The organism is Saccharothrix sp. NRRL B-16314, assembly GCF_000716595.1.
Classification (GTDB): Bacteria; Actinomycetota; Actinomycetes; order Mycobacteriales; family Pseudonocardiaceae; genus Actinosynnema.
On sequence record NZ_JNXC01000016.1, the window covers coordinates 1 to 115,343 of the forward strand.

General features: G+C 71.8%; 99 protein-coding genes and 1 pseudogene (1 of these 100 running past the window's edge). 48 read left to right on the plus strand and 52 right to left on the minus strand.

All coding sequences use genetic code 11. The annotated features are described in order from the left end of the window. Both OQ02_RS44890 and OQ02_RS47190 read right to left on the minus strand, forming a co-directional pair. Positions 1-627 (minus strand): RNA-guided endonuclease InsQ/TnpB family protein (locus OQ02_RS44890; protein WP_231500162.1); only part of this gene is annotated, 627 nt, incomplete at its 3' end. An 8-nt stretch (positions 628-635) separates the two neighbouring features. After that, positions 636-716, minus strand: a pseudogene (locus OQ02_RS47190) (hypothetical protein); the annotation flags it as partial. Positions 717-820: 104 nt separating this feature from the next. On the opposite strand from OQ02_RS47190, the gene OQ02_RS22170 reads away from it, so the two are divergent. Continuing rightward, the gene (locus OQ02_RS22170) at positions 821-2,578 is read left to right on the plus strand and encodes a hypothetical protein (RefSeq protein WP_033440465.1); all 1,758 of its coding nucleotides are present in this window, start codon (positions 821-823) and stop codon (positions 2,576-2,578) included. A 45-nt stretch (positions 2,579-2,623) separates the two neighbouring features. Continuing rightward, positions 2,624-3,457, plus strand: coding sequence for an aminoglycoside N(3)-acetyltransferase (locus tag OQ02_RS22175; protein WP_197043440.1), 834 nt, complete (start codon positions 2,624-2,626; stop codon positions 3,455-3,457). On the opposite strand, the gene OQ02_RS22180 is transcribed toward OQ02_RS22175, so the two are convergent. Genes OQ02_RS22180 through trpB form a run of 3 tightly spaced genes read right to left on the minus strand, consistent with a single transcriptional unit; the run spans position 3,421 to position 6,213 of the window. Next, on the minus strand, positions 3,421-4,224 hold the full coding sequence (locus OQ02_RS22180) for a GntR family transcriptional regulator (RefSeq protein WP_033440466.1): 804 nt from the start codon (positions 4,222-4,224) through the stop codon (positions 3,421-3,423). The two genes, OQ02_RS22175 and OQ02_RS22180, sit on opposite strands and share 37 nt — an antisense overlap. A gap of 19 nt (positions 4,225-4,243) precedes the next feature. Continuing rightward, on the minus strand, positions 4,244-5,050 hold the full coding sequence (gene trpA, locus OQ02_RS22185) for a tryptophan synthase subunit alpha (protein ID WP_033440467.1): 807 nt from the start codon (positions 5,048-5,050) through the stop codon (positions 4,244-4,246). Further along, complete coding sequence (gene trpB / locus OQ02_RS22190; protein WP_033440541.1) at positions 5,047-6,213, minus strand: tryptophan synthase subunit beta; 1,167 nt, start codon at positions 6,211-6,213, stop codon at positions 5,047-5,049. Before trpB ends, trpA begins: the two co-directional genes overlap by 4 nt. Positions 6,214-6,533: 320 nt before the next feature. Here trpB and OQ02_RS22195 point away from each other — a divergent pair, with 320 nt between their 5' ends. Then, a complete protein-coding gene (locus tag OQ02_RS22195; RefSeq protein ID WP_033440468.1) occupies positions 6,534-7,976 on the plus strand; it encodes a flavin monoamine oxidase family protein in 1,443 nt (480 codons plus the stop codon). 46 nt (positions 7,977-8,022) lie between these two features. On the opposite strand, the gene OQ02_RS22200 is transcribed toward OQ02_RS22195, so the two are convergent. The 7 genes from OQ02_RS22200 to OQ02_RS22230 form a co-directional block, all read right to left on the minus strand. Further along, complete coding sequence (locus OQ02_RS22200) at positions 8,023-8,652, minus strand: CG0192-related protein (RefSeq protein ID WP_033440469.1); 630 nt, start codon at positions 8,650-8,652, stop codon at positions 8,023-8,025. 71 nt (positions 8,653-8,723) lie between these two features. Further along, a complete protein-coding gene (locus OQ02_RS22205) occupies positions 8,724-9,488 on the minus strand; it encodes a CPBP family intramembrane glutamic endopeptidase (RefSeq protein WP_231500163.1) in 765 nt (254 codons plus the stop codon). A 110-nt stretch (positions 9,489-9,598) separates the two neighbouring features. Next, positions 9,599-10,204 carry a GNAT family N-acetyltransferase gene (locus OQ02_RS22210; protein WP_081915853.1) on the minus strand — a complete coding sequence of 202 codons (606 nt, stop codon included), beginning with the start codon at positions 10,202-10,204 and terminating at the stop codon, positions 9,599-9,601. Between the two features lie 150 nt (positions 10,205-10,354). After that, positions 10,355-10,801 carry a hypothetical protein gene (locus OQ02_RS45950; RefSeq protein ID WP_033440471.1) on the minus strand — a complete coding sequence of 149 codons (447 nt, stop codon included), beginning with the start codon at positions 10,799-10,801 and terminating at the stop codon, positions 10,355-10,357. A 103-nt stretch (positions 10,802-10,904) separates the two neighbouring features. Continuing rightward, on the minus strand, positions 10,905-11,771 hold the full coding sequence (locus OQ02_RS22220) for a maleylpyruvate isomerase N-terminal domain-containing protein (protein ID WP_051772648.1): 867 nt from the start codon (positions 11,769-11,771) through the stop codon (positions 10,905-10,907). 201 nt (positions 11,772-11,972) lie between these two features. After that, on the minus strand, positions 11,973-14,783 hold the full coding sequence (locus OQ02_RS22225) for a beta-L-arabinofuranosidase domain-containing protein (protein WP_033440472.1): 2,811 nt from the start codon (positions 14,781-14,783) through the stop codon (positions 11,973-11,975). Between the two features lie 79 nt (positions 14,784-14,862). Further along, positions 14,863-15,069, minus strand: coding sequence for a hypothetical protein (locus OQ02_RS22230; protein WP_033440473.1), 207 nt, complete (start codon positions 15,067-15,069; stop codon positions 14,863-14,865). Positions 15,070-15,273: 204 nt separating this feature from the next. On the opposite strand from OQ02_RS22230, the gene OQ02_RS22235 reads away from it, so the two are divergent. Beyond that, positions 15,274-16,479: an AGE family epimerase/isomerase gene (locus OQ02_RS22235; protein WP_051772649.1), complete on the plus strand. Its 1,206-nt coding sequence runs from the start codon at positions 15,274-15,276 to the stop codon at positions 16,477-16,479. A 57-nt stretch (positions 16,480-16,536) separates the two neighbouring features. On the opposite strand, the gene OQ02_RS22240 is transcribed toward OQ02_RS22235, so the two are convergent. From OQ02_RS22240 to OQ02_RS22265, 6 genes are all read right to left on the minus strand, one after another. Next, positions 16,537-17,892, minus strand: coding sequence for a glutamate-cysteine ligase family protein (locus tag OQ02_RS22240; protein WP_033440474.1), 1,356 nt, complete (start codon positions 17,890-17,892; stop codon positions 16,537-16,539). Positions 17,893-18,007: 115 nt separating this feature from the next. Further along, positions 18,008-18,733, minus strand: a complete 726-nt coding sequence (locus OQ02_RS41160) for a DUF4328 domain-containing protein (protein ID WP_197043441.1) — start codon at positions 18,731-18,733, stop codon at positions 18,008-18,010. Positions 18,734-18,838: 105 nt separating this feature from the next. Next, a complete protein-coding gene (locus OQ02_RS22250) occupies positions 18,839-20,140 on the minus strand; it encodes an alpha/beta hydrolase (RefSeq protein WP_033440475.1) in 1,302 nt (433 codons plus the stop codon). After that, positions 20,137-21,489: an alpha/beta hydrolase domain-containing protein gene (locus OQ02_RS22255; RefSeq protein WP_231500164.1), complete on the minus strand. Its 1,353-nt coding sequence runs from the start codon at positions 21,487-21,489 to the stop codon at positions 20,137-20,139. Before OQ02_RS22255 ends, OQ02_RS22250 begins: the two co-directional genes overlap by 4 nt. 107 nt (positions 21,490-21,596) lie before the next feature. Next, on the minus strand, positions 21,597-22,160 hold the full coding sequence (locus OQ02_RS22260; RefSeq protein WP_033440547.1) for a QsdR family transcriptional regulator: 564 nt from the start codon (positions 22,158-22,160) through the stop codon (positions 21,597-21,599). Between the two features lie 314 nt (positions 22,161-22,474). Further along, complete coding sequence (locus OQ02_RS22265; protein ID WP_033440476.1) at positions 22,475-22,891, minus strand: hypothetical protein; 417 nt, start codon at positions 22,889-22,891, stop codon at positions 22,475-22,477. Between the two features lie 357 nt (positions 22,892-23,248). Here OQ02_RS22265 and OQ02_RS22270 point away from each other — a divergent pair, with 357 nt between their 5' ends. From OQ02_RS22270 to OQ02_RS46975, 4 genes are all read left to right on the plus strand, one after another. Next, positions 23,249-24,409 carry a PucR family transcriptional regulator gene (locus tag OQ02_RS22270; protein WP_081915842.1) on the plus strand — a complete coding sequence of 387 codons (1,161 nt, stop codon included), beginning with the start codon at positions 23,249-23,251 and terminating at the stop codon, positions 24,407-24,409. Positions 24,410-24,544: 135 nt separating this feature from the next. Continuing rightward, positions 24,545-25,804 carry a glycosyltransferase gene (locus OQ02_RS22275; protein WP_033440549.1) on the plus strand — a complete coding sequence of 420 codons (1,260 nt, stop codon included), beginning with the start codon at positions 24,545-24,547 and terminating at the stop codon, positions 25,802-25,804. 189 nt (positions 25,805-25,993) lie between these two features. Further along, positions 25,994-26,266 carry a hypothetical protein gene (locus OQ02_RS46970; RefSeq protein WP_197043442.1) on the plus strand — a complete coding sequence of 91 codons (273 nt, stop codon included), beginning with the start codon at positions 25,994-25,996 and terminating at the stop codon, positions 26,264-26,266. Next, complete coding sequence (locus OQ02_RS46975) at positions 26,263-26,415, plus strand: hypothetical protein (RefSeq protein WP_197043443.1); 153 nt, start codon at positions 26,263-26,265, stop codon at positions 26,413-26,415. Before OQ02_RS46970 ends, OQ02_RS46975 begins: the two co-directional genes overlap by 4 nt. 31 nt (positions 26,416-26,446) lie before the next feature. Here the strand turns inward: OQ02_RS46975 and OQ02_RS22285 are convergent, their stop codons facing one another. Further along, positions 26,447-27,145 (minus strand): DUF4082 domain-containing protein, encoded by a 699-nt coding sequence (locus tag OQ02_RS22285; protein WP_033440478.1) that lies wholly within the window; start codon positions 27,143-27,145, stop codon positions 26,447-26,449. Positions 27,146-27,296: 151 nt separating this feature from the next. Here OQ02_RS22285 and OQ02_RS22290 point away from each other — a divergent pair, with 151 nt between their 5' ends. Both OQ02_RS22290 and OQ02_RS22295 read left to right on the plus strand, forming a co-directional pair. Beyond that, on the plus strand, positions 27,297-28,511 hold the full coding sequence (locus OQ02_RS22290) for an SGNH/GDSL hydrolase family protein (RefSeq protein WP_051772651.1): 1,215 nt from the start codon (positions 27,297-27,299) through the stop codon (positions 28,509-28,511). A gap of 145 nt (positions 28,512-28,656) precedes the next feature. After that, complete coding sequence (locus OQ02_RS22295; protein WP_081915843.1) at positions 28,657-30,687, plus strand: alpha-glucuronidase; 2,031 nt, start codon at positions 28,657-28,659, stop codon at positions 30,685-30,687. On the opposite strand, the gene OQ02_RS22300 is transcribed toward OQ02_RS22295, so the two are convergent. The 7 genes from OQ02_RS22300 to OQ02_RS22330 all read right to left on the minus strand — a co-directional run bounded on the left by OQ02_RS22300 (position 30,681) and on the right by OQ02_RS22330 (position 41,021). Then, positions 30,681-32,708 carry a beta-galactosidase gene (locus tag OQ02_RS22300; protein ID WP_231500165.1) on the minus strand — a complete coding sequence of 676 codons (2,028 nt, stop codon included), beginning with the start codon at positions 32,706-32,708 and terminating at the stop codon, positions 30,681-30,683. The two genes, OQ02_RS22295 and OQ02_RS22300, sit on opposite strands and share 7 nt — an antisense overlap. After that, on the minus strand, positions 32,705-33,400 hold the full coding sequence (locus OQ02_RS22305) for a DUF624 domain-containing protein (protein ID WP_033440479.1): 696 nt from the start codon (positions 33,398-33,400) through the stop codon (positions 32,705-32,707). The genes OQ02_RS22300 and OQ02_RS22305 overlap by 4 nt, the downstream gene beginning before the upstream one ends. A 5-nt stretch (positions 33,401-33,405) precedes the next feature. Beyond that, positions 33,406-34,932 carry a GH39 family glycosyl hydrolase gene (locus tag OQ02_RS22310; protein WP_033440480.1) on the minus strand — a complete coding sequence of 509 codons (1,527 nt, stop codon included), beginning with the start codon at positions 34,930-34,932 and terminating at the stop codon, positions 33,406-33,408. A 112-nt stretch (positions 34,933-35,044) separates the two neighbouring features. After that, positions 35,045-36,670, minus strand: a complete 1,626-nt coding sequence (locus OQ02_RS22315; protein ID WP_033440481.1) for an ABC transporter substrate-binding protein — start codon at positions 36,668-36,670, stop codon at positions 35,045-35,047. 48 nt (positions 36,671-36,718) lie between these two features. After that, a complete protein-coding gene (locus OQ02_RS22320) occupies positions 36,719-37,654 on the minus strand; it encodes a carbohydrate ABC transporter permease (protein ID WP_033440553.1) in 936 nt (311 codons plus the stop codon). Further along, complete coding sequence (locus tag OQ02_RS22325) at positions 37,651-38,634, minus strand: ABC transporter permease (RefSeq protein WP_033440482.1); 984 nt, start codon at positions 38,632-38,634, stop codon at positions 37,651-37,653. The genes OQ02_RS22320 and OQ02_RS22325 overlap by 4 nt, the downstream gene beginning before the upstream one ends. Continuing rightward, positions 38,631-41,021 (minus strand): glycoside hydrolase family 3 N-terminal domain-containing protein, encoded by a 2,391-nt coding sequence (locus OQ02_RS22330; RefSeq protein WP_033440554.1) that lies wholly within the window; start codon positions 41,019-41,021, stop codon positions 38,631-38,633. The genes OQ02_RS22325 and OQ02_RS22330 overlap by 4 nt, the downstream gene beginning before the upstream one ends. Before the next feature lie 326 nt (positions 41,022-41,347). Between OQ02_RS22330 and OQ02_RS22335 the strand changes: the two genes are divergently transcribed. Further along, positions 41,348-42,406, plus strand: coding sequence for a LacI family DNA-binding transcriptional regulator (locus OQ02_RS22335; RefSeq protein WP_033440483.1), 1,059 nt, complete (start codon positions 41,348-41,350; stop codon positions 42,404-42,406). 78 nt (positions 42,407-42,484) lie between these two features. Here OQ02_RS22335 and OQ02_RS22340 read toward each other — a convergent pair whose 3' ends face one another. Then, positions 42,485-43,111 carry a TetR/AcrR family transcriptional regulator gene (locus OQ02_RS22340; protein ID WP_231500166.1) on the minus strand — a complete coding sequence of 209 codons (627 nt, stop codon included), beginning with the start codon at positions 43,109-43,111 and terminating at the stop codon, positions 42,485-42,487. Positions 43,112-43,237: 126 nt separating this feature from the next. Here OQ02_RS22340 and OQ02_RS22345 point away from each other — a divergent pair, with 126 nt between their 5' ends. Further along, on the plus strand, positions 43,238-43,645 hold the full coding sequence (locus tag OQ02_RS22345; RefSeq protein ID WP_033440485.1) for a Dabb family protein: 408 nt from the start codon (positions 43,238-43,240) through the stop codon (positions 43,643-43,645). 147 nt (positions 43,646-43,792) lie between these two features. Here the strand turns inward: OQ02_RS22345 and OQ02_RS22350 are convergent, their stop codons facing one another. The 3 genes from OQ02_RS22350 to OQ02_RS22360 form a co-directional block, all read right to left on the minus strand. Next, entirely contained in the window at positions 43,793-44,752 is a 960-nt protein-coding gene (locus OQ02_RS22350; RefSeq protein WP_231500171.1) for a glutathione S-transferase family protein, read from the minus strand. A gap of 142 nt (positions 44,753-44,894) precedes the next feature. After that, positions 44,895-47,996, minus strand: coding sequence for a discoidin domain-containing protein (locus tag OQ02_RS22355; protein ID WP_033440486.1), 3,102 nt, complete (start codon positions 47,994-47,996; stop codon positions 44,895-44,897). A gap of 14 nt (positions 47,997-48,010) precedes the next feature. Beyond that, complete coding sequence (locus OQ02_RS22360; protein WP_033440487.1) at positions 48,011-50,650, minus strand: glycoside hydrolase family 97 catalytic domain-containing protein; 2,640 nt, start codon at positions 50,648-50,650, stop codon at positions 48,011-48,013. 209 nt (positions 50,651-50,859) lie between these two features. Between OQ02_RS22360 and OQ02_RS22365 the strand changes: the two genes are divergently transcribed. Continuing rightward, entirely contained in the window at positions 50,860-52,047 is a 1,188-nt protein-coding gene (locus OQ02_RS22365; protein WP_063747127.1) for an AI-2E family transporter, read from the plus strand. Between the two features lie 84 nt (positions 52,048-52,131). Beyond that, positions 52,132-52,599 (plus strand): winged helix-turn-helix transcriptional regulator, encoded by a 468-nt coding sequence (locus OQ02_RS22370; RefSeq protein WP_033440489.1) that lies wholly within the window; start codon positions 52,132-52,134, stop codon positions 52,597-52,599. Between the two features lie 469 nt (positions 52,600-53,068). Here OQ02_RS22370 and OQ02_RS22375 read toward each other — a convergent pair whose 3' ends face one another. From OQ02_RS22375 to OQ02_RS22385, 3 genes are read right to left on the minus strand one after another with little or no spacing between them, the layout of a single operon-like run. Next, positions 53,069-53,722 (minus strand): response regulator transcription factor, encoded by a 654-nt coding sequence (locus tag OQ02_RS22375; protein WP_033440556.1) that lies wholly within the window; start codon positions 53,720-53,722, stop codon positions 53,069-53,071. A gap of 15 nt (positions 53,723-53,737) precedes the next feature. Beyond that, positions 53,738-55,240 (minus strand): sensor histidine kinase, encoded by a 1,503-nt coding sequence (locus OQ02_RS22380; RefSeq protein WP_033440490.1) that lies wholly within the window; start codon positions 55,238-55,240, stop codon positions 53,738-53,740. Beyond that, positions 55,234-55,887: a phosphatase PAP2 family protein gene (locus OQ02_RS22385; protein WP_063747129.1), complete on the minus strand. Its 654-nt coding sequence runs from the start codon at positions 55,885-55,887 to the stop codon at positions 55,234-55,236. Before OQ02_RS22385 ends, OQ02_RS22380 begins: the two co-directional genes overlap by 7 nt. A 250-nt stretch (positions 55,888-56,137) precedes the next feature. On the opposite strand from OQ02_RS22385, the gene OQ02_RS22390 reads away from it, so the two are divergent. From OQ02_RS22390 to OQ02_RS22435, 10 genes are all read left to right on the plus strand, one after another. After that, complete coding sequence (locus tag OQ02_RS22390; RefSeq protein WP_033440491.1) at positions 56,138-58,423, plus strand: helix-turn-helix domain-containing protein; 2,286 nt, start codon at positions 56,138-56,140, stop codon at positions 58,421-58,423. A gap of 122 nt (positions 58,424-58,545) precedes the next feature. Continuing rightward, on the plus strand, positions 58,546-59,754 hold the full coding sequence (locus OQ02_RS22395) for a hypothetical protein (RefSeq protein ID WP_156077210.1): 1,209 nt from the start codon (positions 58,546-58,548) through the stop codon (positions 59,752-59,754). After that, complete coding sequence (locus OQ02_RS22400) at positions 59,751-60,095, plus strand: hypothetical protein (protein WP_033440492.1); 345 nt, start codon at positions 59,751-59,753, stop codon at positions 60,093-60,095. Before OQ02_RS22395 ends, OQ02_RS22400 begins: the two co-directional genes overlap by 4 nt. Beyond that, complete coding sequence (locus OQ02_RS22405; RefSeq protein ID WP_033440493.1) at positions 60,092-60,802, plus strand: ESX secretion-associated protein EspG; 711 nt, start codon at positions 60,092-60,094, stop codon at positions 60,800-60,802. Before OQ02_RS22400 ends, OQ02_RS22405 begins: the two co-directional genes overlap by 4 nt. A 51-nt stretch (positions 60,803-60,853) precedes the next feature. Beyond that, positions 60,854-61,201, plus strand: a complete 348-nt coding sequence (locus OQ02_RS22410) for a YbaB/EbfC family nucleoid-associated protein (protein WP_033440494.1) — start codon at positions 60,854-60,856, stop codon at positions 61,199-61,201. Continuing rightward, the gene (locus OQ02_RS22415; protein ID WP_033440495.1) at positions 61,198-61,521 is read left to right on the plus strand and encodes a WXG100 family type VII secretion target; all 324 of its coding nucleotides are present in this window, start codon (positions 61,198-61,200) and stop codon (positions 61,519-61,521) included. The genes OQ02_RS22410 and OQ02_RS22415 overlap by 4 nt, the downstream gene beginning before the upstream one ends. Continuing rightward, on the plus strand, positions 61,518-62,402 hold the full coding sequence (locus OQ02_RS22420) for a WXG100 family type VII secretion target (protein WP_231500167.1): 885 nt from the start codon (positions 61,518-61,520) through the stop codon (positions 62,400-62,402). Before OQ02_RS22415 ends, OQ02_RS22420 begins: the two co-directional genes overlap by 4 nt. Continuing rightward, positions 62,399-63,526, plus strand: a complete 1,128-nt coding sequence (locus OQ02_RS22425; protein ID WP_033440496.1) for a serine hydrolase domain-containing protein — start codon at positions 62,399-62,401, stop codon at positions 63,524-63,526. The genes OQ02_RS22420 and OQ02_RS22425 overlap by 4 nt, the downstream gene beginning before the upstream one ends. Beyond that, positions 63,523-64,605, plus strand: coding sequence for an alpha/beta hydrolase (locus tag OQ02_RS22430; RefSeq protein ID WP_231500168.1), 1,083 nt, complete (start codon positions 63,523-63,525; stop codon positions 64,603-64,605). The genes OQ02_RS22425 and OQ02_RS22430 overlap by 4 nt, the downstream gene beginning before the upstream one ends. A gap of 102 nt (positions 64,606-64,707) precedes the next feature. Further along, the gene (locus tag OQ02_RS22435; RefSeq protein WP_051772671.1) at positions 64,708-65,532 is read left to right on the plus strand and encodes an ATP-grasp domain-containing protein; all 825 of its coding nucleotides are present in this window, start codon (positions 64,708-64,710) and stop codon (positions 65,530-65,532) included. A 40-nt stretch (positions 65,533-65,572) separates the two neighbouring features. Here OQ02_RS22435 and OQ02_RS22440 read toward each other — a convergent pair whose 3' ends face one another. Both OQ02_RS22440 and OQ02_RS43930 read right to left on the minus strand, forming a co-directional pair. Next, positions 65,573-66,190 (minus strand): alpha-ketoglutarate-dependent dioxygenase AlkB, encoded by a 618-nt coding sequence (locus OQ02_RS22440; protein ID WP_033440497.1) that lies wholly within the window; start codon positions 66,188-66,190, stop codon positions 65,573-65,575. A gap of 76 nt (positions 66,191-66,266) precedes the next feature. Next, positions 66,267-66,434, minus strand: coding sequence for a hypothetical protein (locus OQ02_RS43930; RefSeq protein ID WP_156077211.1), 168 nt, complete (start codon positions 66,432-66,434; stop codon positions 66,267-66,269). A gap of 185 nt (positions 66,435-66,619) precedes the next feature. On the opposite strand from OQ02_RS43930, the gene icmF reads away from it, so the two are divergent. Next, positions 66,620-69,859 (plus strand): fused isobutyryl-CoA mutase/GTPase IcmF, encoded by a 3,240-nt coding sequence (gene icmF / locus OQ02_RS22445; RefSeq protein ID WP_033440498.1) that lies wholly within the window; start codon positions 66,620-66,622, stop codon positions 69,857-69,859. Here the strand turns inward: icmF and OQ02_RS22450 are convergent, their stop codons facing one another. Both OQ02_RS22450 and OQ02_RS22455 read right to left on the minus strand, forming a co-directional pair. Further along, positions 69,860-70,048: a hypothetical protein gene (locus OQ02_RS22450; protein WP_033440499.1), complete on the minus strand. Its 189-nt coding sequence runs from the start codon at positions 70,046-70,048 to the stop codon at positions 69,860-69,862. Positions 70,049-70,176: 128 nt separating this feature from the next. Next, positions 70,177-71,196, minus strand: coding sequence for a hypothetical protein (locus tag OQ02_RS22455; protein WP_051772656.1), 1,020 nt, complete (start codon positions 71,194-71,196; stop codon positions 70,177-70,179). A 120-nt stretch (positions 71,197-71,316) separates the two neighbouring features. Here OQ02_RS22455 and OQ02_RS22460 point away from each other — a divergent pair, with 120 nt between their 5' ends. Both OQ02_RS22460 and OQ02_RS22465 read left to right on the plus strand, forming a co-directional pair. Next, positions 71,317-72,423, plus strand: a complete 1,107-nt coding sequence (locus OQ02_RS22460) for a sensor histidine kinase (RefSeq protein WP_051772657.1) — start codon at positions 71,317-71,319, stop codon at positions 72,421-72,423. Further along, positions 72,420-72,992: a response regulator gene (locus tag OQ02_RS22465; RefSeq protein ID WP_231500172.1), complete on the plus strand. Its 573-nt coding sequence runs from the start codon at positions 72,420-72,422 to the stop codon at positions 72,990-72,992. Before OQ02_RS22460 ends, OQ02_RS22465 begins: the two co-directional genes overlap by 4 nt. A gap of 5 nt (positions 72,993-72,997) precedes the next feature. Here the strand turns inward: OQ02_RS22465 and OQ02_RS22470 are convergent, their stop codons facing one another. Next, positions 72,998-74,032: a LacI family DNA-binding transcriptional regulator gene (locus OQ02_RS22470; protein WP_033440500.1), complete on the minus strand. Its 1,035-nt coding sequence runs from the start codon at positions 74,030-74,032 to the stop codon at positions 72,998-73,000. Between the two features lie 269 nt (positions 74,033-74,301). Between OQ02_RS22470 and OQ02_RS22475 the strand changes: the two genes are divergently transcribed. Genes OQ02_RS22475 through OQ02_RS22490 form a run of 4 tightly spaced genes read left to right on the plus strand, consistent with a single transcriptional unit; the run spans position 74,302 to position 78,728 of the window. Further along, the gene (locus OQ02_RS22475) at positions 74,302-75,546 is read left to right on the plus strand and encodes an ABC transporter substrate-binding protein (RefSeq protein WP_033440501.1); all 1,245 of its coding nucleotides are present in this window, start codon (positions 74,302-74,304) and stop codon (positions 75,544-75,546) included. Beyond that, the gene (locus tag OQ02_RS22480) at positions 75,546-76,466 is read left to right on the plus strand and encodes a carbohydrate ABC transporter permease (RefSeq protein WP_033440502.1); all 921 of its coding nucleotides are present in this window, start codon (positions 75,546-75,548) and stop codon (positions 76,464-76,466) included. The genes OQ02_RS22475 and OQ02_RS22480 overlap by 1 nt, the downstream gene beginning before the upstream one ends. Before the next feature lie 13 nt (positions 76,467-76,479). Next, positions 76,480-77,361, plus strand: a complete 882-nt coding sequence (locus OQ02_RS22485; RefSeq protein ID WP_033440503.1) for a carbohydrate ABC transporter permease — start codon at positions 76,480-76,482, stop codon at positions 77,359-77,361. Then, a complete protein-coding gene (locus OQ02_RS22490; protein WP_033440504.1) occupies positions 77,358-78,728 on the plus strand; it encodes a GH1 family beta-glucosidase in 1,371 nt (456 codons plus the stop codon). The genes OQ02_RS22485 and OQ02_RS22490 overlap by 4 nt, the downstream gene beginning before the upstream one ends. Before the next feature lie 115 nt (positions 78,729-78,843). On the opposite strand, the gene OQ02_RS22495 is transcribed toward OQ02_RS22490, so the two are convergent. After that, positions 78,844-79,638 (minus strand): DUF3152 domain-containing protein, encoded by a 795-nt coding sequence (locus OQ02_RS22495; protein WP_051772658.1) that lies wholly within the window; start codon positions 79,636-79,638, stop codon positions 78,844-78,846. Next, complete coding sequence (locus tag OQ02_RS22500) at positions 79,635-81,182, minus strand: putative glycoside hydrolase (protein WP_033440505.1); 1,548 nt, start codon at positions 81,180-81,182, stop codon at positions 79,635-79,637. Before OQ02_RS22500 ends, OQ02_RS22495 begins: the two co-directional genes overlap by 4 nt. 243 nt (positions 81,183-81,425) lie before the next feature. Between OQ02_RS22500 and OQ02_RS22505 the strand changes: the two genes are divergently transcribed. Then, entirely contained in the window at positions 81,426-82,457 is a 1,032-nt protein-coding gene (locus OQ02_RS22505; RefSeq protein ID WP_033440566.1) for a polysaccharide deacetylase family protein, read from the plus strand. 9 nt (positions 82,458-82,466) lie between these two features. Here OQ02_RS22505 and OQ02_RS22510 read toward each other — a convergent pair whose 3' ends face one another. Beyond that, on the minus strand, positions 82,467-84,485 hold the full coding sequence (locus OQ02_RS22510) for a hypothetical protein (protein ID WP_231500169.1): 2,019 nt from the start codon (positions 84,483-84,485) through the stop codon (positions 82,467-82,469). Between the two features lie 47 nt (positions 84,486-84,532). Continuing rightward, positions 84,533-85,015, minus strand: coding sequence for a hypothetical protein (locus OQ02_RS22515; RefSeq protein ID WP_063747128.1), 483 nt, complete (start codon positions 85,013-85,015; stop codon positions 84,533-84,535). Positions 85,016-85,254: 239 nt separating this feature from the next. Between OQ02_RS22515 and OQ02_RS22520 the strand changes: the two genes are divergently transcribed. From OQ02_RS22520 to OQ02_RS22530, 3 genes are all read left to right on the plus strand, one after another. Then, positions 85,255-87,297 carry a DNA gyrase/topoisomerase IV subunit B gene (locus OQ02_RS22520; protein ID WP_033440507.1) on the plus strand — a complete coding sequence of 681 codons (2,043 nt, stop codon included), beginning with the start codon at positions 85,255-85,257 and terminating at the stop codon, positions 87,295-87,297. 28 nt (positions 87,298-87,325) lie between these two features. Beyond that, positions 87,326-90,742, plus strand: coding sequence for a DNA topoisomerase (ATP-hydrolyzing) (locus OQ02_RS22525; RefSeq protein ID WP_033440508.1), 3,417 nt, complete (start codon positions 87,326-87,328; stop codon positions 90,740-90,742). Positions 90,743-90,851: 109 nt separating this feature from the next. Next, positions 90,852-91,589, plus strand: a complete 738-nt coding sequence (locus OQ02_RS22530; RefSeq protein ID WP_269321636.1) for an AfsR/SARP family transcriptional regulator — start codon at positions 90,852-90,854, stop codon at positions 91,587-91,589. Between the two features lie 66 nt (positions 91,590-91,655). On the opposite strand, the gene OQ02_RS22535 is transcribed toward OQ02_RS22530, so the two are convergent. Together OQ02_RS22535 and OQ02_RS22540 are read right to left on the minus strand one after the other, a co-directional pair. Further along, entirely contained in the window at positions 91,656-92,057 is a 402-nt protein-coding gene (locus OQ02_RS22535; protein WP_197043444.1) for a peptidase inhibitor family I36 protein, read from the minus strand. A gap of 121 nt (positions 92,058-92,178) precedes the next feature. Then, positions 92,179-93,240: an acyl-CoA dehydrogenase family protein gene (locus OQ02_RS22540; protein ID WP_033440510.1), complete on the minus strand. Its 1,062-nt coding sequence runs from the start codon at positions 93,238-93,240 to the stop codon at positions 92,179-92,181. Between the two features lie 136 nt (positions 93,241-93,376). On the opposite strand from OQ02_RS22540, the gene OQ02_RS22545 reads away from it, so the two are divergent. The 8 genes from OQ02_RS22545 (at position 93,377) to OQ02_RS22580 (ending at position 100,719) form a co-directional block, all read left to right on the plus strand. Then, on the plus strand, positions 93,377-94,450 hold the full coding sequence (locus OQ02_RS22545) for an LLM class flavin-dependent oxidoreductase (protein WP_033440511.1): 1,074 nt from the start codon (positions 93,377-93,379) through the stop codon (positions 94,448-94,450). Beyond that, complete coding sequence (locus OQ02_RS22550) at positions 94,447-95,037, plus strand: FMN reductase (protein ID WP_033440512.1); 591 nt, start codon at positions 94,447-94,449, stop codon at positions 95,035-95,037. Before OQ02_RS22545 ends, OQ02_RS22550 begins: the two co-directional genes overlap by 4 nt. A gap of 120 nt (positions 95,038-95,157) precedes the next feature. Continuing rightward, positions 95,158-95,865 carry a GNAT family N-acetyltransferase gene (locus tag OQ02_RS22555; protein WP_033440513.1) on the plus strand — a complete coding sequence of 236 codons (708 nt, stop codon included), beginning with the start codon at positions 95,158-95,160 and terminating at the stop codon, positions 95,863-95,865. Between the two features lie 95 nt (positions 95,866-95,960). Further along, a complete protein-coding gene (locus OQ02_RS22560) occupies positions 95,961-97,088 on the plus strand; it encodes an acyltransferase family protein (RefSeq protein WP_033440514.1) in 1,128 nt (375 codons plus the stop codon). Positions 97,089-97,274: 186 nt separating this feature from the next. Then, positions 97,275-98,138 (plus strand): ATP phosphoribosyltransferase, encoded by an 864-nt coding sequence (gene hisG / locus OQ02_RS22565; protein WP_033440515.1) that lies wholly within the window; start codon positions 97,275-97,277, stop codon positions 98,136-98,138. A 205-nt stretch (positions 98,139-98,343) separates the two neighbouring features. Next, positions 98,344-98,892 carry an NADPH-dependent FMN reductase gene (locus OQ02_RS22570; RefSeq protein ID WP_051772672.1) on the plus strand — a complete coding sequence of 183 codons (549 nt, stop codon included), beginning with the start codon at positions 98,344-98,346 and terminating at the stop codon, positions 98,890-98,892. A 19-nt stretch (positions 98,893-98,911) separates the two neighbouring features. Continuing rightward, on the plus strand, positions 98,912-99,880 hold the full coding sequence (locus OQ02_RS22575) for an ATP-binding cassette domain-containing protein (RefSeq protein WP_033440517.1): 969 nt from the start codon (positions 98,912-98,914) through the stop codon (positions 99,878-99,880). Continuing rightward, positions 99,877-100,719 (plus strand): ABC transporter permease, encoded by an 843-nt coding sequence (locus tag OQ02_RS22580; RefSeq protein WP_033440518.1) that lies wholly within the window; start codon positions 99,877-99,879, stop codon positions 100,717-100,719. Before OQ02_RS22575 ends, OQ02_RS22580 begins: the two co-directional genes overlap by 4 nt. Positions 100,720-100,735: 16 nt before the next feature. On the opposite strand, the gene OQ02_RS22585 is transcribed toward OQ02_RS22580, so the two are convergent. Both OQ02_RS22585 and OQ02_RS22590 read right to left on the minus strand, forming a co-directional pair. Further along, on the minus strand, positions 100,736-103,693 hold the full coding sequence (locus tag OQ02_RS22585; RefSeq protein ID WP_081915849.1) for an ATP-binding protein: 2,958 nt from the start codon (positions 103,691-103,693) through the stop codon (positions 100,736-100,738). Positions 103,694-103,737: 44 nt separating this feature from the next. Then, positions 103,738-104,334 (minus strand): TetR/AcrR family transcriptional regulator, encoded by a 597-nt coding sequence (locus OQ02_RS22590; RefSeq protein ID WP_033440570.1) that lies wholly within the window; start codon positions 104,332-104,334, stop codon positions 103,738-103,740. Between the two features lie 77 nt (positions 104,335-104,411). On the opposite strand from OQ02_RS22590, the gene OQ02_RS22595 reads away from it, so the two are divergent. Beyond that, positions 104,412-105,305 (plus strand): SDR family NAD(P)-dependent oxidoreductase, encoded by an 894-nt coding sequence (locus OQ02_RS22595; RefSeq protein ID WP_033440519.1) that lies wholly within the window; start codon positions 104,412-104,414, stop codon positions 105,303-105,305. A 21-nt stretch (positions 105,306-105,326) separates the two neighbouring features. Here the strand turns inward: OQ02_RS22595 and OQ02_RS47195 are convergent, their stop codons facing one another. Beyond that, positions 105,327-105,488 (minus strand): tetratricopeptide repeat protein, encoded by a 162-nt coding sequence (locus OQ02_RS47195; protein ID WP_081915850.1) that lies wholly within the window; start codon positions 105,486-105,488, stop codon positions 105,327-105,329. A gap of 31 nt (positions 105,489-105,519) precedes the next feature. Further along, positions 105,520-105,657, minus strand: coding sequence for a hypothetical protein (locus tag OQ02_RS43935; protein ID WP_156077212.1), 138 nt, complete (start codon positions 105,655-105,657; stop codon positions 105,520-105,522). 214 nt (positions 105,658-105,871) lie between these two features. Here OQ02_RS43935 and OQ02_RS22600 point away from each other — a divergent pair, with 214 nt between their 5' ends. Further along, complete coding sequence (locus tag OQ02_RS22600; protein WP_033440520.1) at positions 105,872-107,407, plus strand: MFS transporter; 1,536 nt, start codon at positions 105,872-105,874, stop codon at positions 107,405-107,407. Between the two features lie 15 nt (positions 107,408-107,422). On the opposite strand, the gene OQ02_RS22605 is transcribed toward OQ02_RS22600, so the two are convergent. The 4 genes from OQ02_RS22605 to OQ02_RS22620 form a co-directional block, all read right to left on the minus strand. Next, complete coding sequence (locus tag OQ02_RS22605) at positions 107,423-108,892, minus strand: aldehyde dehydrogenase family protein (protein WP_033440521.1); 1,470 nt, start codon at positions 108,890-108,892, stop codon at positions 107,423-107,425. Positions 108,893-109,139: 247 nt separating this feature from the next. Further along, positions 109,140-109,817 (minus strand): hypothetical protein, encoded by a 678-nt coding sequence (locus OQ02_RS22610; RefSeq protein ID WP_033440522.1) that lies wholly within the window; start codon positions 109,815-109,817, stop codon positions 109,140-109,142. An 11-nt stretch (positions 109,818-109,828) separates the two neighbouring features. Next, positions 109,829-110,977, minus strand: a complete 1,149-nt coding sequence (locus tag OQ02_RS22615) for a cytochrome P450 (RefSeq protein WP_033440523.1) — start codon at positions 110,975-110,977, stop codon at positions 109,829-109,831. A 65-nt stretch (positions 110,978-111,042) separates the two neighbouring features. Further along, positions 111,043-112,323: a M28 family peptidase gene (locus OQ02_RS22620; protein ID WP_231500170.1), complete on the minus strand. Its 1,281-nt coding sequence runs from the start codon at positions 112,321-112,323 to the stop codon at positions 111,043-111,045. 317 nt (positions 112,324-112,640) lie between these two features. Between OQ02_RS22620 and OQ02_RS22625 the strand changes: the two genes are divergently transcribed. The 3 genes from OQ02_RS22625 to OQ02_RS41165 form a co-directional block, all read left to right on the plus strand. After that, positions 112,641-113,420, plus strand: a complete 780-nt coding sequence (locus OQ02_RS22625) for a class I SAM-dependent DNA methyltransferase (protein ID WP_033440572.1) — start codon at positions 112,641-112,643, stop codon at positions 113,418-113,420. Between the two features lie 329 nt (positions 113,421-113,749). Beyond that, on the plus strand, positions 113,750-114,499 hold the full coding sequence (locus tag OQ02_RS22630) for a GH12 family glycosyl hydrolase domain-containing protein (protein WP_081915851.1): 750 nt from the start codon (positions 113,750-113,752) through the stop codon (positions 114,497-114,499). A 208-nt stretch (positions 114,500-114,707) separates the two neighbouring features. Then, positions 114,708-115,343: the 5' end (the start) of a glycosyl hydrolase gene (locus tag OQ02_RS41165; protein WP_051772662.1), read on the plus strand. Its footprint extends 1,440 nt past the window's final position; the window shows 636 of its 2,076 coding nt (coding positions 1-636); it begins with the start codon at positions 114,708-114,710; its stop codon lies beyond the right edge, outside the window.

The window sequence follows — 115,343 nt, forward strand, 5'->3', positions numbered from 1 at the left end:
CGACCGGTTGCGCAGCATGTTGCGGACCGCGAGATCCTCGATCACGACCAGTTGGTTCTCCCGGACGAGTCGAGTGGTCAGCTTGTGCAGCAGGTCCCGGCGGCGGTCGGTGATGCGGGCGTGGACACGGGCGACCCGCAGTCGGGTCTTGGCCCGGTTGGCGGAGCCCTTCTGCTTGCGGGCCAGTGCCCGCTGCGCGCGGGCGAGGCGTTCCCGGTCCCGTCGTTCGTGTCTGGGGTTGGTGATCTTCTCCCTGGTAGAGAGGGTGAGCAGGGAGGTGATCCCGGCGTCGACGCCCACCACGCGGTCGGTGGGCGGGGCGTGGTCGACGGTGGTCTCGACCAGGATCGACACGTGCCACCGGCCGGCCGGGTCGCGCGACACCGTGACCGTGGACGGCTCGGCGCCCTCGGGCAGCGGCCGGGACCACACGACATCCAGCGGCTCGGCCATCTTCGCCAGGGTGAGCCGCCCGTCGCGCCAGCGGAACGCCGACCGGGTGTACTCGGCGGAAGCCCTGCCCCGCTTGCGGGACTTGAAACGCGGGTAGCGGGATCGCTTCTCCCAGAACGCGGCGATGCCGCGGTACGGGCCTCCAGCGCCCGGTTGTAGACCACCCGCACGCACCCGAACGTGCGCGACAACTCCACTTCCTGCGCCGCAGAAGGATGGAAGCGGTACCGGAAAGCCCGCTTCACCACCAGCCCCGACGCCATGATTCACACGTTGACACCCAGCGAAAGAGCACTTACCGATGCGGTCGAGAGCATCGGATTCCTCCCCGGCGTGAACGCCGGAGTATTTGCCGACAGGAGCCCAGATGACCGTGCCCCCGGTGTCTCCCGTGGTGGTCGCCGATGTGCTGGACGCCCTGCCGCCCCGCCTGCGGAAGCGGGTCGACGCGTCGTTGTCCCGCGTCGTCGAGTGGGCGGTGACGGTCGACGGCGACTCGGCGCAGGCGGCGCTCGACGCGGAGACCGCCCTGACGTGGACGTTGCACGGTGGCGCGCTCACGTCGGCCGACGACCTCGCGTGCAGTTGCCTGCTCGCGCCGAAGTGCCTGCACCGCGGCATCGCCGTCGCCGCCGCCGACATCGCGTCCGATATCGCGGCCGACATGGTGTCCGATGCTGTTCCCGATGCCGCCCCGGAGGCTTCCGCCGCACCGGTGGAAGCCGATACCGAATCCGCGTCCGACAGCGAACGCACGGCAGCGGCGGCGTTGTGGGAGGCGTGCGCGACGGTGCTCCGGGCAGGGGCCACCGGCAGCGGCGCGGTGGTGCGGGCGGAGTTGCTGCGGGCGGTGCATACCGCGCGCATAGCCGGCCTGTACCGGGCATCCGCGAACGGTCTGCGGATCGCCGCCGCCCTCGCCGCCGCACGCGCCGGCGACTCGTCCTTCGACCGGGAACTGCTCACCGCCGAACTGGTCGACCTGATGCTCCTGTGCCACGACCTGCGCACGGACACCGGTCCGGTGGCCGAACTGCGTGGCACGGCCCGGCGCGAGTATCGGCCCATCGGTTCCCTGCGCCTGTACGGGCTGTGCACCGAAGTGGTCGTCAGCGGCTCGGGCTACAGCGGCGTCGTCACGCACCTCGTGGACGGCACGGGCGTGCTGTGGACGGTCCCGGCGATCATGCCCGGTGGTGTGGAACGGATCGCCGCCGCCGCGAGCGGTCCGGTGGCGATCGGCGAGTCCGGTCTCAGCCAGCGCGAGCTGGGACGCGGCGGTCTGCTCCTGTCCGGCGGCACGGCGTCCCCCGACCACCGGCTCGGCGCGGGCAAGAACGTCCGCGCCGTGGCCGCGTCCGCCGCGGCCTGGACCGAGCCGCCGTTGGACGGCCTGTGGGCGCAGCCGTTGCCGGAGCAGGTGGAGCGCGCCTTCCGAGCCGGCACCCGGCCCGAGGGCAACCGCCCGGCCGGCGCCGACCTGCTGTTCCTGGACGGCACCGTGCTCGGCACGGCGGGTGGCGCGTTGCGGGTGGCCACGGACACGACCGACGTCGACCTTGTCGGCGAGGGCGAGCGGGCTCGGGAGAACCTGCGGGTGCTGGCCGGCGCCGCCGGCGTGCGGCTGCGCTTCGTCGCCCGCCTGCTGCCCGACCGTCCCGGCACGGCCGTCGCGCTGGCCGTCGCCGGTGGCCTGGACCTGCCCGCCGACCTCCGGCACCACGTCGACCTCGGCCTGGACCGGCTCCAGCGCTCGTACGTCGCCGGTGACGGCACCCGCGAGCTGCCGTCCCGCCCGGAACCGGCCGAACGCGTCCCCCGGCCGGTGCGTCCGCTGGAGAACGTGCTGCACCGGGTGGCGCTCGGTGGCCGTGCCGTGGCGGCGATCTCCTCCGCCGACCGCGATGTCGTCGCCCTGTCCCGAACCGGCCTCACCGCCACCGCCGACGTGCTGGCCGACCTCGCCGCCGCGTCCCGCGACCGCGGCCGGGACGCGTTCGGCCGGGTGATCCGCGAAACCGGCGACGACTTCCCGTTCGCCTGGCTGCGAGCCGGTCTCCACGTCCGGGAGTTCACCCGCGCCGCGGCGCAGCGGGCGTGGTCGGAGGCCGGGCGTGATCGGTGAGGAAATGGTGTGACGGGAGAAGGGGGTCATTCCTACGATGCGGTGGTGTCGAAGCCGCCTGAAGGTCCCCTGTGCACGCGCGAGTCGATCGCCGCCGAACTCGCCGGGGCGGGTCTGCGTCCGGGTGAGACCGTTCTCGTGCACTCGTCGTTGAGTTCGCTCGGCTGGGTCTGCGGCGGAGCCGCCGCCGTGGTCCTGGCCCTGCTCGACGTCCTCGGTGACGACGGGACGCTGGTGGTGCCCGCGCACTCCGGCGACAACTCCGAACCGTCGCGGTGGCAGAACCCGCCCGTGCCCGAAGCGTGGTGGGCCGACGTCCGCGCCTCGATCCCGCCCTACGACCCGCGCACGACACCCACGTCCGGCATCGGCGTGATCCCCGAGCTGGTGCGGACCTGGCCGGGGGCGGTCCGCAGCGCCCACCCGCAGACGTCGTTCGCCGCCGTCGGGCCGCGTGCCGCCGAGATCGTGGCCGACCACGCCCTCGACAGCCAGCTCGGCGAGCGCAGTCCGCTCGCCCGGTTGGAGGCGTCGGGAGCGCGGGTCCTCCTCCTGGGCGCGGGCTTTGGCTCCTGCACCGCGTTCCACCTCGCGGAGTACCGGATCGCCACGCCGGAGACCGGCAACTCCTTCGCGATCACGACCTCGGAGGGCCGACGCTGGAGCACCGTCCGCGACATCGTCGTGGAGAGCGACGACTTCGAGGAGCTGGGACAGGCCTTCACCGCGGCACGCCCGGTCGAACTCGGACGGGTGGGCGCGGCCGTCACCCGGCTGTTCCCCCTGGCCGACGCCGTCGCGTTCGCCGAGGTCTGGCTGGCGGAGCACCGAGGGCGTCGACGTCACCGAGCGCCGCGTACCGCCGGGACGTGCTCGTAAGCGAGGTTCGTGCCGGCGGCGGCCCGTTCGGCGGTGATGACGGTGTCGCCGACGAGGAGGGCGCGGTCGTCGACCAGCGGTGCGCCGTTCTCGCCGCGACTCAGGCGGCAGCTCAGCAACGCCGGTGAACCCGGCTCGCGGTGGAGCCGCGCGGCCTGCTGTGACGTCAGGGCGACGGCCTGGATGGTCTCGCTCGCCTGCCGCACCGGCGTTCCGATGTCGGCGAGGAGGCGGTAGAGGGACTGGCGGCGCAACGGTTCGACGCCGGTCCGCGACCCGATCTCCGCCGGGAGGTACGACGTCTGCAACAGCAGGGGAACCGGTGCGCCGGTGGTGCGGGTGCTGCGCAGGCGTTCGACCGCCAGCACCCGATCACCCTCCGGAACGCCCAGCCGCGCGCTCACGTCCGCCGGCGGGACGACGAGCCCGGAGTCCAACACCTCGGTCTCCAACTCGATGCCCTGCTCCACCAGGTCCTGCGACAGGCTGCGCAACCCGGTCAGGCCGTACGAGAACGCGGGCCGCCGCACGAACGTCCCCACCCCGTGCCGCGTCTCCAACAGCCCGTCCGACTCCAGCGCCCGGATCGCCTGGCGCACCGTCATCAACGAGACGTCGAACTCCTCGACCAACTCGCGCTGCGCGGGCAGCGGCGCGTCCACCGGGTACCGCCCGTCCGCGATCCGGTCGGCCAGCACCCGGTAGATCGCGAGGTACTTGGGCACGCGCGTCTCGTACTCGCGGCCCGTGCGCCGCCCGTCGTCCACCGGTGGAAACTCCCGACTCTCAACCCCCGCCCGAGGATAGCGCCCGGCGGAACGCGGCCACCGCGTCCACGACCTCGGCGACCGGCGCGCCGTCGACCAGCATCCGCATGAACGCCGAGCCGACCACCACACCGTCGGCGTCCGCACAGGCCTCCACCGCGTGCGCGACCGTGGAGATGCCGAACCCGGTCACCACCGGCAAGTCGGTCACCGCTTTGAGCCGCCGGGCCGTCTCACGGGCGGTCGTGGCGAGGTCGGCGCGTTCACCGGTGATGCGCATCGAGCTCATGCAGTACACGAACCCGGACGACGCCCGTGCGATCTCCCGGCACCGCTCGTCATCGCACGCGGGCGCGGCCAGCAGCACCGCCGCGACCCCGGCCTCCGACGCGCGTGCCAGGTACTCCGCGGACTCCTCCAACGGCAGGTCCGGCACGATCGCGCCGCGCACCCCGACCGCCGCCAGGTGGTCGACGAACCCGCCCACACCGCGCTCGGGCGTCAACGTCAGCGCCACGTTCGCGTACGTCATCACGACCAGCGGCACACCGACGTCCAGCCCGGCCAGCGAGTCGAGCAGCGGCCTGGGGCGCTCGCCGCGACCGGTCGCCAGCGCGGCGGCCCGCTGCACGGTCGGCCCGTCCAGCATCGGGTCGGAGAACGGCAACCCGATCTCGATCGCGTCCGCACCGGCCTCCGCCGCGCCCCGGACCAGGTCGAGCCAGTCCGGCACGACACCCGCCATGACGTACGGGATCAGCAGTCGGCGCCCGTCGGCGCGGGCCGCCCGCAAGTGGTGTTCCAACGTGGCCACGGCGGTGCTCATCGCAGGTGCTCCCTGATCTGGTGGATGTCCTTGTCACCGCGGCCGGACAGCGTGACCAGCACCGTCGACCCGGCCGACAGCTCACCGGTCGCGGCGGCGTCGACCACCCACGCCAGGGCGTGCGCGGATTCGAGCGCGGGGAGGATGCCCTCGGTCTTGGTGATGAGCTTCAACGCCCGCATCGCCTGCTCGTCGGTGACGCTCGTGTAGTGCGCGCGCCCGATCGAGTCGAGGTGCACGTGCTCCGGGCCGACGCCGGGGTAGTCGAGCCCGGCCGAGATGGAGTGCGCTTCGAGCACCTGGCTGTCGTCGTCCTGGAGGAAGTGCGACATGAACCCGTGCAGCACGCCGGGCTTGCCCTTGTCGACGGCGCTGCCGCCGGCCGCTTCGACGCCGACCAGCCGGGCCGGGGTGTCCACGAACCCGGCGAACGTGCCCGCCGCGTTCGACCCGCCGCCGACGCAGGCCACCACGACGTCCGGCACTGCGGTGGGCAGCCGGTCGGCGCACTGGGCGCGGGCTTCGTCGCCGATGACGCGCTGGAACTCGCGCACCATCCACGGGTAGGGGTGCGGGCCCATGGTGGAGCCGACGCAGTAGTGCGCGGTCCCGGTCTCGTTCACCCACGCGCGCAGCGCGCCGTTGGTGGCCTCCTTCAACGTGCCGGTGCCGTTCGCCGAGGTGACGGGCACGACCTCGGCGCCGAGGAGTTCCATCCGGAACACGTTCAGCTCCTGCCGCCGGACATCCGTCCGTCCCATGTAGACGGTGCAGGCCAGGCCGAGCAGCGCGGCGGCGGTCGCGGTGGCCACGCCGTGCTGCCCGGCCCCGGTCTCGGCGATCAGCTTGCGCTTGCCCATCCGCTGGGCGAGCAGCGCCTGGCCCAGCACGTTGTTGATCTTGTGGGAGCCGGTGTGCGCGAGGTCTTCCCGCTTGAGCAGCACGCGCACGCCCAGCACTTCGGACAACCTCGCGCACTCGGTCAATGGCGTCGGCCGGCCCACGTAGGTCGCGAGCAGTCGCCGGTACTCCGCGGTGAACGCGGCATCGGCCCACGCCTCGCGGAACGCCGCCTCCACCGCCTTGGCGGCGGGCATGAGTGCTTCCGGCAGGTACCGCCCGCCGAACCTGCCGAACCGGCCGGTGGCGTCGGGTGGGCGCATCGCGCCGGTGATGATGGGGATGGACACATCTAGAACTCTAGAACTCTCGCCGTGGGCTCGGCAAGTCCGTGGTGCCGGACCGGGACGTCACACGACCGAGCGCGGGAGGCCCCCGTTCGGCCGCAACGGCACGACCCGCGAATCCCCGAGTCCGCTTTTCGGCGGCGAAATACGGCGCTTTCGACGATATCCACATCACCCCATCAGGGCGTTGGCCACCGGTTGTCCGGCCGAGTACGGTCGGATTCGGGGATGGCCACCTCGCAATGTCACAACTCCGCGGCTGACCGCGGAATGGATCGGGCGTGAGGTGGACTCCGATGACGTTGGACGCTCTCGAACTGCTCAAGGAAGGCCTGCCGGAGAGTTCCGCGCCGCGACGGCGGATCGTGGTGGTCGGCGCGGGGATGGCCGGGTTGACCACGGCGATGTTGCTGAAAGAAGCAGGCCACGAGGTGACCATCCTCGAAGGTCAGAACCGGTTGGGCGGGCGCATCCTCACCTATCGCGGTTTCGCGGGCGACATGTACGGCGAGTTCGGCGCGATGCGGTTCCCGCAGCAGCACCCGTTGGTGAGGTGGTTGATCGAGGAGAAGTTCCAGCTGCCCACGAGACCGTTTCCGATGTACGACGAGGACACGTTCGTGTACCTCCAGGGGAAAGGCGTCCGGCGGCGGGATTTCAGCGCCGACCAGTTCAGTTTCGACATGTCCCCGCGCGAGGCCGACAAAGCGCCGCACGAACTGCTGCGCGACACCGTGCAGCCGTTGGTGGACATCATGGAGCACGAGGACGACGCGAAGGCGTGGCACCGGCTGCTGACGGACTACGACCGGTACACGCTGCTCGGGTACCTCAAGGAACGCGGCCTCAGCGACGGCGCGCTGGCGATGCTCGGTCCGCTGTTCAACCTGGAGGGTCGGTACCACTTCTCGCTGGTCGAGTGGTTTTCGCACTACTACGAGGACGTGTTCGGCCGACTGGACTACATCGTGGCCGGCGCGGACTCGCTGCCCCGGGCGTTCGAGCCGTTCCTGATGGACGACATCAGGCTGGGGGCGCAGGTGCACGCCGTCGACCAGACCGACAGCGAGGTGCGCGTGCACTACCGGTCCGGCCGCCGGGCGCACACGATCACGGCGGACGAGTGCGTGGTGACGGTGCCGTTCGCGAGCCTGCGGCACATGGAGATCCAGGGGCTCGACCCGGACAAGTGGTACGCCATCCGCAACACCTACTACGGGCGGGCGCACAAGCTGTTCATGCAGTTCAGTGAGCGGTGGTGGGAGAGCGCGTACGGCATCACGCACGGCCTCACGGTGACCGACCTGGCGATCCGCAACATCGTCTACCCGCCGGCGGGCCAGGACACCCGGTACCGCAAGGGCGTGATGATCGCGTCGTACTGCTGGGAGCAGGACTCCATGCCGTACACGCCGTTGGCGGGGGACGAGTGCGTCGCGCAGGCGCTGGAGGACCTGGCCAAGATCCACCCCGAGGCGCGGGACACGTTCGAGTTCGGCGTGTACAAGGACTGGGCGCTCGACTGGTTCGCGTGCGGCATCGGCCCGCTGTTCCGCGCGTTCGAGATGAGCGAGGAGTTCTACGAGGACGTGATCCGGCCGGTGAACCGGGTCTGGTTCGCCAACGACGCCTGCGACCGCCGGCACCGGCGGTGGGTGGAGGGCGCGCTCAAGGCGGCGGTGAAGAACGCCTACGCGATCAACGAGGGACTGCGCGACGAGATGCCCTGGAAGGACTGAACCCGACCGGCCGGACTGCCGGACGGGTTCAGCGCAGCGTTCGGGTTCAGCGCAGCGTCGCGGACGCCAACGCCACCGGCGAGTCCTGACCGGGCCACACGCCGGTCAGGACCGTTCCGGTGGGTGCGGTGTCGGCGCCGAGGCGGCGGATGACCGCCAACTCGACCGTGGCCGTCACGATCAGCGTCGGATCGCCCTGGACCACGCCCTCGATCGAGCCGATGGCGGGTGCCTCGGCGCCCTGTGCCGCGCTGCTGGCGATGCTCATGTCGAAGTCGCGGCGGACGAGCCGGTCGCCGGTCTGCACCAGCTGCTCGGCCTGACCGGTGTTCCCGAGCACCGCGCTCGCCAGCGCCGCGGCGTACACCGGGTCGCCGGCCGCGTCGTACACCCAGCGCTTGCCCAGCACGGAGTGCTCGGAGGTGCCCAGCAGCCACTCGTCGGCGCCGTCCAGGGGTGCTTCGCGGTAGGTGAGGGGCACCTGGAGGACCGGCCCGTCGCCGACGCGGACCAGCAGCGTCTCGATCCCGACCGCACCGGCCGGGTCGTCGAAGCGGTAGGCCGCCACCCGCGTCGGCTCACCGGCCCGCGCGTCGTACCAGTCGCGGTCGGGCAGCCAGTCGGCCAGCAGTTCGAGCTTCGTGGGCTGGAGGGTGGCTTGGTGGATCAGGGCCATGCGCCCATCGTAGCCGCGTGATCAGGACGGGCCGGCCGGATGGTCCGGCGTGACTCCGGGTCGAGCGCGGGTCAGGGGAGGACGCCGGTGGTGGCGAGGAGGAGGGCGACGGCGGGCAGGAAGTTGTTGACCTGGTGGGCGACGACACCCGCGAGCAGGTTGCCGGTGTACATCCGGGCCAGTCCGATCGGGATGGACAGCACCAGGAGCAGCGGCGTGCGCAGGAGTTCGAGGTGCGCGAAGGAGAACACCAGGCTGGTCACCGCGAACACGACCCAGCGGTTGAGGCCCCAGTGCTCCAGCGCGCGCCACAGCACGCCCCGGAACAGGACTTCTTCGCCGATCGGCGCCAGCAGCCACACCGCGAGGAACGTGGCGACGGCCGCCACCGGCCCCAACTCCCGCCCGGCGAACGCGTCGCCGACCGCCGAGTCGGCCCGGTCGGCACCCACCCACGCCGCCCACAACGCCGCCGCGGGCAGCGTGAGCAGCAACCCGCCGAGCCCGAACGCCAGCCCGGTCCTGATGTCCCGACCGTTCCAGCGGACCGCCAGCTCACGCGGCGCCCGCCCGGCCCGCGGCCCGCCGCCCAGCCTGGCCACGCCGAGCACCGCCACGAGCGCACCCGAGGCGATCGGCAGGACGAGCACCGCGAGCAGCCCGCCGTCCGCCATCAGGGCCGGATCGGGCGTGCCGGACGCCAGCAGCACCAGGACCGACGCGGCCAACATCGTCAGCTGCCCGGCGAGGAACACGCCCAGCAGGGCCAACCCGACCCGGAGGCCACCTGCCGGTACGACACCGGACGGCCGCGGGTGGCTCTCGTCATCGGTCACAACCGTGGATAACCCGTGCCGACCGTCCGGTCAACTCGAACCGCCGCAGCGGTGGCCGGCAGCGTTGCCCGTCGTCGGGCACCCCGCCGACCCGGACGGTCGGGTTCCCCCTAGCCGGACGTACGACCCCACCGCGAGGACGGCCCGTGCAGGCGCCACCGCTGTTCGCCGTCGTCGCGGAACTCCCCGGAGGCGCGCATGCCGAGGCGACGGGCGACCGCCTCACTGGCCGGGTGGTCGGGCGCGATGTGGGCGTGCACGGCCCGCGCGCCGTGTCCGACCAGCCAGTCGACCACGGCGGCGGTGGACTCGGTGGCGTAGCCGTAACCCTGGAACGGCACCCCGACGATCCACGCGACCTCCGCGACCAGCCCGTTCACGCCGGCCGTCGTCGCCTGCACGGTGCCGACCGCGACGTCGTCCGCTTCCCGCAGCACGGTCCAGTTGAGCCAACCTTCGCGTCCGTCGTCGGACCACGGCCGTTCCCACCGCAAGTAGCGAGCCGACAGCTCGGCCACGGTCGGCGGCGCACCGCCGATGATCGAGTACAGCGCCGGGTCACCCAGCACCGCCGCCATCTCCTCGGCGTGCCCGACCCGCACCGGCTCGACCCGCAGCCGCGCTGTGCGGAGCACCGCGTCCTCGGGCCAACGGCCGGGTACCACCGCCGCGTCACCTGCGACCGGTCGTCCGCCCCTGGGCGATGGTGTGCTCATCCGGCGATCCCCTTGGACGTCGCTGCGGCCGTGGTGGCCGGGCAGCTCGGGTGGACCCGGACCGCCGCGATCACTCTCCTTCACCCGCACGCCCGGGAGGAAGCCGTTTTCGCAAAACCTCCACGAGGCGGAGACGCGCGCGACCCGGGGTCACGTGAGGTCGGCGAAGACCTCCACCTGGTCGGTGCGACCGGCGACGATGAGGATGTCGCCCTCCCGCACCACGGTGTCGGCGGCGGCGTAGTCGGCCGCGGCGGCGTGGCCGGGTTGGACCACTCGATGGCGGTGACGGCGACGACGCCGAACGCGGTCAGCGCGGCGGAGGCGAACAGGGTGATGCGGGCGTGCGGTGTCCACCGGCTGGATCAGCACGAGCACCACGACCTCGCCGAACGTCGACCAGTGCGTGGCGGTGTCCACCACGACCAGCCCGGTCATGCACACGGCCGAGGTGGCGGTGAACAGGGCCGTCACGACACCCGCCGACGAGCCGTCCTCGGTCGCGACCGGCAGCACCAGCAGCAGCGCGCCGAGCAGCGCCGAGCCGCCGAACCCGAGCACGACCAGCCGTGCCGGACTGCCGATTCGCGCGGTCACCCGAGGACGCGTTGCCCTCACCCTCACTCCCCGGACGATCAGCACCCCGATCGGAGAACCTCAAGCCGGAACCGCGCCGCGGGCACCCCGACCGCCGCAGTCTTTACGGGGATCGCATGCCCCGGAGGTAGTTGACGGCGGCCCAGGGACGCCGGCCGGAGGCGAACACCTTCCCGGTCGCCACGGCCCGCGCGAGGCGGGTGCGGCGGAAGATCGTGAGCATCATCGTGGTCGGGTCGAACCGGACCCGCGCGTCGACCTGCTCGCCGCCGGGCGGTTCCACGGACAGCCGCCCGCCGTCCCTGGTGAGGACGACCGGCGTGGTGTGCTTCGAGCGGAACTCGATGGCGATGCGAGCGGGCGTGCCTCCGTTGCCGGGCGTGCGGCTGCCACCCAGCAGCCGACCCGAGTCACCGCCGAGCAGGCGCATGAGGAACACGTCGAACGTCAGGGCGGCGTGGTCGGTGGGGATGTGCCAGGGGACGCCCATCGCGCGGGCGATGTCGAGGCCGTGGATCAGGGTCTCGTTGAGCTGGTGGGCCACGTGCGAGGCGGCGGGCAGGCGTGCGCCGCCGAGCCAGGGTCGCAGTTCGCGCGGGTCGACGTCGTTCGCGCGGGCCAGCAGCAGGTCGACGTCCTCGTGGAGGCGCCGCGCCAACCTTTCCGTCGACCGGTCCGGGTAGTGGGCGAGGGCCGCGTCGTTGAGCCGGCCGAACTCGGCGAAGGTGCTCTCCCGGGCGAGCCGGTCCAGCCCGGGGTCACCGAGAGGGGACGGGCCGTCGACGATCGTGGTCGCGTTGAGGCGGGCGACGATGGCGGTGTGGGCGGCGGTCTCGACGACCGACCACTTCCCGACCGCGAGCCGGTCCGGTGTCCGGCAGTCCCGCAGCAGCCGGGTGAACCGGTGGTTGGCCTCGGCGAGCGCGTCACGCAGGTCCCGCCACCGCTGATCGGTGAGTGCCAACTCCACCAGCCGCCCCCTGACGCCGCCGAGCCAACGACGAACCCCTCGCGGACGAACATAGCGACGCGGTCAGGTGAGTTCTTCCGCCAAACTGCTCATGATCCGGGCTTTTCCGCGTCCGGTGTCTTACGCCCGATCGCGTGAACAACCTGATGCACCCGACAACAGCGGCGCGGGTGGCGTGCCCACCCGCGCCGCCGCGAACACTCACGCCGCGTACGTGGCGTCCTGGGCGGTGCTCACCACCTTCCGCGCGTCGTCGGCGGTGAGCAGCCCCGCCGACACCCACGTGTCGGCGGTGGCCCTCACGTGCTGGACCAGGTGTCCCTTGCCGCGGAACGGCGCGGCGGCCCACACCTCGTCCAGGAACGTCGTCCCGTCGCCCCGGCTCGGGTTCGCCACCCCGGAGTCCCGGCCGCCGAACGCGATCAGCGGCTCACGGCGGTGGAAGTAGACGTGCGTCGGGTCCTCCGTGCCCTCGAAGAACGGCGCGAACTCGACGCCGTCGAGCACGTGGTGCAGCGGCTCGCCCGCCACCGGCGTCAGGCTGGGCAGCAGGTCGCCGGACAGCCCCGCGTTCCGGTACAGGCCGAACTCCAGGAACGTCCGCCGGGCGTCCCGCGCGGCCAGGTTCACCGGGCCGTAGAACAGCGTCTGCGTCGCCGGGTCGTCCAACGCCCGCTCCACCCGCAGCCGGAACGGGATGGAGACGCGCACGGTGTCACCGCTGCGCCACGTGCGGGACAGGGTGAAGTACGAGCCGGGGACGGCGGCACGCGGCACCCGCTCGCCGTTGACCTCGACCCGGAAGTCCGACCCCGCCCACCCCGGCACGCGCAGGTGCAGGTCGAACCGGCCGCCGCCGTGCACGCCGATCGTGCTGCCCTGCTCGATCGGGTAGTTCGTGGTCTGCGTGACCGTGACGCCCTTGTCCGCCCACTTCAGCGTGGACGCGCTGTACAGGTTGACGTACAGCGCGCTGCCGTCGGCCTTGGCGAAGTACACCGAGTCCTGGTACTTGGTCGCGCTCTCCATGCCGGTGCCCTCGCAGCACGTCGTGCCCGCCTTCGGCGTGTAGTCCCGCACGTGACCGGGCTGCAACCCGATGAAGTACGTGACCAACGGCTTCTCCGCGTCGGCGCGGTCCTGTTTGGACCCCAGCACCTGGTTGTAGAGCGCGCGCTCGTAGTAGTCCATGTACTTCGGGTCCTGCTCGTGGAAGAACAGCACCCGGCTCAGCTTGAGCATGTTGTAGGCGCAGCACGTCTCGGCGTTGGTCTCGCTCAACGTCCCGACGATGCTGCCGCGCGCCCGCCAGAACTCCGCCGTGCTCGTGCCGCCGATGCTGTACATGCGGGTCGGCACGACCATGTCCCAGAACTTCCGCGCCGCCGTCAGGTACCGCTGCTCGCCGGTCTCGTCGTGCAGACGCACCATGCCGGTGAGGATCGGGATGTGCTGGTTGGCGTGCAGCCCGTCGAGGATGTCGGTGCCCGCCGCGCACGAGTCGATGAGCCGGTCCAGGTCGAACAGCCGGGCCAGCTCCAGGTGCTCGGCCTTGCCGGTGATGGCGTGCAGGTCGCAGATCGCCTCGACGATGCCGCCGAACTCGCCGCTGGAGAAGATGCCCCACATCCGCTGGAGCGTGGCCTCGGGCAGCTTGGACAGCCGCGAGTGCATCCAGTCGCACAGACCGCCGGCCAGGTCGAGCGCCCGCTCGTCGCCGGTGTTGAGGTAGGCGTCGAGCAGGCCGCGCAGGATCTTGTGCGCGGTGTAGTACGGCGCCCAGACGACGAAGTAGTTGCCGGCGGTCATCGACTCCAGCGTGATGAACTGCGTCTCGGGGTAGGCCGCCAGGAAACCGGGGTGGCTCGGCCGGCCCCACGTGCGCTTGAACGTGGCGTGCTGCCCGCGCCCGGACGCGTCGGCGATCGTCGCGCCGCCCGTCTCGTCGAACGAGTAGGACGCCAGGTCGCCCCGTGCGGGGGTGTGCTGGAGCGCGGCGATCTCGTCGGCGCCCAGCGCTCGCGACCAGATGTCCACCTGGTCGAACGCGCCCGCGAACACGGGGTCGGAGGGGAACTGGGAGTTGCCGAGCCAGTGGTTGCGCAGCGCGCCCAGCGCGGCCGGGGTGTGCGTCATGTTCCGGTTCACGCCGACGCGCGTGCCGTTGACGTAGAGCGACCCGGTGCCGCCCTCGATGGTGACCGCGAGGTGGCTCCACTGGCCTACGGGCAGCGGAGCGTCGCCGTCGATCACCTGCTCCGCTCCGGGCCCGTTGGGGGTGATCGCGAAGCGGGGCCGGTTCAGGTGGCTGCGGATGGTCAGGAACATGTAGCGGGAGACGTCGTTGCCGAAGTCGAACACCCGCGCCCACATGCTGTCGTGCTCCGGCTTGACCCACACCGAGATCGTGACCGCCGGTGAACCCGCCAGCACGGTCGACGGCAGGTCGAAGATCTGGTGGCTGCCGCGCGGGTTCTCCACCGCCGTGCCGAACTTCCCGGGCACGGCGCGCAGCACCGGGTCGCCCTGCAACGCCTCGCGCACCTCGACCAGCGCGCCGACGGCGTAGCGGATCTTGTCGGCGTAGACCTCGTCGCCGGTGCCCGCGTAGGCCTGGGACAACATGGTCAGGAAGTGTCCGGTGTAGTGGCCGCGCAGGTTGCCGTTGGCCTCGCCGTCCAGCCCTTCCCAGCCGCCGGGCGCCACCGCGCCGCGCGTCGACAGCCCGGTGTTGGCGCGGAAGACCTGCAACAACCGGTCCACGTCGTAGCCGCGGCCGTAGTCGAGCATCAGGTCGCGCTTGGCCGCGAAGACGCTGTTGCCGAGCGCCACCTGGTCCAACGCGAACGGTCGCACCCGCCACGCCGCCGGTGGGGGCAGCGCGGCCCCCGAACCCGCCGCCGCCACGGGTGCCGCTGACGCCCGACCGACGACGGTGGACCCGACCAGGGGAGCAGCCGCCGCCAACGCCGTGGCGCGGAGGAAAACTCGCCGGTCTACGGGCTGTGCCATGTCATACCTCTCCTCGTGCGGACTGCGCGGGAACGGCTGTCGGCGGTGGGCCACCGCAGACAGCCGGACTCGCGGTGGATCAGGTCGGCTGGATGTGCTCTGGCCCCGCGTACCCCGCGCCCTTGGCGAAGGAGGGGGAGCACTTCGCCAGGCGGATCACGTCGTCGCCGTCTCGCAGGCCGACTGCGGTCGGCGCGGGCACCGTGGCGAGGCCGTCAAGGCCGGTCCGGGCGCGCGTGGTGGTGCGCCACCACGACGCGGTCGGCTGGTGTGGGCGAGCAGGCATCGTTGCCTCTCCTCGGTAGCTCCTTCTGTTAACGCTAACAGCGGTCCGGTGGTCGACTCAAGACCTTCATCGGTGAGCATGCTGTTAGCGGTAACAGCCATACGTGCACTGCTGGTCGGCGATCGAATGCCCGGCGGTCCCAAAAACCGGTTAAGTCGGCCGGCCGCTAGAGTCCGGGACCACCGGAGACCTTGGAGTGACACGTTGAGCGACGACGAGCTGCGCCAAGCCGCGGACACCGAGCTGCGTCACCGGATCCTGCCGTTCTGGCTCGGCTTGGCGGACCGCGAGCACGGCGGCGTCCACGGCCACGTCGACGCGGACCTGGAGATCGACCGCACGGCGGACAAGGGCGCGGTGATGGCCTGCCGGTTCCTGTGGACGTTCTCGGCCGCCTACCGGCACTTCGGTGACCTGTCCTACCTGTCCGCCGCGCAGGACATGTACCGGTTCATCACGGATCGGCTCATCGACGCGGAGCACGGCGGGGTGTTCTGGTCGGTCGACCACACCGGTGCTCCGGCGGACACCGACAAGCACGTCTACGCCCAGGCGTTCGCGCTCTACGCGTTCAGCGAGTACCACCGCGCCACCGCCGACCAGGGCGCGCTCGCACGGGCGACGGAGATCCACGACATCGTGACCGGCGTCGGGTTCGACCCGGCGAGCGGGGCGTACCGCGAGCAGTTCGACCGTTCCTGGACGGCCAAGCCGAACGCCTTCCTCGGTGAGGCCGACCGCGCCGACATCACGATGAACACGCACCTGCACGTCCTGGAAGCGCTGACCGCGTACCACGTGGTGGCTCCGACGCCGGCCGTGACAGGTCGCATCGCCGCTCTGCTGGACACGTTCCGCGACCGGCTCTACGACCCGAGCCGACGGTCGCTGCGGGTGTTCATGGACGCCGACTGGCGCGAACTCGGTGACGTGGTGTCCTTCGGCCACGACATCGAGGCGAGCTGGCTGGTCGACGAGGCGGCCCGGGAGATCGGCGCGGACCTGCCGGACCTGGTCGTGGGCCTGGCCAGGGCGACGGCCGAGCGGGCGGTGCTCGCGGACGGCTCGGTGGCCAACGAGGCGGTAACGGGCCGGGTGGACGCGACGCGCGTCTGGTGGGTGCAGGCGGAGGCGGTAGTGGGCTTCCTCAACGCGCACGAGCGCACCGGTGACCGGGCGTTCCGCACGTTGGCGGGCGACACCTGGGACTACATCACCACCAGCATGATCGACCCCCGGCCGACCGGCGAGTGGCTCTACGCCAGGGGACCGGACAACGCGCCGCTGCGCCGGGAGGCGGCCGGGATGTGGAAGTGCTGCTACCACAACGGACGCCTGTGCCTCCAGCTGGTCGAGCGACTCACCCCGCGACCGCCGACCGGACGTGACCAGGCCGCCGACCGGCCCTGACCACGTCGTCCGCCGGCGTGACGCGGTCCGGCGGCAGGAGGTCGCCAGACCGGGCGGTCAGACCCGGAACGCGGCGACGTAGTGGGCCGGGTCGCGGTCGAACTCGCCCTCCCAGCGGCGGACGACGTGGTCGGCGAACGTCGTCCCGGTGGCCACGACCTCCTCGATGGGGTCGAGGTAGCCGAGCACTTCCGGGCGCTCCAGCCCGGCCTCGACGCGGGCGGCCAGGCCTTCTCGCGCGAGCCGGACCAGCTCACCGCCCAGTTCACGCGCCGGCACGTCGCCGACCATCGCCGAGAGACCCTTGACCGGCAGCTCCCGCATGGTGTGCTCCAGGGCGTCGGCCGAGCAGCCGCGGAGCAGGTCCCAGGCCGCGAGCCGGGACGGCCGGTGGTACGTCAGGCCGACCCACAGCGCGGGCACGGCCGGGATGTGCGGGTAGGGCGGACCGTCCGGCGCGCGGAGTTCGAGCGTGCCGCGCACCCGCACGTCCGTCCACAGCTGGGACAGGTGGGACAGCCAGTCGTCCCACGTCGGCGCGCTGCCGTCCGGGAACCCGTCCTCCAGCACCGCGCCGAAGGGGCGGTCGCCCGCCGGGTGGCAGCCTCCGGCCGTTCGGCGGTAGATCATCGGGAAGGCCAGCGCCCACTCCACGAAGTCATCCACCGCCATCGCCTCCCGCAGCCCGACCCGGAGCAGGCCGCAGCGGCTCGGGTCGGCCTTCAGCCAGCTCTTGCGCCGGCGCGACCGCAACCCGGTCACCTCGCCGCCCGCCAACGGCGAGTTGACGAACAGGGCGGACACGACCGGCGAGGCGGCCACCTGCACCCGCAGCTTCTCGGCCAGGTCCTCGGCCGACGTGTAGTCGAGGGTGGTCTGGGTGGACAGGGTCAGCGCCATGACCACCGGCCCTTCCGCGCCGTCCTCACCGAGGCGGTCGAAGTGCTCGCGCATGACGGCGCCCCGCGGCTTCGGCACCCACGACACGTCGCGGAGGCGGTCGAACGGCAGGTTCGCGCCGGGCACGACCGCGTGGCCGAACCGGCCGGCGACCTCGGCGAACCGCCCCATCACGTGACGCATGTCCGCCACCGCCGTCGCCAGGTCGGAGGTGGGCGCGGACGCGTATTCGAGCGCGCCCCCGTGCTCCAGCGTGACGGTCATCCCGGTGCCGGTGGTGAGCCCGGTCAGGTGCCCGTCGTCGCGCAGCGGCTCGCCGTCGAACTCGACCAGCAGCGCTTCGAGCAGGTCGCGGATGCCGTTCGGCGCCGAGTAGGGGATGCCCCGCCCGGTGTCCGGGTCGACCACCGCGTTCTCGATCTCCAGCCCGATCCGCTCGCGAACCTCACCTGATCTGGAGAAAAGCGAGGTCAGGTCTTCCCGCCGGAGCGTCGCGGTGGAGCTGGAGTGCATGTGGTCCTCCGAACGGGCGTGGCGGCAGCGCTCTCCGCGTTGGATCCCGCACCTGGCCCGATCGAGTATGGGCCTCGGAGCGGCACCCGACCCGTCGGGCGCGTGCTGCCCAGCCCTACTCCGGGCGGCTCCACCGAGGGTCGTCGCGAGGCGGGGCGACGATGGTCGGTGGCCGGTGGCCCAGGTCGACGGGCGCCAAGCCCACCAGCGGCTGCGACAGCAGTTCCACCGGCGCGAGGAACCCGGGCGTGGACTGCCAGTCGCTGATCTGCCGCACGAGCACCACCGCGAGCACGGCGGCGGGCACCCCGAGGAGGGCCGCCACGGTGGCCAGCGCCGCACCGCCGGTGAACGCCTCCAGGGTCTCGCCGTTCGCCAGCACCCGACCCGCGATCCGCTCGAGCGCCTGGGAGGTGAGGAACAGCCCCCACCACCAGTTGACCACCGAGTGCCTCCGGCCGACGTCGGTCAAGGGTCGGCTGGTCCGCCAGATGTCCAGGGTGTACCGGCGGGGGATCCACAGGTTGACGATGGGCAGCCAGCCCCAGATCGCCCACGACTTGCGGTAGTTGTGCTCGTGCGGCGCGATCAGTTCGGCGTTCGAGCGGGCCCGCCACAGCCACACGATGAACAGGACGCCCGCCGCCAGGTAGAGCCCGACGACCGGGAGGTCGATCAGCGTGCCCGCCGCGAGCGTCCGCTCGATCTCGGCGTCGCTCACCCGGCCGTCGAGGTAGCCGTCCAGCACCGCGCGCACGTGCCAGACCCACCCGGCCACGACCACGTCGGCCAACGCCGTCAGCAGCACCAGCACGACAAACGCGACCCCGGGTCCGCGCACCGAACGGAACACTTGTCCCCCCACATGGATAGTCCCCCGACCGGGGCGGAGCGTAGCCGATCGGGGGGACTGCCCAACACCGAAATCAGTGCCGTGCGCGGGCCGTCACGACCGCGTCACGTGCCGCCCTCCCACGTCCAGGTAGTCCTTGAACTGCACGGAGACCGAGTGGCCGTCGGAGGGCCAGTTCGGCACCGCGATCGTCCGCGACCGGCCACCGGTGCCGCGTGCGGTCTGGGTGACGCGGATCGGGTCGGCGGCGTCGGGCCGCGCGGGCAGGTAGGTGTCCACCGCGGTCAGGAACGGCAGGCCGGCGAACGGCGGCAGCGCGACACCCGGCGTGGACGCGCGGTCGCAGCCGTCGTCGAACACGAACGCGGCGAGGACCTGGCGGGCGCGGGGTGAGACGGCCCCCTCCATGACGTCGACGCCGTTGAACGCCAGCCGGTCGGAGTCGGGCTGGTCGGACCACCACTCGCGGTTGCGGATGACGGTCAGCGCGGTGTGTCCCGGGCACCGGTCGACGTGGTCCGCGATGCCGCCCGGGCGCGAGACCTGCAACCGCACGAACCGGTCGCTGCGCTCGAACGGCTCGAAGTAGAAGTGGGCCGTCTGCTGCCCTTCCCGCTGCAACACCAGTTCGTAGTGCTTGAGACCGTTGACGGGCAACGGGCCGAAGGAGCCGTCCGCGCCCGTCCGCACGGTGTGCCGCGGCCCACCACGCCGGGCGCCGGTCGAGGCGTCGAGTTCCCAGACCCGCAGCACGGCTTCCACGCCCGCGTTCTGCGGGAAGTACGCCGCCCGGCCCGCGATCTCCACCCGGCCGGGTGGTTCCGGCACCACCCAGGTCGTCAACGCCGGCCGGCCGCGCAGGAACCGGTACATGTGCGCGAAACCGTCCGCCGACGTGGTGGTCTCGGTGTGCCCCAGTGTGGTGAGGTACACGTTCGTCGCACCGCCGATCGAGCCGTTGGGCTGCAAACTGCCCCACAGCGCGAGCGTCGGCACGCCACCGGGCGGTGTGGCACTCGAACGCCCGTCGACGTTGACGTACCTCCGCACCGACGCGGCCCGCTCCGGTGAGGCCAGGTACGCGTGCATCACCGTCGTGCCACGGGAATGCGCGATCACGTCCACTGTGGACGCTCCGGTTCGCGCCCGCACCCCGGCGATGAACACTTCGAGGTCGGCGACGGCCTGGTCGTTGGTCGGGATGGTGGTGTCGTACTCGTAGGCGTGGAGCAGCGCGTCCGGGTAACCGTTGCCGGAGAACCGTTTAGCGTTGGACTGCCACTGCTGGGCCGAGCCCTGCTGGCCGTGCACGAACACGACGGGCGTGAGCTCGGCGGCGTGAGCTGGAGCGACGGTCGTCGCCACGAGGGCCAGGACCAGTGCCAAGACCTTCATCGCCGTCCTCCGGTGGCCAGGGCGTCCGCGAGGTTCCGCCGTGCGTCGGCGGGCAGCAGGTAGCCCGCGTGCACGTTGGCGGCGTCGGCCGTCACGACGCGGTGCAGGTAGTCACCGCGGTTCGGGTAGAGCCGGGTCAACGTCTCCGCGTCGAACGGCACGTGCGTGCCGAACAACCGGCAGAACGTCTCGCCGGTGTTGTCACCCGTGTTCACCGCCCTGGGCGCGGACACCTGCGACAACCGGATGCCGCCGAGGGCGATGCCCAGCGCGTCGCGCTTCTTGGTGACGCCGTCCGGCTCGAACTCCAGCGGACGTGCGGTCGGCGGCGGCGTGCCCCGCTCGACCCACCGCCGCAGGTGGTCGTAGGACGCGGCGGTGACGTGGTGCAGCGGGATCCGGCTGAACGGCGGCCGGTCGCAGTCGTACTGGGGCGCGCCGCCGAGGTCCCGCTCGGAGATCGGCGTGCGGTAGGCCTGACCCTCGTGGCCGGAGTGCGCCGAGCCCGCCACCTCCCAGCGGCGGAACCGGTCGGTGTCGGCCGGGCGTTGCGCGGTGCGCACGTCGGTCTCGGACAGCACCTGGAAGACGGGTTCCGCACCGGCCCGCGTCGGCGCGGGACCGACGATGAAGCCGTAACCGTCGAAGACCGGCTGCTGCTGCGGCAGGACCCGGTCGTACAGCACGGTCATCCTGACCGCGGACTGCGACGCGCCGATGGCGAGCGAAGTCCTGGTTCGCAGTCCTCCCAACGCTTTCCCGACCGCGCGGCCCGCCTGGGTGAAGATGTCGTAGGACAGCTCGTCGGCGGTGAACCGGCCGCCGCCGGTCACGTCGAGGCCGCCGTACCGGGCCGGACTCCAGCCGCGGAGCTGGTCGACGCCGACCCGCTGCGCGGACACGCCGACCCAGGCGTGACCCGCCCGGACGACCGACTCGGTGTGCCACAACGCGTCCAGGTCGTACCCGGCGGTGACGTTCTGCCACTCGACCAGCGTGGTCCCGCTGAAGTGCCGTGCCTGCACGGGCCGCCGCACGATGATCCGGGTCGTGTACGGCACGTCCGTGGCGACTTGCGTGCCGTCGACCGCCCAGCCGTCGGCCGTGCCGGAGAGGTGGAACTCCTCTTCGACGTAACCGGCAGCGGCCAGGTCGGCGGGGGTGGAGAAGAACGGGTAGGTGTCCTCGATCCGGTCCGCGAGCCGGTCACCCGGAACGGCGCCGGGCAGCGGGCCGACGAGCTGCGGCCCGGACGCGGGGTCGGGATCGGCGGAAGCGGCGGGGGTCGGGACGAGGAGGACGAGGGCGGCCACGACCAGACCGAGTCGCCGCCACGGGGATAGGGACATACCGGCTCCCACAGCGATGGGGGGTGGAGGGCACCGCCGACCGTAGCCAGGGCCGGACGGCCCGCACCAGAACGCGCGGTGATCGTGAGACCGCTGTCGCAGCGGGCTCAGCGGTGCTGGAGGAGGACCGTCCGGGCGGCCCGCTCGGCCAGCTCCGGGTCGAGCGGCGAGCCGGTGAGCAGCTCGGCGTAGAGCGCGGACTCCACGATCCGGACGTAGAGGAACGCCACCTGGTCGAGCGCGGCGGTCGACCACGGCCCGCCGTCGACTTCGAGCAGGATCTCCTTCTGCGCGGACACCGCGCGCCGGTGCACCCCGCCGGACGCGTTGAACAACACCCGCGCCGCGGTCTCCGGCTCGCCGCTCAGGAACGCGCGGAACGGTCCCGCCGCCCGCAACTGGCCGACGAACCGCCGGGTGACCTCCAGGACGCCTTCGACGCCGCCGTTCGTGCGCTCGCGCCGGGCCCGCGCCAGGACGCGGTCGGCGAGCACCCACAGCACGTCGCCGAGCAGCCCGTCACGGCTGTGCACGACCCGGTAGAGCGTGGCCCGGCTGATGGCGAGGCTCGACGCGAGCCCGTCCATGTCGACCCCGCCGTGCCGCAGGAAGAACCGGCAGGCACCGTGCAACACCTGGTCCTGGCTCACGACCCGCCCGGTCGAACCCACCGCCGCCCCCCGCGTCCGCCGGCCCACCCGTCCGGCCACCCGCATCATCGCCCGGACACCGGCCCACCGCGAGACCCGTACCGGTCTGCCGGCCTGTGCGCCCGGCCACTTCCCCGGCGGCACGGGGGCTCGACGCCGTCCCGAGCCGGCGGCCGGACCAGGGGTTGTCGGGCACGGCGGCCGGTGGCGGCGTTCCCGCCGAGCGCGCCTGATCGGGGTGATCGCGGGGAGTGCCACCCGGCGGGGATCGTGGCGTCCGTCGGTCGTCATGGCGACCGGCTGCCGCAGGACCGGCCGGTCTGACCTGGGAGCTTCTACTTCATCGAGGGGAGCGGTTCCTGGAACAGGACCGGTGGGGCGTCGCTGGGCGGGCGCGGTGCGGTCTCGTGCTGGGCGGCCCACTCCTCGGCGGTGGGGCCGTCGTCGGGCGTGACCTCGTCGGCGGAGGCGTCCGCGACGGGCGCGGGTGCGGCGGCCTGCACGGCCAGCTGCTGCTGGACCTGGGCGATCCACACCAGCCACATCGCCTCGTCGCGGTGGCCGCGGTACTCGGCCTTCAACCCCGCCAGCGCACCGCGGACGCGGGCGGCGATGACGGGGTTCTCGCGCACGGCGGACCAGACGCCGCGTGAGGAGGCGTCCCGGGCCTTCACCAGGAGACGGACCTGGTCGGTCAACTCCGGTGCGGGCAGGTTCGCCCACGCCGCTGCGATTCTCTGTGCCTTGGTCACGGTGCCATCCTCGTCGAGCAGACGGCACGCGGTTGCCGTGACACGATGTTATCAACCTCTCGTTTTTCGAGGTCAACAGCCGGGCACAGCGGGGTCACCGGTGACGCTCAGGCACCACTCGGGTACGTCTCCGGTTCAGCGCGTCCACCCGCAGGGTTGGCATCGTGCGCAGGGCGGTGGTCCGGTCGGGGCCGGTCGCCCTCCACCGCGACGAACGAGGAACCCCGCTCGGCGATCAGCCGCCGGGTGAGCACGCCGGCGGTAGAACAAGTGCGTCCCGTGGCCGGCCTCGCCCAACCGCGTGCAACCGGGGTGGTCGCGCGCCACCGACGGGTCGGCCACGGAAGACTTCGGGGTATGTCACGAACGAGGCGTGCGGTGGAGTTCGACGTGGTGGACCTCGGGCTGCGCGCGAGCCGGGACGCCAGGGGCACGCCCGCCGAACTGCTCGACGGCTACCTGGAGGACCTGGCCGCGCTCAGCACGACCGGCGCCCAGCTGGGCGCGAAGCAGCTGAGGGTCCGGCACGAGGCCGGCGCGCGGGCGGCGGCCGACGGCGTGGCGTTGCGCGACCTGATCGACCTGTACCTCAGCGCCACCTGGCTGGCCTGGTCGTCGTTGCCGGGGGTGCGGGACGCGGTCGGCGCGGACGCGGTGCGGACGGTCGGCGAGGCGGTGTTCCGGGCGGCGGACGCGGCCGTCACGGCGCTGGCCGAGGGCTACGAGGAGGCGCAGCGCTGGTCGGTGCGCCGCGAGGAGTCCTTCCGCCGCGAGTTCGTGGACGACCTGCTGGACGGCCGCAACGTAGGGCACCTCGCCGAACGGGCGGAGCGGATCGGGTTCCGGCTGGCCGCGAGCAACGTGGTGGCGGCGATGCGGGCCGACGAGCCGATCGTGGTCGGCGGCGAAGCGGCCAGGAACGTGGAGACGGCCGTGCAGCTGCGGCTGGGGTCGCGCGACGTGCTGATCGCCACGAAGGACGGGCTGCTGGTGTGCGTCGCGCCGGCACTGCCGGCCGACGTGCCGGAGGAGTTCGTGCGCCAGGTGTCGGCCGTGATGGGCGTCGAGGCGGACTGGCGGGTCGGGCTCGGGCGGGCGCAGTCGGGTCCGGGCGGTGCGGTGCGGTCGTTCGAGCAGGCCCGGTACGCGCTGGACATCGCCGACCGGCTCGGCCTGCCCGGCCGCCTGCACAAGGCCGCCGACCTGCTCGTCTACCAGGTGCTGCTGCGGGACAGCGCGGCCCTCGCCGACCTCGTCGGCGAGGTGCTGGAGCCGCTGAGGTCGGCGCGCGGCGGCGTGGGACCGCTCCTGGACACGCTGGGCGCCTACTTCGCGTGCGGGCGGGTCGCCACGGTGTGCGCGCGGAACCTGCACCTGGGCGTGCGCACGGTGACGTACCGCCTGCAGCGCATCCGCGAGCTCACCGGCTACGCGGCGGACGACCCGGGGCAGGGTTTCACGCTCCAGGTCGCGGTCCTGGGCGCGAAGCTGCTCGGCTGGCCGGACGCCCGCTCGTGACGATCCCTTCCTTGCCGGTGACCGGCAAGGAAGGTGAACGGCGAGTGGCCGGTGCGCGGCGTTGTCCGCGGCGGTCGGGAAGAACAGGATTCGGAGGGGTCGTGGGGTCGGCCCGTCCGGACTTGGGGGCTAGTGGTGAAAGTTCTGGTGCTCACGCTGGGCACGCGTGGTGACGTGCAGCCGTTCCTGGAACTCGCGCGCGGGTTGCGCGCGGCGGGCCACGACGCGCTGGTCGCCGCGCCGCACCGGTTCACCGCGTTGGCGGACGGGTTCGGCGTGCCGTTCACCGGCGTGGACGACGGTCCGCTCCGGGTGATGGACGACGACCGGGCGGGCGAGGTGATCGAGGGCGGTCTGCGCGTCCGGCTGCGGCAGATGCGGGAGATGCCCGGCATGTTCACGAAGGTGCTGGAGGACTGCTGGGCGGTCGCCATGGCAGGCGCGCCGTTCGACCTGGTCGTCCACAACGGACAGATCATCGCCGGGCAGCACGTGGCCGAGGCGCTGGGCGTGCCCGCCGTGCTGGGGCTGCCGTTGCCGCTGTACGTGCCGACCAGTGAGTTCCGCTGGCCGGGCGCGCCGCTGCCCGCCGGGCTTCCCGGCGCGCTGAACCGGGCCACCTACCTCGGCATGAAGATGCCCGCGGTGACGTTCGGCGGGGTGGTGGACAAGTGGCGCGAGGGGACGCTCGGCCTGCCGCTGCGGCGCGGTCGGCACGACCCGACGCTGGCGGTGGACGGCACGGCGGCACCGGTGCTGCACGCGTTCAGCCCGGCGGTCATCCCGCGACCCGCGGACTGGCCCGAATCGGCGCTCACCACCGGCTACTGGGCCGGGACGGGCGGCACGCCGCTGCCGGCGCGGGTGGAGGAGTTCCTGGCGGCCGGTGGTGGCCCGCCCGTGTCCGTCGGGTTCGGCTCGATGATCGGGAGCGACCCGGCGAGGCTGGCCGAGGTGGTCGTCGAAGCGGCCCGCCGGGTGGGCGTGCGGCCGATCCTGGCCGCGGGGTGGGGCGCCCTGGCGGGTGCGACGTCCGCCGACGACGTGCTGGTGGTGGACGAGATCGACTACCGCGGCCTGTTCCCCCGCGTGGCGGCGGTCGTGCACCACGGCGGCGCGGGCACGACGGGTGCGGCCTTCACCGCCGGGCGTCCGCAGGTCGTGTGCCCGTTCGTGGCGGACCAGCCGTTCTGGGGAGAGGTGGCGCACCGGCGTGGCGTGGGCGCGGCTCCCGTGCCGCAACGTCGGCTCACCGTCGACCGGCTGGCCGCCGCGCTCGACGTGGTGGTCGGCAACGAGGTGATGGCGAGGACCGCCCGGGAGCTGGGGGAGCGGGTGCGCGCCGAGGACGGCGTCGGCACGGCGGTGGCCGCGTTGGAGCGGATCGTCCAGTGAGCCGGTGGCGATCTCGCCCCGATCGTGAGGCATAGGACGCCACCCGTCCGGGAAGACAGGCACGGCGGAGGTTCTCGGCATCGATCCCCTGCGCGTGGCCGGCGGCCCTGCCCAAAGGGGCTGGTCAACCTGCTGACCGACCTCGCGCCCGCGCCGGCCATCGCGTTGAGCCGTCCCGCCGGTGAGTCGGTGCCCGACCTGCTGCGCGAACGCCCGACCTCGTCCCTCGGCAGCGCGCTGAACCGGGCCACCACCGCCCGCGCCATCACCACCACGCTCGGCGCGACGGCGGCGTGGACGGCGGCCCGCCTCACCGGCCGCTCCCGCCGGGCGAGCACCGTGGCCCTGGTCGCCCTGGTCGCCCTGGTCGGCACCCGGCTCGGCCAGACCCTCGTCACCGGCGGGCTGGACCGGTCGGTGCTGGTCGCGGGTCTCGGTTCGTTCGCCGCCCCGGAGCGGTGATCCAGACGCCGGGCGTCAGCCGGTTCTTCGGCTGCACGCCGCTCGGCCCGGTCGGCTCGGGCATCGCGCTGTCCAGCGCCACCGCCGCGAGCCTCCTCGGCCTGGTGATCACCCCGCTGGTGGAGGCGACCGCCATCCGCGCCGAGTGAGCGGTCGGCCGGTCGGCGCGGCCCCCGGAGGTCAGCCCTGGAACTCCGGCTGCACCCAGTACGTGCTGTCGTGCCGGCTGTCGGTCGGGAACCCGCCGCCGTAGCGGTACACGCCCGCACCGCGCGTGCCGTCGTGGGGCGCGGTGAACGGCGCCTGCACCAGCGTGCCGGTGAAGTAGTGCTCCGACATCGCGTAGCCGCCCTGCGGCGTGTAGTAGGAGATCACGTAGTCGCGGTCCGGCTCGACCGGGACGGGCGTCGGGAAGACGTCCGGATCGTCGACCACGGCCGCGTACGGGGTGATGAACTCGCAGCGGATCTCGCAGTGCACCTGCTGCGGGGCGGTCGCCCCTCCGATGTGGACGGTCGTGGCCGCGCCGGTCGGCCCGGCCCCGGACGCGGTGACGGCCCGACCGGTGACCGTCGCGTCACCGGCCACGTCCGGCGTGTGCACGTACCGCCAGTCGGTCCGGAAGCCGTCGAGGGCCCGCAGGCGTTCGGTGGTCACCCACGTCGTCCCGCCGTCGAAGGTCAGCTCGGTGGCGGTGATCGTGCCCGGCGTCGGGCTCAGCGAGCTGCCGGTGATCAGGAGCGGGACGCCGACCTCGGCGCTGGAGTGGGTGGTCGGGCTGGTGATGACCACCAACGGGTCGTCCTGCGCGTGAGCCGTGCCGGACAGGACCAGGGTCGCGGCGGCGACCGCCGCGAACAGCCTGGACAAGCGGGGCATGTGCTCTCCTCGGGGCCTTGGGGGAACTCCCGTACAGGTGATCGTCGGGGACCGGGGCACCGCTGCGCCGGGCCCGGTGCATTCCCTCGGGCCACGCGCCCAGTGTTCTAATCGGGCCCGTCACGCCGTCGAGCGCGGAGGTCGGTCACCCATGAGCCACAGCACGTTCGGAACCCGTCCGCCAGGCCGGTGGGCGCACACCTGGGTCTCCTCGCCCCAGCCGACGAACCCGGCCGACCTGCCACCCGACCCGTTCGTCCGGGACGGTGTGGCGCTGGCGGATGCCACGGTGCGGCAGACGATCCGCGCGTCCGTCGGCGGTGACCGGCTGCGGCTGCGGTTCTCCAACGCCTTCGGCCGCACCGCGTTGACCCTCACCGCCGTGTCCGTGGCGTTCCCCGAAGAGGTCGGCAAGAGCGCGGTCAGAGCGGGCTCGACCCGACCCGTCACCTTCCACGGGCGGACGTCGGTCGTCGTGCCGGTCGGCGCGCAGGTTGTGTCGGACGGTGTGGACCTCGCGGTGCCGCCGGACGCGGACCTGACCGTGACGGTGTTCCTGGCCGACGGGTCGCCCGCCGACGCGCTCACCTCGCACCCCGGCTCCCGCACCACCTCCCACCTGCTGCGGGGCGACCACGTCGACGCCGTCGACCTGCCCGGAGCGACCACCGTCGACCACTGGTTCCTCCTCAGCGGTGTCGAGGTGTGGTCGACCCGCACCACCACGGCCGTGGTGACGCTGGGCGATTCCCTGACGGACGGCCGCGGCTCCACCACGAACGGGAACGACCGCTGGCCGAACCTTCTGGCGCACCGGCTGCGGTCGAACCCGGCCACAGCGGACGTCGCCGTGCTCAACCAGGGCATCGGCGGCAACCAGGTCGCCGGGCAAGGCCTCGGACCGAGCGCGCTGGCCCGGCTGGACCGCGATGTGCTGGCACTGGGCGGCGTCACGTGGCTGGTGCTGTTCGAGGGTGTGAACGACATCGGCACCGCCGCGCCGACGCCCGCCGCGCAGAAGCAGGTCACGGACGACCTCGTCGCCGCGTACGAGCAGGTCGTGGAACGCGCCCACGCCCGTGGCATCGCCGTGTGCGGAGCCACGTTGACACCCCTGGGAGGTAGTGCCTACGACGATCCGGACGGTCACCGCGAGGCGTCGCGGCAGGCGGTCAACGAGTGGGTCCGGACCTCGGGGCGGTTCGACGCCGTGCTGGACCTCGACGCCGCCACCCGTGACCCGGAGGAGCCGAAAAGCCTGCTCAGGGCCTATGACGAGGGCGACCACCTGCACCTCTCGCCGGCCGGCTACCAGGCGCTGGCGGACGCGGTCCGCTTGGACCTGTTCGCGCCGACGTCCGCGTGACCCGCGACCGGAGGCTTTGCCACGCAAAAGTTTCGTAGCCCGACTGTCGTGAGTGGACGCACCGGGAGAGCGCGTTTTCCTTGCCCGGACAGCGGAATCGTCATAGGTTGACGTGGTCACCGAGCTCGACGCGAGAGGACCACGCATGGTCGGCACGACGCCACCGGAAGCCTTGGACGACCGGACACCGGTCACACCGCTCCCGGAGGGCGTGCACCCGGTGTGGCTGCCCGCGTTCGCGCTCCGCCCGGTCGGTTCGCGGCGGGTCCGGGTCGTCGGTGACGGTCCGGTGGTCGCCACCGTGCGCGGCGAGGTCGAGGCGGCCGTGGCCGAGCACGGCGGCGCGCTCGTCGACCACGGTCCGGCGGATTTGGAGCTGGTGTGCGCGCCGGACGACGGTGAAGAAGACCCGGAGTCGTTCGTGGTGGCCAGGAACGACTCCACCACGACGGTCCGCGCGGTCACCGGGAACGGCCTGCTCTACGGCTTCCACCACGTGGTGCGGCAGGGCGAGTCGGCCTTTGAAGGAGCCCTGGAGCCCCAGCGGCACGCGCCCCGCCAGTCGGTCCGGATGCTCGACCACTGGGACAACGTCGCCGTGCACCCGGTGATGGGCCAGGTCGAACGCGGGTACGCGGGCGGCTCGATCTTCTACGACGACGGGGTGGTGCGCGAAGACCTGACGCGGGCACGGGCCTACGCGCGGCTGCTCGGCTCGATCGGCGTCAACCGCGTGGGCCTCAACAACGTCAACGTGCACCGCCCCGAAGCCCTCCTGCTGACCGACCGGCTGCCGGACGTCGTCCGGCTCGCCGAGGTGTTCCGCCCGCACGGGATCAAGGTGCACCTGTCGGTGAGCTTCGCCGCCCCGGTGACGCTCGGCGGCCTGCCCACCGCCGACCCGCTCGACCCGGCGGTGGGTGAGTGGTGGGCACGCACCACGGCCGACGTGTACGCGGCGATCCCGGACTTCGGCGGGTACGTCGTCAAAGCCGACTCCGAGGGCCAGCCCGGCCCGTTCGCCTACGGCCGCGACCACGCCGACGGCGCGAACGTGCTGGCCCGCGCGCTCGCGCCGTTCGGCGGCACGGTGTTCTGGCGCGCGTTCGTCTACGACCACCGCCAGGACTGGCGCGACCGCACGACCGACCGCGCGCGTGCCGCCTACGACAACTTCGCCCCGCTCGACGGCAGGTTCGAGCCGAACGTGGTCGTGCAGGTGAAGGCCGGCCCGATGGACTTCCAGACGCGCGAGCCGATCACACCGGTGGTCGCCGCGATGCCCCGCACCCGGCTCGCGGTCGAGTTGCAGGTGACGCAGGAGTACACCGGGCACCAGAAGCACGTGTGCCACCTGGTGCCGCAGTGGTCCGAGATGCTCGGTTTCCAGCCGTGGGGCGGTGGTGAGCCCACGGTGGCGGACATCGCCGCAGGTCGTGCGTCCGCGCCCGGCGGCGGCGTGGTGGCCGTGTCGAACGTCGGCGACTCGCCGTTCTGGACCGGACACCCGTTGGCGCAGGCCAACCTCTTCGGCTTCGGCAGGCTCGCGTGGGACGACCGGCTCGCGCCGGAGGCCGTGCTGGACGAGTGGATCGGCCTCACGTTCGCCGATCCGGGCGTGGGCAAGGCGTTGCACGAGCTGATGGACGGCTCGTGGCTCACCTACGAGCGCTACACCGCGCCGCTGGGCGTCGGCTTCATGGTCAGTCCCGGCGACCACTACGGGCCGGCCGTCGACGGCTACGAGTACTCACAGTGGGGCACTTACCACTTCGCCGACCGCGACGGCGTCGGCGTCGACCGCACGCGGGCGACGGGCACGGGCTTCACCGGCCAGTACCCGGCGCCGTGGCGGGACCTGTACGAGTCGACCGCGACGTGCCCGGACGAGCTGCTGCTGTTCTTCCACCACGTGCCGTACGGGCACGTCCTGCACTCCGGCACCACGGTCATCCAGCACATCTACGACACGCACTTCGCCGGTTGCGAAGAGGTGGAGCGGATGGTGGCCACTTGGGCGGGCTTGGCAGGGCGTGTCCCCGACGACGTCTTCGGCCGCGTCACCGAACTGCTCGCTGAGCAGCTGCGGTGCGCGACCGAATGGCGTGACCAGGTGAACACGTACTTCCGGCGGAAGTCGGGCGTGCCCGACGCACACGGCCGCCGGATCTACTGACGGAGCACGAGGACTGCGGCCGGTGGCAGCTCCACCGCGTCACCGGCCCGCAGCACCCGACCGTCCAGCAGGTTCGTCCCGTCGACCGGGCACCGCACCGTCCGCGCTTCGCCGTGGTTGAGCACGAACACGTGGCGGACGCCGTCCGGTGACACCCGTTCGGTGACCTCGACGTCCGGCTCGTCGGCGAGCGGCCCGACCAACCCGTGCTCGTCCAGCGCCCGCCGGACCACGGTCGCCACACCGGCGTCGTCCAGCAACGTCGCCACGTACCAGGCGCTGCCACGCCCTCGGGTGGACCGCGTCACGGCCGGTGTCCCGGCGTAGAAGTCCGCGCCGTAGGTGCCCAGCACCTCCGCGTCGTCCGGGATGACCACTTCGAACACGTGCCGTGCCTCGAACTCGGCTCCGAGCAGCGTCACCGGGTTGACCACGTCGGGCTGCTGCGCGTCGGTCTCCTCCACCCGCAACCCGAGCAGCGAGGCGAACGGACCGGGCACGTCGGTCAGGAACGCGTTGTCGTCCTCGTCCACCCGACCGGACAGCGCCGTGGTCACGAACGTCCCGCCACCCTCGACGAACGCCGTGACGCGGTCCGCCAGGTCGCCCTTCACCATGTGCAGCAACGGCGCCACGACCACGTCGTAGCCGGAGAGGTCGGCCGTCACCGGCACGACGTCCAGTGACGCGTTCGCCTGCCACAGTGCCCGGTGGTACGCCGTCAGCACGTCCATGTAGCGGACGTTGCGGTTCGGCCCGTCGGACATCTCGACGGCCCACCAGCTGTCCCAGTCGACCAGCAGCGCGACCCGCGCCGGCGTCCGCGCGCCGAGCAGCGCGTCACCGACCCGGGCGAACTCGGCACCGACCTCGGCGACCTCGCGGAACACCCGCGTGTCCGTCCGCCCCGCGTGGTCGAGCACCGCGCCGTGGTACTTCTCGCACGCGCCGCGGGACTGCCGCAGCTGGAAGTACAGGACGGCGTCCGCGCCGTTCGCGACGGACTGCCACGACCACAGCCGCAGCACCCCCGGCCGCTTGACGGAGTTGACGTTCCGGCTCGCGGTCACCGACGGCGTCTGCTCCATGACCCAGAACGGCTCGCCGTCGCGCAGCCCGCGCATCAACCGGTGCGCCAACGCCATCCGCGCGGCCGTGCGGGACGCGGACGGGTCCTCGGGCGGGTAGTTGTCCCACGACGCGAAGTCCAGGTGCGGCGCCCACCGGTGGTAGTCGATCGGCTGGTACAGGCCCATCATGTTGGTCGTCACGGCCGTGTGCGGCGAGTGCTCGCGGATCGCCGCCTTCTCCGCCACGAACCCGCCCAGCAACGCGTCGGACATGAACCGCCGGTAGTCCAGCGTGATGCCCTGGAACGCCGTGTGGTCCGGCCCGCGCCAGTGCTCGGACAGCGTGTTCGGCGGCTGGATCTGCGCCCAGTCGGTGAACGTGTGCGACCAGAACGTCGTGTTCCACGCGTCGTTGAGCCGGTCCAGGGTGCCGTAGCGCCTGCCCAGCCAGTCCCGGAACGCCTCGCCGCACCGCGGGCACCAGCACGCGCCGCCGTACTCGTTGCCCACGTGCCAGGCGATGACCGCCGGGTTGTCCCCGTACCGCTCGGCGAGCCGCCCCGCCATCGCCACCGAGAGGCGGCGGAAGTCGGGCGACGACGGGCACGCGTTGTGTCGCTGCCCGTACACGTGCCGCCGTCCGTCGAAGTCGACCCGGCACGCCTCCGGGTACTCGTGCGCCAGCCACGGCGGCATCGCGCCGCTCGGGGTGGCGAGCACGATCCGCATCCCCTCGGCCGTGGCCCGCGCCACGATCGCGTCCAACTCCGTGAAGTCGTACCGGTCCTCGGCGGGCTGGAGGTGCGCCCACGCGAACACGCCGACGGTCACGGTGTCGATCCCCGCCGCCGAGAACGCGGCGTAGTCCCGGTCCCACACCTCGCGGGGCCACTGCTCGGGGTTGTAGTCGCCGCCGTAACCGATCTTGACGGGCACGTTCTGCCGGGTCACGCGGTGAACCTCTCGGTGGCGTCCCGCAGCACCGGGTCGGCGTTGCGCAGGAGGAGGAGGGCGAACGGGGAGGCGAGCAGCGCGAGCACCCAGTCCGAGGTGAGCACGACCAGCCCGCCGGCCGCGATGAGCAGCGACAACGTGCCGAGCGTGCACGCCGGTCGGGCGGCGAGGTAGTACGACGCCAACCGGGCGGTGTCGCGGGTGCGCAGCGCCAGCGCGGAGGACAGCACCAGCGCGTGGCACGACCACAGCAGCACCGCCACCGCGATCACGACGAGCACCAGCCCGTACCCCGCGGGCACGCCGGCCACACCGAGGTTCGCCAGGCTGAAGCCGATGACCGTCAGCACCGCCAGGGTGGGCAGCCACCAGCGCAGCACGTCCAGCAGGTTGAGCCGGTAGCCGCGCCAGAAGTGCCGTGCGGGGGACAGGTCCCGGTCGTCCAGGAAGACCCGCCACGCGAACAGCGCCGCCGACAGCGCGGGTGCCAGCGGGGCGAAGCACAGCCCGATCAACGGCGCGTTGCCCGCCTCTCCGACCAGGAACACCACCAGCAGCAACGGCGGACCGGCCGTCAGCAGGAGCAGCACCTCGATGACGACGAACCAGTACACGACGGCCGACGCGCGGGACAGGACGCCCTTGCCGATCTCGTCCGCCGGATCGCCGCGCCCCGGTGTCGTCGCCATCGCCCTCACCTCTCGTGCTCCGCGACGAGGCGGTCGTCGGACCCGCCGAGCAGCCGCCGGTCGTCCAAGCCGACGTGCTCCTCGGGCTCGACGGGGATCAGCTCGACGAACGTCACCTCGTGGCGCGACAGTGCCAGGTCGAGCAGCACCCGACCACCTTCCACCGCCGCCGACCGGTGCTCCACGGCCGGGCGCGCGCAGTCGCGCAGGACCTCGATCGTCCGCCGGTCGGGCGACCGCGGCCGGCCGAGCTCACGCCACGCGCCGAACGCGTTGCCGTCGTGCTCGTTCACCCGCTCCCGGCGGACGAACGCGCGCGGCCCGGTCAGCGGGACCGACAGCCGCACCTCGTGCCGCTCGAGGGCGTCCGGCGCGTCGGTGCCGCCGACCGGCTGCCACGCCAGCACCGTGACGCGGCCGTCGTCGGTGGCGCACACCAGGTGGTCGTCGCCGCGCGCCAGCACGTGCGAGCCCATCCGGGCCATGAACGTGTACAGGTGGTAGGTGGGCTTCGGCACCTGCCGGTGCGTGAGCAGCCCGAAACCGCCGTGGAACAGGGACGTCGGCACGTTCTCCTCCTCGAAGACGTCGCAGAACGTCCAGTAGGAGTACGAGTCGACCAGCTCCGTGCCGCCGGTGAGCACGGGCGCGAGGTAGGCGGCGTTGTAGGCGGTGTCGTGGATCGGGTTGTCCGGCCGGTACGACGAGTTGAACTCGGTGATGTGCACCGGCAGGCCGGCCAGCGCCGTGCCCGCGAGGTGCCTGCGCGGCGCGTCGAACTGGTCCAGCAGCAGCTCCGGCGCGGTCAGCGTCTGGTAGGTGCCGAACGGCACGTGCTGCGCCGGCCCGGACGTGTACGCGTGCCGGCTGACGAAGTCGATCGGCACGTCCCGCCGGGTGACGAAGTCCGCGAACGGCGCCCACCATTCGTCCGAGCCGGGGGAGATGGCGGGACCACCCACCTGGAGCCGGGCGTCCACGTCCTTGACGGTCCGCGCGGTGGTCTCGTAGAGGCGGAAGTAGGCCTCCTGGTCGGCGTCCTTCCAGAAGTTGACGAGGTTCGGCTCGTTCCACACCTCGATCGGCCAGGTGCGCACCTCGTCCAGGCCGTACCGGTCGATCAGGTGCCGCAGGAGCGCCCGCACGAGCGCGGCCCACTCGTCCGGGTCGGTCGGCGGGGTGATGTTGCCCTTCCACCAGAACACGGTGTCCTCACCCGAGGCGAGCGCGGTCGGCATGAACCCCAGCTCGACGAACGGCCGCAGGCCCAGCTCCAGGAACCGGTCGAACACCTGGTCCACGTACGTGAACGAGTACCGGACCCGACCACCGGACACCCGGTGCAGGCCCATGTCGTCGGACAGCAGCCCGTGACCCCGGATGTAGCGGAAACCGATGTCCCGCTGGACCATGGCCAGGGAGTCCTGGTAGTCGGCGCGCAGCGCCAGGTTCAGCCTGCCGGTGCCCACGCAGTGCCGCCAGGACTCGGACAGGCGCCCGATCGGCTCACCGGGGACGACGGTGTGGTTCACAAACCCTCCAGTACTGCGGACTTCCCGGGCGGACCCGGCCGCCGTTCGCGGAGCAGCGGCCATCGGACACAGGTCCGGCCACAGCACGTGCCGTGGCCGGACCCGGAGCGGATCAGCCGTTCTTCTCCTTGTACCGCTTGTGAGCGCCGTTCACCACGTCGATGAACTGGGTCATGCCCTTGGCGTCCAGCTCCTTGACGTACGCGTCCCACGTGGAGATGTCGCGGCTGCCGAGGATGAACTGGAGCGTCGACTGCGTGACGAGGTCCTTCAGCGGGGACTCCCACAGGGTGGCGCGCTCGCGCTCCTCCTCGCTCAGCGGCGCCGGCGGGGCGAGCGCGATCACCTTCTTGTCCGCCATCGTCTTCTGGAACGCGAGCTCCTCCTCGGTGAACATGGACTGGAGCAGCTCGGTGGGACCGCCGTACGCGAACACACCGCCCTGGAAGCCGAAGTCACGCTGGAGGTTCTTCGCCGCGCCGACGTTCATGCCGCCGAACGCCACGTCGGGCTTGAGCGTCCGCTTGCCGGAGGCGTCCTTCTCGTAGGTCGTGCCGGGCACGCCCCACTTGACGAGTTCCTGCGCCTCGTCGGAGTACCACAGCCAGTCGATGAACTGCATCGTGGCGACGAACTTGTCGCTCTCGGCGATCTTGGCCGAGACCATCAGGCCGTTCTCCAGGCGCGTGCCGCGGATGACGTCGCCCTTCGGGCCTGCGGGCAGCGGGATCTTCGCCACCGTGGCGCCGGCGATCTTGGAGACGTTCGGCCGGTAGTCGTTGACGATGTTCTGCGCGTTGCTGCTGATCGCGAACGACATGCCGCTGGCGAACTTCTGGATCGCCGCGTCATCCTTCTGCGTGAAGCTCTCCGGGTCCATCAGGCCTTCGGCGACGAGCTTGCGGAAGTACTCGATCAACGCCTTGTACTCGGGCGTCGCACTCGTGAAGTCGAACTTCTGCTCCGACTCGTTCCAGGTGGCGTTGTTGTAGCCCCAACCGGCCTGGGTGCCGAAGGTCTGGCCCGCGTAGTTGAGGATCGACTTGCCCTCGAACCGGTCCGACAGCGGGTAGCTGTCCGGGTTCGCGGCCTTGATGGCCTTCAGGACGGTGTAGACCTCGTCCCAGTCCTTCGGGGCCTTCAGGTTCAGGCGCTGGAGCTCGTCGGTGCGGAACGCCAGGGTGTAGTCCTGCCACACGTTCTCGTGCACGCCGGGCAGCAGGTAGAACTTGCCGTCCTCCTGGCGCAGCGTGTTCAGCTCCGGCTGGAGCTTCCACTTGTCGATCTTCGCCTTGAAGTTCGGCATCAGGTCGAGGTAGTCGCTCACCGGGAGGATCGCGCCGGACGACACGAACGGCGCCTCCTGACCGGGGTAGGTCTTGGAGATGATCGTCGGCGCGTCGCCCGAGCTGATCAGCAGCCCGCGCTTCTGGTCGTAGTCGCTGTAGGGCACGACCGTCGGCTTGAGCGTGATGTTGGTCCGCTGGGAGATCTCCTTCCAGATCGCCCAGTCCTCCTTCATCGGGTAGTGGGCCTGGTCGAGGTACAGCAGGCTGACGTCCAGCGGCTCGGTCGCCTTGAACTGGTCACCCGCCTTGTACTCGGCCATGGCGGCGACCTTCTTGCCGTCCAGGTCGACCCCGGTCGAGGCCGGGTCTTCTTCACTGCACGCCGCCACGCTGACCACGAGGCTGCCCGCCACAAGAGTCAGAAGCGTGCGCTTCCAGTTTGATCGCATCGTGCTCTCTCCTCGGGTGTCTGACACCGTCGTCAACTCGGAGGCGCGCTACTGCTTGACCGCGCCGAGCATCACGCCCGACACGAAATAGCGCTGGATGAAGGGATAAACGACAACGATGGGCAGCACGGTCAGCACCATCGTCACAGCCTTGATGTTCGCGGAGATCGCCACCGCGTTGGTCTCCACGGCGCCGACCGACGTCGCCGAGGTGGCGCCCGCGATCATGTTCCGCAGGTACACGGTGACCGGGAACAGGTCCGCCCGGTCGAGGTAGAGGAACGCCTGGAACCACGAGTTCCAGTTCGCTACCGCGTAGAACAGGATCATGGTCGCGAGCACGGCCTTAGACAGCGGCAGCACGATCTTCAGCAGGATGCCGTAGGTGTTGAGGCCGTCGATCGCCGCGGCCTCCTCCAGTTCCGTCGGCAGGCTCTCGAAGAACGCCTTCATGACCAGCAGGTTGAACACGCTGATCGCGTTCGGCAGCACGATCGCCCAGATCGTGTTGGTCATCCCGAGCCCGTTCACCAGCACGTAGTTCGGGATCAGGCCGCCGTTGAAGAACATGGTGAACACCGCGATGCCGACGAGCAGGCCGCGGCCCTTCAGCTTGTGCTTCGACAGCACGTACGCGTAGATCGTGGTGAGCACGATCGAGATGGCGGTGGCCGTCACCGTGTACAGGACGGTGTTGAGGTAGCTGTTCCAGAACACCGGGTCGGACGCGACGAGCCTGTAGGTGTCGAAGTTGAACCCGCGCGGCACCAGGTTCACCTGGCCGGTGCGGATGAAGACCTCGCTGCTGAACGACTGCGCCACGATGTTGACGAACGGGTACAGCGTCACCACGACCACGCCGAGCAGCACCACGACGTTGACGACCCGGAAGATCCGGTAGCCGCGCGAGTCGTCCAGGGAGGTGCGGCGTGGTCCGGCGGGCTTGTCGAGCCGGGCCGCGAGAGCGGTAGGGTCGGTGGTCACCACAGGCTCGTCCCCACTGTGCGGCGCGAGATCGCGTTGGCGGACAGGATCAGCGTGAGGCCGATGATCGACTCGAACAGGCCGATCGCGGCGGCGTAGCTGAAGTTGTTGGACACCAGGCCGACCCGGTAGAGGTAGGTCGAGATGACGTCCGCGGTCGGGTAGGTCAGCGGGTTGTACAGCAGCAGGACCTTCTCGAACCCGACCGCCATGAACGTGCCGATGTTGAGGATCAGCAGGGTGATCATCGTCGGCCGGATGCCGGGCAGCGTCACGTGCCACGTCTGCTGCCAGCGGTTCGCGCCGTCGATCCGGGCCGCCTCGTAGAGCTGGGTGTCGATCGTGGTCAGCGCGGCCAGGTAGAGGATCGTGCCCCAGCCGACGGTCTGCCAGATCTCGGAGGAGACGTAGATCGAGCGGAACCAGTCCGGCTCCTGGATGAACGAGGTGGGCTCGCCGCCGAACGCGCGGACGACCTGGTTGACCGTGCCCTCCAGTGACACCAGCTGCATGACCATGCCGGCCACGATCACGATGGAGAGGAAGTGCGGCAGGTAGGACACCGTCTGCACGAACCGCTTGAAGTAGCGCGAGCGGACCTCGTTGAGCAGCAGCGCCAGCACGATCGGCAGCGGGAACACGAACACCAGGCTGAGCGCGCCCAGTGCCATCGTGTTGCCGAAGACCTCCCAGAAGTTCGGGTCGTTGATGAACATCTTGACGTAACGCAGACCCACCCACGTCTCGCCGTAGATGCTGCCGCCCGGAATGAACTTGCGGAACGCGATGACGTTGCCGAGCATCGGCGCGTAGCGGAAGACGAGGAAGAACAGCAGCGGGACGATGACCAGCGTGTAGAGCTGCCAGTCGCGCTTCCACGCCTTGCGCCAGGTCGTCTTGTACCGGGGCGTTCTCGGGGCCTTCGGCGGTTTCCCGGTCGGCGCCGCTTCGGCGGCTGGTTCGCGGACCTGGGTGGTCATGCTCGCTCCACCTCCTCGTGGGTGACCGACACGTCGGTGAGCCGCCGCCGCGTGTGGTCGACCTCGCGCAGCGGACCCACGAGCCGCAGATCGACCGCTTCGTGCACGTCGGCGCTGGACCGCGACACGCGCAGCTGCACCGCGCCCGGTTCCACCACGCGCCGTCCGTCCAGGCCGGTGAACGACGTGACGTCGGCCGGGACGCGGAACGTCACGCGGGCCGACGCGCCGCCGTCCAGCGGCACCCGCGCGTACCCGACGAGCCGTACCACCGGGCGCGTCACCTGTGCGACGGGGTCGTGCAGGTACAGCTGCACCACGTCGGTGCCGGCGCGGTCGCCTGGGTTGCGCACGTCGAGTTCGACCTCGACCTCGCCGTCGGTGGCCCACGGCCGGTCGCCGCCGACCACGCGCGCCGCCGACCAGGTGAACGCGTCGTAGCCCAGCCCGTGCCCGAACGGGAACGCCGGGGTCGGGTCGACGTTGGACACCCCGCTGCGCCGCCCCAGCGGCGCGGACAGGTAGGTGCCGGGCTGGCCGGACGCGTCACCGGGGATGCCGACCGGCAGCCGGCCCGACGGCGAGACCGCGCCGGTGAGGACGTCCGCGATGGCCAGGCCACCGAGCTGACCGGGGAAGAACGTCTGCACCGTCGCCGCCGCCGTGCCGGCCAGGTCGCCGATCGCGTACGGCCGTCCCGTGATCAGCAGCAGCACCACCGGCGTGCCGGTCGCGACGACCGCCCGGACCAGGTCCGCCTGCCCGCCGGGGAGGACGAGCTCGGTCGCGTCGCACCCCTCACCCGACGTGCCGCGCCCGAACAGGCCCGCCAGGTCGCCCACGGCCACGACGCACACGTCCGCGTCCGAGGCGGCGGCCACCGCGGCGGCCATGTCCTCGGGCGTGCTCTCGCCGATGACTTCACAGCCACGGGCGTAGGTGACGCTGTCCACCGCGTCCCGCAGCGCGGTGAGGACGGTCGGGATCTCCAGGCCCAGCGCCATGTCCCGGTGGTGCACGCCGATGTGCGCCGGGAACGAGTAGCAGCCGAGCATCGCCATCGGGTCGTCCGCGAGCGGGCCGACCACCGCGAGCCGGGCATCGGGGCGCAGCGGCAGGACGCCGTCGTTGGCCAGCAGCACCACGGACTCCCGCGCCAGGCGCAGCGCGACGTCCTGCGCGTGCGGCGAATCCAGCCGCAGCTCGTCGACGTCCGCCGGCAGCGCCGACCAGTCCGGGTCGAGCAGGCCGAGTTCGACCTTCTGCCGGAGCACCCGGCGCAACGCGCGGTCCACCAGGGATTCGTCCACGTCGCCGCGCCTGACCGCTTCGAGCAGCGGCGCGCCGTAGCACCGCACGGTCGGCAGCTCGACGTCCACGCCCGCGCCCAGGGCCAGCGCGGCGGCGTGCGACTCGTCCTCGGCCACGCCGTGCAGCGTCTGGAGGAACTTGACCGCGAAGTAGTCGGCGACCACGGTGCCGTCGAAGCCCCAGGTGTCGCGCAGCAAGGTGGTGAGCAGCCGGGCGTCGGCCGCGGACGGCACGCCGTCGACGTCGCTGTAGGAGTGCATGACCGACCGGACGCCGCCGTCGTGCACGGCCATCTCGAACGGCGGCAGGATCACGTCGGCGAACTCGCGGGGACCGATGGACACGGGCGCGAGGTTGCGCCCGGCCCGTGAGGCCGAGTAGCCGGCGAAGTGCTTCAGCGTGGCGACGATCCCGGACTCCTCGAGACCGCGCACGTAGGCAGTGCCCACCGTGCCGACGAGGTACGGGTCCTCGCCGATGGTCTCTTCGGTGCGGCCCCAGCGGTAGTCGCGCGTGACGTCGAGGACGGGCGCCAGACCCTGGTGCACGCCCGCGGCGCGCATCGAGCGGCCGATCAGGCCCGCCATCTCGGTGACCAGCGCGGGGTCGAACGACGCGCCCCAGGCGAGGGGGGCGGGGTACGCGGTGGCCTGCCACGCGGCGAAGCCGGTGAGGCACTCCTCGTGCACCAGCGCCGGGATGCCGAACCGGTTGGCGGCCGCGACCTGTTCCTGGGACAGGGCGAGCGAGCGGGCGCCGGCCACCGGATCGACCGGCCGGGTGCCGAACGGGCGGGTGAGCTGGCCGAGCCCGTCCGCGATGACCTCGTTCCACACCACCGGGTCGCCGGTCATGTCGTTCTGGTGCGGCGCGACCTCACCGCCTTCGGGATCGGCGCCGACCCACACCCCGACGAGCTGGGCCAGCTTCTCTTCGAGCGTCATCGCGTCCACAAGCGCTTCGACCCGCTCGGTGACCGGCAGGCCGACGTCCTGCCAGACCGCGCTAGGCCGGTCGGCGGCCGTCCTGACGGCGTCGCCCGCCGGCGCTGCCGCGACGCCCGTCGTCCTGTTCATCATTGACCAGAAACCCCCGCTCACGTCCTCGTGAAGACCGAAACTATCGAAGCAACTTCCGACATGCCGATCCGGTGGGGTGAACGTAGGGGGATCTCCGCAAGACGTCAACAGTTCGTGCCAGTTCGATATCTCCGCAGTTCACCGCCTGTCACGGAGGTTCAGATCAGGTTCACGGACCTGAACAATTTCAGTTCTCAATGAGGCGTTCGGATGCCATGCTGGCCGTCGAAGAGTCGAACCTTTACGCTCGGCCGCCGAAACTTTAGAGGCTTTCGGGATCGGCATGACGCTGTGCGCGGGCCGCGCGCGACCTAGGGGGCAGCATGAGTTCGTCGACCGAACCGGACGCCGGTGCCGGGCCGGAGAAGGCGGTGAAGGGCACCGTGTCCATCTCGTCCATCGCGGCCGAGGCGGGCGTGTCCATCCCGACCGTCTCCAAGGTGCTCAACGGACGTCCGGACGTCGCCGCCGACACTCGTGCCCGGGTGGAGAGCGTCATCGAGCAGCACCGGTACCGGCGACGGCGGGCACGCCAGTCGTCCCGGCCCGCCCTCATCGACCTGGTCTTCCACGAGATGAACTCGGCCTGGTCGACGGAGATCATCCGCGGGGTCGAGCTGGCCGCCGCCAACGAGCGGGCGGCCGTCGTGCTGTCCGAGCTGGGTGGTGAGCACCGGCCGCGCCGCGAGTGGTTCGACGACCTCCTGGCCCGGCGTCCGCTCGGCGTCATCCTGGTGCTGGCCGGGCTGGACGCCGAGCAGCGGCGTCAGCTCACCACCCGCAACATCCCGTTCGTCTTCGTGGACACCGCCGGTGAGCCGCCGCCCGGTGTGCCCACCGTGGGATCGGCGAACTGGGCCGGTGGCCTGGCCGCGACCCGGCACCTGCTCGGACTCGGGCACCGCCGGATCGCGGTCATCTCCGGGCCGACGACCATGCTGTGCAGCCGTGCCAGGGTCGACGGCTACCGCAGCGCGCTGGAGGCGGCGGACATCGTCGTCGACCCGGACTTCGTCCGCTACGGCGACTTCTACGTCAACGGCGGGTACCGCCACGGCTTCGACCTGCTGGACCGCCCCGACCGGCCCACCGCGATCTTCGCCGGCTCCGACTTCCAGGCGCTCGGCGTGATGCGGGCGGCCCGTGAGCTCGGACTGTCCATTCCGGACGACCTGTCGATCGTCGGCTACGACGACCTGTCGGTGGGCCAGTGGGTGGGGCCGCAACTGACCACCGTGCGCCAGCCGCTGCGCGAGATGGCCACCACGGCCGCGCACATGGTGTTCAGCCTGGCCCGCGGCCAGCGCCCGCCGAACGAGCGGATAGACCTCGCCACCGAGCTGGTCGTGCGGGAGAGCACCTGCCCGCCCAAGGGGGCTTGACGCGGCAGCCGGTGCGGAGCGGCCTCGCGCCGCTGTCGGGTTCGCGCGTGGCGGACGGGCTCTGCCGGTCGGGCTCCACTAGTCGGGCTTGTAGGCGCGCAGGAAGGTGTCGACGGCGGCGTTCGCCACGACGCGCGTGTCGGCGGCGGACACCTTGTGGACGCCCGGGTGTGACCGGACCTCCATCGGGCCGGTGAGCAGCGCGAGGAACTGGTCGGCGGCCACTGCCGGATCGCACGGGCGCAGCCGCTCCGCCAGCGACAGCCGGGCCAGCCGGTCCGCCAGTGCTTCCCTCAGCCGGTGCGACGTGCGCTCCCGCACCACGTCGATCAGGTCCGGGAACCTGCCCGCATGCCCGTAGGCGAGCGAGCGCAGCGCGCGGGCCTGCTCGCTCGAGCACACCCGCGACAGCCGGTACGCCACGTCCTCCAACACCGCGCGCAAGTCGTCCCCCGGCTCGCGCAGCCGCTCGACGACACCGAGGTTCTCCGCCATCACCCGGTCCGCGACGGCCAGCACGGCGTGCCGGAACAGGTTCTCCTTGTCGGTGAGGTGGTTGTAGACGGTCGGCTTGGCGACCCCGGCCTCCTCGGCGATCTCCTGCACGCACGCCTGGTCGTAGCCGCGCCGGGCGAACACGGTGAACGCGGCCTCCAGGATGGCCTGCCGCTTGTCGATCCGCCCTCGGGCCGATGTCGCCGTCACCACGCCATGGTAGCCCGCCGCCCGGTCCGAGTTGAACTCACGGGTTCACTCCAGTGGACCGGCGTGCTAGTTTCCTGAACAGGTCATCAAATTGAACCAGCGAGTTCAATCGACGGAGGGAAACCCTTGATAGTCAACATCTTGCGGTTCAGCTTCAAGGAGGGCACGACCGAGGAGCAGCAGGCTGCGGTGCTGGCTGCCATGAGGCGGACGGCAAGCGTGGAATCGGTGTCCTTCGGCACTGTCGGCCGGGACATCGGCGACCCGGCCGAGGGGTACACGCACGCCTACGTCGCCGGCATCGCCGACTTGGACGCGCTTGAGCGGTACCTGCACGACCCCGTGCACGTCGAGGGAGATTTCGAGATCATCCCGCACGTGGCGTCGCTGGCGCCGGTCCGGCTCACCGACGACACCGACCCGGACCTGGGCGAGAAGGTCCTCGCGCTGCACCTGGCGAAGGCGGCGAAGTACCCGGAGTGGGGGAAGCTGATCGCATCGCTGTCCGGCGGGAAGATCCCGACGCACGCCTGACGATCCGCGGTCGGCCAAGCCGGGTCGGCGGCCCGCCGGTCCGGCAGCCGGTTCGAACCGGCGGCCGGTCCGTTCGAACCGGCGGCCGGACCGTTCGGACCGGCGGTGGTCCGTTCGCGCCGGCAGCGGTTCAGCTCGGCGGTTCGCTCAGGTCAGCGGTGTGTTCGCCGGGTCCACCCGTTCGCCCTCGCGGACGGGGCCCGGCGGCGTCCCGTCGCCGAACGGCCGACCACCCAGCGCCTCGCGCCCGTGCGGGGTGACCCACCCGGACAAGTCGGGACCGGCCGGCACGATCCCGCTCGGGTTGATGTCCTTGTGGACGACGTAGTAGTGCTCCTTGATCTGCGCGAAGTCGACCGTGTCGCCGAAACCCGGCGTCTGGAACAGGTCGCGGGCATAGGCCCACAGCACCGGCATCTCGGCGAGCTTCTGCCGGTTGCACTTGAAGTGGCCGTGGTAGACGGCGTCGAAGCGGGCCAGGGTGGTGAACAGCCGCACGTCGGCCTCGGTGATCGTGTCGCCGACGAGGTACCGCCGGTCGCGCAGCCGGTCCTCCAGCCAGTCCAACGCGGTCCACAGGCGCGCGTACGCCTCGTCGTACGCCTCCTGGCTTCCCGCGAACCCGCACCGGTACACACCGTTGTTGACCTCGGTGAACACCCGCCGGTCGACGTCGTCCAGCTCGTCGCGGCGCGCCTCGGGCAGCAGGTCGGGCGCGCCGTCCCGGTGGTGGTCGCGCCACTCGGTGGACAGGTCGAGCGTGATCTGCCCGAAGTCGTTCGTCACCACCGCGCCGGTCGTGGTGTCCACGATCGCCGGCACCGTGATCCCGCGCGGGTAGTCCGGGTCGCGCTTGAAGTACGCCTCCTGGAGGCGTTCGATCCCGAGCACCGGGTCCCGTCCGCCGGGATCGAGGTCGAACGTCCACGAGCGGGCGTCGTGCGTCGGACCGGTCAACCCCATCGGAAGCGCGTCCTCCAGGCCGAGCAGCCTGCGCACGATGATCGCCCGGTTCGCCCACGGGCACGCCCGTGCGGCGATCAGCCGGTACCGGCCGGCCTCGACCGGGAACCCGTCCCGACCGTCGGCCGTGATCCGCGTGGTGATGTACCGGGTGTCGCGGGTGAACTCCTTGCCCTTGACCGAGTAGGTGCCGCCCCGGCTGTGCTCGGGGTTCACGTCGTTCTCCGCAGCCGCCGCAGTCTCGCTCACGCTTCCGAGCCTACGTCGGGTCGGTGCCGGAGGCCGGTCATGCCGCTCCGACCGACAGGCCGGTGAGTGCGGCATCACCCGGATGCCAGCCGTGAGCGGTGACGGCGACGTACCGGGCGGTGGTGTCGACGACCAGGTCCGCGCGGTGGTAGCGGGGTGCGGCGACGGGCGGACCGTAGGACCGGCCGTCGGTGCTGGTCGTGATCACGCAGTCCGGCACGCGGCCGGGAGCCCACACCAGCCCGACCCGCCCGATGTGGTGCGGTGCGCCGAGGTCCACGACCATGCGCCCCGCCGGGCCGGGCGTCCACGCGGTGCCAGGGTCGTCGTCCACGGCGGCGGCCGGGTCGGTCATGCCGGGTGGCAGGGGAGAGGTGGGGAACGTCGTCCGGCCGAGCGCGAGGTCGTCCAGCGGGTACGGCCGGGCCTCCGGCAGCGTGACGTCCCGGCGCACCCCGGCGGGCAGCGCGACCGGCATCCGACCGCCGTGCGCGCCCACCAGCACCATCCGCGCGACCGGTCCGGACGGCGCGCCGGTCAACGTCACGTGCGCGCCGTCGTGCACCAACGCGGTGAGACCGACCGGCACGTCGCCTTCCAGGGTGAACCGCGGCGGCTCGACGCGGGCCACCGCGCCGTCGATCCGCAGCTCGTAGTCGGTGCCGGTCCGCGTGACGACCTGCCGACCGCGGTAGAGCCGCACCGCGGTGAGGTCCTGCCGCACGGCGACGGTCCCGGCGGCGGGCGCGTCGGACAGGTTGAACAGGCTCAGGAACCCGTCGGCCGCACTGGCGCGGACGGTGGCCGGCTCGCACGTCGGCGTGCCGCGCGCGGCGAGGGCCGCGAGGTCGACTTGCCCGGGATAGCCCTCCACGACCATTTCCGCCGCCGGCCCGTCGGACAGCACCACGGTGTCGCCGGAGACGGTGATCGGGTTCGGCGACCCGTGCACGACGAACCCCGCACGGCCGTCCACGTCGAGCCGGCCGCCGGTGCTGCGCAGGTCGGGCTTCGGGTACTCGGCCGCCGTCGTCCACGTGACGCCGTCCGTCGACGTCTCGACCCGGTACGCGCGACCGGCCGCAGCCTCCCAGTAGAGCCGGACCCGGTCCACCGGCACGGGCGCGCCGAGGTCGACCGAGAGCCGGCTGTCCGCCCGGCCGCGGTCGGCGCGGGAGACGGCCCAGCGCGTGGTGTGGCTGCCGTCGGTCGCCAACGGGGCTTCGCGCCCGGTGTCGGAGGAGGACGCGGTCGTGGCACGGCCGCGCGCCAGGTCCGGACCGTCCGCGCCGTGGCGGGCCTCCAGGCTGAACAGCGAGTACCCGTAGGTCGGGTGCGGCGAGACGCCGATCATGCGGACGTGCCGGGCGGTCACCGCGGCGAACACCAGGTCGTCGACCCGCGCCACCCCCGCCGGCGGGGGAACGCGGGAGTCGGCCGACGCCACGGTGACGACCCCTTCGGCCGCCGTGTACGTGCGGCTGCCGTCGAGACCGGGCACGCCGGGCATGGTCAGGTTGTGCACGTCCACCCGGCCCTCACCCGCCGCGAGCCCGGACGTGGCATAGATGATCGTCCCGGTGGGCAGGGTGGCGGTGCCGGCGTGGCCGCCCGCGAAGGACAGCAGGCTCGCCGTGCCGTCGAACCCGTCGCGGACGCGCTGGTACACCGCGACCCGGCGGCCCGAGACGGTCAAAGAAGTCGAGGGCAGCAGCATGGCCGTCGCGCCACCGACCACGAACAGCCAGTCGTCGTGCGCCGGCTGCCAGGCGAACTTGGTGTAACCCGGCTTGGTCACGGTGCCCGCCCACGCGTGGGGCGACTGGTGCGCGAGGAGGCCTGGTTCGGCACCGTAGTCCGTGGTCGCCGCGGCCTGCGCGAAGAACTCCTCCGACGACACCGGCGTGACCGGGCCGGTGCGGGCGCGCCACTCGTGCAGCAGGTAGCTGATCGCCAGCTCGGCCCGCGCCTCCGGCTCGTACTTGGCCTCACCGGAGAACTTCGCCAGCCGGTGCACCGGGGGATAGGCCTGGTAGGCGGTCAGGCGTTCGGCCAGCGCGGCCTCCGCGCGGGCCGCCAACCGGTCGCCCAGCACCTGGGAGCGGAACGCCAGCGGGATGACGTCACGGCCGTAGAGGTGCTCCCGGTCGTCCACCATCGGCATCAGCGGCTCACCCGCGTCGCTCATCGTGGCCAGGATGGTCCGCCACAACCGTTCGCCGTTCGGCTGCGCGGTCAGCACCTCCGGCAGGGGAGTGCCCGCGACCAGGAAGTGGACGGCGTTGCGGCCCGAGGTGCGCCACAGCTCTTCCTGGTAGTGCGGGCCGTACGAGCCGTGGTTCTCCACGATGAACGTGTCGTACATGTTCGTGGCCGTGTTGGCGTCGACCGGCACGCCGTCCACCACGGACGGGTTCGCCAGGTCGGCGGCGGGCAGCCCGGCCTCGTTGCGGCTCCACCGGCCGAACGCCTCGCGCCACGCGCCCGCGTCCGGGTCGTCGGCCGCCCACGCGAGCCCCGGCGCGAGCGCCTGCGCGTAGACGCCCATCTCCTCCAGCTTCGTGTCGCCCCGGTGCCCGCCCGTGAGGCCGTTGGGCGTCCACCCGCCGGAACGGGGGTCGTTGCCCGAGCCCAGTGCCGCGGTGTACGCGGCCTGACCGCGGGCGATGCGGTCCACCGCGGTCCGCGTGGCCGGGTCGAGGTCCGCCCACAGCAGGCGGGCGGCGAGGACGAAGTACGACTGGAAGGTCGTGTCCCAGAACAGGGTCCGACCCCATTCCGACCCGCCCGCCAAGACGTTGCTCGCGGCGAAGTGGCGAATCGTGGCGATGGTGTGCGCGTGCAGCACCGACTTCGGCACGCCGGTGGCGTCCTCGTCGTAGGCGCCCCTGGTCAGCAGCACCGCGTTGCCCAGGACGACGGCGAAACCGAAGTCCGTGCGCCGGTAGCGGCCCGCCGCCTGGTCGTACTGCTGCTCCGCCCACCGGGTGTGGCGCGACAGCACGTCGTAGTAGACGCGCGCCACCGGGTCCGCGTCGTCGGCCGCGGCGGGACGCGGTGGCAGCGCGAGACCGGGAGCCAGCGCGAGGGCGCCGCTTACTCCCACCGCGCGCAGCAGCTGTCTCCGGTTGATCCGCATGGTCGTCGCCCTTCTCACGCGCAGGCCAGCCGGGCGTCGGCCCAGTCGGCGTGGTCGAAGTTGCGGCCGTCGCCGCCGTCGGTGACCCGGAGGCCGAGCATCCGGACGCCCGTGGTGTCGACGGAGATCGACCGGGCCGGGTCGGTGCCGCGCAGCACGCCGCTGTCGTGCAGGACCCGGCCGTCGCCGAGGACCTGGAAGACCACCGAGCCGGGGGACGTCGTCTCGTCGTCCAGGCCGATCACGGCGGTGAACGTCCCGCACGCGCCGCCGAGGTAGACCGACAGCTCGGACGGCGCGTGCACGCCGATCCCCTTGGCGTAGACCACCCCGCCGATGGTCAGCGGGTTGCCGTCACCGGAGGCGTTCTCGCCGTTGGACCGGTCCCGCTCGACCGGGCCCCAGCCGTTGCTCTCGTTCAGGAACGGCAGGTCGCTGACGTGCGGGTCGCCGGTCGGCGCGGGCGGCGGCACGAAGGCGCGGACCGCCCGCTCCACGTGCACGCGGTCATGACCCGGCGCGCGGAACTCCGCGAACACCGGCACGTCGACCGCGCCGACCGGGCTGTCGTCGCCCACGCGCACGGTCCACCGGCCGGTGATCGTCTCGCCGGTCCCCATCGTGCGCCGCTCGACGGCCGCGCCGGTCACCGTCCAGCCGGCCGGCGCGGCGGCGGTGAGCACGACGTCCTCGATCGTGGTGTCGGCGTCGAGCGTGAACGTGCCGCCGATCTCGAACGTCGAGCCCTTCGGGGCGTCGACCACGTCCGGCGGCGTCACGGTGGTCGTAGTCGCGGGCGCCGGGACGATCGGCTGGTCGCACGTGAGCATGCCGGGCAGGTACGGGCAGATCACCGCCGCGAACCCGCCGTTGCGCGGCACCGCGACCTCCAGCGCCTCGGACGAACGCGCGATCCGGCTGTCGCGTCGGACATCGGCGCGGTCCACGCCGTCGCGGACCACCTCGACCAGCCACCGGCCGCCGTCGAGGAAGCCCAGCGACGCCCGCAGGGTGCGCGGGTCACCGGCCGCGATCGCGCCGACGAACCAGCGGTCGCCCGAACGCCGTGCCACCACCGCGTGATCCGCCGGGTCGCCGGCGAGCAGCCGCGTCTCGTCCCACACCGTCGGCACCTGGTTCAGGTAGCGCAACGCCTCGGGGAACCGCTCGTACGCCTCCGGCCGGTCGGCGAAGTGCGTCCAGCCCGACTCGTAGAGCACCGGGAGCGCGACCTCGTGCGCGATCGTCGTCTCCTTCGGGCCGACGTCGAGCGAGACGGGCGTGTAGTCCATGGACCCGACCACGTTGCGGGTGAAGAACTGCACCGGGTTGTTCGCCGCCGGCGGGAAGTTCTCCGCGCCGCGCACCGCTTCCATCGTCATCACGTGCGGCCACGTCCGGGCCAGGCCGTGCGGGATGGTGGAGCCGTGGAAGTTCACCATCAGCCGCTGCTGCGCGGTCTCGGCGAGCACGTCGTCGTACCACTGGTAGCGGGCCTGCGAATCGGACTCCATGAAGTCCAGCTTCACGCCGCGCACACCCCACTGCCGCACCTTCGGCAGGACCGAATCGCGCTCGGCCCGCGTGTCCAGCGCGGACCAGTGGAACCACAGCAGCACGTCGACGCCCTTCGCGCGGGCGTACCGGACCAGCTCCGGCACCCACGCGTCGCGCCAGCCCTCGTCCACCAGCACGTACTCCCAGCCGTTGTCGGCGGCGAAGTCCACGTAGTCCTTCTGCCGCTCGAAGTCGCCGGGGCTGGAGTGCTCGCTCAGCCACGACCACGCGACCTTGCCGGGCCGAACCCACGACGTGTCGGTGAACTTGGCGGGTGACGCCAGGTCGTCCACCAGCGTCGACTCGCTCACCGTCGCCAGGTCGCCGACGATCGCGGTGCGCCACGGCGTGCGCAGCTCGCCCGACGAGGAGATCCGCTCGTCCGCGAGCACCACCCGGTAGTCGCCCGAACCGGCGGCGTGCCGCAGTCGGCTGCCCGCGTGCCGGCCGTCCACATCGGACTCGGTGAGCAGGGCGAAGTCGTCGCCGACCCGGAACAGCGACGGGTGGCCGAAATCGCCCGCCGCCGCGCCGCCGGCCGTCGTGTGCACCCGGTTCGCCTCGTACCAGGCGTTGTACGGCAGCAGCCAGGCCGGGGCGTCCGCCGGGAGGGCGAACGACGACGCCTCACCGGTGACCGTGACCGGGCCGGGCACGACGTACCGGTAGGCCGCGCCGTCCGGCGCGACGCGCACCACCAGGTCCAGCCGCGCACCGCCCGCGCCCTGGAACGCGAGCGTGCTCTCGGTCATCCGGGTCGCCCGGTCCAGCTGCTTGCCGGTGGTCATCCGGTACTGCTCGGTGATCACCCGGTCCGTGCGGCCGATCGCGCGGAGGTCCTTGGTCAGATCGGCGTCCGTGGTGTGCAGGCCGACCGGTGCGGGCGCGAGGACGGTGCGGCCGTTCCGGGAGACGGCGAACGTCAGGCTGCCGTTGTCGAGGGCCACGCGGGCGGAAACCGACGCGGTGCCCGGCGCGGTGACCACCCACTCGGCGGGCGCGGCCGACACGGCGGTCGCGGGCAGCACGGTGGCAGCGCCCAGGGTCACGACCAGCGCGAGTAGTCGGCCGGTCGTGACGCGGCGACGTGGTGACATCGTTGTCAACCTCCAGTGCTGGGTCGTGCCGGAGTGAGGGTGGCCGCCATCGTCACGGCCGGTCCACCGGTGGGTCAAGGTCGACGATCGGACAAGTTCTGTCCTGGTGAAGGTCTTGACACGTGGTCGCACCACGAATTCGAGGGCTGGCTCTGGCAGGCTTTCGGGCAGGTGCGGCTTGACGCGCCTCAGTGGAGGGATGGGGAGACGTGAGCTCTGGAGACCGCCGCCGCTGGACCGATCGCGGTGAGGCCATCGGGCACGGGGTGAGCTGGATGGCGCGTTGGAGCACGCGCCTGGCGCTGGTCGCGGTCGGCTTCTGGCTGCTGTCGACGCTCATCGGCAAGCTGTGGGTCGTCGTCATGCCGGTCCTGCTCGGCCTGCTGATCACCACCGTGCTGTGGCCGCCCGCCCGGTGGCTGCGCTCGCGCGGCCTGCCCGCAGCGCTCGCCGCGACGATCGTGCTGCTCGGGGGACTGACCGTGCTCGGCGGCGTGCTCGCGCTGATCTCGACGTCGATCGCCTCCGGCGTGCCCGAGATCGCCGAGAGCGCCACCCGCGCCCTCGGACAGGCGCGCGACTGGCTGGCCGGTCCGCCGGTCAACCTCGGCAAGAGCCAGCTGGACCGGCTGCTCCAGCAGGGCACCGACCAGCTGCAGTCCAGCGTCGGGTCCATCGCGGACGGGCTCCTCGCCGGTGTGGGCACGGTGACCTCCGGCATCGTCACCGGCATCCTGGCGCTGCTGCTGGCGTTCCTGTTCGTCAAGGACGGGCCGCGGTTCACGCCGTGGCTGCGCGGCGTGGTCGGCGAGCGCGCCGGCAAGCACGTGACCATCGTGATGGAGCGGGTCTGGACGACGCTCGGCGACTTCATCCGAACGCAGGCGCTGGTGAGCCTTGTCGACGCGGTGCTGATCGGCCTCGGCCTGGTCGTGCTGGGCGTTCCGCTGGCCGTTCCGCTGGCGGCGTTGACGTTCCTCGGCGGGTTCATCCCGATCGTGGGCGCGCTCATCGCGGGCGCGCTGGCCGTCCTCGTCGCTCTCGTCAGCAACGGCCTCACGACCGCCGCCATCATGCTGGTGATCGTGGTGGTGGTGCAGCAGGTCGAGGGGAACGTGCTGCAGCCGGTGCTCCAGTCCCGGAGTCTGCGCCTGCACGCCGCGGTCGTCCTGCTGGCCGTGACGGCGGGCAGCACCATCTACGGCATCGCGGGCGCGTTCCTAGCCGTGCCGGTGGTCGCCGCCGCCGCCGTCGTGCTCCGGTACCTGGGCGAGGTCATCGACACCCACTCGGCGCCGCCGCCCGTCGTCCTAGACCGTCCAGACGACCCCCAACCTGACCGCCCCGCCGACCTCGAACCCGACGCCGAACCCGACACCAGAAGTAGTCCCGCGTAGCTCATCGCGACGCCTCGGTGACACCGCGCAATCGATCACCGGAAGGGCAGGTTGCGTGAAACAACCCGTGGTTATCATGCGCGGATGCTCCGACGCACTTACGACGGTCAGCTCTGCTCGGTCGCTCGCACGCTGGAGGTAGTGGGCGAGCGGTGGACGCTGTTGATCGTCCGGGACGCGTTGATGGGCATCACCCGGTTCGACGGGTTCTTGAACTCCCTGCCGATCGCCCGGAACGTGCTGAGCGACCGCCTCAACGGTCTGGTCGACCACGGTGTCATGGAACGGGTGCAGTACCAGGACCGGCCGCCCCGGCACGAGTACCTGCTCACCGGCAAGGGGCGCGAGCTGATGTCGGTGATCGTGGTGCTGATGGAGTGGGGCGACCGCCACCTGCCACTCCCTCCCGGCCCGCCCGCCATGGCGGGGCACACGGGCTGCGAGGGCACAGTGCGGGCGGAGTTGGTCTGCGACTCGTGCGACGAACCCGTGCCCGCAACCACCGTCGCCCTCCGCGTGAACGCCGCCGCGACACCGAACCCCCAACCCTGAACCGCGCCCCCAAGCCGAGCCCCGACTTCTGAACCTTGGCTCTGCCCCGTCGCCCCGTCGCCCCGTCGCCCCGTCGCCCCGTCGCCCCGTCGCCCCGTCGCCCGACACCGCCCCGCCTCCCGCCGCGGCCCGTTACCGCGCCGCTCCGGTGCCCGGCACCGCTCCGCGGCCCTGCCGCCCTGCACCGCCCTGCCGCTCCTGCACCGCCCGGCCGCTCCGGCACCGCAACGCGGACCCGCCGCCCTGCACCGCCGCCCTGCACCGCCCCGCTGCTCGCCGCTCCGGCACCGCCCCGCCGCTCCCGGCGGACGGCACTGCCCGCCGCTCCAGCGGACGGCGCCGCTCCGCGGCCTGCGGCGCTCCAGCGTGCGGCGGCGTCACCCAGCGTTCGACACCGCTCCCGCGTCCGTACTGCTCCCGCGTCCGCACCGGCTCCCGCGTCCGATACCGCTCGAGCATCCGACAGCGGTCAGGTTTCGGCTGGGATGAGCCCGGCTTCGTAGGCGACGATGGCCGCTTGCACGCGGTTGCGCAGGTCGAGACGTTTGAGGATCGCACTGACGTACACCTTCACCGTCCCCTCCACGACGTGGATGCGCTTCGCGATCTCCCCATTGGACAGACCGGCTCCGACCAGCCCCAGCACCTCGCGTTCCCGAGCGGTCAACCCGGACACCCGCTCGTCCGCCCCCAGCCGTGGCCCACCGCCGGACAGGTGGTCGACCACCCGCCGCGCCACCAAAGGGGACAGGTACGCCGCCCCGGCCGCGACCGCCCGAACCCCGGCGATCAGCTCGTGCGGATCACCGGTCTTCAGCACGAACCCGCTCGCACCTTCGCCCAGCGCACGGGTGATGTACGAGTCCTCGGCGAACGTGGTCAGGATCAGCGTCGCGGTCCCACTGCCGACCCGCCTGATCTCCGCCGCCGCGTCGAGTCCGGTCAACCCGGGCATGCGGATGTCGAGCACCGCGACGTCCGGCCGGTGCCGCAGCACCAGATCCACCGCAGACCGGCCGTTGTCCGCCTCGGCCACGACCTCCACGTCGTCGGCCGCCGCCAACACGGCCCGCACCCCGACCCGCACGATCGCCTCGTCGTCGGCGAGCACCACCTTGATCATGTCGGGCATCCTGCCTCACCGGTCGCGGGCCAGCAGATCCTTCGCCACCAGCACACCGTCGCGGAAGCACACCCGGTACCGGTCGTGCCGGCGCCCGTCGAACGGGTTCGGGTGGGTGCTGTAGATGCCGCAGGTCGACCGCTCCGGCCCACCCCCGGTGTCGTCCGTCCGCGTGCGGGGCGGCAGTACGTCGGCGACCTCCGCCTCGGACTGACCGACGCGCAGCCCGTCGAACCGGTCGGGTGTGAGCGTCGACGAGGCAGCGTCGAACACCAGGTACCCGGTGACGCCGATCACGATCACCGCCGACACCCAGACGGCGAGCCGCATCGTCCGCCGCGAGTTCTGCCGGTTCCGGTCCTGCGCCCGCAGTTGCAGGATCGGCGTCATCGTGTCGGCCGGACGCTCCGACTCCGGCCGGTCCGGGACCTGGGCGACGACCTCGAACCCGCCGTCCTCGACCCAGCGCACGGTCAGCCGCCCACCTACCAACGCGACCCGCTCGGCCAGACCGAGCAACCCCTGCCCACCGCCGGTGGTTCGCGGCCCGAGCGCGCGGCCGGGCGCGTTGGCCACCCGCACCTCGGTGCCGCCGTCGGCCCGGTCGAGTGAGACCGACACCGGCGCGCCCGACGCGTGCTTCATCGCGTTGGTGATCGCCTCGGTGACCACCCGGTGGATCGTCCGCGCGATGACCGGGTCACGCGCCACCGCGCCACGCACCTCCAACTCGACCCGAAGCCCGGACTGCCTGGCCCGTTCCACCACCTCCTCCACCGACTCGATCGCCGAACCCCAGTCCGAGCGCAGCAGGCGCACCACGTCCGCCAGCCGCTCGGCCGCCGCCGTCACCCCGGCCCTCGCCTGGCGCACCGCGTCCCGGTGCTCCGGCGGGAGCGTCCGGCTGACCTCCAACGCCCCGACCTGCAACGCGGCGTGCGCCAACTCGTGCCCGACCAGGTCGTGCATCTCCGCTGCGAGCCGCGCCCTCTCGCGTCCCCGTGCCTCCTGCGCGTCCCGCTCCATCAACGCGGCCCGTTCCCAGCCCGCGCCGATCAACTCGGTGTACCCGCGCCGGTACCGCCCGAGCGCCCAGGGCACGACGGCCAGCGCGCCGACCGCCGCCACCGCCACGACGGCGGTGTCCGCCCCACCGGCGACAGTCGCCGCCACCGCCGTTCCGACCACGGCGACGATGAGCGCCACCACGCCCCGCTGCTCGTTGTCGGCGTTCCGGCCGGCGATCAGGCTGACCGTGACCACCCCGCCGGCCGTGGCGACCAGGGCTACCGTCGTGTCGGCCGTGAAGCGGGACAGGAAGCTCACCTCCCACGCCGCGACCGCCAGCACCAGCGAGGTGATCGGTCGGTACTTCACCAGCACGAGCAACCCCGTGAACACCACCACCGAGGCAACGGTCTCCCACTGCCCGACCCGCACCGGGTTCGACGTGCCCGCCGCCCACAGCATCGGCAAGAAGGCAGCGGCCGAGAGGAGCAGTGCGCGCAGTCTCAACATGGGAGCGACTGTTCAGGCTCTTCCGGCGGTGGGTTGGCCGGCCCTGTCGCGGTGTGTCCGACGTGGACCCCCGACCCGGGAGGTGCGAGTCCGATGGTGAGGCGGGCGAGCACAGGAAGGAGTGCCGCCACGGCGGAGCCCAGCAGCAGACCCGCGACGACGTCGTGCGGATAGTGGACACCGACGAACACGCGCGACGCGCCGGTCAGGAGAGCCGCTGCCACGGCTGACGCGCCGAGCGCGCGACTCGACCACAGGACCGCCACGGCGGCGGCCCCGGCAATGGTCGCGTGGTTGCTCGGGAACGACCAATCGCCCACCTCCGGACACGGCACGATGGTCGTCACCTCGCCCAGTGCGCGGCACGGTCTGTCCTCCCGCCAGGCCACCTTCACCCCCTCGCTCACCAGATATGCCAGCACGGTGACGACCGGTGCCAGGTAGGCCCGGTGCTGGGCCTCGCGGGAACCATGGCGTGCCCGCCACCACACGACAGCGAACAGCACCGCGAAACAACCCAGCGCGGCCTCCGTGGCGAACGCCGCGAACGACTGCGCGTACCCGGCACTCGCCGCTGCCTGCTCCACCACCTCCAGGTACCACCGCGCGCTCACGTCCGGGACATCCGGTACCGAGACCGCGTCCACCGGCCCTGACCGGGCCAGTTCGATCCGGGATTCGTCCATGGCGTCGACTGTAGGAGGGTTGTGACGCACAGTCCTGTGTCGATCGCTAAGAGCAACCCCTGTCGAAAGACAAGGGTGGCGCTCTGCCCATCGCCGCGTGGCCCAGGGCAAGATGATCTCGAAGTCCGGGATCAAACCCGCCGGAGTGCGGACCGATCGGGTCGTACGGCTGACACAGTGTGTTCGACGTGCGCGACGCTGGGAGACGGGTTTGACGAGCCGGTTCGGCGCCCTAGTGCGGCAGTGGCGGCAGCGGGCCGGGTTGAGCCAGGAGGAGTTGGCCGCGCGTGCCGACGTCGGTGAGCGCACCGTCCGAGGCCTGGAGACCGGCAAGCGGGACAACCCGCAGGTGCGCACGGTGCGCATGCTGGCCGACGCGTTGCGGTTGAGCGGCGCCGAGCGCTCCGAGCTGTTCATCGCCGCTGGGCACGCCGGGAACGTCGACGACGCGCCCGCGTCCGAGCCCGTCCGCCGCGGAGGCGCGCACGGACGGTCGCGCCGCGGTCCGGCGGTCACCCGCGATCCACTGGTCGAAGCGACCGACGCCCTGGCGCACGCGGTGCATTCGCGCTGGCAGCGGGAGGAGGAACAGCAGCAGGTCCACGACCCGGTGCCGCTGCCGGTCCGCTGGCGACGGGCGCCCGCGGCACTGGAGGACAGCTGGGCCAACATCCTCGTGGCGAAACCGGGTGTGCCCGCGCGTCCGCTGGACCTCGGCGGAGGGCTCGACCAGGTGGTGGAGGTGTACCGGAGGATTCCCTCCTGCAGGCTGGTCGTGCTCGGCCGGGCCGGCGCCGGCAAGACGATCCTGACCACGCGGTTCGTGCTCGACCTGCTGGCAGCGCGGGAGCCGGCCGACCCGGTCCCGGTGATCTTCGGCCTCGGTTCGTGGAACCCGGAGCGCACCGGGCTGCGGGACTGGCTGGCCGAGCGGCTGGTGCGCGACCACCCCGGCCTCGCCGCACCCGGCCCCGGCGGGTCGACGCTGGCAGCCGCGCTGGTCGACACCCATCGCGTCCTGCCGGTGCTGGACGGGTTCGACGAGATCGCCGGCGGCCTGCACCGGGCCGCGCTGGCCGCGTTGAACTCCACCACCCTGCCGCTCCTGCTGACCAGTCGGGTCGACGAGTACCGCGCGGCGGTCGACGCCACCGGTGTGCTGAGGGCGGCCGGAGCGGTGGAACTCGTCGACCTCACCGCCGACGACCTGGCCGACTACCTGCCGCGCACCACCCGGAAGACCAGCGGCACGGCCAACGTCTGGCAACCGGTCCTGGACGAGGTGCGGGCGCGTCCGGACGGCGCTCTCGCCGCTGTGCTCACCACTCCGCTGATGGTGGCGCTCGCACGCCGGATCTACAGCGACACCCCCGACCACGACCCGCGGCAACTCCTCGACACCGAGCTGCTCGGTGACGAGGAGTCGATCGAGCGGCACCTCCTCGGCGGGTTCGTGCCCGCGGTCTACCAGGGGCAACGCGGCGTGCGGGTGCACGACGTCGACCAGGTCGGGCGCTGGCTCGGCCACCTCGCCGACCACCTGAGCCGCCTCGGCACCCACGACCTGGCCTGGTGGCAGCTCGGCACCTCCATGAGCCGGCGAATGCGGGCGCTGGTGGTCGCGTTGTTCGTGTTCGCCGGCGTCTGGCTGGGTGACGTGGTGTTCGAGGGCCTTCTCTTCGGGGGGAGCGCCATGAGAGTGCTGGGACTCGGGGCAGTGGTCGGGCTGATCGTCGGGGTTCCGTTCGGCTTGGTGCACGGGCACCTGGCGCGCGTCCAGCCGCTCAAGCCGGTCCGGTTCCGGTTCCGGTTCCGGCAGGGAACGCGTCCGAGGGCGATGTGGCCGCAGGTGCGGCGCAGGGCCCGGATGGGCCTGCTGTTCGGCGCACTGGTCGGCTTCACCTACGGATTGCTGACGATCCTGGCGAAGTGGCTGGTCAGAGGTCACATCACACCGGCGATGATCCTCGTCGACGTCGGCGTGTTCACCGTGGTGTTCGCGTCAGGTGCGGCGCTCGCGTTCGGGCTGATCGCCGCGGCGGAATCGCCGCAGGACCTGCGCTCGGCCGCGAGCCCGGCCGACCTGCTCGACGCGAACCGGAAGACCGTGCTCGCCCAGGTGGCGCTGTTCGCACCGCTGTTCGCGGTGTTCTTCTCCGCCACGACCTGGCTCATCGCCACGGCGTTGATGTCGCTGCCGGGCGGCGGCCCGTTCGAGGTCGTGGTCGCCTGGCCCACAGTGGCGGGGCTCGCGCTGGGGGTCGTGGGCGGGTTCGGCGGCGCCTTCGGCTATCTGATCAGCATGACCGCGTGGGGGCAGTGGGTGGTGTTCGCCCGCGTCTGGCTGCCGCTGACCGGCAGGCTGCCGTGGGCCGTGCACGTGTTCCTCGACGACGCCTACCGGCGCGGCGTGCTTCGGCGTGCCGGCGCGGTCTACCAGTTCCGCCACGCCCGCCTCCAAGATCACCTCATGGAGACCTACCGCGCCCGCTCCTGAGACTGTTCTCCCAGCTCAGGCATACCGGCCATAGATGGCCGCCCGCTGGCCTGTTCGTGTCGGCCGTGTTCCGTGAACATTGGCCGGGGCCGGTGACGGCAGGCAGGGGGAGGGATCGCGGGGTGTCGCACGAGGAACAGCCGCAGGCGGCGGGTGATGTGAACTGGGAGGCGTACAGCCACGAGGAGCTGTACCGGATGCTGTGGCAGGACGCCGACGTCGCCGATGTCAGCGTGCTCGCCACGGAGTGGGCGCAGCACCGCGTCGCGCTTGACACGCACGCCGAGGTGTTGCGGGAGCAGCGGATCGCGTTGCTCAACGGTTGGCAGGGACCGGCCGCGGAAGAGGCCGCCGGACGGCTGGAGGCGCTGGCCGTCCGGCTGGAGAAGATCAGCGAGCTGGCGCACGCGGGGCAGCGGGCGGCGCAGGAGGCCGCCGACGCGCTGGCCACGGCGAGGGCCATGATGCCGCCACCGCCCGCCGTGCCGTCCACCGGCGATCAGGCGACCAGCGCGCAGTCCGCACTCGGCCCGGGTGTCCCCGGCACGACGGGGTCCACGCCGGCTCCGTCGACGGTGAACCCGTGGATCCCGGTGAGTCCGTTGGTCCCGATGTCGTCGGCGACACCGACGACGGCCTCTTGGGCGTCCATCCCCTCGGTGCCGAACTACACCGCGATGTTCTCGCCGACGGCGTTCTTCCCCGCGCCGACCACCACGACGTCCGGCATGGGCACCGCGTTCGGCACGGTGGGCGGCGCGGGGTTCAGCTTCTACTTCGGCGCGGCCACGACGGACCAGCAGAAGGCCGAGGCGGTGCGCGCCATGCGCACCTACGAGTCGAGCCTCGTGGAAGGCAGCCGACTGATCGACGGGGCGCGGGGAGCGATCCCACCGGCTGCCCCGATCGCACGCGGGGACGCGCCGGCGGCCGGAGGGGCGCAGGGCTCGGCTACAGGCGTGCGTGGCGGGGTGCCGTGGACGCGCCTGCTCGGCGGCGGCCGGGCGGCGGGAGGGGCGGGCCCGGTGGTGGGCGGCGGTCCCGGCGTCCCGACCGCCGGCCACGGTGCGCAGCTCGGCCAGGGTCCGCGCGCCGGTGTGCTGGGTGTGGCCGGCGGACCGGGCATGCAGACCGGACACGTCACCGCCGACGCGGCTGCGGGGCGCGGGGGCGTGTCCGCAGCGGTGGCGCCAGCAGCCGGTGGCCGGCCCGACCACAGCGACGACGAGACGCACGAGAACCGGATGCCGACGATCGACCACGGGCTGTTCACGGTGGACGAGGTGGTCGGCCCCCCGGTCATCGGCCAGACGACCGGAGGGCAGGGATGAACGCGGGCCAGGGGTACCACGTCGAGCTGGACCTGATCGAGGACCGGATCACCACGCTGACCAGGTTGGGTGACCTGACCGGTGACCTGGTCGCGGCGGTGAGCCGGCTGGCCGAACGGCAGCCGATGCTCGGCGCCGCACCGCCCGCCGTGGAGCTCGCGGCGCGGCTGCGCGCGGCGGCGGGCGAGTCGGGCCTGGCCGGTGAGGTGAGCGCGGCGAAAGGCGAGGTGGAGGCGTTTCTGCGGACGCTCTCCGACACCAAGGCGTCCTACAGCGAGGTGGACGCCGATGCCGGGTCGTCGGTGCGGGCCGCCGGCCGGTCGGACGGGGTGGCGCGGTGACCGCCGCGACCGACCGGGAGGTGTGCTTCGAACCCGTCGAACTGGACCTGCTCGCCACGCACGCCGGAGCGGACTTCCCGTTTCCTCTGCGGGTTCCGTCGTTCGGCCGTTTCACGCACGAGCGGGACGAGCTGCTCGCCGACGCCGGGCACGCGCTGTGCGCCCGCGGCCTCGCGACCGGGGCCGGACCCGTCGGCGTGGCGAACGAGCTGGTCACCGCGCTGCGGGAGTACCGGGGCGCGGTCGACCTGGTGGTGGTCGGCTCGGGCGGGGTGATCGGCGCGGTGGCCATGGTCCACCGGGACCGGGCCGTGGTGTGCCGCCAGTCGCCGCTCGACGAGCGGGGGAGCGCGGTCGTGGTGACGGTGGTACCGGCCACCGTGCTCGGCGACGAGCTCGCCCGGCTGATCCCCGTGACCGGGGCGGCGGCGACCATGCCGATCACGGTGCCGCCCGGCGTGGTCGACGAAACGGTGGCGGACCGGTTGGCCGACGTGTTCCCCACGTCGGCGGGCCAGGGCCAGTTGGGCGTCGTCCGCAGGGTGGGCGACACCGTCACCCGGCCGCCGGAGGTGTGGTGGCTGGACGGCGGGCGGGGGCGGGTCCGGGTGGATCGCGGCGACGCCGGCTGGGTGAGCGTCAACCCGTTGCGGCACAGCGAGCTTCTTCGGTTGCTCGGTGAGGCCGCGGAGGTTGCCCGCGCCTGAGGCGGCGGGCCGATCAGGACAACCACGAGTGGGAGAGGGAAGGGGAGGACCATGGATCCAGCACAGTGGCTGGCGGACTACCGGGAGCGCCTCGAACGAGCCGCGCACGGCGCCCGTGCGGCGAGCGCGAGCTTGCGCGAGGTGGGCGCGACCGCGACGTCGCCGCGAGGCGAGGTCAGCGTGACCGTGAGCGCCGGAGGACTGCTCGACGACGTGACGTTGACGCCGGCGGCCCGCAGGCTGGAGGCGGACGCCCTGGCCGTGCTCATCGTCGGCACTGCGCGCGAGGCGCAGCGGCTGGCCGGCACGAGGATGACCGAGGTGATGTCGGGTTACCTCGGCGAAGGCGAGGCACTCGCGCGGATCACCGAGCACACGCCCTCGGAGGCCGCGCGATGAGCCAGGACGCCTTCACCGCCGACCCCGAGCAGCTGCGCGGTCACGCGGGCACGCTGGCGGGCTACGCCGACCGGCTGGCCGCGACGGGCGCGCGGTTGCCCGGCGCGCTCGGGGAGCAGTCACTCGGCTCGTTCGCGGGCTTCCTCACCGCCGGGCTGGGCGGTGCGATGGCCACGACGATGGACGCGTTCGGCCACGTTGCCTCCGCCGTCGAGCAGGTCGGTGGTGGGCTGCGGCAGTCGGCCGACCACTACCAGCGCACCGACGACGACAGTGCCGCCGTGTTGACCGGTATCGAGACGGAGGTCGCCAAGTGGTGACGACACTGCCCCGCGCCGATGCCGAGGCGACCTCGCAGGACGTCGGTCGGATCGCCGCGCTGCTGGCCGAGCTGCGGTCCGTCAGCGCCGCCGTGGACAGCAAGGAGTGGCTGTCGGGCGGGCTGGCCGGCGACCCGGACGCACCGCTCGGCGCGTTGAACTCGATCGAACGGCCGCTGTCCGCGCTGGACGGTGCGGGCGTCGGGTTCCTCACCCCGATGATCTCGTTCCTGGAGGAGCCGCTCAACCAGCTGCGCGGCGACCCGGACTCCGTCTCCTCCGGCGCCGGCGAGTTCGACTCGGCCGGCAAGGACGCGACGTCCGTGGCCGAGGAGTACCGGTCGTCCGTGGGGGACGAGACCAGCGAGTGGTCCGGCCAGGCCGGGACGGACTACCTGAAGGCGGGCACCGAGCTGGTCGACGGCATCCTCTCGATCGGGGAGACCGCGCTGACCTCGGGCAAGGCGGTGATCGCGGCCGGCGAGGTCGTCGCCAAGGTCGTCGCAGCCGTCACCCGGCTCATCACCGAGGCCATCGCCAGGATCACGCCGATCATCACCCAGGCGCTCGCCGCGGCGGCGGCCACGTTCGGGCAGAGCCTCGCGGTGGCGATCCCGCAGTGCGTGCAGATCGCCGTCGAGTACGGCGGGAAGATCGCGGGCAAGCTGGCCGAGCTGCTGGCCAGTGGTGAGAACCTGGTCAAGCTGGTCGAGGGTGCGCTCGGCGTGCTGAAGGTCGTGAAGGAGGTCGTGTCTTTCATCGGCGAGCGGAGCCAGTCGGGCGTGTCGGGCGACAAACCGACCGGCGCATCGGACCAGAGCGCCGTGCCCGACGACGGCGAACCCACCCTGACGACGTCGACCGCGGGGGGATTCGCATGATCGGCAAGTCCCGTCGCCTGCTCACCGGCGTCGCCGGAGGTGTCGTCCTCGCCGTCACCGCCGCCGTCACCGCACCGCCGGCCGCTGTGGCCGCGCAGGACGACCACGCCACGACCAAGGCCGTGCTCGACCGCTACCAGGCGCAGGCCGGACCGGGCGTGGCCGTCCACGCCGGTGACGAAGCCGAGGCGTGGACGCTGAGCAGCGGCACCGCCAAGATCGGCCAGAACCGCCCGATCACGTCGACCGAGCACTTCCGGATCGGCAGTCAGACCAAGACGTTCACGGCGGCGGTGGTGCTCCAGCTCGTGGACGAGGGCCGCGTCGTGCTTGACGCGCCGATCGGGCAGCACCTGCCCGGCGTGCTCACCGGCAACTACGACGGTGACGTCATCACCGTCCGCCAACTCCTCCAGCACACCAGCGGAATGGTCCGGGACGTCCGTGACGCCGCGGCCAACCCGGACGGCAGCTACGCACTGGCCGAGCTGGTCCGATCCGCGATGGACGAGCCCGCCCAGTTCGCACCCGGCGCGGGCTTCGGGTACTCCAACGTCGGTTACCTCGTGCTCGGCCTGCTGATCGAACGGGTCACCGGCCGGTCGGCCCGCGACGCGATCACCGAACGGGTCATCACGCCGCTCGGGCTCACGGGCACGTCGTTCCCCGCACCGGGGACGCGGGCACTGGCCGACCCGTACCTGCCCGGCTACGTGGGTGGCAGAGCCGGCCCGTTCTTCTTCTGGATCGAGGGCACCACGAACACCGAGCTGACCTTCTGGAGCACCGCCGGCGCGATCGCGTCCACGTTGGACGACATGGCCGAGTTCTACGGAGCGCTCCTCGACGGCCGGGTCGTTTCGGTGGCGGCGCTCGCCGAGATGCGCCGAACCGTCGCGCCGGCCCCCTCGTACTCGTACGGGCTCGGGCTGATCAAGATGGACCTCTCGTGCGGTGGTGAGGCGTGGGGACACAACGGCGCGCTCGGCAACGGGCACTACTCGTTCACCCTGACCACCGACGACGGCCGGTACGCGTCGCTGGTCACCAACGGGAACGTGCTCAGCTCCAGGCCGGTCTCCATCGAGGTGCTGGACTCCGCGCTGTGCGAGGTGGCGGCGTGATCCGGCGACGACTGACCGCGTCCGGTGTCGCACTCGCCGTCGTGGGTGTGCTCGGCCTGCCCGGCGCGGGGGCGGCCGCGTCGGCGGTGAACGCGCCGCCGGTGTTCGCCGACGGCCACGGGCTGACGGTGGTGAGCCAACCGAAGTGGGTGGACGCGAACGAGCGCACCTTCGTCTTCACCGTGCGCACCGCCCACGTGCCCGCGTACTCGGTGATGGACGGCCAGGTCTCCGGCGAGCACGCGGTCATGGTGACGCTGCCGGAGGACTACGACCGGACCGCGGCCACCCGCTACCCGGTGCAGTACCACCTGCACGGCCACCCGGACCGCCCGAACACGGTCGCGAACCAGCGGCTGTTCGAGGAGACCACGGTGGGTGTCCCGCTGATCACGGTGGCGCCCAACGGTTCCGGCCGTGGCTGGTACTCGAACTGGGTGAACCCGCCGGCCGCTCTGGGACCGCAGAACTGGGAGTTCTTCCACCTGGATCAGGTGGTCCCGTTCATCGACGCGAACCTGCGCACCGTTCCGACCCGTGCCGGCCGGGCGATCTCCGGACACTCGATGGGCGGCTTCGGCGCCTTCCACTACGCCGAGCACCGGCCGGACCTGTTCGCCTACGTCGGCAGCTTCTCCGGCGGACTCGACCTGCTCAGCCAGGAGCAGCGGGCCGTGGTCGTCGCCACCACGCAGCTGCCCGGCAGCGGCACGCCGACCGTGCCGGTGGACGCGATCTTCGGTCCGCCGATCTGGCCGCTGGACGGCGTGTGGAACCGGGAGAGCCCGGCCCAGCACGTCGGCCCGCTGCGCGGAATGGGCGTCGCGATGTACACCGGCAACGGCGGCGACCTCACCGCGGACCCGATCCAGGCCGTGGCCGAGAACCGGGCGCGGGCGACGAACCTCGTCACCCGGGACCACCTCGTGGCGGCGGGCATCCCGCACACGTTCGTCGACTACGGCGACGGCAGCGGGTGGGCGGAGGGCTGCACCGGCAAGCACGCCCAGCTGCCCTGCCTGATGGCCGACATGGACCACTTCGTGTCGCTGCTCATGGGCAGCCTCACCCGCCCGTAGCCGCGCGGCGTCGTCACCGGGCCGAGGTACCCGGTGACGACGCCGCGCCCGTCGCCAGATAATCGCCGGCGGCGCCGGCGGCGGTCGACCACCATGACGGCCATGATGCTGCTGGTGCCGGCGGATCCGCTCCGCCCGACCCGACCGGACCCGCACTTCGCGCCGGAGGCCGCCGCCGCGCGCGAGGCCGGACACCGGGTCGCCCTGGTCGACCACGACGCGCTCACCAGGGGCCACGCCGACCGCGCGGTCGCCAAGGCGCCCGCCGACGAGGACGCCGTCTACCGGGGCTGGATGCTCAGGTCGGAGCACTACGCCGCCTTCGCGGACGCCCTCGCGCGGCGAGGAGCCCTGCTGAGGACCACCGCCGACCAGTACCGCGGCGCACACGAACTCCCCGGGTGGTACGACGACTTCACCGGTCTCACGCCCGAGTCCGCCTGGACCGAGGGCTTCGACCGGGCCGCGTTCGACCGGGCCCGCGAACGCCTGCACGCGGGACCGGCCGTGCTGCGCGACTACACCAAGTCGATGAAGCACCACTGGCACGAGGCTGCCTACATCCCCGATATCGCCGACGCCGACGCCGGGTGGGAAGTCGCCCGGCGCTTCACCGAACTGCGGGACGACGACGCCACCGGCGGCTTCGTGCTGCGCCGCTTCGAGCGGTTCACCTCGACCGAGGTCCGCACCTGGTGGGTGGACGGTGCCTGCGCGCTCGTCGGCCCGCACCCGGACACCCCGAACGACGTGCCGGACGCGCCGGATCTGACCGCGATCGGACCGCTGGTGCGGCACCTGCGGTTCGTCACCGTCGACCTGGTCCGGCGCGAGGACGGCGCTTGGCGGGTGGTGGAGCTCGGTGACGGCCAGGTGAGCGACCGGCCGAGCACCACCGCCGCGGACACGATGATCGCGATCCTCTGATCGGCAGTGCTCTGCCGGATGTCAGGGGGTCGTGCCGGGGTCAGCGCACGCCGCGCGGTCGGAACTGGACGCTGATCCGGGGTCCGACCGGCTTCGCCGACTTGGGCACGGCGTGCTCCCACGTCCGCTGGCACGAGCCGCCCATGACGATCAGGTCGCCGTGGCCGAGCGCGTACCGGACCGTCGCCCCGCCGCCACGGGGCCGCAGCGCGAGCGCGCGGGGTGCGCCGACGGACACGATCGCCACCATCGTGTCCTCGCTGGACCCGCGCCCGATCGTGTCACCGTGCCAGGCGACGGAGTCCCGCCCGTCGCGGTAGTAGCAGAGGCCGGCGGTGCGGAAGGGTTCGCCCAACTCGGGGGCGTACCAGGCGCTGAGGTCCGAACGCGCCCGCGTCAGCACGGGGTCCGGCAACGGCCTGTCCTCGTCGTAGAAGCAGAGCAGGCGCGGCACGTCGACCACGCGCTCGTACATCTGCCGGCGTTCGGCACGCCAGGGCACTTCGGCGACCAAGTGGTGGAACAGCACGTCCGCGCCGGTCAGCCAGCCGGGGAGCACGTCGACCCAGGCTCCGTCGCCGAGCACCGTGCGCCGGATGCCGGCCAGCGGGCGCAGGGCGGGCGTCTCCGCGCCGTCGTCGAACAGCGACACCTGCATGAGCGCAGCATAACCCGAGAGTCGAACACGCGTTCGACCCGTAGTGAACTCTATAGCTTCAGTGTTGTCTGAAAGCTCAGGCGTCCGGCTCGGGCTTGCGTCGTCGCCCACCGGTGCGGACCTGCTTCGAAGCCTCGCTCGCCGGTTCGGGCTGCGGTTTACCGGCGGTCGCCTTCTCGGTCGTCCCCGGGTTGTCGGCGAGCAGGATGGCGGCCAGCTCGTCGTAGATAGGTGTGCTGCTCATGGAAGATCCTCTACCCCGTTTGGACGGAAGTTACACGCTCAGTCAGTGAGGGGTACGGCCAGGGTTGCGAAAACGATCGACGCCCACGGGCCGGCCGGTGACCTGGCACACAACTCGTTCGCACTTCCGATAGACGGATGTCCTAGTAATCTGGTGGCAGTCCAGCGCTGCCCGAAGGAGCCGTCGTGACCGCAAACCCGCTGCACAACCCGCTGCACCCGGTCCGTTTCGTGACGGCGGCCAGCTTGTTCGACGGGCACGACGCCGCGATCAACATCATGCGCCGGATCCTCCAGGCCCAGGGCGCGGAGGTCGTCCACCTCGGCCACAACCGGTCGGTGCGCGAGGTCGCCGCCGCGGCCGTGCAGGAGGACGTGCAGGGCATCGCGATCAGCGCCTACCAGGGCGGACACGTCGAGTACTTCACCTATCTGGTGGAACTTCTGGCCGAACGCGGCGCGCAGCACATCAAGGTCTACGGCGGCGGTGGCGGCGTCATCGTGCCGGAGGAGATCGAGCTGCTGCACTCGCGCGGCGTGACGCGCATCTTCTCCCCGGCGGACGGCCAGGAGCTCGGCCTCGCCCGCATGATCAACACGATGGTGGAGGGGTGCGACCACTCGCTGGCCGACCGCCCGCCGTCGTCGTGGGACGGCCTGTTCACCGGCAGCGAGGACGTGCTGGCCCGCGCGATCACGCTCGTCGAGGCCGGTGCGCTGCCCGCGGACGTGCGCGAGCGGATGGTGCGGACGGCGGCCGAGCGGACCGTGCCGGTACTCGGAATCACTGGAACGGGTGGTTCCGGCAAGTCCTCGCTGACCGACGAGCTGGTCCGCCGGTTCCGGCTGGACCAGCAGGACAAGCTGCGCGTCGCGGTGCTGGCCGTCGACCCGACCCGGCGGCGTGGCGGCGGCGCGCTGCTCGGCGACCGCATCCGGATGAACTGCCTGGACGGAGACCGCGTCTTCTTCCGCTCGATGGCGACCCGGCGGGCGGGCTCGGAGGTGCCGGACGGCCTGGGCGACGCGATCCTGGCGTGCAAGGCCGCCGGGTTCGACCTGATCGTGGTGGAGACGCCGGGCATCGGCCAGGGCGACGCGGCGATCGTGCCGTTCGTGGACCACTCGCTGTACGTGATGACGCCGGAGTTCGGCGCCGCGTCGCAGCTGGAGAAGATCGACATGCTGGACTTCGCGGACGCGGTGGCGATCAACAAGTTCGAGCGCCGCGGCGCGGAGGACGCCCGCCGTGACGTGGCCCGTCAGCTGGTGCGCAACCGGGAGGCCTTCGGCGCGTCCTGGGAGGACATGCCGGTCTTCGGCACGTCGGCGGCGACGTTCAACGACGACGGGGTGACGGCCCTCTACCAGCACCTGCGCGGCGAGTTGGCGCAGCGCGGACTGGACGTGACCGAGGGCGCGCTGCCGGTCGTGCCGGGCAAGGTCTCGACGTCGGCGGCGACCGTCGTGCCCGCGACGCGGGTGCGGTACCTGGCCGAGATCGCCGAGACGGTGCGCGGCTACCACCGCGCGACCGAGACGCACGTGGACGCGGTGCGGCGGGCGGCGCACCTGCGCGCGGCGCGGGCGGAGCTGGAGGCGGCCGGGCACGACACGTCGGCGATCTCGTCGCTGCTGGAGTCGGCGGAGAAGCAGGTCGACGCGGTGTCGGCGGAGCTGCTGGCGGCGTGGCCGAAGGTGGTGGAGGACTACAGCGGCGACGAGCTGGTCGTCCGGGTGCGGGACAAGGAGATCCACACCCAGCTGACGCGGGAGACGTTGTCGGGCAACAAGGTGCGCCGCGTGTCGCTGCCCCGCTACGACGACGACGGCACGTTGCTGCGGTTCCTGCGCCGGGAGAACCTGCCCGGCCACTTCCCCTACACGTCAGGCGTCTTCCCGTTCAAGCGGGACGGTGAGGACCCGGCGCGGATGTTCGCGGGGGAGGGCGACGCGTTCCGCACCAACCGGCGGTTCAAGTACCTGTCGAAGGGCTCGCCGGCGACCCGCCTGTCGACCGCGTTCGACTCGGTGACGCTGTACGGTCGCGACCCCGACACCCCGCCGGACGTCTACGGCAAGGTCGGCACGTCCGGGGTGTCGATCGCGACGCTGGACGACATGAAGGCGCTCTACGACGGTTTCGACCTGACCGCGCCGAGCACGTCGGTGTCGATGACGATCAACGGCCCGGCGCCGACGATCCTGGCGTTCTTCCTGAACACGGTGATCGACCAGCAGGTCGACAAGTTCCGCGCCGAGCACGGCCGCGAGCCCTCGGCGGCGGAGGCGGACCAGCTGGAGGCGTGGGCGCTGGCGACCGTGCGCGGGACGGTGCAGGCGGACATCCTCAAGGAGGACCAGGGGCAGAACACCTGCATCTTCTCCACCGAGTTCTCGCTGCGGATGATGGCCGACATCCAGGAGTGGTTCATCGAGCGGAAGGTGCGGAACTTCTACTCGGTGTCGATCTCGGGCTACCACATCGCCGAGGCGGGGGCGAACCCCATCAGCCAGCTGGCGTTCACGCTGGCCAACGGGTTCACGTACGTCGAGTCGTACCTGGCGCGGGGGATGAGGATCGACGACTTCGCGCCGAACCTGTCGTTCTTCTTCTCCAACGGGATGGACGCCGAGTACAGCGTGATCGGCCGGGTGGCGCGGCGGATCTGGGCGGTCGCGATGCGCGAGCGCTACGGCGCGAACGACCGCTCGCAGAAGTTCAAGTACCACGTGCAGACGTCGGGGCGGTCGCTGCACGCGCAGGAGATGGACTTCAACGACATCCGCACCACGTTGCAGGCGCTGTGCGCGCTCTACGACAACACGAACTCGTTGCACACCAACGCTTACGACGAGGCGATCACCACGCCGACCGAGTCGTCGGTGCGGCGGGCGATGGCGATCCAGCTGATCATCAACAAGGAGTGGGGCCTGTCCGCGAACGAGAACCCGTTGCAGGGCTCGTTCGTGATCGAGGAGCTGACCGACCTGGTCGAGGAAGCGGTGCTGGCCGAGTTCGACCGGCTCTCCGAGCGCGGCGGTGTGCTGGGCGCGATGGAGACGGGGTACCAGCGCGGCCGGATCCAGGACGAGTCGATGCTGTACGAGCAGCGCAAGCACGACGGCTCGCTGCCGTTGATCGGCGTGAACACGTTCCTGCCGGACGACGGGTCGCGCGAGCACGTGACCATCGAACTGGCCCGCGCGACGGAGGACGAGAAGCGCTCGCAGGTCGAGCGGACCCGCGCCTTCGCCGCCGCGCACGCCGCCGAGGCGGAGCCCGCGTTGCGGCGGTTGAAGGAGGCGGCGGCGTCGGGGGAGAACGTGTTCGCGGTGCTGATGGACGCGGCGCGGGTGTGCACGCTGGGTCAGGTCACCGAGGCGTTCTTCGAGGTGGGCGGTCAGTACCGGCGCAACGTCTGATCAGCGCCGGAGCGCCCGGTAGCGCTTGAGCTGGGCGGTGATCCGCGCGGGGTCGGCGGCGCCGTTCAGCTCGGCGAGCAGGTCGTCGGGGCACAGCTCGTAGCGGTCGCCCCACCACCGCCGCGCCTTGTTGTCCCAGATCCCGTACCCGCCGGGAACGCCCCTCGCCACGTACCGCCGCTTCGCCAACCGACTCTCCCGTGTCGCCGTCCGCCTCCAGGATCGCACCGGACGGCAACCGGGTTTCGCAGGTTCAGCCTGGTCGCCGGCCGGGGCGTGCCGGCGTGCGGGGGCGCCGCGTCACGGCCGCGTGCTGCTCAATTCGGCGACTGTGCGGTGCCGGCCCGAGGGTTGGCGGCTTGACGGGTCGCCTGGTGGGCGGGGTGCTGGTAGTAGGAGATGGCGGCGGTGGCCAGGGCGGCGCCCCAGATCGGCCAGAAGCACTCCGGCAACCAGGCTCCCCATTCGTCGGCGGTGAACCGGCCGGCGATGGCGACGCGGATGTAGGTGAATCCGGCCACGGTGACGATGATCGCGACGAAACCGGCCGGGACGACCGCCAGCAGCGGCGGCACCCGCTTGCCGCGCAGGCCGGGAATCCAGCGCGGGAAGATCTTGCCCCACCGCTGGGTCAAGCCGAGGGTGAGCACGCCGCCGAACGCGCCGAAGGTCGCCAGGTAAGCGCCGGCCAGCCACATGCCGTCGTCACCTTCGGCCATGAACTCCTCGGTCACGCCCAGAGGGATGCCGAGCGCCCACGCCCACCGGGTGGCGCAGTACACCAACGGCACCGTGAACGCCACGTAAACGGCGACCCGCCCGCGTTCCGGGGTGAACCACGTCCGGCGTTCCCGGTCGCGCCCGTAGGCCATCGCGGCGGCTGCGAGGAGCAGGCCGCCGAGCACGCAGACGAGCTGGTTCAGCACCGGCCACGGCCACGCGTCGGCGAAGGTGGTGCCGCCCGGCTCCCAGTCGAAGACGGGGGCGATCAGCAACAGCGGTGTGTAGGCGACGCCCATCAACAGGCGCGAGTCGGGGATCACCAGGATCAGGAGTGCGGCGATCGACCAGGCAGGGACCAACGGCGCGCGGTGGCCGCCGCTCCCGGTCAACGCCAGCGCCGAGGCCGCGGTGAGCAGTGAGAGGACGGCGATCCACCAGCCGAAGCCCGGTGTCGTGCCGGCCAGGACGGACAACGCCCCGTCGGGATCGGAATCGGTGGCGCCCCAGGGGTATCCGGGCATCCCCAACGCCCATGCGATGCCGATCGCCCCGTAGATCAACGCCCACAGCGCCGCCGCGTATCCCCATCGGTCCGAAATGGACAAGTTCTTCATGCGGTCGAGCCTTCCGCCTCGGCCGGGTGGCGAGCCAGATGCCGTTCGGCACCCGTGCGGTCGCAAGAGGTGCCGTTCGGCACTCGTGGGTGGACCGGGGGATGTGCTTATCGTCTGCGGGTGAACGTGACTTGGGCTGTCGTCGTGCTGCCGGTGCTGGTCGCCGTCGCGGTGAACGCGATCGGGCTGTTCCGGCCACGGCTGAGGCCGCGTCTGCCCGTGTTGGTCCTGACCACCGGAAGTGTGTCCCTGGTCTTCACGTTGGCCCACGTCATCGGCGTGATCCGGCCGGCGTGGGGCACCAGTGTGCTGGGGATGCTCGAGAGTGCGGCGTTGATGGTGTCGGCCGGGCTGGTCGTCAGGTACGCGCCACCGCCGCGAGCGGTGGTGGCCGCTCTGGTCGCGGGACTGGCCGCGGGTGGCTGGCTGCTGCGCGTGTTCACGCCCGTGTCGCCGCTGGAGGTGCTGGGCGCGTGCGTGTTCTGGGGACTCGGCGCGTTGGTGGCCGCCGGGGTGGGCGCCTACCTGCGTTCCCTGGACGTGCGGCAGGAGCGGGCGGTGGCGGACACGCGCACCGCCTTGCGGCTGCGGCTGGCCCGGGACCTGCACGACTTCGTCGCACACGACATCAGCGAGATGGTGGCGCACGCCCAGGCCGGCGCGGTCGCGGGCGATCCGCTGCGGGCTCTGGAACGCGTCGAGGCCGCGGGTCAGCGGGCCTTGTCGGTGCTTGACCGCACGCTCGACATGCTGCACCACGACCGACCTCTCGGCCCCGTCGGCGACCTGGGCGGCATCCGCGAGGCAGCCGCACGGTTCTCCGCCGCCGGGCCGGCGCGGGTCGACCTGCACCTGGACCCGGCGTTGGCGGTTCCGGTGGAGACCGCGGCGCTGGCCTACCGGATCGTGATCGAGGGACTGACCAACGTCCGGCGGCACGCACCGGGGGCGACGCGCGTCGAACTGCACGTCGGTGAGTCGGCCGGGGCACTGGAGGTCAGGATGACCAACGACGGCGTGAGCGGCACGCGCGGCCGGCGGCGTGGCGGGTCCGGACTGCCCGGCCTGGCTGCGGTCGTAGCGGAACAGGGTGGCGAGCTGGTCACCCGCGCCGTGCCGGACGGGTGGTCGCTGACGGCGCGCCTACCGCCGGCACAATCACCGGAGTGGTCGCCCGAATCCTCCTCGCCGACGACCAGGAGGGCATCCGGGGCGCCTTCCGGATGATCCTCGACGCCCAGCCCGACATGACCGTGGTGGCGGAGGCGGCCGACGGCCGCGCCGCGATCGACACGGCCCTCGCGATCAGGCCCGACGTGGTGCTCGCCGACATCCGCATGCCCGGCACCGACGGCATCGAGGTGGCCCGCGCGCTGGCCGGCACCGGTGTCCACGTCGTGGTGGTCACCACGTTCGGGCTCGACGAGTACGTCCAGGCCGCCCTGCGCCACGGCGCCGCCGGGTTCATCCTGAAGCGCTCCGCCCCGGCGCTGCTGGTCGAAGCCGTCCGGGCCGCGGTCAACGGCGACATGCTCATCAGCCCGGAGCTGACCGTCCGGTTGCTCCGCGGGCGGGAGCTGCCGCACGAGCAGTCGAGCGTCGTGCTGACCGAGCGGGAGGACCAGGTCGTGGCCATGGTCGCGGTCGGCCGGACCAACGCCGAGATCGCCGCCGAACTCTTCCTGTCACCGGGCACCGTGAAGAACCACATCGCGTCCGTCCAGCACAAGACCGGCACCAGGAACCGGGTCGCCATCGCCGCGTGGGCCTGGGCCACCGGACGCGCCAAGCCTTGACCTCGTCACCTGCTGGAGGCGCGCACCACGAGCTTCGTCGGCAGGAACGCGGGTTCCGGCGTGTCACCGCCGTGCACCATGGTCAGCACAGCGCGCGCCGCGGCCACTCCGATCCCCGACTTGTCCTGCGCCAACGTGGTGAGGGGCGGGTCGACCAGGGCGGCCAGCTCGATGTCGTCGAACCCCACGACGGCCAGGTCGTCCGGTACCCGCAAACCGGCGTGGCGCGCGGCGAGCAGCGCGCCGACGGCCATCTCGTCGCTCGCGCAGAACACCGCGGTCGGCGGCTCGGGCAGTGCGATCAGCGACCGCGCCGCCGCCTGGCCGCTGGGCCGGTAGAAGTCGCCCTCCACCACGTACTCCGGCGGCACCTCCAGCCCCGCCTCGGCCATCGCGGCGCGGAAACCGGTCACGCGGTCGACCGACGGGCGGTTGGTGCGCGGCCCGGTGATGGTCGCGATCCGGCGGTGCCCGGCGGCGGCCAGGTGCCGCACCGCCAGGGCCGCGCCACCGACGTTGTCCGACGTCACGTAGGTGGCCCGCGGTCCGTCGACGTCCACGTCGACCGCCACGCACGGCAGCCCGGACTGGGCGAACGCGGTGAACGCCGACGCGTCCGACCCGCTGTCGATGAGGACCAGCCCGCCGAGGTGGTGCCGCCGGGTCATGTTCACGTACGCCACCGGGTCGGCCAGGGACGCGCCGACCGCCCGCAACGCCGCCGACCCGCTCGTGGCGAGCATCAGCAGGTGGTAGCCGTGCGCGCTGAGCGCCGACTTCAGGCCGATCAGCAGCTCCTGGAGGTACGGGTGCCGCCACCCCGGCCTGCGGTGGTCGGTGTCCCACACGAGGCCGATCAGCCCGGACCGCTTGGTGGCCAGCGCGCGCGCCGACTCGTTGGGCCGGTAATCGAGCTCCCGGGCCACCCGTTCCACCACTTCGCGCTTTTCCCGGCTGACCGTCAGCGGCTGGTTGAAAACGCGGGAAACGGTCGCCACGGACACGCCGCAGAGCTGGGCGATCTCGCGGATCGTCGGCATCGCACGCCCCTTCTTTGTAACCGGTTTCAAGCTCGCAGGGAGTACGCCCTGACCAGGCTGGACACCGTATCACCTGCGGAAACGCCGAAGCTCTGAAACGATGAGGTTATCTGTTCGTTACTTGACGGTGTCGCGGCGCACGGCTGTCATGTACACCACACCGGCCGGGCGCAGACCCGACCGAATTCGCCGGAAACCCCTCGGTTCGACCCTGTGCGTCTCCGGCGTGCCGAAACGGCTGGAAATGTGGAAAGAGGGAGTGCCGCGTTATGAGACGAACCGGGACCATGGTCGGCGTCGGCCTGCTGGCCGCGAGCCTGCTCGCCGGCTGCGGCGGCGACAGCGCTGACGGCAAGACCAGGATCACCATCGGCCTGTTCGGCAACTTCGGCTACCAGCAGCTGTTCGAGGAGTACGAGAAGGCGCACCCGGACGTCGACATCACCGACCGCACCGCCTCGTACTCCGACCACCACAAGAACCTCGCCGCCCACCTCGCCACGAACAACGGCGCGGCGGACGTCGAGGCGGTCGACGTCGGCTACATCAACCAGTTCAAGGCCAACCCCGGCCAGTTCACCGAGCTGAAGTCCGACATCAAGGACCGCTGGCTGGACTGGAAGTGGGAGGGCTCGCTGTCCAAGGACGGCAAGCAGATCGGCTACGGCACCGACATCGGCGGCCTGGCCATCTGCTACCGCCGCGACCTGTTCGAGGCCGCCGGCCTGCCGTCCGACCGCGACGCGGTGTCCGCGCTGTGGCCGACGTGGGAGCAGTTCATGGCCACCGGCAAGCAGTTCGCGGCCAAGGCACCCGCCGGCGCCAAGTTCTTCGACGGCGGCCCGACCGTGCTCAACGCGATCGTCGGCCAGGCGCCCACCGGCTACTACGACAAGTCCGACAAGATCGTCGTGGGCGACAACGCCGACATCAGGAAGGGCTGGGACCTCGTCTCCCAGGGCGTGGCCGACGGCCTGTCCGCCGGGCTGCTGCACAGCACCCCGCAGTGGAACACCGGCTTCAAGCAGGGCCAGTTCGCCACCCTCGCCTGCCCCGCCTGGATGATGGCCAAGATCAAGGACCAGGCGCCCGACACCAAGGGCAAGTGGGACCTCGCGGCCGTGCCCGGCGGCGGCGGCAACTGGGGCGGCTCGTACCTGACCGTGCCCAAGCAGGGCAAGAACATCGACAAGGCCGTCGCGCTCGCCACCTGGCTCACCGCGCCCGAGCAGCAGGCCAAGGTCTTCGCGAACGCCGGCCTGCTCCCGTCCGCGCCGAAGCTGTACAGCGAGCAGTCGGTGGCCATGAAGCAGGACGAGTTCTTCAACAACGCACCCGTCGGCAAGGTGTTCACCGACGCGGCCCGCGCCCTGAAGCCGCAGTACCAGGGGCCGAAGGCCGGTGACGTGCAGACGGAGATGGGCAACGCGATGCAGCGCGTCGAGCAGGGCAAGCAGAGCCCGGACGAGTCGTGGCAGCAGTTCGTCGCCGACGTCAAGAGGCTCGAGGACTGATGAAGACGGACTGGCGCGAACGCCGCCACCGGTGGGACATCCGGTACGCGCCGTACGCCTACATCGCGCCGTACTTCCTGCTGTTCGCGGTGTTCGGCCTGTTCCCCCTGCTCTACACCGCCTGGGTGTCGATGCAGGACCGGAACCTGCTCGACGGCGACGCGGCGACGTTCGTCGGACTCGACAACTACGTCGAACTGCTCACCGCTGACCCGTACTTCTGGAACGCGATGGGCAACACGCTCAGCCTGTGGTTGCTCACCACCGTCCCGCAGATCCTGTTCGCGCTCGGCATCGCGCAGCTGCTCAACCGGCGGCTGCGCGGCCGGACGTTCTTCCGGATGGGCGTGCTGCTGCCGAACATCACCTCGGTGGCGGCGGTGACGATCATCTTCGCGCAGCTGTTCGGCCGGGACTTCGGCATGATCAACTGGGTGCTGAGCCTGTTCGACGCGGGTCGGATCGACTGGCAGGCGGGCACCGGCAGCTCGCACGCCGCCATCGCGACGATGGTGGTGTGGCGCTGGACCGGCTACCACGCGCTGATCTTCCTGGCCTCCATGCAGGCCATCCCGACCAGCGTGTACGAGGCGGCCCGGCTGGACGGCGCGAGCGGCTGGCAGCAGTTCTGGCGGATCACCGTCCCCATGCTGCGCCCGCAGATCATCTTCTCCACGGTGATCGCCACCGCGGGCAACATGCGGCTGCTCGCCGAGCCGCTGCTGTTCAACCCCGGCGCGGGCGCCGCGACCGGCGGTTCCGACCGCCAGTTCCAGACCGCCGCGCTCTACCTCTACGAGCAGGGCTTCGCGAAGTTCGACTTCGGTTACGCGTCGGCCATCGCCTGGCTCCTGCTCGTCGCGACGGTCGCCATCACCGGGTTGAGCTACCTGGCCGCGCGCCGCATCCGGACCGACTGAAAGGGCTCGTCAGATGACCAGCGTGCTCGACCGGCCGGCACCCGCCGCGTCGCCACCCGCCCGCCGCGGGCGCAAGGCGATGCGGATGCCCGGACCGTGGACCTACGCGGCACTGATCGCGGTGCTCGCCGGGTCGGCGTTCCCGGTGTACTGGTCGCTCGTCGTGTCCTCGCAGACGCCGGACAAGGTGGACAGCGTGCCGCCGGTGCTCGTGCCCGGCGGCAACCTGTTCGCGAACATCGCCCGGGTGTTCGACCAGTCCGACTTCGCGTTGGCGATGATGAACTCGCTGGTGGTGTCGGGGACCATCACGCTGTCCGTGGTGTTCTTCTCCACCCTGGCCGGGTTCGCCTTCGCCAAGCTGAAGTTCCGGGGCCGGTCGGCGCTCATGCTGCTGGTGGTGGCCACCCAGGCCGTGCCGACGGAGCTGGGCGTCATCCCGCTGTACATGATGATGAGCGATTTCGGCTGGGCGGGGGAGATCCACGCGGTCATCGTGCCCGGCCTGGTCACCGCGTTCGGCGTGTTCTTCATGCGGCAGTACTTCGAACGGGCGGTGCCCGACGAGCTGCTGGAGGCGGGGCGGATGGACGGGTGCAGCTCGCTGCGCCTGTACTGGAACGTCGTCCTGCCCGCCGCCCGACCCGCCGCCGCGGTGCTCGGCCTGTTCACGTTCATGCAGGCGTGGAACGACTTCTTCTGGCCGCTCGTGGTGCTGACGCCGGAGAACCCGACCGTCCAGACCGCGCTGTCGACCCTGGCCAGCGGGTACACCACCGACTACACCCTCGTGCTCACCGCGGCGACGATCGGCACGGTGCCGGTGCTCGTCGTGTTCCTCCTGTTCGGACGCCAGATCGTCGGCGGAATCATGCAAGGAGCGCTAAAAGGATGATCGACTTCCCCCGAGGGTTCCGCTGGGGCGTCGCCACGTCGGCGTACCAGATCGAAGGAGCCGTGGACGCCGACGGGAGAGGACCGTCGATCTGGGACGCGTTCGGCGCGGTGCCGGGTGCCGTCGCGGGTGGCGACACCGGCGCGGTGGCGTGCGACCACTACCACCGGATGCCGGAGGACCTGGCGCTCCTCGGCGAGCTCGGCGTGGACGCCTACCGGTTCTCGGTGTCCTGGTCGCGCGTCCTGCCGACGGGCTCGGGCCCGGTCGAGCAGCGCGGCCTCGACTTCTACAGCCGGCTCGTCGACGGGCTGCTGGAACGGGGCATCGAGCCGTTCCTCACCCTCTACCACTGGGACCTGCCGCAGGCGCTGGAGGAACTGGGCGGCTGGCGCTCCCGCGACACCACGCTGCGGTTCGCCGAGTACGCCACGATCGTGCACGACGCGCTGGGCGACCGGGTGTCGAAGTGGACGACGTTCAACGAGCCGTACGTCTCCTCCATCGTCGGCTACGGCGAGGGCAGACACGCACCCGGCGCACGGGAGGGCCACGGCTCACTCGCCGCCGCGCACCACCTGATGGTGGCGCACGGCCTCGCCGTGAACGCCATGCGCGGCACGGCGGGGCACGAGTTCGGCATCGTGCTCAACCAGTCGCCCTCGACCCCGGTCACGCAATCGGACGCGGACCTGGCCGCGGCCCGCCGGCACGACCTGCTGCTGCGCCGCCAGTTCACCGAGCCGCTGTTCGGGGGGCGCTACCCCGACGACTACGAGGAGACGTTCGCGGGCGTCACCGACCTCTCCTTCCGGCTGGACGGCGACCTGGAGCTGATCTCCACGCCGCTGGACTACGTGGGCATCAACTACTACTACCGCCAGCACGTGGCCGACGCGCCGCACCGCGACCCGAACCCGGCCACCCGCACGTCGATCGACGTGGGCATCGACACCACCCGGCTGCCGGACGTGCCGCGCACCGCGATGAACTGGCCGGTCGAGCCGGCCGGGATGACCGACACCCTGGTCGGCCTCAAGAACCTCTACCCGGACCTGCCGCCGGTGTACGTGACCGAGAACGGGTGCGTCTACCCGGACAACCCCGGCTTCGTCGACCAGGAGCGCATCGACTACCTGCGCAGCCACCTCGCGGCGGCCCGGGACGCGGTCACGGCGGGCGTGGACCTGCGCGGCTACTTCGTCTGGTCGTTCCTGGACAACTTCGAGTGGGCGCACGGCTACAAGCACCGGTTCGGCCTGGTCCACGTGGACTACGAGACGCTGGTGCGCACCCCGAGGGCCAGCTTCCACTGGTACCGCGACCTGGTCGCCGAGCAGCGGGCAAGGACTGGCGCCGCCGGCTGACCTGCGGGGCCACCGTCGCGCGGGGGCGCGTTCCGCGCGACGGTGGCGTCACCTCTTCGGCCGCTGCCCCGCAGACGGCGGGGTCCGGTCGTTCACGACGTCGACCCGGCGTGGTTCAGGGCCAGGGGTTGGGCGTGCACGACTTGCCGTCCGGCGTCACCTGGACACCCTGGTCGCTGCCCATGATGATCGACGCGAGCCCGTCGTTCTCCACGCTCAGCGTCTGCTGCATCATCACCGGCGCCGGACCGCCATCCGCCTGGCACACCTCGTGCCCGAGGCCGAGGAAGTGCCCGACCTCGTGGTTGACCGTGTAGATCCGGTAGCCGAGCAGGTCACGGCCGTACGTGTGGGCACCGCGGAACCAGCGCGCCGAGTTGAGGTGGACGGTCGACCCGATCCGGCACGACGTGTCGTAGGGCAGTTCGAAACCGCACAGCGCCCGCGAGGTCTGCTGGGACGTCAGCCGGATCCGCAGGTCCGGTTCCACCTCCGGCCCGACCCGCCGGAACGCGTGCTGCCGGGACCACCCGCGCGGGTGCACCAGCGCGTAGTCGACCACGGCGGCGAACGGGTGGTCGCCGTTGGGCAGCTCCATGCCGTCCTCGACCTCGACCGTGTACGCGAACCCGCTGGTGTCGGCGTCGGCGGCGACCGGCGGCACGACCCGCCACGTGCCGACACCATGCGCCGGGAACGGGTGGCCGGGCGGCAGGTCCGGGGCGGACCGGAAGCTGTCGACCGGCGCCGCGGCCGAGGTCGCAGGGGTCGGCGGGGCGGCGGGCACGACGCCGGCGGCGGGCCACACGACGGTGGTCGGCCGGGCCGCGAGCCCGAAGTCCAACGCGACCACCGTCGACACGGCGAGGCACACCCCGGTCAGGTAGGGCACCAGCGGGACCGACTTCATACGGGTTCCAACCCGGCCGAGCCGTAGGTGCAGGCCGCGTTCCACAACAGGAACGACGGCGCGCCCGCTTCCGCCGTGGCCACCACCTGCGCCTGCACCTCACCCGGACCGTACGCGTGGCCCAGCGAGAACGCCTGGAGCCACGGGATGACCGTCGCGCCGGTGCCCTCCGTCAACCGGACGAAGTCCGCCACCGAAGCCCGCACGATGTCGTACGGCTTGGCGTTCGGGTTGTCCACGCCGTACTCGCCGGGACCCCAGTGCGACGGGTAGACCATGGGCGCCACGTAGTCGACGTGGGCCGAGAGGGCCGGGATGTCCTGCGCCACGTCCTGCGGGCTGTGCGCGGCGATCCCGAACACCGAAGCGCCCAGGTAGGCGCCGTGCGGGCGGACGGCAGCCCGGTTGTCCCGGAGGAAGTCCACTATGGACTGCTCGGGCGTGCCGGTCAGACCGGGGAACACCATCTGCCGCAACGGGCCGTCCGGCCGCCGCACGTAGTCGTAGAGGATGTCGTCGAACCCCAGCTCGGCGGCCTCGCGGGCGATCGCGATGTTGTACTCGCGGACCTCCGGGTTGGCGAAGTTGGTGAACGCGAACTCGCCGTAGTGCGCGGACCAGGCGCCGCCCGACGCGTTCTGCGCCAACCGGTCGCGCGCGCCCGCGTCCCACGACGCCTTGCCCAGGATCGGGTCGCGGAACGCCACCAGCCGACCGACCACCCGCAGCCCCATGCCGTGCAGCTCCTTGATCACGGCGCGGGCGTCGTAGTGGGTGCGCGTCGCGCCGATCTGCCTGGCCAGCGGCACCTGCGAGTCGTAGCCGATCTCGCCGCTCTCGTCCTTGATGTCCAGCTGCACGGTGTCGATGCGGCCCTCGCGCGCCATCGCCAGCACGGGATCGCGCAGCGACGGGGTCGCCCACGCGGTGGCGCTCATGTGCACGGCGCGCATGCCGGGGTGGGTCACCTTGACCGGGACCTCGTGGTGCCGCGAGTTGCCCGCCGAGTCGTTGGCCTCGACCCGGACGCGGGTGGGCACCGACGCGAGCGACGCCTCGAACCGGCCGTCCCGCACCGGCACCTGCTGGTCGCCGACCAGCACCGAGTCCGCGCCGTCGGCGCTGCCCCGCACGGTCACCGGGCCGCGCGGCGACGCGGCCTCGACCACCTCCACGTTCAACGCGGGCGGGGTGCCGTCGACGGTGAACTCGCGCCGGACCTCCGCGTCGGGCATCCACGGCAGCGGGTTCGCCGCCCGCACGGACAGGTTGTGCCTGCCCTCGGTCAGCTTCAGCCCGGTCAGCGTCATGCGGCCGTCGATGCGCACCAACTCGACCGGCTGTCCGTCAACGTGCACGGTGACACGATCGAGCCCTTCGGGGTCCGCGGTCGTGATGGACACGCGCTCTACACCCGAAGGGGTGACAGCGATTCCGTCGGCCAGGTCGGCGACGGCGAGTCCGACGCCACGGCCGTACACGATCGTCGTGACGACGCCCGCGATCAGCAGCAGCACCACGACACCGACCGCGGGTATCACCACCCGCCTCGTCCTCCGAGTTGATTCCCCAGGCTCCCCACCCGCGAGGTCCGGGTCAGGTGAGGCTGCATCCGACAGGGCTGCGTCCGACGGGGCTGAATCCGACATCCGGGCGACTCCGATCTGGGCGTGCCATCAGCTACCAGCGACTAACCCCACGGCCGGCGGCCAAACAGGCGGTCATCCGTTGGGGTGTACTCCGGTTTCCTCCTGGCCGACAAGCGGAACCATCCGAAGGTGAACCCCATGTCGCCCAGGCCGGTACCGGCCGTCGTGGCGCTCGCCGCGGCACTGTCCTTCGCCTGCACCGCCCAGCCTGCCGCGGAGTTGCCCGCGGCGGAAATGCCCGGACCGGCCGCCGCTGTTCCGTCGCCGGCACCCTCCTCCTCCGCGCCGCCGGACCCGGCGGCCGTCCGGGCCAACGAACTCGGGCAGGTCCCGATCCTCATGTACCACCGGCTGGTCGAGCAGCCGACGTCCGTCTACGACCGGACGCCGGCGGGGTTCCGCGCCGAGCTGGAACGGTTGGCCGGCGAGGGCTACGTGCCGGTGACGACCGCCGAGTACGCGACCGGCCGGATCGACATCCCGGCGGGCAAGCACCCCGTCGTGCTGACGTTCGACGACGGTGACCCGACCCAGTTCGCGCTGGGGTCCGACGGGCAGCCGGCGCCCGGCACCGCGATCGCGATCCTGCTCGACGTGGCCGCGCGGCACCCCGGCTTCCGGCCGGTGGCGAGCCTGTACGTCAACGGCGGGCCGTTCGCGTCGTCGGACGGCGCGGCGCTGCGGTGGCTGCGCGACAACGGCTTCGAGATCGGCAACCACACGCTGGAGCACACGAACCTCGGCTCGGTGGCCGACCAGCAGGTCCAGCAGGCCGTGGTGCTCGGCCAGCGGGAGATCGAGAAGGCCGTGCCGGGGTACCGGGTGTCGAGCCTCGCGCTGCCGTTCGGCGCGGTGCCCGGCGACCCGGCCCTCGCCCGGCGGGGCGCGTTCGACGGCGGGTCCTACGACTACGCGTGCGTGCTCATGGTCGGCGCGGGACCGGCGCCCTCGCCCTACTCGGCGGAGTTCGACCCGGTCGCCACACCGCGCATCCGGTCGCAGGACGCGACCGGCGAGGACGCCCGCTACGGCTCGACGGTGTGGCTCGACCAGCTCGCCGCCGCTCCGGACCAGCGGTACACGTCGGACGGCGTGCCCGACCGCATCTCCCACCCGACCTCGGCCGGTTCACCAGCCAAGCAGTTCGCCGACCGGGCCTTCGGGTACTGAACCTCCGGATCAGGCCGTGGCGCGGGCGTGGTTGCGCAGCGCGACCGCGGCGCGTTCCAGGCTGCCCAGCACGCCCGTCGGCAGCTCGTGGTGGCGACCCACGACCTCCTGCACCATGACCTGCATCGGCGCCGACTCCTCGGCCTCCACCACCGCGAGCACCTTGAACGCGCTGCCCGGCGGGAACACGACCCGCTCCTGCACCACGCTGCCGAACGAGTCGACCACCGACACCCGCCGCCCGGTCACCGACCACAGCAGGAACTCCACCCGCCCGTCGGCCGGCACCGCCGGCCCCGCGACCGTGGTCAGCAGGCCGTGCTCGACCAGCACATCACCCGTCCGGTACTGCTTCGCCTCACCCCAGCACACCGTCACGCCCTGGTAGGCCGGCAGCCGGCGCAGCCCCGACACCACCGACGCCGCGTACGGCCACAGCCGACCGAGCTTCCCCGAGCGCAGCGCCTCGACCACGATCTCCTCGTCGTGCTGGAGGCACGCCGACACCGCGGCCAGGTCCGTCACCACGGCCTCGAACGCCTCGGAGTCGTCCGGGCGTTCCTCGATGTGCCGGCACGCCACCGCCGCGTGCTGCCCGTAGCGCTCGCCGAGCATCCGGCGCAGCGCGTCGCGTTCCTGCTCGGTGCTGCGGTGGTCCGGCGGCACGACCTCCTCGCCGACCTGCTCACCCCACACCGGCGCGGGGGAGTCGGGCAGCGGACCGTCCACGCTCAGCGGCACCGGCTCGTCCACCGCGGCGGGCGTCGGCGGCTCCTCGGCCACCGGGGGCCGCGGCATCGGCGACGGGTCGCAGAACACCACCTTCAGCAGCCGCCGCACCTCCGGCTCCAGCCGTTCGACCAGCGACGCGCCCGCGACCGCCACCGCGCCCGCCGTCGTGCGCCCGGGGGAGCCGACGGTCAGCCGCGCCCACTCCGGGTCCACCGGCAGCGACCGCACCTCAGGTCCGTTGTCCTCCGCGTCGCGCACCCACAGACCGGACGGCACGACCTCCAGCACCACACCGCCGCCCAGGTCGAAGATGCCGGCGCCGCGCTCCACCAGGCCCGGCACCGGAGCCCGGTAACCCGACACGGTCGGCGTGCCCGCCGGGGAGTACCGCACCTCGGTCACGTACGGCCGCCACGTCTGCTGCCCGCGCGGGTTCACCGCCACCACCGCCGCACCGGTGCGCACCGAACCCACCGGCAGGCCCGTGTACAGCGAGATCGGCTCACCGAGCTCGTCGGCCACCGCCTGCGCCTGGTGCTCGCCGCCGTACCAGACCAGCCGCACCCGCGACCGCGCCGCCGACGGCAGCCCACCCAGCAGGCGGCACACCTCGTCGGTCGGGATCGGCGGCTGACCGGGACCGCCGATCACGACGGTCAGCACGTTGTCGCGGCACGGCAGCCCGACGACCGCCCGCGCGTCCGGCGCCTGCGGGTCGAACTGGGCGCGCTGCGCGCGCAGCCACAGCCCGGCCGGGATCGGCTCGGAGATGCCGACCTCGCCCGTCGGCCACGGCGTGTTCGGGTCGACCGCCTCCCACTGCGGCACCGGGAACCGGCGGCCCATCGGCACCGGCGACGCGCCCGGCAGGAACCTCAGCCAGCAGCCGTACCCGCCGTTGCCCGCGACGAACGCCGCGCCCGGCACCGTGGCCACCGCACCGTCCGGCGCCACCACCTCGGCCTGCAACTGCTCGGAGAGCCACTGCGCGGGCGCCGTGGGCCGCATGGAGCCCGAGTGGGAGGTCATCAGGCGCACCGGCCCCCGGCCGTGCAGCGCGGCGGCCACGGACGGCCAGAAGGACGCCTCGTCGCCGTGCGGCGGATCGATGACGACCACCGTGCGGCCACGGTCCACCGGCAGGCTCCGGCCGAGGGCGACCGCCGCCGGTGTCGCGCCCGAAGGCGGCCCGACGACCAGCGTGGCGCCCGCGAACGAGGCCGAGAACTGGGCGGGCGGTGGCGACGCGGGTGGCGGTGGCGGCGCGGGTGCGGGCACGGGCTCCCGCTCGATCACGGGATCCACCTGCGGGGCACGCACCTTCGGTGCGGCACGTCGGAACATCAAGGCGCCCGATCACCTCCAGGCACGACAGCGCGGGAACGCCCGCACCCTACCCGGACGACGTCCGGACGGGGACCGGCGCGGTCCGCCAACCTCGTCCACTGTGGATCCACTGTGGACCCCAGAACCGCGCCCACCAGCGCGCCGAACGCCACGTGGTCCGCCCACTGGGCCGTTCGGCCCAACTCCCGGATCGCCGGGAACCGCCGGCCGACCACCTCCAGGTCGACCACCGCGATCACCGCCCCGGCCACCGCGCCCGACCGCGCGTCCAGCGGCCACCGCCGGTCCACCAGGGCCAGCACCGCCGTCCAGAACGCCGACACGCCCAGGTGGGCCACCGCGCCCCGCACCAGGCCCGACCCGCCCAGCAGTGACGCCGCCGCCCTCGTGGACCGCAGCACGTCGCCTCCGGTCAGCAGCGCGTGCACGGTCGACGGCACCCCGCCGAGCACCGACGCGACCAGCCACGCCCGCGTCACAGGTGTGGACCGCGCGCGCCAGGGGTACCGCCGCCCGGAAGGCGGTGTCCTCCGAAGGCAGCGCCTGCTCCGATGTGATGCCATTAATCGAACCTTTGTTCGAGTATGGCAAGATCGCAGGTGAACGACCGGGCCACGTGCCCGACCGTATCCCGACACCGGGGACTCGGCGGATCCCGCGCCGTCCTCGGTTACCGTGAACCGCTCGACGCACGCCACGACCTGGGGAGAACGACCCGGTGACCGCTGAGATCCTGTACGGGGCCGACGACCTGACCCACCTGGAGGGTCTGGAGGCGGTACGCAAGCGCCCCGGCATGTACATCGGGTCCACCGACAGCCGGGGCATCAACCACCTGTTCTCCGAGGTGGTGGACAACTCCACCGACGAAGGCGTGGCCGGCCACGCCACCAAGATCGTCGTCACCCTGCACGCCGACGGCAGCGTCCAGGTCGACGACGACGGCCGCGGCATCCCCACCGGCACCCACGCCAAGTCCGGCCTGTCCGGCGTCGAGCTCGTGCTCACCAGGCTGCACGCCGGAGGCAAGTTCGGCGGCTCCGGCTACAAGACCTCCGGCGGCCTGCACGGCGTCGGCGCGTCCGCCGTCAACGCCCTGTCCCACCGCTTCGACGTCGTCGTCCGCCGCGAGGGCAAGACGCACGAGATGTCGTTCGCGCACGGCGTCCCCGGCGTCTTCGACGGCCCCGGACCCAAGGCCGCCTTCACCCGCCAGTCCGGCCTGCGCGTCACCGGCCGCACCAAGCGCACCGGCACGTCCATCCGCTACTGGTACGACGCCCGCTACTTCGAGAACGGCGCCGCGCTCGACGTCGAGGCCGTCCGGACCAAGCTGCGCAACACCGCCTTCCTCGTCCCCGGCGTCACGTACACCCTCCGCGTCGCCACCGACGACGCCATCGGCGAGGAGACGTTCCACTTCCCGGGCGGCCTGGTCGACATGGTCGACCACATGGCGCCCGCGAGCGAGAAGCCGGTCTCCGGGACCCTGCTCATCACCGGCACCGGCGTCTACCACGAGAACGCGGCCGACGAGAACGGCGTCATGCGGTCCAAGGTGGAGCGCCACGCCGAGGTCGAGATCGCGCTGCGCTGGGGCACCGGCTACGAGCGCACCGTCGAGTGCTTCACCAACACGATCCGCAACGTGCACGGCGGCACCCACCGGCGCGGCTTCGACCGCGCCGTCGTCAAGGCGGTCCAGGACGCCATCGGCAAGACCAGGGGGCTGCTCAAGCCCAAGGAAGACCCACCGACCCTGGACGACGTGCTCGAAGGCATGACCGCAGTCGTCCACGTCCGCATCCCCGAACCGCAGTTCACCTCGCAGACCAAGGACGAGCTCTCCACCGCCGGCATCACCAAGGTGACGCTCGGGGTGGTGGAGAAGCACATCAAGGCGTGGACCGAGGACCGCCGGACCAAGGCCGAGGCCAAGGTGGTGCTCCAGAAGGTCGTCGACGCCGCCCGCGTCCGCCTGACCCAGAAGCACCAGAAGGACGCCGCGCGCCGCAAGACGGCCCTGGAAGGCGCCGCGATGCCCGCGAAGCTCGTCGACTGCCGCAGCACAGGTGTTTCGCGTAGCGAACTTTTCCTGGTGGAAGGCGACAGCGCCCTCGGCTCGGCGCGCATGGCCCGCGTGTCCGAGTACCAGGCGCTCCTGCCCCTGCGCGGCAAGATCCTGAACGTGCAGAAGGCCAGCCTCCCCGACACCCTGCGCAACGCCGAGATCGCCAGCATCGTCCAGGTGCTCGGCGCGGGCACCGGGCGGACGTTCGACCTGGCCACCATGCGCTACGGCCGGGTCATCCTGATGGCCGACGCGGACGTCGACGGGTCGCACATCCGGACGCTGCTGATCACCCTGTTCGCCAAGTACATGCGCCCGGTGATCGAGGACGGCCGGCTCTTCGCCGCCATGCCCCCGCTGCACAAGGTCGTCACGAAGGGCCGCAACGCCGAGACCCACTTCACCTTCACCCAGCGGGAGATGGAGCAGAAGGTCGCCCGGCTGGAGAAGGCGGGCAAGACGGTGGTCAAGCCGGTGCCCCGGTTCAAGGGCCTCGGCGAGATGGACGCGGACGAGCTGTGGGAGACCACGATGAACCCCGCCACCCGCTCGGTGCGCCGCATCACCATGCACGACGCGGAAGCCGCTGAAGCCGCGCTCGAACTGCTGATGGGCGAGAAGGTCGAGCCGCGCCGGGCGTGGCTCGTCGAGTCGTCCGCCAGGGTCGACCAGTCCGCGATCGACATCTGACCCGCCTGACACGAGGGAACGACCGACCATGGCACGCCGCAAGACCCCCACGACCAGGGTCGACCCGTCCGCCTTCGACCGCGCGGGCGCCCAGGTCTTCGACAACTCGCTCACCACCGAGATCGAGGACTCGTACCTCGAGTACGCCTACTCGGTGATCCACTCGCGGGCGCTGCCCGACGCGCGGGACGGCCTCAAGCCGGTGCACCGCCGCATCCTCTTCTCGATGAACGAGCAGGGCTACCGCCCGACCAGCGCGTACGTGAAGTCGTCCCGCGTGGTCGGCGACTGCTTCGTGCGCGGCGCGCTCGTGTCCACGCCGGAGGGCCTGCGGCCGATCGAGGACGTCGAGGTGGGCGACCGGGTGCTGGACGGGCGGGGCGAGCCGGTGGCGGTGAACGCCGTGTACGAGAACCCGGTGTCCGACCTGGTCCGCGTCACCTGGTCCGACGGCCACTCGATGCTCGTCACGCCCGGCCAGCGGTTCCGCACGCGCGACGGCTCGGCCGACCGGTGGACCGACGCCTGTGACCTCGCCGGCGCCCGCACGGTGGGTTTCGCCGGCGAACGGCACGCGAACCTCCTCGCCGACGGCGACTCGTCCGGTTACGTGCTGGGCCTGGTCGCGGCGTCCGGTGACGTGCTCGCCGACGGGCGGGTGCGGCTGGAACTGGCCGACGTCGACCCGATCGACATCGCGCACGGCTGGGCCATCGCGCACGACGTGACCGTGGCGCGCGACAAGGTCGAGACGGACGAGCGGGTCCGCCACACCCTCACCTTCGCCCGCCACGCGGGCCTCGAAGCGGCGGTCGCCGGTCGGTACGACGCGGTGCTCCGCCACCGCTCGGCCTGGACGCCGTTCCTGGCGGGCCTGTTCACCGCGTGCGGCTACGTCCGCGACGGCCGCGAGATCGTCCTGCCCGGCGGTGAACCCGAGTACGCCGTGCTCGCCGACTCCGGCCTCCGCACCCGCCGTGACGCCGGCTTCCTGACCGTCGCCGGCCGTGACGCCGCCGCGCTGGCCGTGGCGCTGCTGCGCTGGACCGGCGTCGGTCCGCGCCAGGACGGCCTGGTCCAGGTCATCCGCAACGCCCGGCACGCCACCGAGGCGCCGTTCCCGCAGGTGGTGTCGGTGGAGCCGGTCGCGCCGGACACCACGTACGACATCCAGGTCGCCAGTGACGAGCACGCGTTCGTGGTGAGCGGTTTCGTCGTGCACAACTGCATGGGCAAGTACCACCCCCACGGCGACACGGCGATCTACGACGCGATGGTCCGGCTGGCCCAGGACTTCTCGCTGAACGCGCCGCTGGTCGACGGGCACGGCAACTTCGGCTCCCCGGACGACGGACCGGCGGCCTCGCGGTACACGGAAGCACGGATGTCGCCCGCGGCGATGTTGCTGGTCGGCGAGCTGGACGAGGAGACCGTCGACTTCCGGCCCAACTACGACGGTTCGCTGCAAGAGCCGACGGTGCTGCCCGCCGCGTTCCCGAACCTGCTGGTCAACGGCACGTCGGGGATCGCGGTCGGGATGGCGACGAACATGATCCCGCACAACCTGGCCGAGGTGGTCGCGGCGGCGCGGCACCTGGTGACGCACCCGGACGCCACGCTGGACAAGCTGATGGAGTTCATCCCGGGCCCGGACCTGCCGACGGGCGGGGTGCTGCTCGGGCTGGACGAGGTGCGCAAGGCGTACGAGACCGGGCGCGGTGTGGTGCGGATGCGGGCCAAGGTGGAGACCGGGCTGCTGGAGGGCAGCCGGGGTCGGCAGGCGATCACGGTCACCGAGCTGCCGTACGGCGTCGGGCCGGAGAAGATCATCGAGAAGATCACCGACGAGGTGACCAAGTCGAAGCGGCTGACCGGCATCTCCGACGTCAAGGACCTCACCGACCGCGAGAACGGCACGCGTGTCGTCATCGAGTGCAAGGTCGGGGTGAACCCGCAGGCGCTGCTGTCGGACCTGTACCGGTTGACGCCGATGGAGCAGTCGTTCGGCATCAACAACCTGGTGCTGGTCGAGGGCCAGCCGCGGACGCTGGGGCTGAAGGCGCTGCTGGAGGTGTTCCTCAAGCACCGCTACGAGGTCGTCACCCGGCGCACCAGGTTCCGCCGGCGCAAGCGCGAGGACCGGTTGCACCTGGTCGAGGGCCTGCTGCGGGCGCTGCTGGACATCGACAAGGTGATCAAGCTCATCCGGGGCAGCGAGAACGCCGCCGCCGCGAAGGAGGGCTTGATGAAGACCTTCGAGCTCTCCGAGATCCAGGCGACGTACATCCTCGACACGCCGCTGCGCCGGCTGACCCGGTACGACTCGCTGGAGTTGGAGGCGGAGCAGGAGAAGCTGCGCAACGAGATCGCCGAGCTGAGCAAGATCCTGGACGACCCGGCCGTGCTGAAGAAGGTCGTGTCGACGGAGCTGGCGAAGGTGGCCAAGGACCTCCAGCAGGAGCGCCGGACCACGCTGCTGGACGGTGACCTGAAGGAGGTGCTGGCGGCGTCGAAGCCGGCCGGGCCGCTGGAGGTCGCCGACGACCCGTGCCAGGTGGTGCTGTCCGCGACGGGCCTGGTGGCGCGCACGGCGGCCGAGTCGGAGGAGGCGTCGGAGGCGCGCCGCCGCAACGGGCGGACGAAGCACGACGCGGTGGCGGCGACGGTGCACACGACGGCGCGTGGCCAGGTGCTGCTGGTGACGAACCGGGGTCGCGCGTTCAAGACGGACGTGCTGCCGCTGCCGGTGCTGCCCGAGCAGAGCGGCACGGTGTCGTTGAGCGGGGGGATGGCGGCCAGTGAGCTGGTCGGCCTGGAGGCCGGTGAGAAGGTCGTGGGCATCGCGCCGCTGACCGACACGGAGTCGCCGGGGCTCGCGCTGGGCACGAGGCAGGGCACGGTGAAGGTGTGCGCGCCGGAGTGGCCGGTGCGGTCGGACGAGTTCGAGGTGATCACCCTCAAGGAGGGTGACGAGGTGGTCGGCGCGACGTGGCTGACCAGCGCGGACGAGACGTTGGTGTTCGTGACGTCGGAGGCGTCGCTGTTGCGGTACTCGGCGTCGTTGGTGCGTCCGCAGGGTTTGCGGGGCGGCGGCATGGCGGGTGTGAACGTGGGGTCGGACGCGGCGGTGGTGTTCTTCGGGGCCGTGCGCACGGACGACGACGAGCACGGTGAGCCGATGGTGGTGACGTCGACGGGGCAGAGCGTGAAGGTGACGCCGTTCGGCGCGTACCCGGCGAAGGGCCGGGCGACGGGTGGTGTGCGGGCGCACCGGTTCCTGAAGGGCGAGACGGCGTTGGCGCTGGCCTGGGTGGGGCCGAGGCCGGCGGGTGCGGCGGACAACGGGTCGCCGGTCGAGCTGCCCGCGGCGGATGAGCGGCGGGACGGTTCAGGGCACGCCCACCCGGGTCCGGACGTGGTCGGGCACCTGATCGAACGGGACTGAGTCACCGCACCGCACCGCACCGCGCGGTGTGGTGCGGTGCGCGCTTTTTCTGCGAATGGCGTTGTCGCGTGTCACCCTGGATCTCAGACGGATCCGGGGGGATGCGCTTATGTGGCTTTTCCGTTCACTGGGGTCGTGTCGGGTGGAATGCGAAGGGGAGGATGTTCCGCTCGGCACTCCGCAGGACAGGGTTGTGCTGGCGATGCTCGTGCTGCACGCCAATGAGGTGGTGTCGGTCGGTCGGATTTCCGACGAGCTGTGGGGTGATTCCCCGCCGGCGTCGGCGAGGGCCCAGCTCCACAGCATGGTGTTCCGGTTGCGCCGGCAGCTCGGCAGGACGCGGATCGCGACGGTGAGACCGGGGTACGTGCTCCGGGCGACACCCGCCGAACTCGAAGTGGACCTGGTCCGGGACACCGTGGCGCACGCCCGGCGCCTGCTCGCGGCAGGCGACGTCGGGTCGGGCGCGGCGCGGCTGCGGGCGGCGCTGGAGCGGTGGCGGGGGCCGGTGCTGCCGGAACTGCGCTGCGCGGTCCACGTGGCGGACGGGCTGGAGGAGTTCCGGATGGTGGTGCTGGAGGAACGCGTGGACGCGGACCTGCTGCTCGGCCGGGACGCCGATCTCGTCGGCGAGCTGACCGGGTTGGTCGCCGAGCACCCGCTGCGGGAACGGCTCCGGGCGCAGCTCATGACCGCGCTCGCGTCGTCCGGCCGGGTCGCCGACGCTTTGGACGTGTACGCGGCGTTCCGCCGGACGATGGTCGGTGAGCTGGGCGTCGAGCCGTCGGATCGGCTCCGCGGCCTGCACTCCCGCATCCTGCGGGGCGAGGTCGCGGCGGCGTGGTAGTCGCTCGAACAGGCTCACGGCCGGGTGTCGTGCACCCGGCCGTGAGCCTTGTCCGCCCTGGTGGGATCAGGGGCAGATGCGCAGCGACGTCACCCGGTTGCGGTCCTCGGGGAGGAGGTTGCCCTGGAAGCCGGGGCCCACGATGAAGATCAGGTTGTTGTAGCCGCCGGCGTCGTAGAAACACCAGTCCCGACTGGTGCGGTTCCACACGCTCTCGGTGTTGTTGTTCAGCCCGGTGGGGCCGCTCGAGTCGGCGAGGTCGCCGTCACCCGACGCGAAGTAGCCGTACGGCCGGCCGCCGTTCAGGTTGTTGAAGATGCACATCCGGGAGGTCGGGCAGTCGCTCCACGCCAGGGTGGAGACCGAATCGCCTTGAGCCGTGTAGGTGCGGACATCGGCGGCTGTGTCGTCGGTGGCGTTGGCGGGAGCGCTGAAGAGCGCCGCGGCGGCCACGACTCCGCCAAGCAACGTGAGAATCCTGCGAATCACGATCATTCCCCCTTGTTGTCGTGCAGGCGTTGTGCCTGCGGACGAGAGTGGGGAATCTCGCTAAGTACTTTCTAACAGCAAACAGTGGTGGATCAAGGAATCAGGCGCCCGCCTCCGGCTGCCGGCCGAGGAAGACCGGACCGTACCGCTCCAGGTTGGCGTTGGGGTGCAGGATCGCGTGCAGGTTGAGCGCGTGCACGTCCCGCTGGACGCGGTGCGGCGCCGGGCCGTCGGCGCCGAGGACGTCGACCGCGTCCCTGGCCCGCAGGCAGGCCTCGCCGAGGTCCCGGCGCACCCCGGCGTGGTCCTCCGGCGTCCACTTCTCGCCGCCGGCCGCCTTGAGGTCGACCACGGCGGCGGTGCGCCTGGAGTGGAACTCGGCCTCGTCGGCGAGCACCGTGGCCTCGCGGATGCGAGCCGGGATCGCGGGCGGGACCGCCGCGTACGCCTCCACCGCCGCGCGGGCCAGGCCGACGGCGGGCGCGCTGACCGTGGCGCAGGCCGCGGGCATGAACGGCGCGCGGAACATCGGTGCGGAGGCGTCCGGGTGCGCCCGGAGCACCGGGGCCAGGCGCAGCACCCGTTCGGCGGGCACGAACAGGTCCTTCGCCACGGTGGTGACGCTGCCGGTCGCACGCAGGCCGGTGGTGTGCCAGTCGTCCACGACGTCCAGGTCGACCAGGGGGATCGCCAACGCCACCGGCACCCGGTCCGGGGTGAGGATGGCGGCGTTGGTGGTCCAGTGGCTCTGCGCCGCCGCCGTGGTGAACGCCCACCGCCCGTTGACCAGCACCCCGCCGCCGACCGGCTCGGCCGTCGCGGTGGGGCTGAGGATGCCGGTGATCCGCACGTCCCGCTTGGCGAAGACCTCCTGCCGGACCTCGTCCGGGAACTGGCCGACCACCCAGGTGGAGATGGCCCACACCGCGGCCGTCCACGCCGCCGACCCGTCACCGCGGGCCAGTTCGGCGACGACCTCGACCACCGTCGTCAGGTCCGCCTCGTGCCCGCCGTGCGCCGCCGGGACGCGAAGGCGCAGCACACCGGCGTCGGCCATGGCCTCCAGCGCGCCTTCGTGCAGCCTCCGGTGCTCGTCACCCCAGGCGGCGTGGGCGCGCAGGACCGGGACGATGTCCGCGGCGCGCCGGACCAGCTCGTGCACCGTGCCTCCCCCATCGGTGACCCGTGTGACACACCTTGGCGTGGCCCGCGCCACCAGACAACACCGGAATAGTCCCGGGGTGCGGTACCGTTGTGACAGTTAGTTGAAAGTACAACTACCTGGACGAGGAGTGGCCATGCAGTTCGGTGTCTTCACCGTCGGCGACGTGACGCCCGACCCCACCACGGGCCGGACGCCGACCGAGGCCGAGCGCATCAAGGCCATGGTCGCGATCGCGCTGAAGGCCGAAGAGGTCGGCCTGGACGTGTTCGCGACGGGCGAGCACCACAACCCGCCGTTCGTGCCGTCGTCGCCGACCACCATGCTCGGCTACATCGCGGCACGCACCGAGCGGCTGGTCCTGTCGACCGCCACCACGCTGATCACCACCAACGACCCGGTGAAGATCGCCGAGGACTACGCGATGCTCCAGCACCTGGCCGACGGCCGGGTGGACCTGATCATGGGGCGGGGGAACACCGGCCCGGTGTACCCCTGGTTCGGGCGCGACATCCGCGACGGCATCGACCTGGCGATCGAGAACTACGCCCTGCTGCGCCGGTTGTGGCGCGAGGACGTCGTGGACTGGGAGGGCAAGCACCGCACGCCGCTCCAGTCGTTCACCTCGACCCCGCGCCCGCTCGACGACGTGCCGCCGTTCGTGTGGCACGGCTCGATCCGCAGCCCCGAGATCGCCGAGCAGGCCGCCTACTACGGCGACGGCTTCTTCGCCAACCACATCTTCTGGCCCAAGGAGCACTTCCAGCGGCTGATCACCTTCTACCGCGAGCGCTTCGAGCACTACGGGCACGGCGCGGCGCACCAGGCGATCGTCGGCCTCGGCGGCCAGGTGTTCATGCGCCGCAACTCGCAGGACGCGGTGCGCGAGTTCCGGCCGTACTTCGACAACGCCCCGGTGTACGGGCACGGCCCGTCGCTGGAGGAGTTCACCTCGCAGACGCCGCTGACCGTCGGCAGCCCGCAGGAGGTCATCGACAAGACGCTGACGTTCCGGCAGCACTTCGGCGACTACCAGCGGCAGCTGTTCCTGATGGACCACGCGGGCCTGCCGCTGAAGACGGTGCTGGAGCAGCTCGACCACCTCGGCGAGATCGTGCCGACGCTGCGCCGCGAGTTCGCCGTCGGCAGGCCGGCGGACGTGCCGGAGGCCCCGACCCACGCTTCGATGCTGAAGGCAGGTGTGCGATGACCGGCGGCACGACGACGACGCTCGCCGTCGTGCAGGCGGGGCTCGGGTCGCCGTCGTCCACGCAGTTGCTGGCGACCCGGCTGGCCGAGGGCGTCGAGCGGTTCGTGCCCGGTCTGGAGGTGCGCACGGTGCACCTCCGGGACCTGGCGCGGGACATCGCGGACAACCTGGTCACCGGGTTCCCGAGCGCACGACTGCGCGAGTCGGTGGAGTCGGTGGTCGGCGCGGACGGGCTGATCGCGGTGACGCCGACGTTCAACGCGTCCTTCAGCGGCCTGTTCAAGTCGTTCGTGGACGTGCTGGAGCCGGAGTCCCTGGCGGGCAAGCCGGTCCTGGTCGGCGCGACCGGCGGCACCGAGCGCCACTCGCTGGTGCTCGACCACGCGCTGCGGCCGTTGTTCGCCTACATGCGGGCGATCGTGGTGCCGACCGGTGTGTACGCGGCGTCGTCCGACTGGGGCGCGGAGGGACTGCCCGGCCGCGTCGACCGCGCCGCCGGTGAGCTGGCGGACCTGCTCGCCGGCCGAGCGGCCACCAAGCCGGAAGAGCGGTTCGTGCCGTTCGAGGAGTTGCTCGCCGGACGGTGAGGTCCGGACGGTCAGGTCCGGAGGGTGCGGTCCGGAGGGTGAGGTTCGGACGGTGAGGTCGGTGCGGGGAGGCGGAAATGGACCTGACCGGCGGTCGGGGTGCCGCATAGGGTTCGGTCCATGTCCGCCTCGCTGCACCTCGCGGTGCGCAACGCCGCCGTCCTGACGACCGGTCTCGCGCGGACCCGCGGCCACGACCTGATCACCCGCTCCGGCTACCTCGCGCTGAGCGGGCCGACCCTGCTGAGGGTGCTCGCGGTGCGCCCGGACCCCGACCCGGACGACATCGCCGAGCTGGAGCTGCTGGTCAAGCGCGCACCGGCGCGGGTGGTGGTCGAGGACTCGTTCGGCACGATCGACGGCGCGGCGCTCGGGCTCACCTACCGGCAGCTGCCGGTCATGGTCCGGCCGCCGGAACCCGTGCCGCCGCCGGCCCTGGACGTCACGCCCGTCCGGACGGCGGCCGAGTGGGCGGTCGCCGAGCAGGTCGTGGTCGACGGCTTCCCGATGCCGGGTTTCCCGACCGGCAACGCGCTGCCCCTGTCCCTGCTGGACCGGGAGGGCTTCCGGCTGCACACGGTGTGGCGCGACGGGTCGGTGGCCGGTGCGTGCCTGACCGTCGAGGCGGACGACGCAGTCGGCGTGTACTGGGTGACGACCCTGCCCGAGCACCGCTCCCGGGGCGTCGGACGGGCGCTGATGCACGCGATGATCAACGAGTTCCCGGTGCCGATGACGCTCACCGCCGCCAAGCCTGGCCGGCCGCTCTACGAGTCGCTCGGCTTCTCGGTCGTCACCGAGGCCACCTGGTGGTCCAACGCCGACTGACCGCTCGAACCCCGCTGAGGGCGAACGGGTGATGATGTCGCTGGTCGGGGACGATCCCGGGGTCTCTTTCACGTTCCCGGAGTTACCTTGGGAGCATGACCGCAGAGGTGGGGCAGCGGTCCCGGCTGGCCGCGGTGGACAACCTGAAGGTGCTGCTCGTCGCCTGGGTGATCGGCGGGCACGCGCTGCTCGGGTACTCCGCGGTGGGCGGGTGGCCGTACGACGAGGTCAACGAAGTCGCGTTCGAACCGCACGTCGAGGCCGTGCTGGCCGCCGTCCTCGGCCCGTCGGGCCTGTTCCTGATGGGCACCTTCTACCTCCTGTCCGGGCTGTTCGCGCCGGAGTCGTTGGCGCGCAAGGGAACCGCCCGGTTCATCGGCGACCGGCTCGTGCGGCTGGGCATCCCGTTCGCGGTCTCCGCGCTGCTGGTGTGGCCGCTGTCGCTGTGGTTGGCGTACCGGGCCGCCGGGCACGACGTCACGCCGTGGTGGGTGTTCACGCACCGCGAGCCGCTGCTGGACTCAGGGTCGCTGTGGTTCGTGGAGATCCTGCTGCTGTTCTCCGTCGCCTACGCGCTGTTCGGCCGGCCGGCGTCGGCCGCGGTCGTGCTCACCGGTGGCCACCTCGTCGCGGTCACGGCGGGCGTCGTGGTGAGCACGTTCGCGGTGCGGCTGTGGATCCCGGCGCGCAGCGGCCAGGTCGGAGACCTGCACATCTGGTGGTGGCCGCAGCTGATCGCGATGTTCGGGCTCGGCGTCGTCGGCGCGCGTTCGGGGCTCGCGCAGCGGGTGCCGGAACGGATGTGGCGGGGCAGCCGGGTGGTCGCGGCGCTGGCGATCCTGTCCGTGCCGGTGGCGGCCGTCGCCCTCGGCGTGTCGGACCTGGCCGGTGAGGCGGAACCGTTCCTCGGCGGCTGGCGGTGGGAGGCGCTGCTGTTCGCCGTGGTGGAGGCGGTGCTCGTGGTCGGCGGGTCGGTGTGGCTGCTCGGCTGGGCGCAGCGCCGGCTCACCCGTGACGGTCCGCTGGCGGTGGCGCTCTCGCGCGGAGCGTTCGCCGCGTTCTTCATCCAGGGGCCGGTTCTGATCGTGCTGGCGGTGGCGGCCCGGCCGTTGCCGTTCCCGGCCGAGGTGAAAGCGTTCCTGGTGGCGGCGATCGCGATCCTGGTGTCTTTCGGGGTCGGTTGGCTATTGGCCACCCGAACGCGTCTGGGGCGCTTTCTCTAATCCGCTCTGCGCGGACGGGAATTCGAGCCGAATAGGCGTGCCGGGAGGTGTCGGGAGGTCGGGTGCTCACGTGGTGGGAAGCCCGGTCGGGTGACGCCGGCACCACACCGCGTGGTTTCCAACCAGTGGGACACCTGGGCATACCCGGGACGGGGACGGACGCCTCGGTGTGGGAGACTTCGCGCCATGGCTCCTCTTCGCTTCGCCCTGCCCAACAAGGGCTCGTTGAGTGCTCCCGCGGCCCAAATGCTGGCCGAAGCGGGTTACCGGGTGAACAGGTCAGGCCGTGAGCTGATCGTGGCCGACCCGGCAAATGATGTGCAGTTCTTTTTCCTGCGTCCCCGCGACATCGCGGTGTACGTGGGCGAGGGGTCGTTGGACGTCGGCATCACCGGTCGTGATCTGCTGCTCGATTCCACCGTGTCCGCGAAGGAAATCCTGCCGCTCGGCTTCGGTCGGGCGTCGTTCTACTTCGCGTCGAAGCCCGGTGGCATCGAGGACGCCGCCGGGCTGGAGGGCAGGCGGATCGCGACCAGCTACCCGAACCTGGTCGAGCACCACCTGGCCGACCTCGGCATCAAGGCGCGCCTCGTCCGGCTGGACGGCGCGGTGGAGACGGCCGTCGAACTCGGCGTGGCCGACGCGATCGCCGACGTGGTGGAAACCGGCATCACGCTGAAGACCTCCGGGCTGGAGACGTTCGGCTCGCCGATCCTCAAGTCCGAGGCCGTGCTGATCCAGGGCGACACCGTGGCCGACAACGGGAACTCGGTGCGCGCGGTCGAGATCCTGCACCGCCGGCTCCAGGGCGTGCTGATCGCCCGCCGCTACGTCATCCTCGACTTCGACTGCCCCACGGAGGCGCAGGAGGAGGCGTTCAAGCTGGTACCCGGCATCGAGTCGCCCACCGTCTCGCCGCTGGCCCGCGAGGGCTGGGTCGCCGTCCGCTCCCTCGTGCCGCGCGACGACGCGCCGTTCATCATGGACGAACTGTGGCGAGTGGGCGCCCGCGCCATCCTCGTCAGCTCCCTCGACACCTGCCGCATCTAGCCACCGAGAGTCGAACACCCGAACACCCCGAACTCCACGTTCGCGCACCCGCACCGGGCGTGAACGTGGAGTTCTTCGTCTTCCCGGGCCACCCCCGTCGGCTTCCTGAGCGTTGAAGCCAGCACCCGCGAGTGCCCGACTCGCGGGTGCTGGATCGCGTCTAGCGGGCGGTCTCGCGCCTTCTGGGTGAGAGGAGGTGGTCGGGGTGGAGCCGCTGCGCATCGCCGTGATCATCGGCAGCACCCGTGAAGGACGCGTCGGTGACGGCATCGGCCGGTGGGTCGCCGACGTCGCGGCCGGCCGGGACGACGTCGAACCCGTCGTGGTCGACCTGGCCGACTACGACTTCCCGCCGTGCTACCCGGCGCGGCCGACGCCCGAGGTGCGGCGGTTCACCGGGCAGGTGGCGGACGCGGACGGGTTCGTCGTCGTCACGCCCGAGTACAACCGCAGCTTCCCCGCCTCGCTCAAGCAGGCCATCGACTACGCGTACGACGAGTGGCAGGCCAAGCCGGCGGGGTTCGTCTCCTACGGCTACCGCTCCGAGGGCTTCCACGCCGTGGAACACCTCCGAACAGTTTTCACCGAGTTGCACGTCATGACGATGCGCACCGGCGTCGGCGTGAACCTCCTCGCCGGCGAACCGATCGACACCGAACACCGCCGGTGCGCCGCGGCAGCGATGTTCGACCAGCTCACCTGGTGGGCGTCGGCCCTGAAGGAAGCCCGCACCCGACGCCCCTACGTCTCCTGATATCCGAGAAAGGGAAATCATGAACGCCATCGAAACGTCGGGCCTGGTCAAGGTCTTCGGCGACACCCGCGCGGTGGACGGCGTCGACCTGACCGTGCCCGCCGGGACGGTGTACGGCCTGCTCGGCCCGAACGGCGCGGGCAAGACCACGACGGTCCGCATGCTCGCCACCCTGCTGCGACCCGACGACGGGGAGGCGCGGGTGTTCGGTCACGACGTCCGCGCCGACCCGGACGCGGTCCGGCAGCTCGTCAGCCTCACCGGGCAGTACGCCTCGGTGGACGAGGACCTCACCGGCACCGAGAACCTGGTCCTGCTGGGCAGGCTCCTCGGCCACACCCGCGGCCACGCCCGGCAGCGGGCCGCGCAGCTGCTGGAGGCGTTCGGGCTGACCGACGCGGCGGGCAAGCAGGTCAAGCACTACTCCGGTGGCATGCGCCGCCGGCTGGACATCGCGGCCAGCATCCTCAACACGCCGAAGCTGCTGTTCCTGGACGAGCCGACCACCGGCCTCGACCCGCGCAGCCGCAACCAGGTGTGGGACATCGTCCGCGCGGTCGTCGCGCACGGCACCACGGTGCTGCTGACCACGCAGTACCTGGACGAGGCCGACCAGCTCGCGTCCCGGATCGCGGTGATCGACCACGGCAAGGTGATCGCCGAGGGCACCAAGGGCGAGCTGAAGGCGTCGGTCGGCGTCGGCGCGGTGCACCTGCGGCTGCGTGACGCGGACCAGCGGCCACGGGCGCAGCAGGTGCTGGCCGCCGCGCTCGACGCGGACGTGCAGCTCGACCCGGACCCGGTCGCGCTCACCGCGCGGCTGACCGGCCGGGCCACCGAGCAGGCCGCCGAGGCGTTGGCCCAGCTCGCCCGCGAGGGCATCACCGTCGACACGTTCTCGCTCGGCCAGCCGAGCCTGGACGAGGTGTTCCTCGCGCTCACCGGCAACACCGACAAGACCGACAAGAAGAAGGAGGCGGCGGCGTGACCGTCACCAAGGAAGCCGAACTCCTGCCCGCGCCGAAGGCGGAGGACCTGGCGGCGGTGCTGTTGGAGACCGTGCAGCCGACGCGGCCGTCCGCGCTGTCCGCGTCGCTCACCTTCGGCTGGCGCGCGGTGCTCAAGATCAAGCACGTGCCGGAGCAGCTGTTCGACGTCACCGCGTTCCCGATCATGATGATCCTGATGTTCACCTACCTGTTCGGCGGCGCGCTCGCCGGCTCGCCGGGGGAGTACATCCAGTACCTGCTGCCCGGCATCACGGTGACCAGCGTCGTGATGATCACCATGTACACGGGTGTCGCGGTGAACACCGACATCGAGAAGGGCGTGTTCGACCGGTTCCGCACGCTGCCGATCTGGCGGCCCGCGCCGATGGTCGGCTACATCCTCGGCGACCTGCTGCGGTACGTGCTGGCGTCGTTCACCATCATGGTCGTCGGCCTGATCCTCGGTTTCCGGCCCGACGGCGGTGTCGTGGGCGTCGTGCTGGGCGTCGGGTTGCTGGTGGTGTTCTCGTTCGCGTTCTCGTGGATCTGGACGATGTTCGGGCTGCTGCTGCGCAGCGAGAAGTCGGTGATGGGCACGAGCATGCTGGTGCTGTTCCCGCTGACGTTCCTGTCCAACGTCTACGTCGACCCGGCCACCATGCCCGGTTGGCTGCAGGCGTTCGTCAACGTCAACCCGATCAGCAAGTTGGTGGCGGCCGTGCGGTCGCTGATGGCAGGCGGCTTCGACGGTGACGCGATGCTGTGGACGTTGGGCTACAGCGCGTTGTTCACCATCGTGTTCGGCGCCTGGACCATGCGCCTGTACAACCGGAAGTGACGCCCCGGGAACCCGACTACAGCTTGAAGTGCTCGTGTCCTGAGTAGACGCACGTCGCCCCGGTCGACACGGTCCCCCGCAAGTGGGCCGCGAGACCGGGGTGGCGCGCGTCCAGCTTCCGGAGCGTGTCGCGGATGCGGGCGGTGACGGTCTTGCGCGCCCGTTCCGCCTCGTCGCCCAGCCTGCGGGTGCGGCCCGCCAAGCCGGCGGCGGCGCGCAGTTCCTCCAGCAGCGCCTGGCGTTCGCGGTCGAGGGCGGCGGCGCGGTCGTCGTCGAACGCCCGGTCGATCTCGTCGTCCAACTCGTCAAGGCGCCGCCGGTACCGGGCCTTCGCCTCGTCGTCCAGGACGGGGTCGCCGCCGAGACGGGCCGACGCCACCGCCTCGGGCGCGAGCAGCGACACGGCCGGCACCGGTTCACCCGGGCTGCCCAGCAGCACGTGCAGGTCGCGCAAGCCCTTCGAGTCGGGCATCCGCACCGTGGCACCGCCGTAGGTCAACGTCCACACGTCGCCGTCGCGGCGGAACTCCTGCGGCGCCGGGACGACCGGCTCGGCGGCAGCCGAACCACCCTGCGCGCTCAACGCCTCGGCCAGGTGACGCCGGGCCGGCACCGCCCACGGTCGAGCGTGCATCCGCTCGGCCGACCGCTGCGCCGCGCCCAGCTCCTCCACCGCCTCGTCGTACCGCCCCAGCACCAGGTCCACCACGCCCAGCCACAGGTCGACCGGGCCGCTGATGTCACACCCGTACATCGACACCAGCCACTTGCCCCGGTGCGGCGCCAACTCCTCCCGCACCCGCGCGGCCAGCTCACGGTCACCGGTCGCGAGCGCGAACCGGGCGCGGAAGCGCAGCCACAGCGGCTCGAACAGCTGCTGGTGCCGGTGGTCGGGCTTGACCGGGTCGAGGAAACCCCGCGCCGTCTCCACGTCACCGCGTTCCAGCGCCGTGATCCCCGCAGTAAGACCGGGGCACGGGTGGGAGCTCGCGGCGATCTCCGCCGCCAGCTCGTCCAGCTCGGCGAACCTGCCCTGCGGCAGCAGCAGCGCCCACCGCAGGTGCAGGTACATCATCCGGAAACCCGGGTGGCTGCTCGCGCCCAGCTCGGTCGCCTTGACCAGCATCGCCTCGGCCTCGGCGTACCGGCCCTGCATGGTGAAGACGATGGACTGGTCGATGGCCGACGAGAAGCTGAACCTCGCCAGGCCGATCCGTTCGGACAGCGCCACGAACGCGTTCAACTGCTCGGCGTAGCGCGGGTCGCCCAGCTCCACCAGCGCCACCCAGCGGAACGAGGTGGCGAAGTGCTCCGTGCTGTGGTCGCCGCTGCGGCGCGACACGGAGACCAGCTCCTCCATCAACGCCAGCCGCTGCGCCGCGTTGGCGATGCCGGGCGTGGTGTCGTGCGCCGACCACAAGCCGGTGGCCAGCGCGTCGTCGTCGTCACCGCCCCGCGCCATCTCGGTGACGTGCAGGCTGATCGTGCGGGCCAACTCCTCCGGCGGCACGTCCGGCGGCGGCCCGATCAGCCGGGTGTGCGCCTCGTGGAGCAGCCGCACGTCCTCGAGATCGGTGAACCGGTAGAGCGACAGCGCCACCCGGGCGAACGGCTCCGGGTCGTCCAGCTCGCGGGCGGCGACGGTGGCCTCGTCGAAGACGCGTCGCGCCTCGGCGGGCTCGGCGGAGTGGAACAGGTCGTGGCCCAGCTCCAACGCGACCGCGATCCGCCGCCGCGGGGTGTCCGCACGGGCGAGCGCCCGCCGGTAGTGCCCGGAGGCCTCCTCGAAGGACATCCGGCTGCTCGCGTCACGCGCCGCGGTGACCAGGATGGCCACGGCGCGGTCCGCGGGCACCAGGTCGCCCGCCGAGTGCGCGTGCCGGGCCAGGTCGGCGGGGAACACCTCGTCGGCCAGGTCGCCGTCCAACGCGCGCACCACGGCCGCGTGCCGTTCGGCCCGGTCGGACAGCGAGTCGTACAGGGTCTCGCGGACCAGGTCGTGCGCGAAGGAGAACCGGCCGCCGCCCAGCCCCAGCACCAGCCGTGCCTGCACGGCCTGGTCGAGCAGCCGGTCCACGGCCGGCACCGGCAGCGACGCGACCGCGGCCAGCACCTTCCGGTGGAACTCCCGCCCGAGCACGGAGGCCGTGGTCAGCAGGTCGCCGACCGGCACGGGCAGCAGCGACAACCGCCGGTGCAACGCGTCACGCACACCCGGCGCGACCGCCGTCACCGAGCCGCCGCCGTGCCACAGCCGCGCCGTCTGCTCGACGAAGAACGGGTTGCCGCCGGTGCGCAGGTGCACCTCGGCTACCAGGTCCGGACCGGGCTCGCGGCCCGCCGTGCGCGAGATCAGCTCGCCGACCTCCGCCGGCGCCAGGCCCGTCAACGCGACCGTGGTGGCACGACTGAGCAGCGGCGTCATCACCGACCGCAGCGGGTGGTCCTCGGCGTCGACCTCGGCGTCGCGGTACGTGCCGACCAGCAGCAGCCGTTCGAACCAGGTGTGCTGCGCCGCGAACTCCAGCAGCCGCAACGACGCCGGATCGGCCCAGTGCAGGTCTTCCAGCACGACCACCACCGGCCGGTGGTGCGACACCGCGACCAGTGCCGTCGTCACCGCGTCGTACAGCGGGAAGCCCTCCGGCTTGTGCTCCGCGGGCGCCTCGCCGAGCAGCACCGCCAGCGGACCCCGGTCGACCGCCGCCCACTCGTCGGCCGTGGCGGCCCGGCGCAACGCGCGGATCACCTGCACCCACGGCCAGTAGCCGGGCGCGCCGTCGGAGTCCCAGCACGACCCGCCGAGCACCAGCGCGCCGTGCCGCCGAGCGTCCTCGGCCGCGCCCGTCACCAGCGTGGTCTTGCCGATACCGGCCTCACCGGCGACCAGCACGAGCCCGCCGTGGCTCCGGGTGGCGCGGTCGATCTCGACGCGCAGCACCCCGGCTGGGTGGTCCCGTCCGATGAGTCGCATGGCAGGGTGAAACCTAACGCACCAGACCGCCGCCGGTCCGGCGTTCAGGGGGTGTCGGGCGTGCTTGATTCGCTCAGTTGTGCGAATGCCGCGTCCACCGCGCCGGGCAGCACGAGCGGGTCGCCGGCCGCGAGTTCGCTGCCCGCCTGGTAGCAGGCGATCGCCAGCTGCGGTGCGAGGACGGCCACCTCGATCGGCGTGCCGCGTTCGACCATCGTGTCCCGGAAGAGCGCGCACAACCTGGCGAACTTCCGGGCGGAGCGGTCACGCAGCTCCGGGTTGTCCCGCAGCAGGCGTTCGTGCGCGCGGAAGCGCTCCTGGTCCGCGGTCAACTCGCGGCACAGGTCCACCGTGACCTCGCGGAGCTGGGCCATCACGCCGGCCAGGTCGTGCACCGGCGGCAGTGCCCGGTGCCGCCCGGTGAGGCCTTCGACGATCTCCTGCTCGTTGGAGAAGGCGACTTCCTGCTTGTCGCCGAAGTAGCGGAAGAACGTGGTCCGCCCGACCTCGGCGCGTTCGGCGATGTCGGCGACCGTGACGTCCGCGAACCCGCGTTCGGCGAACAGCGCGAACGCCGCCTCCACGATCTGCTCCCGCGCGCGCTGCTGCTTGCGTTCGCGCAGCGGCATCCGTCCCGACATGCGGGTCAGCATAGCGGTGCGGCACGGCGTTCTGTACGGTACTCAGTACCAGTTGAAACTACGTACCGGGAGCGACCATGGGGACCACGTTGATGACCGGGGCGAGCCGGGGACTCGGCCGTCACGCCGCCGAGCACCTGCTGCGCCACCACCCGGACCGGCACCTGCTCGTCTTCAACCGCAGGCCCGGCCTGGCCGCCGAACTGGCCGACCGGACCGGCAACCGCAACGTGTCCGAGGTGGTGTGCGACCTGGGGTCGTTCGCCGACATCCGGCGCGCGGCGTCCGAGGTGGACGGGCCGCTCGACGGGTTCCTGGGCAACGCGGGCCTGCAGATGGCGACCACGCGCAAGCTCACCGCCGACGGTCACGAGATGACGTTCGGCGTCAACGTGCTGGCCTACCACCTGCTGCTGAACCTGCTCATGCCCCGGTTCGCGAACCCGGCGCGGATCGTCGTGGTCGGCAGCGACGTGCACGACAGCGCGCACAACAGCATGGGCCTCGTGCCGCCGCCGCGCTGGGACGACCCGCGCGAGCTGGTCAAGCCGGGGGAGGACACCGGCAAGGCGGGTCGGCGCGCGTACGCCACCAGCAAGCTCGGCGTCGTCTACCTCGTGCACGCGCTCCGGCGCCGGCTGCCCGAAGGGGTCGACGTCTACTCCTACAACCCCGGTCTGGTGCCGGGCACGGGGTTGACGCGGGATGCCGGCCGGATCGGACAGGCCGTGTTCGGTGTGATCGGCAAGGCACTGGTCGCTCTGCCGGTGGCCACCAGCCCGGAGAAGGCCGGCCGGCTGCTGGCGGAGACGATGACGGGGCCACGTCCCGGTGAGAGCGGCTCCTACATCAGCCGGGGCGAGGTGATCCCGTCGTCGTCCGAGTCCTACGACGAGCGGCGCGAGGAAGAGCTGTGGGCCGTTGCCGACGAGCTGTGCGGGATCAGCCGCACGTCCCACCGTTCGGCCTGAACCAGCCTTTCGGGGTCGGACTCAGGTCGTGCCCTCGAAGTGCGAACGAACCGCCCTGGTGACCGGGTGGTCGGGGCCCGGCACTCGTTCGGTGTCGGCCAGGGCCGCTTCGAACAGCGGAGTCGCGCGTTCCAGGTCGCCCACCGCCAGGTGAGCGGCGGTGAGGCTGTTGCGGGAGCCCAGCGTCTCGGGGTGGTCCGGGCCGTGGAGGCGTTCACTGCTGCGGCGCGGTCGGGTGCCTCACGTCGGTCAGCACGACCGGCACGCCGAACCGCAGCACCACCCACACCGCGCCACCGCAGACCAACGCACCACCGGCCAACCACCACGCGCGAGCCCGGTCGACCGTCACCTCTCACGCCCCGAGCCGCACGGCCCTGGTCTGCACCCGATGATCGCACCACACCTGTACCTCGCCGCAGTAGCACCACATTGCCGTGAGCAATGCTCGCTTGTGCGACCGACGTTCAAGTCATCAGTTCGGTCCGTCCACAGTGGACAGGCGTGGGACTCGGTGAAAGGCGGCGACTTGACCTCTACTATTGTCGAAGTTCTACCGTCGCCACATGACCACGATCGGTGCCTCCCGTGCCGGGAGACGCGAATGGGCCGGGCTCGCCGTGCTCACCCTGCCGACCTTGCTGGCCTCACTCGAACTGACCATCCCCAACCTCGCCCTGCCCGCGATCTCCGCGGATCTCGCGCCGACCGGCGAGGAGTCGCTGTGGATCATCGACAGCTACGGTTTCCTCCTCGCGGGCTCGCTGATCACCGCCGGTGCGCTGGGTGACCGCATCGGGCGCCGTCGGCTGCTGATGATCGGATCGGCGCTGTTCGGCGTCATGTCCGTGTTCGCCGCGTACTCGACCAGCGCCGAGATGCTGATCGTGGCCCGTGCGCTGCTCGGCGTCGCCGGTGCGACGCTGATGCCGGCCGCGCTGTCACTGACCGCGGCCCTGTTCCGCGACCCCCGGCAGCGGACGGTCGCGATCGGCGTCGTCATCGCCGGCGTCGCGGGCGGCACCGCGATCGGCCCGCTGATCGGCGGGTGGGTCCTCCAGCACTTCTGGTGGGGCGCGGTGTTCCTCATCGCGACGCCGGTGACCGCGCTCGTCCTGGTCCTCTGCCCGCTCCTGCTGCCGGAGCACCGCGCGGAGAGCTTCGGCCGGCTGGACGTGGTGAGCGCCGTGCTGTCCGTGGCCGCCGTGCTGGCGGTGATCTACGGGCTCAAGCACGTGGCCGTCAGCGGTCCGGACGTCGTGTCGCTCGCGTCCGTCGTGATCGGTCTGCTCCTCGGCTCCTGGTTCGTCCGCCGACAGCAGCGCGACGACCCGCTGGTCGACCTCCGGCTGTTCCGCTCCACTTCCTTCAGCGTGTCGCTGGGCACGCTGCTGTTCGGCGTCTTCGTGCTCTTCGGCGCCAACTTCTTCCTGGCGCAGTACCTCCAGCTGGTGTTCGGGCTCTCGCCGCTCCACGCCGGCCTGTGGACCGCGCCGTCGGCGTGCGGCGTCATCGTGGGGTCGACCCTCGCGCCGGTGCTCGTGCGCCGAGTGCGCCCGGGTTTCGTGGTCGCGAGCGGTCTGGTGCTCGCCGCCGCCGGGTTCGCGGTGCTGACGCTCGTGACGCCGGGTTCCGGGCTGCCGCCGCTGGTGGTCGGCTCGGTCGTGATCTCGCTCGGGCTCGGACCGATGATGACCCTGACCACCGACCTCGTCGTCGGTTCCGCGCCGGCGGAGCGGTCCGGCGAGGCGTCCGCGCTGTCGGAGACGGCACCGGAACTCGGTGGTGCGCTGGGCATCGCGATCCTCGGCAGCGTCGGTACCGCCGTCTACCGCGCCGGTGTGGCCGGCACGGTCCCGCCAGGTCTGGCGGAGGACTCGGCGCTTGCCGCGGGGGAGACCCTGGGTGGCGCCGTGTCGGCCGCCGAGCAGGTGCGTGGCCCGGTCGGCGACCGACTGCTCGACACCGCCCGCGCGGCCTTCACCGACGGGCTGCACCTGATCGCCGTGATCGGCATCGTGGTGCTGGTCGCCGCCGCGGCCCTGGTCGCCGGTCTGCTCCGCCACGTCCGGTCCTCGAACGAGCCGCGGCAGACCGGCTGACCCGGCCGCCGGTCCTCAGATCGGGAAGTGCGCGTGGCCCACGGCTTGCACGGTGACCCAGCGCGTGTCGGTGAAGGCTTCGGCGCCCACCTGCCCGCCGAAGCGGCCGTAGCCGGAGCCCTTCACGCCGCCGAACGGCGCCTGCGGTTCGTCCGCGATGGTCTGGTCGTTGACGTGGACGATGCCGGTGCGCAGGCGGCCCGCCACCTCGAGGCCCTTCGCCAGGTCCTCCGTGATGACGCCCGCGACGAGGCCGTACGGGGTGTCGTTGGCGAGGGCGACGGCCTCGTCGGCGCTGTCGACCACGTGCACCGCGGTCGCCGGTCCGAAGACCTCGTCGTGGTAGATCTTCATCTCCTCGGTGACCCCGGTGAGGACGACCGGGCGGATCAGCGTGCCCGGTTCCTCGATCTCACCGGTGCCGGCGGCCAGTCCGGCGCCGAGGGAGACCGCGTCCGCGACGAGCGCCGAGACCCGGCGGGCGGCAGCCGCGTTCACGACCGGGCCGACCGCGGTGCCCGGGTCGCTCGGATCGCCGCACGGCAGTGCCCGGACGCGGGCGGCGAACCCGGCCGTGAACTCGTCGGCGATCGAGCGGTGGACGATCACCCGGTCCACGCACATGCAGATCTGCCCGGCGTTCATGAAGGAACCGAAGACCGCGGCGTCCACCGCGTAGTCGACGTCGGCGTCCTCCAGCACCAGCAAGGCGTTCTTGCCGCCGAGTTCGAGCACGGCGGGCTTGAGGTGCTGGGCGGCCAGGACGCCGACGACGCGGCCGACCTCCGTGGAACCGGTGAAGTTGACCATCCGCACCCTGGGGTCGGCGATCAGCGCGGAGACCACCTCGGGTCCGTCGGCGTGGTCGTTGGTGACGACGTTCAGCACGCCCGCGGGCAGTCCCGCCTCGTGCAGGACGTCCGAGATCAGCAGGCCGCAGGCGATCGGCGCGTTCTCGCTCGGCTTCAGCACCACGGTGTTGCCCATCGCGATCGGCAGCGCGACGGCGCGGACGCCGAGGATGACCGGGGCGTTCCACGGCGAGATCGCGGCGATCACCCCCTTCGGCACCCGCACCTGCGTGGAGTGCGCGCCGTCGGCGTTGGTCGCGAGGACCTGGCCGGTCGGGCGACCGACCTCGGCCGCCGCCTCCAGCAGGATGTCGGCGGCCAGGGCGGCGTTGAAGCCCGCCCACGGCCCGATCCCGCCGACCTCCGCGGCCATCAGGCGGACGACCTCTTCGGTGCGCTCCGCCATCAATTGCGCGGCCCGCAGGAAGATCCGACGGCGTTCGGCCGGTGCGGTCGCGGCCCACGCCTCGAACGCGGCGTCGGCGGCGTCGACGGCCCGGCGCACGTCCTCCGGGGTGCCCGCGGCGACTTCCGCGCAGACGGCGCCGGTCCACGGGTTGATGTCGGAGGTGGTGCGACCGGAGGAGGCGGGGACCTCCTGGCCGTTGATGATCAGTCCTCGAGAGGTGGACACGGTGCTCCTGGGAATGGGGATCGGGCTTCGGACCGCGACGGACGAGGGCGGAGGAGCGGCGGCCCCGCGGGTGCGCAGCCCTTGGTGCGCCTGGAGGTGTGCGCCGGGCCGGTGCCCTCGCTCACTCCCGACGACCGCAGGGATCAGGCTCGCTGGGTGGGTCACCGCGACCACGGGACCTCGCCCCCCCCACCACCATGTCACGGATCGCCGGCGGTGGAGACCGCCGAAGTTCGGCATGCCGCCGTCACGACCACAGCCACTCGCCGGGGAACGCCTCCAGCACTGCTCCCAACGCCGCCGACGTCCGACCGCGCACCATCAGGAAACCATCGCCCATGACGCGGACCACCACGTCGGCGTTCGCGTACCAGCGCGAGTCGCCCACGTGGGGCACGGCGAGCGGCGTGAACGCGCGCTCGATCCGCGCCAGGTCCACGTCGTCCTCCAGTTCACGGCACTCGGTCAGCCCGTCCTGGAGGAGCAGCGACTCGGCCAGCACCATCTCCACGCACGCCAGGGAGAAGCGGTCGAGGAACGGCTCCCACTTCTCCACCCGCTTGTCGGCGAGGTCCGGCCGCAGGAAGACCGGCGGGTCGTCCCCGACCGGCGCCACACCCCAGTGCGCGCACGCCTGGTTCTCCACGCGGTGCACGAGCACGCCGTCCCACATCCGCAGCCGGTCGGGGCTGAGCAGCTCGTCCTGGTTGCCGGTCAGGTCGGCCCGCCGGCCGAACAGCGCGTACGCCTCCCGCACGGCCGCGGGCAGCCGTATGCCGAGCCGTTCCTCGGCCTCGTCGACCGCGCACCCGTCGTCGTCACCGAGCGGGCTCACGAAGTGCTCGGCGTACTCCCGCACGAACCACCAGGCCTGGTGCCGGTCGACCACCGCCTGCTCCAGCGCGGCCCCCATGTCGAATCCCATGCGGCGACACCCTATTGGGTCTCCCCGCCGGAACACCGCGCGAGGTGGACCGGGAGGTGGTCGAGACCCCGCTGCGTGCCGGTGGGTCGTCGGACTGGTGCGCCGGCGGGGGCGATCACCCCCACGTCGGCGAACGCCTCCAGCAGGGCCAGCAGCACGTGCTTGCCCAGGTGGCCGCCGAAGCACGAGTGCGTTCCCCGGCCGAGCCCCAGGTGGGGGTTGGGGGAACGGGTGAAGCACGCTTCGTCCGGATCGGGGAACACCTCGGGATCGCGGTTCGCCGCGGCGAGCACGGTGATCACGACGTCACCGCGCCGCAGGAGCTTCCCGCGCAGGGTCACGTCGGTCTTGCAGTGCCGGCTGACCACCTGCACGGGGCCGGTCAGCCGCACCAGTTCCTCCACCGCCCGGCCGTCCAGCGCGGACAGCTCAGCACCGGTGCGCATCCCGTGCGCCAGCAGCCACTCCACCGCGTTGCCCAGCAGGTTGGCGGTGGTCGAGTAGCCCGCGTCGAACACCGCGCGCAGCGAGTTGCGCAGAACCCGGTCCCGCGCCGGGACCCGCGCGAGCACGCCGTCGGGTCGGGCTTCGGCGCGCCACCGGTCGATCATGGCGTTGAGCGTGTCGCGGGCGGCCAGCGACGGCCCGCGCCGGGTGGGGTCCAGACCGGAGTCCATGCCCAGCACGAGGGTGCGCGACGCAATCCGCAACTGCTCGTGGTCGCCGGGCACGGGAACGCCGTAGAGGTCGCAGACCGCCTGCAGCGCAAGGGGTTCGGCGATGCCGGTGGCGAAGTCGACCGGGCCGTCCGGTTCGGCGAGCAGCAGTTCGCGCGCGACTCGGCGCACCCCGTCGGCCCAGCCGGTGACCTCGCGGCGGCGCACCGCGTCGAGGAACAGGTGGCGGATGGCGGTGTGCTCGGGCGGGTCCAGGGTCTGGATGCTCAGCACGGTGTCCGGGATCGGCTTGCCCAGGGCGCGGGGATCGGAGCCGAAGGAGTCGGTGTCCTTGAGCACCCGCGCGCAGTCGTCGTGACGGGTGAGCACCCACGCGCCGAGCTGGTCGTGGCGGTGCACGGGGTCTTCCGCGCGCAGCCTGGCGTAGACGGCGTGCGGGTCGGCGAGCATGCTCTCCGACAGGGGCGCGAACACGCCGGTCACCTGGTCCTCCTCGGGGTGGTGGGACGCGGCGGGCGCGCCCCACCACGATCAGGGCTCACCGGTCGCTAGTGCGGGTAGTCCACGGCCGCCACCTCCCCTCCGCTCGACAGGGTGTCGTCCACGGCGAACCAGCCCACGGCCCAGGCCATCGCCCGCATCGCCTCGCCCAGCGCACCCACGTGCACGTTGGACAGGTCGTCGCAGGGCTGGTGGTAGCACGGGTCGTAGGGCTGTCCCGCGGTGCCGCCGAACACGGCGGCCTCCTCGGGAGTCTTGATGCCCCGCACCCCGCCGAACGCGCCGCCGACGGGGATTCCCGCACGGGCGAACGGCTCCTGGTCGGAGCGGATGTCCGCGAGGTCCGCGGTGCGGAAGGGCAGCCGTTGCAGGCGGTAGCCCTGGGAGAGCACGGCTTCCACGGTGCCCGATCCCGGCGGACCGGCCGGCGCGCCGGTGCCGGGGTGGTCGCTGTCGTCGCCGTCGACCACGAACCGCACGAAGTTCGGCGACGCGATCAGCTCCCAGTTGAGGTAGAGCCGGATCGCGGCCAACTCCTGCTGGGTGCGGGTAGCGACGTAGTGCGTGGAGCCGATGTTGATCAGCTCTTCGGCGCCCCAGAACGCGAACCGCACCTTGTTCGGCACGCGGTGTTGGTGCGGCGCGAGGCGGACGGCCGTCTCCAGCAGCGCCGAGACGCTGGTCGCGTTGTCGTTGATCCCCGGGCCGTCCGCGCCGCTGTCCAGGTGGGCGCCCGCCATCACCACGTGGTCCGCGCGCCCGCCGGCGGTCTCGGCGAACACGTTCACGGTGGTGCTGTCGACGGTGTGGCCGCTCAGGCGCAGCACGCCGTGGCCGGACAGCGACTCGGCCTCGCGCACGCTGGTGAACGCGACCGGCAGGACCGCGCCCGCGGCCTGTCGCCGGATGACGGCGTCGAGGGCCGGCGTGACGTCGTAGACGACCAGGGCGCGCACCCCGGCGGCCTGGGCGGCGACGGTCTTGCCCGCGGTGGTGCAGACGCCCGAGGGTGCGACGGCGATGGCCGTGCCCGGCGGGTAGTCGGCCGGGGCGCACCCCGCGTCCGCCGCACGGGCGATCGTGCCCTCGACGTCGGCGGCCAGCCCGTACTGCGCCATGAGCACCAGTGCCCGACCCTCGTCGGTGGTCAGCGATTCGGTGTCGGCGGTGAAGGCGCGGAACGGCACGGACTGTTCGGTGACCCGGTACCCGGCGCGTTCCAGCACCTGTTCCACGTGCGCGCGGGATTTCTCGAACCCGGGTGTCCCGGCCTCCCGGTTGCCGCCGCTGGTGCTCGCCGCGAAGTCGAAAGCGCGCACCGAGGACATGGCGTCACGGGTGCTGACGGAACCGGCCAACGACCGTGCCAACCAGCCCGTTCCCGTATTCGCGGCAGCCGGAACCGGAACGGTCAAGAAAAGCAGAATGATGAGCGGAACGGCACGCATGAATCCCCCGGAATGACCTCTAATGCTCCATTGGCATTTCGCTGTCACCTCTTCCGGAGGCTACTGCGCCAATAGGATTTGCGCAACCCGCGGAGAATTCCTCCCAGTGGGGAATTCGGGTCCGGCGATGGGTTTCGGGCGCCGGACCCCGAAAATGGGGTGAGGGGCGCGCGGCCGTGGGCGTAGCGTCGGCGACCATGATCGGTGACGCGAATGTCGGGGACGACCCGGCGGACGGCTGGTTCCCCGAGACCGTGGCCGCGGGCTACGACGCCCCGGGCGGTGCGAACGTGCCCGAGGTGGTGACACCCGCGGTGGACGTCCTCGAAGACCTGGCCGACGGTCCGGTGCTCGAGTTCGCCGTCGGCACCGGGCGGATCGCCGCGCCGCTGGCCGCTCGCGGTGTGCCGGTGAGCGGCATCGAGCTGAGCCGGGCGATGGCGGCGCGGATCGCGGGCAAACCGGGCGGCGACGCGGTCGAGGTCGTGATCGGCGACATGACGACGACGCGGGTGGCCGGTCGGTTCTCCCTGGTCTACCTGGTGTTCAACACGATCGGCAACGTGACCACGCAGGACGGGCAGGTCGACGTCTTCCGCAACGCGGCTGCGCACCTTCGGCCGGGCGGGCTGTTCCTCGTCGAGGTGGGCCTGCCGGACCTGCGTCGCCTGCCGCCGGGGCAGGACGTCGTCCCGTTCACGGTGGCGCCCGACGCCCACGGCGGCGGCTACGTCGGGTTCGACCAGTACGACGTCGTCACGCAGCAGTTCTCGTCGAACCACGTCACCGTGTCGGCGGACGGGACGGGGCGGTTCCGCCGGATTCCCTTCCGGTACGCCTGGCCGGCCGAGATGGACCTCATGGCGCGCATCGCCGGGATGCGCCTGAAGCACCGCTGGGCGGACTGGGACCGCTCGGAGTTCACCGCGGACAGCACCAAGCACGTGTCGATCTGGGAGACCGACCAAGGCGCGTGATGGTGCACCACGTCCGGCGGCGACCATTTCGCGCCGTGGCCGGTTCGGCTGCGGTGACCGGACAGCGGCGTGCGCGATCTCTTTCCACGACGGACGGGGCTTGCTACAGTCAGATCCTCTGGGAGCGCTCCCAGGGCACTTGCGGAGAACCTCGACGAGGAGGGCGGAGTGGTCCTGTCACACCCGCGGCCACGTGGTTCTCCTGCGATTCGCTCCCCGATCACCGGAAGGTGATATCGCCCTTTCGGGCGACGCACCGAGGCGTTCATCCCGTCAACGGTTTCTCGGATGTCGCAACCGCCGCTGCGAGTCCGTCGGAAGGAGTTCCCATGCGAAGCACCGTCCGCGCACTCGTCGCCATCGGCCTCTTGGCCGCGGGCACGGTCCTCGCCGGCGCAGGACCGGCCCAAGCCGACACGACCATCTGCCAGCAATACGGGTCGACCACCATCCAGGGCCGCTACGTGGTCCAGAACAACAGGTGGGGAAGTTCGGCCACGCAGTGCATCAACGTCACCTCGACGGGGTTCCAGATCACCCAGCAGCAGGGCTCCGCGCCGACCAACGGGGCGCCCCTGTCGTACCCGTCGGTGTTCCTGGGCTGCCACTACACCAACTGTTCCCCCGGCTCGAGCCTGCCCATGCAGGTGAGCCGCATCCGCAGCGCGACCTCCTCGATCAACTACCGCTACGCCGGCGGCACCTACAACGCCTCCTACGACATCTGGCTCGACCCGACCCCGAAGACGAACGGGGTCAACCAGATGGAGATCATGATCTGGTTCAACCGTCAGGGCTCCATCCAGCCCATCGGCAGCGCCGTCGGCAACACCACCGTCGGCGGCCGGACCTGGCAGGTGTGGCGCGGCAGCAACGGCGCCAACAACGTCATCTCCTACGTCGCGCCCTCGCCCGTCTACTCGTGGTCGTTCAACGTCATGGACTTCGTCAACGACGTGCGCAACCGCGGCGCGATCACCACTTCCTGGTACCTGACCAGCATCCAGGCCGGTTTCGAACCCTGGAACGGCGGCGTCGGCCTGGCCGTCGACAACTTCTCCGCCTCGGTCAGCGGCTAGCAGTCGGTCGGGCGCACCCGCCGGTCGGGTGCGCCCGGCACCGCCGCCGCGGCGCGATCCCGACGGACCTGGCTCCGACGCGTCGCGGATGCCGCGAAGAACAACTTCTTTGTTGTCCGAGTGTTGCGGTCTACACTTCTGGGAGCGCTCCCAGTCACGCGTCACGGCGGCGCCCCCCAGGCCAACGGCGGTGAAGGGACCAATCGACGTGAGGTTGTTGCTGCTCGTCTCCCTGTTAGCCCTGACGCTCGCCCCACCGGCGGTCGCCGCCGCACCGGGCGAGTGGATCGAGGCCGAGGACGGCGCGCTGTCCGGCGTCGTGGTCGAGACGACCGTCGAGGGCTTCTCGGGCACCGGTTACGTCGGCGGCTTCGACGAGGCCGCCGACCACGTGACCATCATCATCCCGGACAGCCCCGGCGGCCTGCACGACCTCACCGTCCGCTACGCCGCGCCCAACGGGGCGAAGAAGACCGCGGTGTCGCTCAACGGCAGCGCGGTCGGCGAGGTCGCGCTGGCCGAGAGCGCCGGGTTCACCGAGGCCACGGGCGCGAAGTTGATGCTGGCCGAGGGCGACAACACGGTCACCTTCACCACCGGCTGGGGCTGGTACCTGATCGACGCGATCGGCGTCGCACCGAGCGCGCCGTCCGCGCCGGGCGTGCACGAGGCCGAGGACGGCCTGCTGAACGGCGTCGTCGTCGAGTCGAGCGTCGCGGGCTTCTCGGGTCGCGGCTACGTGGCGGGTTTCGACACCGGCACGGACCACGTGACGATCACGATCCCCGACAGCCCGGGAGGGCTGCACGACCTGACCATCCTCTACGCCACGCCGTACGGCGCG

Excerpts from the sequence above, each read along its gene's own strand:
- OQ02_RS22170 (WP_033440465.1), top strand. The coding sequence starts at position 821 with ATGACCGTGCCCCCGGTGTCTCCCGTGGTGGTCGCCGATGTGCTGGAC.
- trpA (WP_033440467.1), bottom strand. The coding sequence starts at position 5,050 with ATGAGCACCGCCGTGGCCACGTTGGAACACCACTTGCGGGCGGCCCGC.
- trpB (WP_033440541.1), bottom strand. The coding sequence starts at position 6,213 with ATGCGCCCACCCGACGCCACCGGCCGGTTCGGCAGGTTCGGCGGGCGG.
- OQ02_RS22195 (WP_033440468.1), top strand. The coding sequence starts at position 6,534 with ATGACGTTGGACGCTCTCGAACTGCTCAAGGAAGGCCTGCCGGAGAGT.
- OQ02_RS22200 (WP_033440469.1), bottom strand. The coding sequence starts at position 8,652 with ATGGCCCTGATCCACCAAGCCACCCTCCAGCCCACGAAGCTCGAACTG.
- OQ02_RS22210 (WP_081915853.1), bottom strand. The coding sequence starts at position 10,204 with ATGAGCACACCATCGCCCAGGGGCGGACGACCGGTCGCAGGTGACGCG.
- OQ02_RS22225 (WP_033440472.1), bottom strand. The coding sequence starts at position 14,783 with ATGGCACAGCCCGTAGACCGGCGAGTTTTCCTCCGCGCCACGGCGTTG.
- OQ02_RS22230 (WP_033440473.1), bottom strand. The coding sequence starts at position 15,069 with ATGCCTGCTCGCCCACACCAGCCGACCGCGTCGTGGTGGCGCACCACC.
- OQ02_RS22240 (WP_033440474.1), bottom strand. The coding sequence starts at position 17,892 with ATGCACTCCAGCTCCACCGCGACGCTCCGGCGGGAAGACCTGACCTCG.
- OQ02_RS22250 (WP_033440475.1), bottom strand. The coding sequence starts at position 20,140 with ATGAAGGTCTTGGCACTGGTCCTGGCCCTCGTGGCGACGACCGTCGCT.
- OQ02_RS22255 (WP_231500164.1), bottom strand. The coding sequence starts at position 21,489 with ATGTCCCTATCCCCGTGGCGGCGACTCGGTCTGGTCGTGGCCGCCCTC.
- OQ02_RS22270 (WP_081915842.1), top strand. The coding sequence starts at position 23,249 with ATGTCACGAACGAGGCGTGCGGTGGAGTTCGACGTGGTGGACCTCGGG.
- OQ02_RS22285 (WP_033440478.1), bottom strand. The coding sequence starts at position 27,145 with ATGCCCCGCTTGTCCAGGCTGTTCGCGGCGGTCGCCGCCGCGACCCTG.
- OQ02_RS22290 (WP_051772651.1), top strand. The coding sequence starts at position 27,297 with ATGAGCCACAGCACGTTCGGAACCCGTCCGCCAGGCCGGTGGGCGCAC.
- OQ02_RS22295 (WP_081915843.1), top strand. The coding sequence starts at position 28,657 with ATGGTCGGCACGACGCCACCGGAAGCCTTGGACGACCGGACACCGGTC.
- OQ02_RS22305 (WP_033440479.1), bottom strand. The coding sequence starts at position 33,400 with ATGGCGACGACACCGGGGCGCGGCGATCCGGCGGACGAGATCGGCAAG.
- OQ02_RS22315 (WP_033440481.1), bottom strand. The coding sequence starts at position 36,670 with ATGCGATCAAACTGGAAGCGCACGCTTCTGACTCTTGTGGCGGGCAGC.
- OQ02_RS22325 (WP_033440482.1), bottom strand. The coding sequence starts at position 38,634 with ATGACCACCCAGGTCCGCGAACCAGCCGCCGAAGCGGCGCCGACCGGG.
- OQ02_RS22330 (WP_033440554.1), bottom strand. The coding sequence starts at position 41,021 with ATGAACAGGACGACGGGCGTCGCGGCAGCGCCGGCGGGCGACGCCGTC.
- OQ02_RS22335 (WP_033440483.1), top strand. The coding sequence starts at position 41,348 with ATGAGTTCGTCGACCGAACCGGACGCCGGTGCCGGGCCGGAGAAGGCG.
- OQ02_RS22355 (WP_033440486.1), bottom strand. The coding sequence starts at position 47,996 with ATGCGGATCAACCGGAGACAGCTGCTGCGCGCGGTGGGAGTAAGCGGC.
- OQ02_RS22360 (WP_033440487.1), bottom strand. The coding sequence starts at position 50,650 with ATGTCACCACGTCGCCGCGTCACGACCGGCCGACTACTCGCGCTGGTC.
- OQ02_RS22370 (WP_033440489.1), top strand. The coding sequence starts at position 52,132 with ATGCTCCGACGCACTTACGACGGTCAGCTCTGCTCGGTCGCTCGCACG.
- OQ02_RS22375 (WP_033440556.1), bottom strand. The coding sequence starts at position 53,722 with ATGATCAAGGTGGTGCTCGCCGACGACGAGGCGATCGTGCGGGTCGGG.
- OQ02_RS22380 (WP_033440490.1), bottom strand. The coding sequence starts at position 55,240 with ATGTTGAGACTGCGCGCACTGCTCCTCTCGGCCGCTGCCTTCTTGCCG.
- OQ02_RS22400 (WP_033440492.1), top strand. The coding sequence starts at position 59,751 with ATGAACGCGGGCCAGGGGTACCACGTCGAGCTGGACCTGATCGAGGAC.
- OQ02_RS22410 (WP_033440494.1), top strand. The coding sequence starts at position 60,854 with ATGGATCCAGCACAGTGGCTGGCGGACTACCGGGAGCGCCTCGAACGA.
- OQ02_RS22415 (WP_033440495.1), top strand. The coding sequence starts at position 61,198 with ATGAGCCAGGACGCCTTCACCGCCGACCCCGAGCAGCTGCGCGGTCAC.
- OQ02_RS22425 (WP_033440496.1), top strand. The coding sequence starts at position 62,399 with ATGATCGGCAAGTCCCGTCGCCTGCTCACCGGCGTCGCCGGAGGTGTC.
- OQ02_RS22435 (WP_051772671.1), top strand. The coding sequence starts at position 64,708 with ATGATGCTGCTGGTGCCGGCGGATCCGCTCCGCCCGACCCGACCGGAC.
- OQ02_RS22440 (WP_033440497.1), bottom strand. The coding sequence starts at position 66,190 with ATGCAGGTGTCGCTGTTCGACGACGGCGCGGAGACGCCCGCCCTGCGC.
- OQ02_RS43930 (WP_156077211.1), bottom strand. The coding sequence starts at position 66,434 with ATGAGCAGCACACCTATCTACGACGAGCTGGCCGCCATCCTGCTCGCC.
- OQ02_RS22455 (WP_051772656.1), bottom strand. The coding sequence starts at position 71,196 with ATGAAGAACTTGTCCATTTCGGACCGATGGGGATACGCGGCGGCGCTG.
- OQ02_RS22465 (WP_231500172.1), top strand. The coding sequence starts at position 72,420 with ATGATCCTCGACGCCCAGCCCGACATGACCGTGGTGGCGGAGGCGGCC.
- OQ02_RS22470 (WP_033440500.1), bottom strand. The coding sequence starts at position 74,032 with ATGCCGACGATCCGCGAGATCGCCCAGCTCTGCGGCGTGTCCGTGGCG.
- OQ02_RS22475 (WP_033440501.1), top strand. The coding sequence starts at position 74,302 with ATGAGACGAACCGGGACCATGGTCGGCGTCGGCCTGCTGGCCGCGAGC.
- OQ02_RS22480 (WP_033440502.1), top strand. The coding sequence starts at position 75,546 with ATGAAGACGGACTGGCGCGAACGCCGCCACCGGTGGGACATCCGGTAC.
- OQ02_RS22485 (WP_033440503.1), top strand. The coding sequence starts at position 76,480 with ATGACCAGCGTGCTCGACCGGCCGGCACCCGCCGCGTCGCCACCCGCC.
- OQ02_RS22490 (WP_033440504.1), top strand. The coding sequence starts at position 77,358 with ATGATCGACTTCCCCCGAGGGTTCCGCTGGGGCGTCGCCACGTCGGCG.
- OQ02_RS22495 (WP_051772658.1), bottom strand. The coding sequence starts at position 79,638 with ATGAAGTCGGTCCCGCTGGTGCCCTACCTGACCGGGGTGTGCCTCGCC.
- OQ02_RS22505 (WP_033440566.1), top strand. The coding sequence starts at position 81,426 with ATGTCGCCCAGGCCGGTACCGGCCGTCGTGGCGCTCGCCGCGGCACTG.
- OQ02_RS22525 (WP_033440508.1), top strand. The coding sequence starts at position 87,326 with ATGGCACGCCGCAAGACCCCCACGACCAGGGTCGACCCGTCCGCCTTC.
- OQ02_RS22530 (WP_269321636.1), top strand. The coding sequence starts at position 90,852 with ATGTGGCTTTTCCGTTCACTGGGGTCGTGTCGGGTGGAATGCGAAGGG.
- OQ02_RS22545 (WP_033440511.1), top strand. The coding sequence starts at position 93,377 with ATGCAGTTCGGTGTCTTCACCGTCGGCGACGTGACGCCCGACCCCACC.
- OQ02_RS22550 (WP_033440512.1), top strand. The coding sequence starts at position 94,447 with ATGACCGGCGGCACGACGACGACGCTCGCCGTCGTGCAGGCGGGGCTC.
- OQ02_RS22555 (WP_033440513.1), top strand. The coding sequence starts at position 95,158 with ATGTCCGCCTCGCTGCACCTCGCGGTGCGCAACGCCGCCGTCCTGACG.
- OQ02_RS22560 (WP_033440514.1), top strand. The coding sequence starts at position 95,961 with ATGACCGCAGAGGTGGGGCAGCGGTCCCGGCTGGCCGCGGTGGACAAC.
- hisG (WP_033440515.1), top strand. The coding sequence starts at position 97,275 with ATGGCTCCTCTTCGCTTCGCCCTGCCCAACAAGGGCTCGTTGAGTGCT.
- OQ02_RS22575 (WP_033440517.1), top strand. The coding sequence starts at position 98,912 with ATGAACGCCATCGAAACGTCGGGCCTGGTCAAGGTCTTCGGCGACACC.
- OQ02_RS22585 (WP_081915849.1), bottom strand. The coding sequence starts at position 103,693 with ATGCGACTCATCGGACGGGACCACCCAGCCGGGGTGCTGCGCGTCGAG.
- OQ02_RS22590 (WP_033440570.1), bottom strand. The coding sequence starts at position 104,334 with ATGTCGGGACGGATGCCGCTGCGCGAACGCAAGCAGCAGCGCGCGCGG.
- OQ02_RS22595 (WP_033440519.1), top strand. The coding sequence starts at position 104,412 with ATGGGGACCACGTTGATGACCGGGGCGAGCCGGGGACTCGGCCGTCAC.
- OQ02_RS22600 (WP_033440520.1), top strand. The coding sequence starts at position 105,872 with ATGACCACGATCGGTGCCTCCCGTGCCGGGAGACGCGAATGGGCCGGG.
- OQ02_RS22610 (WP_033440522.1), bottom strand. The coding sequence starts at position 109,817 with ATGGGATTCGACATGGGGGCCGCGCTGGAGCAGGCGGTGGTCGACCGG.
- OQ02_RS22620 (WP_231500170.1), bottom strand. The coding sequence starts at position 112,323 with ATGTCCTCGGTGCGCGCTTTCGACTTCGCGGCGAGCACCAGCGGCGGC.
- OQ02_RS22625 (WP_033440572.1), top strand. The coding sequence starts at position 112,641 with ATGATCGGTGACGCGAATGTCGGGGACGACCCGGCGGACGGCTGGTTC.
- OQ02_RS22630 (WP_081915851.1), top strand. The coding sequence starts at position 113,750 with ATGCGAAGCACCGTCCGCGCACTCGTCGCCATCGGCCTCTTGGCCGCG.